Annotated in this window: 115 protein-coding genes, 1 tRNA gene and 1 pseudogene (2 of these 117 cut by a window edge); 30 read left to right on the top strand and 87 right to left on the bottom strand. The window is 49.8% G+C overall.

Features of this window, described 5'->3' with window-relative positions; genetic code table 11:
- The 5 genes from topA to C2I18_RS00325 all read right to left on the bottom strand — a co-directional run.
- On the bottom strand, window positions 1-1,173 hold the 5' portion of the coding sequence (gene topA, locus C2I18_RS00305; protein WP_249899310.1) for a type I DNA topoisomerase. 924 nt of this gene lie to the left of the window's left edge; 1,173 of the gene's 2,097 nt are visible here — the first part of the coding sequence; it begins with the start codon at window positions 1,171-1,173; the stop codon falls past the left edge of the window.
- A 165-nt stretch (window positions 1,174-1,338) separates the two neighbouring features.
- Entirely contained in the window at window positions 1,339-2,457 is a 1,119-nt protein-coding gene (gene dprA / locus C2I18_RS00310) for a DNA-processing protein DprA (protein WP_249899311.1), read from the bottom strand.
- A 223-nt stretch (window positions 2,458-2,680) separates the two neighbouring features.
- A complete protein-coding gene (gene sucD, locus C2I18_RS00315) occupies window positions 2,681-3,610 on the bottom strand; it encodes a succinate--CoA ligase subunit alpha (RefSeq protein WP_249902301.1) in 930 nt (309 codons plus the stop codon).
- Between the two features lie 66 nt (window positions 3,611-3,676).
- Complete coding sequence (gene sucC, locus C2I18_RS00320; RefSeq protein WP_249899312.1) at window positions 3,677-4,834, bottom strand: ADP-forming succinate--CoA ligase subunit beta; 1,158 nt, start codon at window positions 4,832-4,834, stop codon at window positions 3,677-3,679.
- A 350-nt stretch (window positions 4,835-5,184) separates the two neighbouring features.
- The gene (locus tag C2I18_RS00325) at window positions 5,185-5,619 is read right to left on the bottom strand and encodes a MarR family winged helix-turn-helix transcriptional regulator (protein ID WP_275100952.1); all 435 of its coding nucleotides are present in this window, start codon (window positions 5,617-5,619) and stop codon (window positions 5,185-5,187) included.
- Between the two features lie 176 nt (window positions 5,620-5,795).
- Between C2I18_RS00325 and C2I18_RS00330 the strand changes: the two genes are divergently transcribed.
- Window positions 5,796-6,224, top strand: a complete 429-nt coding sequence (locus tag C2I18_RS00330; protein ID WP_249899313.1) for an organic hydroperoxide resistance protein — start codon at window positions 5,796-5,798, stop codon at window positions 6,222-6,224.
- Between the two features lie 138 nt (window positions 6,225-6,362).
- Here the strand turns inward: C2I18_RS00330 and C2I18_RS00335 are convergent, their stop codons facing one another.
- The 11 genes from C2I18_RS00335 to C2I18_RS00385 all read right to left on the bottom strand — a co-directional run bounded on the left by C2I18_RS00335 (window position 6,363) and on the right by C2I18_RS00385 (window position 16,132).
- A complete protein-coding gene (locus C2I18_RS00335; RefSeq protein ID WP_249899314.1) occupies window positions 6,363-8,057 on the bottom strand; it encodes a YifB family Mg chelatase-like AAA ATPase in 1,695 nt (564 codons plus the stop codon).
- Between the two features lie 246 nt (window positions 8,058-8,303).
- Window positions 8,304-8,813 (bottom strand): phosphoesterase, encoded by a 510-nt coding sequence (locus tag C2I18_RS00340; RefSeq protein ID WP_249899315.1) that lies wholly within the window; start codon window positions 8,811-8,813, stop codon window positions 8,304-8,306.
- Between the two features lie 45 nt (window positions 8,814-8,858).
- Window positions 8,859-9,272 (bottom strand): hypothetical protein, encoded by a 414-nt coding sequence (locus tag C2I18_RS00345; RefSeq protein ID WP_249899316.1) that lies wholly within the window; start codon window positions 9,270-9,272, stop codon window positions 8,859-8,861.
- A gap of 133 nt (window positions 9,273-9,405) precedes the next feature.
- Complete coding sequence (locus tag C2I18_RS00350; protein ID WP_249899317.1) at window positions 9,406-9,792, bottom strand: YraN family protein; 387 nt, start codon at window positions 9,790-9,792, stop codon at window positions 9,406-9,408.
- Window positions 9,789-10,091: an EscU/YscU/HrcU family type III secretion system export apparatus switch protein gene (locus C2I18_RS00355; protein WP_249899318.1), complete on the bottom strand. Its 303-nt coding sequence runs from the start codon at window positions 10,089-10,091 to the stop codon at window positions 9,789-9,791. Before C2I18_RS00355 ends, C2I18_RS00350 begins: the two co-directional genes overlap by 4 nt.
- Window positions 10,088-12,238 (bottom strand): hypothetical protein, encoded by a 2,151-nt coding sequence (locus C2I18_RS00360; protein ID WP_249899319.1) that lies wholly within the window; start codon window positions 12,236-12,238, stop codon window positions 10,088-10,090. Before C2I18_RS00360 ends, C2I18_RS00355 begins: the two co-directional genes overlap by 4 nt.
- 550 nt (window positions 12,239-12,788) lie before the next feature.
- The gene (locus C2I18_RS00365; RefSeq protein WP_249899320.1) at window positions 12,789-13,400 is read right to left on the bottom strand and encodes a ribonuclease HII; all 612 of its coding nucleotides are present in this window, start codon (window positions 13,398-13,400) and stop codon (window positions 12,789-12,791) included.
- A 181-nt stretch (window positions 13,401-13,581) separates the two neighbouring features.
- Window positions 13,582-14,442 (bottom strand): ribosome biogenesis GTPase YlqF, encoded by an 861-nt coding sequence (gene ylqF / locus C2I18_RS00370; protein WP_249899321.1) that lies wholly within the window; start codon window positions 14,440-14,442, stop codon window positions 13,582-13,584.
- 29 nt (window positions 14,443-14,471) lie between these two features.
- Complete coding sequence (lepB, locus tag C2I18_RS00375) at window positions 14,472-15,092, bottom strand: signal peptidase I (RefSeq protein WP_249899322.1); 621 nt, start codon at window positions 15,090-15,092, stop codon at window positions 14,472-14,474.
- Between the two features lie 211 nt (window positions 15,093-15,303).
- Window positions 15,304-15,648: a 50S ribosomal protein L19 gene (gene rplS, locus C2I18_RS00380; RefSeq protein ID WP_036688590.1), complete on the bottom strand. Its 345-nt coding sequence runs from the start codon at window positions 15,646-15,648 to the stop codon at window positions 15,304-15,306.
- A 187-nt stretch (window positions 15,649-15,835) separates the two neighbouring features.
- Window positions 15,836-16,132 (bottom strand): hypothetical protein, encoded by a 297-nt coding sequence (locus tag C2I18_RS00385; RefSeq protein WP_249899323.1) that lies wholly within the window; start codon window positions 16,130-16,132, stop codon window positions 15,836-15,838.
- A 251-nt stretch (window positions 16,133-16,383) separates the two neighbouring features.
- On the opposite strand from C2I18_RS00385, the gene C2I18_RS00390 reads away from it, so the two are divergent.
- Window positions 16,384-17,406, top strand: a complete 1,023-nt coding sequence (locus tag C2I18_RS00390; protein WP_249899324.1) for a DUF4097 domain-containing protein — start codon at window positions 16,384-16,386, stop codon at window positions 17,404-17,406.
- 99 nt (window positions 17,407-17,505) lie between these two features.
- On the opposite strand, the gene C2I18_RS00395 is transcribed toward C2I18_RS00390, so the two are convergent.
- A complete protein-coding gene (locus C2I18_RS00395; RefSeq protein WP_249899325.1) occupies window positions 17,506-17,757 on the bottom strand; it encodes a hypothetical protein in 252 nt (83 codons plus the stop codon).
- A gap of 221 nt (window positions 17,758-17,978) precedes the next feature.
- Between C2I18_RS00395 and C2I18_RS00400 the strand changes: the two genes are divergently transcribed.
- Window positions 17,979-18,152: a hypothetical protein gene (locus C2I18_RS00400; protein WP_249899326.1), complete on the top strand. Its 174-nt coding sequence runs from the start codon at window positions 17,979-17,981 to the stop codon at window positions 18,150-18,152.
- Window positions 18,153-18,309: 157 nt separating this feature from the next.
- Here the strand turns inward: C2I18_RS00400 and C2I18_RS00405 are convergent.
- From C2I18_RS00405 to C2I18_RS00455, 11 genes are all read right to left on the bottom strand, one after another.
- Window positions 18,310-18,383, bottom strand: a tRNA-Pro gene (locus C2I18_RS00405).
- A 199-nt stretch (window positions 18,384-18,582) separates the two neighbouring features.
- The gene (locus tag C2I18_RS00410; protein ID WP_249899327.1) at window positions 18,583-19,134 is read right to left on the bottom strand and encodes a hypothetical protein; all 552 of its coding nucleotides are present in this window, start codon (window positions 19,132-19,134) and stop codon (window positions 18,583-18,585) included.
- Between the two features lie 471 nt (window positions 19,135-19,605).
- The gene (locus tag C2I18_RS00415) at window positions 19,606-19,749 is read right to left on the bottom strand and encodes a hypothetical protein (RefSeq protein WP_249899328.1); all 144 of its coding nucleotides are present in this window, start codon (window positions 19,747-19,749) and stop codon (window positions 19,606-19,608) included.
- A 249-nt stretch (window positions 19,750-19,998) separates the two neighbouring features.
- Window positions 19,999-20,787: a tRNA (guanosine(37)-N1)-methyltransferase TrmD gene (gene trmD, locus C2I18_RS00420; RefSeq protein ID WP_249902303.1), complete on the bottom strand. Its 789-nt coding sequence runs from the start codon at window positions 20,785-20,787 to the stop codon at window positions 19,999-20,001.
- The gene (gene rimM, locus C2I18_RS00425) at window positions 20,787-21,311 is read right to left on the bottom strand and encodes a ribosome maturation factor RimM (RefSeq protein ID WP_249899329.1); all 525 of its coding nucleotides are present in this window, start codon (window positions 21,309-21,311) and stop codon (window positions 20,787-20,789) included. The genes trmD and rimM overlap by 1 nt, the downstream gene beginning before the upstream one ends.
- A gap of 115 nt (window positions 21,312-21,426) precedes the next feature.
- Window positions 21,427-21,657, bottom strand: coding sequence for a KH domain-containing protein (locus C2I18_RS00430; protein WP_249899330.1), 231 nt, complete (start codon window positions 21,655-21,657; stop codon window positions 21,427-21,429).
- A gap of 22 nt (window positions 21,658-21,679) precedes the next feature.
- The gene (gene rpsP, locus C2I18_RS00435; RefSeq protein WP_036688604.1) at window positions 21,680-21,952 is read right to left on the bottom strand and encodes a 30S ribosomal protein S16; all 273 of its coding nucleotides are present in this window, start codon (window positions 21,950-21,952) and stop codon (window positions 21,680-21,682) included.
- A gap of 552 nt (window positions 21,953-22,504) precedes the next feature.
- Window positions 22,505-23,896, bottom strand: a complete 1,392-nt coding sequence (ffh, locus tag C2I18_RS00440; RefSeq protein WP_249899331.1) for a signal recognition particle protein — start codon at window positions 23,894-23,896, stop codon at window positions 22,505-22,507.
- A 21-nt stretch (window positions 23,897-23,917) separates the two neighbouring features.
- Window positions 23,918-24,274, bottom strand: a complete 357-nt coding sequence (locus C2I18_RS00445) for a putative DNA-binding protein (RefSeq protein WP_249899332.1) — start codon at window positions 24,272-24,274, stop codon at window positions 23,918-23,920.
- A gap of 148 nt (window positions 24,275-24,422) precedes the next feature.
- On the bottom strand, window positions 24,423-25,070 hold the full coding sequence (gene trhA, locus C2I18_RS00450) for a PAQR family membrane homeostasis protein TrhA (protein WP_249899333.1): 648 nt from the start codon (window positions 25,068-25,070) through the stop codon (window positions 24,423-24,425).
- Window positions 25,071-25,162: 92 nt separating this feature from the next.
- On the bottom strand, window positions 25,163-26,680 hold the full coding sequence (locus C2I18_RS00455) for a carboxypeptidase M32 (RefSeq protein ID WP_249899334.1): 1,518 nt from the start codon (window positions 26,678-26,680) through the stop codon (window positions 25,163-25,165).
- Between the two features lie 274 nt (window positions 26,681-26,954).
- On the opposite strand from C2I18_RS00455, the gene C2I18_RS00460 reads away from it, so the two are divergent.
- The 4 genes from C2I18_RS00460 to C2I18_RS00475 all read left to right on the top strand — a co-directional run bounded on the left by C2I18_RS00460 (window position 26,955) and on the right by C2I18_RS00475 (window position 28,943).
- Window positions 26,955-27,326 (top strand): iron-sulfur cluster biosynthesis family protein, encoded by a 372-nt coding sequence (locus C2I18_RS00460; protein WP_249899335.1) that lies wholly within the window; start codon window positions 26,955-26,957, stop codon window positions 27,324-27,326.
- 143 nt (window positions 27,327-27,469) lie between these two features.
- Window positions 27,470-28,048 carry a beta-class carbonic anhydrase gene (locus tag C2I18_RS00465; protein WP_249899336.1) on the top strand — a complete coding sequence of 193 codons (579 nt, stop codon included), beginning with the start codon at window positions 27,470-27,472 and terminating at the stop codon, window positions 28,046-28,048.
- A gap of 182 nt (window positions 28,049-28,230) precedes the next feature.
- Window positions 28,231-28,656 carry a hypothetical protein gene (locus tag C2I18_RS00470; protein ID WP_481857965.1) on the top strand — a complete coding sequence of 142 codons (426 nt, stop codon included), beginning with the start codon at window positions 28,231-28,233 and terminating at the stop codon, window positions 28,654-28,656.
- Window positions 28,656-28,943: a YxcD family protein gene (locus C2I18_RS00475; protein ID WP_249899338.1), complete on the top strand. Its 288-nt coding sequence runs from the start codon at window positions 28,656-28,658 to the stop codon at window positions 28,941-28,943. The genes C2I18_RS00470 and C2I18_RS00475 overlap by 1 nt, the downstream gene beginning before the upstream one ends.
- A 99-nt stretch (window positions 28,944-29,042) precedes the next feature.
- Here the strand turns inward: C2I18_RS00475 and C2I18_RS00480 are convergent, their stop codons facing one another.
- From C2I18_RS00480 to C2I18_RS00490, 3 genes are all read right to left on the bottom strand, one after another.
- Complete coding sequence (locus C2I18_RS00480) at window positions 29,043-30,011, bottom strand: S66 family peptidase (RefSeq protein WP_249899339.1); 969 nt, start codon at window positions 30,009-30,011, stop codon at window positions 29,043-29,045.
- 154 nt (window positions 30,012-30,165) lie between these two features.
- The gene (locus C2I18_RS00485; RefSeq protein ID WP_249899340.1) at window positions 30,166-30,531 is read right to left on the bottom strand and encodes a hypothetical protein; all 366 of its coding nucleotides are present in this window, start codon (window positions 30,529-30,531) and stop codon (window positions 30,166-30,168) included.
- A 152-nt stretch (window positions 30,532-30,683) separates the two neighbouring features.
- Complete coding sequence (locus tag C2I18_RS00490; RefSeq protein ID WP_249899341.1) at window positions 30,684-31,523, bottom strand: DegV family protein; 840 nt, start codon at window positions 31,521-31,523, stop codon at window positions 30,684-30,686.
- A gap of 149 nt (window positions 31,524-31,672) precedes the next feature.
- Between C2I18_RS00490 and C2I18_RS00495 the strand changes: the two genes are divergently transcribed.
- Window positions 31,673-31,885 carry a hypothetical protein gene (locus C2I18_RS00495; protein ID WP_249899342.1) on the top strand — a complete coding sequence of 71 codons (213 nt, stop codon included), beginning with the start codon at window positions 31,673-31,675 and terminating at the stop codon, window positions 31,883-31,885.
- 154 nt (window positions 31,886-32,039) lie between these two features.
- Window positions 32,040-32,780 carry an SDR family oxidoreductase gene (locus tag C2I18_RS00500; RefSeq protein WP_249899343.1) on the top strand — a complete coding sequence of 247 codons (741 nt, stop codon included), beginning with the start codon at window positions 32,040-32,042 and terminating at the stop codon, window positions 32,778-32,780.
- 79 nt (window positions 32,781-32,859) lie between these two features.
- Here C2I18_RS00500 and C2I18_RS00505 read toward each other — a convergent pair whose 3' ends face one another.
- The 7 genes from C2I18_RS00505 to C2I18_RS00535 all read right to left on the bottom strand — a co-directional run bounded on the left by C2I18_RS00505 (window position 32,860) and on the right by C2I18_RS00535 (window position 41,442).
- Window positions 32,860-34,428, bottom strand: coding sequence for a glycoside hydrolase family 43 protein (locus C2I18_RS00505; protein ID WP_481857966.1), 1,569 nt, complete (start codon window positions 34,426-34,428; stop codon window positions 32,860-32,862).
- A 42-nt stretch (window positions 34,429-34,470) separates the two neighbouring features.
- Complete coding sequence (locus C2I18_RS00510) at window positions 34,471-35,361, bottom strand: dienelactone hydrolase family protein (protein WP_481857967.1); 891 nt, start codon at window positions 35,359-35,361, stop codon at window positions 34,471-34,473.
- Window positions 35,362-35,387: 26 nt separating this feature from the next.
- Window positions 35,388-36,752 carry a glycoside hydrolase family 28 protein gene (locus C2I18_RS00515; RefSeq protein ID WP_249899346.1) on the bottom strand — a complete coding sequence of 455 codons (1,365 nt, stop codon included), beginning with the start codon at window positions 36,750-36,752 and terminating at the stop codon, window positions 35,388-35,390.
- Window positions 36,736-37,893 (bottom strand): glycoside hydrolase family 88/105 protein, encoded by a 1,158-nt coding sequence (locus tag C2I18_RS00520; protein ID WP_249899347.1) that lies wholly within the window; start codon window positions 37,891-37,893, stop codon window positions 36,736-36,738. The genes C2I18_RS00515 and C2I18_RS00520 overlap by 17 nt, the downstream gene beginning before the upstream one ends.
- 36 nt (window positions 37,894-37,929) lie before the next feature.
- Window positions 37,930-38,856 (bottom strand): pectinesterase family protein, encoded by a 927-nt coding sequence (locus C2I18_RS00525; protein WP_249899348.1) that lies wholly within the window; start codon window positions 38,854-38,856, stop codon window positions 37,930-37,932.
- A gap of 85 nt (window positions 38,857-38,941) precedes the next feature.
- On the bottom strand, window positions 38,942-40,444 hold the full coding sequence (locus C2I18_RS00530; protein ID WP_249899349.1) for an extracellular solute-binding protein: 1,503 nt from the start codon (window positions 40,442-40,444) through the stop codon (window positions 38,942-38,944).
- A gap of 38 nt (window positions 40,445-40,482) precedes the next feature.
- Window positions 40,483-41,442, bottom strand: a complete 960-nt coding sequence (locus C2I18_RS00535) for an ABC transporter permease (protein ID WP_275100953.1) — start codon at window positions 41,440-41,442, stop codon at window positions 40,483-40,485.
- Between the two features lie 280 nt (window positions 41,443-41,722).
- On the opposite strand from C2I18_RS00535, the gene C2I18_RS00540 reads away from it, so the two are divergent.
- The gene (locus C2I18_RS00540; RefSeq protein ID WP_249899350.1) at window positions 41,723-42,607 is read left to right on the top strand and encodes a carbohydrate ABC transporter permease; all 885 of its coding nucleotides are present in this window, start codon (window positions 41,723-41,725) and stop codon (window positions 42,605-42,607) included.
- Window positions 42,608-42,740: 133 nt separating this feature from the next.
- On the opposite strand, the gene C2I18_RS00545 is transcribed toward C2I18_RS00540, so the two are convergent.
- The 5 genes from C2I18_RS00545 to C2I18_RS00565 form a co-directional block, all read right to left on the bottom strand.
- On the bottom strand, window positions 42,741-44,984 hold the full coding sequence (locus C2I18_RS00545; RefSeq protein WP_249899351.1) for an AraC family transcriptional regulator: 2,244 nt from the start codon (window positions 44,982-44,984) through the stop codon (window positions 42,741-42,743).
- A 918-nt stretch (window positions 44,985-45,902) separates the two neighbouring features.
- On the bottom strand, window positions 45,903-46,694 hold the full coding sequence (locus tag C2I18_RS00550) for a PHP domain-containing protein (protein ID WP_249899352.1): 792 nt from the start codon (window positions 46,692-46,694) through the stop codon (window positions 45,903-45,905).
- A 29-nt stretch (window positions 46,695-46,723) separates the two neighbouring features.
- The gene (locus C2I18_RS00555; RefSeq protein ID WP_249899353.1) at window positions 46,724-47,557 is read right to left on the bottom strand and encodes an energy-coupling factor transporter transmembrane component T family protein; all 834 of its coding nucleotides are present in this window, start codon (window positions 47,555-47,557) and stop codon (window positions 46,724-46,726) included.
- Entirely contained in the window at window positions 47,544-49,289 is a 1,746-nt protein-coding gene (locus C2I18_RS00560) for an ABC transporter ATP-binding protein (RefSeq protein ID WP_249899354.1), read from the bottom strand. The genes C2I18_RS00555 and C2I18_RS00560 overlap by 14 nt, the downstream gene beginning before the upstream one ends.
- A complete protein-coding gene (locus tag C2I18_RS00565) occupies window positions 49,282-50,160 on the bottom strand; it encodes a DUF8171 family membrane protein (RefSeq protein WP_249902305.1) in 879 nt (292 codons plus the stop codon). Before C2I18_RS00565 ends, C2I18_RS00560 begins: the two co-directional genes overlap by 8 nt.
- 196 nt (window positions 50,161-50,356) lie before the next feature.
- Here C2I18_RS00565 and C2I18_RS00570 point away from each other — a divergent pair, with 196 nt between their 5' ends.
- Window positions 50,357-51,190, top strand: a complete 834-nt coding sequence (locus tag C2I18_RS00570) for a MurR/RpiR family transcriptional regulator (protein ID WP_249899355.1) — start codon at window positions 50,357-50,359, stop codon at window positions 51,188-51,190.
- 128 nt (window positions 51,191-51,318) lie between these two features.
- Here the strand turns inward: C2I18_RS00570 and C2I18_RS00575 are convergent, their stop codons facing one another.
- Window positions 51,319-52,008, bottom strand: a complete 690-nt coding sequence (locus tag C2I18_RS00575; RefSeq protein WP_249899356.1) for a metal-dependent hydrolase — start codon at window positions 52,006-52,008, stop codon at window positions 51,319-51,321.
- Between C2I18_RS00575 and C2I18_RS00580 the strand changes: the two genes are divergently transcribed.
- The 3 genes from C2I18_RS00580 (at window position 51,991) to C2I18_RS00590 (ending at window position 53,548) form a co-directional block, all read left to right on the top strand.
- Window positions 51,991-52,287, top strand: coding sequence for a hypothetical protein (locus C2I18_RS00580; protein WP_249899357.1), 297 nt, complete (start codon window positions 51,991-51,993; stop codon window positions 52,285-52,287). The two genes, C2I18_RS00575 and C2I18_RS00580, sit on opposite strands and share 18 nt — an antisense overlap.
- A gap of 344 nt (window positions 52,288-52,631) precedes the next feature.
- Window positions 52,632-52,955 (top strand): PadR family transcriptional regulator, encoded by a 324-nt coding sequence (locus C2I18_RS00585; protein WP_249899358.1) that lies wholly within the window; start codon window positions 52,632-52,634, stop codon window positions 52,953-52,955.
- Between the two features lie 2 nt (window positions 52,956-52,957).
- Window positions 52,958-53,548 carry a DUF2812 domain-containing protein gene (locus C2I18_RS00590; RefSeq protein WP_249899359.1) on the top strand — a complete coding sequence of 197 codons (591 nt, stop codon included), beginning with the start codon at window positions 52,958-52,960 and terminating at the stop codon, window positions 53,546-53,548.
- A 125-nt stretch (window positions 53,549-53,673) separates the two neighbouring features.
- Here the strand turns inward: C2I18_RS00590 and C2I18_RS00595 are convergent, their stop codons facing one another.
- Window positions 53,674-55,767, bottom strand: coding sequence for a thioredoxin domain-containing protein (locus tag C2I18_RS00595; protein WP_249899360.1), 2,094 nt, complete (start codon window positions 55,765-55,767; stop codon window positions 53,674-53,676).
- Window positions 55,768-56,059: 292 nt separating this feature from the next.
- Between C2I18_RS00595 and C2I18_RS00600 the strand changes: the two genes are divergently transcribed.
- Entirely contained in the window at window positions 56,060-56,551 is a 492-nt protein-coding gene (locus C2I18_RS00600) for an SRPBCC family protein (RefSeq protein ID WP_249899361.1), read from the top strand.
- 339 nt (window positions 56,552-56,890) lie between these two features.
- Here C2I18_RS00600 and C2I18_RS00605 read toward each other — a convergent pair whose 3' ends face one another.
- A complete protein-coding gene (locus tag C2I18_RS00605; protein ID WP_249899362.1) occupies window positions 56,891-58,081 on the bottom strand; it encodes a glycoside hydrolase family 5 protein in 1,191 nt (396 codons plus the stop codon).
- 376 nt (window positions 58,082-58,457) lie between these two features.
- Entirely contained in the window at window positions 58,458-58,634 is a 177-nt protein-coding gene (locus C2I18_RS29760) for a DUF6809 family protein (RefSeq protein ID WP_481857862.1), read from the bottom strand.
- 114 nt (window positions 58,635-58,748) lie between these two features.
- On the opposite strand from C2I18_RS29760, the gene C2I18_RS00610 reads away from it, so the two are divergent.
- Window positions 58,749-58,967: a helix-turn-helix domain-containing protein gene (locus tag C2I18_RS00610; RefSeq protein WP_249899363.1), complete on the top strand. Its 219-nt coding sequence runs from the start codon at window positions 58,749-58,751 to the stop codon at window positions 58,965-58,967.
- A 321-nt stretch (window positions 58,968-59,288) separates the two neighbouring features.
- Here the strand turns inward: C2I18_RS00610 and C2I18_RS00615 are convergent, their stop codons facing one another.
- The 6 genes from C2I18_RS00615 to C2I18_RS00640 all read right to left on the bottom strand — a co-directional run bounded on the left by C2I18_RS00615 (window position 59,289) and on the right by C2I18_RS00640 (window position 68,739).
- Entirely contained in the window at window positions 59,289-59,804 is a 516-nt protein-coding gene (locus C2I18_RS00615; RefSeq protein WP_249899364.1) for a GNAT family N-acetyltransferase, read from the bottom strand.
- 19 nt (window positions 59,805-59,823) lie between these two features.
- The gene (locus tag C2I18_RS00620) at window positions 59,824-60,282 is read right to left on the bottom strand and encodes a DinB family protein (protein ID WP_249899365.1); all 459 of its coding nucleotides are present in this window, start codon (window positions 60,280-60,282) and stop codon (window positions 59,824-59,826) included.
- Between the two features lie 151 nt (window positions 60,283-60,433).
- Window positions 60,434-60,856 (bottom strand): metallothiol transferase FosB, encoded by a 423-nt coding sequence (gene fosB / locus C2I18_RS00625; RefSeq protein WP_249899366.1) that lies wholly within the window; start codon window positions 60,854-60,856, stop codon window positions 60,434-60,436.
- Window positions 60,857-60,865: 9 nt separating this feature from the next.
- Entirely contained in the window at window positions 60,866-61,663 is a 798-nt protein-coding gene (locus C2I18_RS00630) for a DUF4085 family protein (protein WP_249899367.1), read from the bottom strand.
- A gap of 263 nt (window positions 61,664-61,926) precedes the next feature.
- The gene (locus C2I18_RS00635; RefSeq protein WP_249899368.1) at window positions 61,927-65,721 is read right to left on the bottom strand and encodes a carbohydrate binding domain-containing protein; all 3,795 of its coding nucleotides are present in this window, start codon (window positions 65,719-65,721) and stop codon (window positions 61,927-61,929) included.
- Window positions 65,722-65,760: 39 nt separating this feature from the next.
- On the bottom strand, window positions 65,761-68,739 hold the full coding sequence (locus tag C2I18_RS00640) for an alpha-amylase family glycosyl hydrolase (RefSeq protein ID WP_249899369.1): 2,979 nt from the start codon (window positions 68,737-68,739) through the stop codon (window positions 65,761-65,763).
- Window positions 68,740-68,842: 103 nt separating this feature from the next.
- Here C2I18_RS00640 and C2I18_RS29595 point away from each other — a divergent pair, with 103 nt between their 5' ends.
- Window positions 68,843-68,974 (top strand): hypothetical protein, encoded by a 132-nt coding sequence (locus tag C2I18_RS29595; protein ID WP_275100954.1) that lies wholly within the window; start codon window positions 68,843-68,845, stop codon window positions 68,972-68,974.
- Between the two features lie 992 nt (window positions 68,975-69,966).
- Here C2I18_RS29595 and C2I18_RS00645 read toward each other — a convergent pair.
- Entirely contained in the window at window positions 69,967-70,587 is a 621-nt protein-coding gene (locus C2I18_RS00645; protein ID WP_249899370.1) for an HAD family hydrolase, read from the bottom strand.
- Between the two features lie 280 nt (window positions 70,588-70,867).
- Here C2I18_RS00645 and C2I18_RS00650 point away from each other — a divergent pair, with 280 nt between their 5' ends.
- Window positions 70,868-71,116, top strand: coding sequence for a hypothetical protein (locus C2I18_RS00650; protein WP_481857968.1), 249 nt, complete (start codon window positions 70,868-70,870; stop codon window positions 71,114-71,116).
- Window positions 71,117-71,147: 31 nt separating this feature from the next.
- On the opposite strand, the gene C2I18_RS00655 is transcribed toward C2I18_RS00650, so the two are convergent.
- The 19 genes from C2I18_RS00655 to C2I18_RS00745 form a co-directional block, all read right to left on the bottom strand.
- Complete coding sequence (locus tag C2I18_RS00655; RefSeq protein WP_249899372.1) at window positions 71,148-71,612, bottom strand: DUF2691 family protein; 465 nt, start codon at window positions 71,610-71,612, stop codon at window positions 71,148-71,150.
- The gene (locus C2I18_RS00660) at window positions 71,609-72,088 is read right to left on the bottom strand and encodes an SRPBCC family protein (RefSeq protein WP_249899373.1); all 480 of its coding nucleotides are present in this window, start codon (window positions 72,086-72,088) and stop codon (window positions 71,609-71,611) included. Before C2I18_RS00660 ends, C2I18_RS00655 begins: the two co-directional genes overlap by 4 nt.
- Before the next feature lie 17 nt (window positions 72,089-72,105).
- Window positions 72,106-72,762, bottom strand: a complete 657-nt coding sequence (locus C2I18_RS00665) for a hypothetical protein (RefSeq protein WP_249899374.1) — start codon at window positions 72,760-72,762, stop codon at window positions 72,106-72,108.
- 541 nt (window positions 72,763-73,303) lie between these two features.
- Window positions 73,304-74,065, bottom strand: a complete 762-nt coding sequence (locus C2I18_RS00670; RefSeq protein ID WP_249899375.1) for a VOC family protein — start codon at window positions 74,063-74,065, stop codon at window positions 73,304-73,306.
- On the bottom strand, window positions 74,065-74,874 hold the full coding sequence (gene proC / locus C2I18_RS00675) for a pyrroline-5-carboxylate reductase (RefSeq protein ID WP_249899376.1): 810 nt from the start codon (window positions 74,872-74,874) through the stop codon (window positions 74,065-74,067). Before proC ends, C2I18_RS00670 begins: the two co-directional genes overlap by 1 nt.
- Window positions 74,875-74,891: 17 nt before the next feature.
- Complete coding sequence (locus C2I18_RS00680) at window positions 74,892-75,728, bottom strand: MetQ/NlpA family ABC transporter substrate-binding protein (protein ID WP_249899377.1); 837 nt, start codon at window positions 75,726-75,728, stop codon at window positions 74,892-74,894.
- A 12-nt stretch (window positions 75,729-75,740) separates the two neighbouring features.
- Window positions 75,741-76,760, bottom strand: a complete 1,020-nt coding sequence (locus tag C2I18_RS00685; protein WP_249899378.1) for a uroporphyrinogen decarboxylase family protein — start codon at window positions 76,758-76,760, stop codon at window positions 75,741-75,743.
- Between the two features lie 29 nt (window positions 76,761-76,789).
- Window positions 76,790-77,449 (bottom strand): methionine ABC transporter permease, encoded by a 660-nt coding sequence (locus C2I18_RS00690; protein WP_249899379.1) that lies wholly within the window; start codon window positions 77,447-77,449, stop codon window positions 76,790-76,792.
- Window positions 77,424-78,467: a methionine ABC transporter ATP-binding protein gene (locus C2I18_RS00695; protein ID WP_249899380.1), complete on the bottom strand. Its 1,044-nt coding sequence runs from the start codon at window positions 78,465-78,467 to the stop codon at window positions 77,424-77,426. The genes C2I18_RS00690 and C2I18_RS00695 overlap by 26 nt, the downstream gene beginning before the upstream one ends.
- 36 nt (window positions 78,468-78,503) lie before the next feature.
- Window positions 78,504-79,673 carry an amidohydrolase gene (locus tag C2I18_RS00700; RefSeq protein ID WP_249899381.1) on the bottom strand — a complete coding sequence of 390 codons (1,170 nt, stop codon included), beginning with the start codon at window positions 79,671-79,673 and terminating at the stop codon, window positions 78,504-78,506.
- 29 nt (window positions 79,674-79,702) lie between these two features.
- Entirely contained in the window at window positions 79,703-80,374 is a 672-nt protein-coding gene (locus C2I18_RS00705) for a GntR family transcriptional regulator (RefSeq protein WP_249899382.1), read from the bottom strand.
- Between the two features lie 314 nt (window positions 80,375-80,688).
- Complete coding sequence (locus C2I18_RS00710) at window positions 80,689-81,624, bottom strand: hypothetical protein (RefSeq protein ID WP_249899383.1); 936 nt, start codon at window positions 81,622-81,624, stop codon at window positions 80,689-80,691.
- A 35-nt stretch (window positions 81,625-81,659) separates the two neighbouring features.
- Window positions 81,660-82,217 (bottom strand): DUF4240 domain-containing protein, encoded by a 558-nt coding sequence (locus C2I18_RS00715; RefSeq protein WP_249899384.1) that lies wholly within the window; start codon window positions 82,215-82,217, stop codon window positions 81,660-81,662.
- 542 nt (window positions 82,218-82,759) lie between these two features.
- Complete coding sequence (locus C2I18_RS00720) at window positions 82,760-83,791, bottom strand: zinc-binding alcohol dehydrogenase family protein (RefSeq protein ID WP_249899385.1); 1,032 nt, start codon at window positions 83,789-83,791, stop codon at window positions 82,760-82,762.
- Between the two features lie 141 nt (window positions 83,792-83,932).
- Window positions 83,933-85,063, bottom strand: coding sequence for a PTS transporter subunit EIIC (locus C2I18_RS00725; protein ID WP_249899386.1), 1,131 nt, complete (start codon window positions 85,061-85,063; stop codon window positions 83,933-83,935).
- A gap of 153 nt (window positions 85,064-85,216) precedes the next feature.
- A complete protein-coding gene (locus C2I18_RS00730) occupies window positions 85,217-86,773 on the bottom strand; it encodes an ABC-F family ATP-binding cassette domain-containing protein (RefSeq protein WP_249899387.1) in 1,557 nt (518 codons plus the stop codon).
- Window positions 86,774-86,886: 113 nt separating this feature from the next.
- Complete coding sequence (locus C2I18_RS00735) at window positions 86,887-87,777, bottom strand: amidohydrolase family protein (RefSeq protein WP_249899388.1); 891 nt, start codon at window positions 87,775-87,777, stop codon at window positions 86,887-86,889.
- Window positions 87,764-90,940 (bottom strand): GNAT family N-acetyltransferase, encoded by a 3,177-nt coding sequence (locus C2I18_RS00740; RefSeq protein ID WP_249899389.1) that lies wholly within the window; start codon window positions 90,938-90,940, stop codon window positions 87,764-87,766. Before C2I18_RS00740 ends, C2I18_RS00735 begins: the two co-directional genes overlap by 14 nt.
- A gap of 217 nt (window positions 90,941-91,157) precedes the next feature.
- Window positions 91,158-91,610 carry a hypothetical protein gene (locus tag C2I18_RS00745; RefSeq protein ID WP_249899390.1) on the bottom strand — a complete coding sequence of 151 codons (453 nt, stop codon included), beginning with the start codon at window positions 91,608-91,610 and terminating at the stop codon, window positions 91,158-91,160.
- A 198-nt stretch (window positions 91,611-91,808) separates the two neighbouring features.
- On the opposite strand from C2I18_RS00745, the gene C2I18_RS00750 reads away from it, so the two are divergent.
- The 3 genes from C2I18_RS00750 to C2I18_RS00760 all read left to right on the top strand — a co-directional run bounded on the left by C2I18_RS00750 (window position 91,809) and on the right by C2I18_RS00760 (window position 96,271).
- Window positions 91,809-92,234, top strand: a complete 426-nt coding sequence (locus C2I18_RS00750) for a hypothetical protein (RefSeq protein WP_249899391.1) — start codon at window positions 91,809-91,811, stop codon at window positions 92,232-92,234.
- Window positions 92,235-92,422: 188 nt separating this feature from the next.
- The gene (locus C2I18_RS00755) at window positions 92,423-94,297 is read left to right on the top strand and encodes an LTA synthase family protein (protein ID WP_249899392.1); all 1,875 of its coding nucleotides are present in this window, start codon (window positions 92,423-92,425) and stop codon (window positions 94,295-94,297) included.
- 435 nt (window positions 94,298-94,732) lie between these two features.
- Window positions 94,733-96,271 carry a glycoside hydrolase family 5 protein gene (locus C2I18_RS00760; RefSeq protein WP_249899393.1) on the top strand — a complete coding sequence of 513 codons (1,539 nt, stop codon included), beginning with the start codon at window positions 94,733-94,735 and terminating at the stop codon, window positions 96,269-96,271.
- Window positions 96,272-96,455: 184 nt separating this feature from the next.
- On the opposite strand, the gene C2I18_RS00765 is transcribed toward C2I18_RS00760, so the two are convergent.
- The gene (locus C2I18_RS00765) at window positions 96,456-97,082 is read right to left on the bottom strand and encodes an immunity protein Imm33 domain-containing protein (protein ID WP_249899394.1); all 627 of its coding nucleotides are present in this window, start codon (window positions 97,080-97,082) and stop codon (window positions 96,456-96,458) included.
- A gap of 221 nt (window positions 97,083-97,303) precedes the next feature.
- On the opposite strand from C2I18_RS00765, the gene C2I18_RS00770 reads away from it, so the two are divergent.
- The gene (locus C2I18_RS00770) at window positions 97,304-98,125 is read left to right on the top strand and encodes a DNA-binding protein (protein ID WP_249899395.1); all 822 of its coding nucleotides are present in this window, start codon (window positions 97,304-97,306) and stop codon (window positions 98,123-98,125) included.
- Window positions 98,122-98,274 (top strand): hypothetical protein, encoded by a 153-nt coding sequence (locus C2I18_RS00775; protein ID WP_249899396.1) that lies wholly within the window; start codon window positions 98,122-98,124, stop codon window positions 98,272-98,274. Before C2I18_RS00770 ends, C2I18_RS00775 begins: the two co-directional genes overlap by 4 nt.
- Before the next feature lie 561 nt (window positions 98,275-98,835).
- On the opposite strand, the gene C2I18_RS00780 is transcribed toward C2I18_RS00775, so the two are convergent.
- The 5 genes from C2I18_RS00780 to C2I18_RS00800 are packed head-to-tail and all read right to left on the bottom strand — an operon-like array spanning window position 98,836 to window position 101,359.
- On the bottom strand, window positions 98,836-99,084 hold the full coding sequence (locus tag C2I18_RS00780; RefSeq protein WP_249899397.1) for a hypothetical protein: 249 nt from the start codon (window positions 99,082-99,084) through the stop codon (window positions 98,836-98,838).
- A 32-nt stretch (window positions 99,085-99,116) separates the two neighbouring features.
- Window positions 99,117-99,629, bottom strand: coding sequence for an AAA family ATPase (locus tag C2I18_RS00785; protein ID WP_249902306.1), 513 nt, complete (start codon window positions 99,627-99,629; stop codon window positions 99,117-99,119).
- Window positions 99,630-99,647: 18 nt separating this feature from the next.
- Window positions 99,648-100,364, bottom strand: a complete 717-nt coding sequence (locus tag C2I18_RS00790; protein ID WP_249902307.1) for an AAA family ATPase — start codon at window positions 100,362-100,364, stop codon at window positions 99,648-99,650.
- Window positions 100,365-100,406: 42 nt separating this feature from the next.
- A complete protein-coding gene (locus tag C2I18_RS00795) occupies window positions 100,407-101,093 on the bottom strand; it encodes a hypothetical protein (RefSeq protein WP_249899398.1) in 687 nt (228 codons plus the stop codon).
- Window positions 101,090-101,359, bottom strand: a complete 270-nt coding sequence (locus C2I18_RS00800; RefSeq protein WP_249899399.1) for a hypothetical protein — start codon at window positions 101,357-101,359, stop codon at window positions 101,090-101,092. Before C2I18_RS00800 ends, C2I18_RS00795 begins: the two co-directional genes overlap by 4 nt.
- A 143-nt stretch (window positions 101,360-101,502) precedes the next feature.
- Here C2I18_RS00800 and C2I18_RS00805 point away from each other — a divergent pair.
- Together C2I18_RS00805 and C2I18_RS00810 are read left to right on the top strand one after the other, a co-directional pair.
- Window positions 101,503-102,393: pseudogene (locus C2I18_RS00805) on the top strand (PhzF family phenazine biosynthesis protein).
- 164 nt (window positions 102,394-102,557) lie between these two features.
- Window positions 102,558-103,004 carry a GNAT family N-acetyltransferase gene (locus tag C2I18_RS00810; RefSeq protein WP_249899400.1) on the top strand — a complete coding sequence of 149 codons (447 nt, stop codon included), beginning with the start codon at window positions 102,558-102,560 and terminating at the stop codon, window positions 103,002-103,004.
- Window positions 103,005-103,120: 116 nt separating this feature from the next.
- Here the strand turns inward: C2I18_RS00810 and C2I18_RS00815 are convergent, their stop codons facing one another.
- On the bottom strand, window positions 103,121-105,073 hold the full coding sequence (locus C2I18_RS00815) for a DUF2207 domain-containing protein (RefSeq protein ID WP_249899401.1): 1,953 nt from the start codon (window positions 105,071-105,073) through the stop codon (window positions 103,121-103,123).
- Window positions 105,074-105,318: 245 nt separating this feature from the next.
- On the opposite strand from C2I18_RS00815, the gene C2I18_RS00820 reads away from it, so the two are divergent.
- Both C2I18_RS00820 and C2I18_RS00825 read left to right on the top strand, forming a co-directional pair.
- Window positions 105,319-106,422: a sensor histidine kinase gene (locus C2I18_RS00820; protein ID WP_249899402.1), complete on the top strand. Its 1,104-nt coding sequence runs from the start codon at window positions 105,319-105,321 to the stop codon at window positions 106,420-106,422.
- Between the two features lie 107 nt (window positions 106,423-106,529).
- On the top strand, window positions 106,530-107,360 hold the full coding sequence (locus tag C2I18_RS00825; RefSeq protein ID WP_249899403.1) for a lipase family protein: 831 nt from the start codon (window positions 106,530-106,532) through the stop codon (window positions 107,358-107,360).
- A 5-nt stretch (window positions 107,361-107,365) separates the two neighbouring features.
- On the opposite strand, the gene C2I18_RS00830 is transcribed toward C2I18_RS00825, so the two are convergent.
- From C2I18_RS00830 to C2I18_RS00845, 4 genes are read right to left on the bottom strand one after another with little or no spacing between them, the layout of a single operon-like run.
- Window positions 107,366-108,169 (bottom strand): energy-coupling factor transporter transmembrane component T family protein, encoded by an 804-nt coding sequence (locus C2I18_RS00830; protein WP_249899404.1) that lies wholly within the window; start codon window positions 108,167-108,169, stop codon window positions 107,366-107,368.
- Window positions 108,166-109,017 carry an ATP-binding cassette domain-containing protein gene (locus C2I18_RS00835; RefSeq protein ID WP_249899405.1) on the bottom strand — a complete coding sequence of 284 codons (852 nt, stop codon included), beginning with the start codon at window positions 109,015-109,017 and terminating at the stop codon, window positions 108,166-108,168. Before C2I18_RS00835 ends, C2I18_RS00830 begins: the two co-directional genes overlap by 4 nt.
- Complete coding sequence (locus C2I18_RS00840) at window positions 109,002-109,802, bottom strand: ATP-binding cassette domain-containing protein (protein ID WP_249899407.1); 801 nt, start codon at window positions 109,800-109,802, stop codon at window positions 109,002-109,004. The genes C2I18_RS00835 and C2I18_RS00840 overlap by 16 nt, the downstream gene beginning before the upstream one ends.
- Window positions 109,803-109,817: 15 nt before the next feature.
- Window positions 109,818-110,369, bottom strand: coding sequence for a biotin transporter BioY (locus tag C2I18_RS00845; protein ID WP_249899408.1), 552 nt, complete (start codon window positions 110,367-110,369; stop codon window positions 109,818-109,820).
- 213 nt (window positions 110,370-110,582) lie between these two features.
- On the opposite strand from C2I18_RS00845, the gene C2I18_RS00850 reads away from it, so the two are divergent.
- A complete protein-coding gene (locus C2I18_RS00850; RefSeq protein WP_249899409.1) occupies window positions 110,583-111,113 on the top strand; it encodes a MarR family transcriptional regulator in 531 nt (176 codons plus the stop codon).
- On the top strand, window positions 111,055-111,888 hold the full coding sequence (locus C2I18_RS00855; protein ID WP_249899410.1) for a DUF6544 family protein: 834 nt from the start codon (window positions 111,055-111,057) through the stop codon (window positions 111,886-111,888). Before C2I18_RS00850 ends, C2I18_RS00855 begins: the two co-directional genes overlap by 59 nt.
- Window positions 111,889-111,891: 3 nt before the next feature.
- Here the strand turns inward: C2I18_RS00855 and C2I18_RS00860 are convergent, their stop codons facing one another.
- Window positions 111,892-112,827: a ketopantoate reductase family protein gene (locus C2I18_RS00860; RefSeq protein WP_249899411.1), complete on the bottom strand. Its 936-nt coding sequence runs from the start codon at window positions 112,825-112,827 to the stop codon at window positions 111,892-111,894.
- 174 nt (window positions 112,828-113,001) lie between these two features.
- On the opposite strand from C2I18_RS00860, the gene C2I18_RS00865 reads away from it, so the two are divergent.
- Window positions 113,002-113,604, top strand: coding sequence for a TetR/AcrR family transcriptional regulator (locus C2I18_RS00865; protein WP_249899412.1), 603 nt, complete (start codon window positions 113,002-113,004; stop codon window positions 113,602-113,604).
- Here C2I18_RS00865 and C2I18_RS00870 read toward each other — a convergent pair.
- Together C2I18_RS00870 and C2I18_RS00875 are read right to left on the bottom strand one after the other, a co-directional pair.
- Window positions 113,597-114,883, bottom strand: a complete 1,287-nt coding sequence (locus C2I18_RS00870) for a DUF4179 domain-containing protein (RefSeq protein ID WP_249899414.1) — start codon at window positions 114,881-114,883, stop codon at window positions 113,597-113,599. The two genes, C2I18_RS00865 and C2I18_RS00870, sit on opposite strands and share 8 nt — an antisense overlap.
- Window positions 114,876-115,343 carry the 3' portion of an RNA polymerase sigma factor gene (locus tag C2I18_RS00875; RefSeq protein ID WP_342760325.1) on the bottom strand. It continues 84 nt past the right edge of the window, so the window shows 468 of its 552 coding nt (coding positions 85-552); its start codon lies off the right edge, out of view; it ends in the stop codon at window positions 114,876-114,878. The genes C2I18_RS00870 and C2I18_RS00875 overlap by 8 nt, the downstream gene beginning before the upstream one ends.

The raw sequence follows: 115,343 nt of genomic DNA on the forward strand, positions 1-115,343 counted from the left end.
TGTATCCAGCAGTGCCGAGGACATCTGGCTCGATACAAAACGCTCCCAGATCAGTTTATAGAGACGGAATTGGTCACGGCTCATAAATTCTTTTACCGTGTCAGGTTCGCGGTGTGCCGATGTCGGACGGATCGCTTCATGCGCATCCTGCGAGCCAGCTGCCTTCTTGGAATATTGGCGCGGCGCTTCAGGTACAAATTTCTCACCGTATTTGGAAAGGATCAGTTCCTTGGCTTCTTCCTGGGCGGTAGCTGACAGGCGCGTGGAGTCGGTACGCATGTAAGTAATCAAACCGACAGTGCCTTCTTTGCCAAGCTCCACACCTTCATACAGCTGCTGTGCCACAGACATGGTCTTCGCAGCCCGGAAACCTAATTTGCGGGCAGCTTCCTGCTGCAGGGAGCTTGTTGTAAACGGTGCGGACGGATGACGCTGCCTTTCCTTCTCCTTCACCTGGCTAACCTTAAAAGCCTGCCCTTCAATTGCCGCCAGAACCTCCTGCACATCACCTTCATTGCCGAGTTCTTTCTTCTCGCCGTTCAGCTTATGAAATTTGGCTTCAAAGCTGGTATCTTTGATGCCAAGCTTAGCTGTAATACTCCAATATTCAGTAGGAATAAAAGCGGAAATTTCATTTTCGCGGTCCATGATGATCTTTACGGCAACGGACTGGACCCGGCCGGCCGAGAGGCCTTTTTTGACTTTCTTCCATAATAGTGGACTGATCTTGTAACCTACGAGGCGATCCAGAATCCGCCGGGCCTGCTGGGCGTTGACCAGATCCATATTAATTTTGCGGGGAGTCTTGAAAGCATCCTTTACAGCCTGTTTGGTGATTTCGTTAAATACAACCCTGCATTCCTGTGTGTTGTCCAGATCCAGCGCATGCGCCAGATGCCAGGCAATAGCTTCGCCTTCGCGATCCGGGTCAGCCGCCAGATAAACTTTTTTCACTTTTTTGCTGGCATCCTTAAGCTCCTTCAGAATGGAGCCCTTGCCTCGGATCGTTATATATTTGGGGCTGAAATCATTTTCCACCTCTACACCAATCTGGCTCTTCGGCAGATCCCGGATATGCCCCATAGATGCCTTTACAATATATTTACTGCCTAAATATTTGCCGATTGTCTTTGCTTTTGCAGGCGACTCGACTATAACCAATGCATCCGCCATAGGTTTTCCTCCTAATAGTTTTGGTAAGCATACGCTCTTTGAAGCGGCTTCAGACGAGCTGATCCTGGAAAGCATACGCAAGAAATGATGTTAGCATCGGCTTTCGTAAAACTCGCTTCAAACAAAACTCGCAGCGAAAGCATAGCCTAACATATGTCTTCTATATTAAATTACCTTGTAAACAGCACCCGGTAATTGTGTTACCGCTTTTTTTATGATTAAAGATAACAGAACTGAATGCAAATGTCCAAAATCCCAGCCTGTTCTGCCCAAAAGTTCATCCAGTGTAAAAGGCCCTTGATGCAGTATATGGTAAAGCTGTGACTCCTCACTTGTCAATTTCTTTTCCGCCTGAAGGTCTTCATTTTCCACGCAAAAAGGGGACAAACCTCCGGGTTTCGCTATTTTTCCGGGCAGATAGGCTATGTATTCCTCTATCACATCAGCGGCTCCGGTTACAAGCTTTGCCCCCTGCTTGATCAGCTCCAGCGCTCCCCGGCTTTTGGGAGAGGTCAGCGGTCCCGGGACGGCAAACACATCTCTTCCGGCCTCCAGCGCAGCATCAGCGGTAATCAGTGAACCGCTCCTGCTGTCTGCTTCAACAACAAGTGTCCCGAGCGACAGCCCGGCTATAATCCGGTTCCGCTGGGGAAAGAGGCCGGGATGACTTTTGGTGCCAAGCGGATATTCGCTGATCACAAGCCCGTCTCCGGCTATCCTCCGCTCAAGCTCCCGGTTCTCCGGCGGATATACTTTGTCGAGTCCCGTCGCCACTACCGCTATTGTACTTCCTTCTCCGCGGAGCGCGGCTTCATGGCAGACACTGTCAATCCCCCGGGCCAGCCCGCTCACTACGGTGAGCCCGCTTCGGCTTAGCTCTTCCGCCAGCATCTCCCCTGCTTTACGTCCATACGCAGTAGGCACACGGGTACCTACCATGGCTATTGCCGGCCGTGAGGCGAGCGCAAGATTGCCGCGGTAATAGAGCACCCAGGGCGGCTGCTGTGTCTCCTTGAGCAGAGCAGGGTATTCTTCATCGAATATTGTCACCATTTCTGCACCGCTTTCCTTCATTAAAAGAAGTCGCGCATTAATCCATCCTGAACCCAATCCTTCAGCGAGGCGCTGCGACATTTTCGGAGTTAATCCGACCTTCTCCCAAGCATCGGCGGATAAGCCAAATGCAACCTCATTTAATAGTCCCGACCGGCGGATTTTGTCGATGCTTTTCCAGCCGATGCCCTCTACTTCATTTAACCCGAACAGCAGACGCCGTATATCCATATGTATTCTCTCCCTTATGAGGAAGGGCCAGCCTTCCCTATTCTGTGATACACACGCCAAAAAGGCAAGGTGCAGTTTATGTCAGCCCTTCAGAGCTGCATCCTGAACGCAAAAAAAGCAACCTTTCATCCCTGCTGACAGGAACAAAAGGTTGCTTACCTTTGGGAATATTATACACGATGACAGCGTAAAAAAACATCTCATTTCACTTGGAAACGGAAACTTAATTTGTTGTAAAAGTGTTCAAAATACCGCGTTCTTCAAGCACGCTGACCAGGGTCGAGCCCATTTCGGCTGGTGTAGGCGCTACTTTGATCCCGCAGGACTCCAGTACAGCGATTTTCTCGCTGGCTGTCCCTTTACCGCCGGAGATAATGGCTCCTGCATGCCCCATCCGTTTGCCCGGAGGCGCGGTTGCGCCGCCGATAAAGCCTACAACCGGTTTGGTCATATTCTCCTTGATCCAGAGGGCTGCTTCTTCCTCAGCCGTACCGCCGATTTCACCGATCATGATGACCGCTTTGGTACCCGGATCTTCATTAAACAGCTTGAGGATATCAATAAATTCCGAGCCTTTAACCGGATCGCCGCCGATACCGACTGCCGAAGACTGGCCGATTCCCCGTTCTGTCAACTGATGCACAGCTTCATAGGTCAAGGTTCCGCTGCGGGAAACTACACCTACATAACCCGGCATATGAATATATCCCGGCATGATCCCGATTTTACATTGGCCAGGCGTAATAACGCCAGGACAGTTAGGGCCGATAAGAACGGTAGAACGGCCTTCCATGTAACGCGATACCTTAACCATATCGAGAACAGGAATACCTTCAGTTATGCAGATGACGAGCTCAAGCTCTGCGTCGACAGCCTCCATTATGGAGTCTGCGGCAAATGCCGGGGGAACATAAATAACACTGACTGTTGCCCCGGTTGCTTCTTTGGCAGCAACAACGGTGTCAAATACAGGCAGGCTCACTTCGCTGCCGTTCTCCAGCGTGATGTTTACCGTAGTTCCGCCTTTGCCCGGAGTAACCCCGCCAACCATCTGTGTACCGTAGTCGAGCGCTCCCTTGGTGTGGAACAAGCCCGTCGAACCTGTAATCCCCTGCGTGATGACTTTCGTATTTTTATCTACAAGAATGCTCATAGTGTTGGTCACATCCCTACTTAAATTGTCGAATACGAGATACTTTCCTCTATAGCACAGTCATAATTACACAAGAGCTACAATTTTACGGGCACCGTCCGCCATCGAATCTGCAGCCACGATATTAAGGCCTGAGCCGGCGAGAATTTCTTTGCCCAGCGCCACGTTGGTGCCTTCCAGACGGACAACCAGCGGCTTGGTCAATCCCAGCTGGCGGGCTGCTTCCACCACACCTGTGGCAATGACGTCACAGCGCATAATCCCGCCAAAGATGTTGACAAATATACCATTCACCTTATCGTCAGACAAAATAATCTTGAAGGCTTCGGTAACCTTCTCCGTCGTTGCACCGCCCCCTACATCGAGGAAGTTAGCCGGTTCGCCGCCGTAATATTTGATAATATCCATAGTAGCCATCGCCAGACCTGCACCATTGACCATACAGCCGATGTTGCCGTCCAGGGCGATATAGCTAAGATCATACTTGGATGCTTCAATTTCCTTCTCATCTTCTTCATCCAGATCGCGCAGCTCCAGAATATCCTTGTGACGGTACAATGCATTGGAGTCGAAATTCAGTTTGGCATCAAGTGCCATTACATTGCCGTCGCCTGTAACGACCAGCGGATTAATCTCTGCAATGGAACAATCCTTATCCACAAAAGCCAAATACAGCGCTTGCATGAACTTGACCGCTTTATTTACCAGTTCTGGCGGAATGGCAATACTGTAAGCAAGTTTGCGCGCCTGGAAGGTCTGCAGTCCTACTGCCGGATCAATAATTTCCTTGAAGATTTTCTCCGGATGAGTAGCTGCCACCTCTTCAATCTCGGTACCGCCCTCTTCGGAAGCCATCATGACCACCCTGCCTGTGCCGCGGTCTACAACAAGTCCGATGTAATATTCCTTCACAATCTGACAGCCTTCTTCAATAAGCAGCCGCTTGACTACCTTGCCCTCAGGCCCTGTCTGATGCGTAACGAGCGTTTTGCCAAGAATTTCTCCGGCGTAAGCACGAACCTCCTCAGGAGATTTCGCTACTTTGACACCTCCGGCCTTACCGCGCCCGCCTGCATGAATCTGCGCTTTGACCACAACTACCGGTGTTCCCAGCGATGCTGCAGCTTCAACCGCTTCCTCCACTGTATAAGCAACTTTTCCGTTCGGTACGGCTACGCCGTACTTCTTAAGTACTTCTTTTCCCTGATACTCGTGGATATTCATACCGGAAGCCTCCTAAAATGTTGCGGTGGCTTATGCAGGCAGCCTGCTGCCATACCGCTTTCCGTTTTGATTGTCCAAAGCCGGGTCCAGACCGGTAAAAGAGCACAATATCCCGGTTCCGGCAGAAAACCAGACTGCTTTCAAAGAAAAACAGTATACTTTTCCGCCAGTGACACAGCCATGAAATACAGATATTCATCTGAATTCAGCTATATGTCTAAAAAGGAAACCCAGAATATTGTAACATGTTTTAAAAACGCTTTCCTCAAAAACTTTCACTATTTATACATACATTTTCGCTCATATTCATGCCGGAATGCGAACGATTACATTGACATTACACAGCGTTATTATTTATCTGCATTAACGTTTTTTTCGTGAACCCTTGCCAGCAGATCTTTGAACTGTCCCAGCAGGCTGACGAATTCATCGGCTGACAGCATCGTTCCTTCTACCATTTTACCGGGAATACATGCCGCTTCACTCCGCAGCTCCCAGCCTTTTTCGGTAGGAGAAATCAGCACCTTCCGCTCATCCTGGATGGAACGCTCGCGTACAATCAGCCCCGCAGCCTGCAGACGTTTGAGAAGCGGCGTCAGCGTACCGGAGTCTAAATAAAGAGCTTCACCGAGTTCCTTAACCGTACATTGCTGTTTCTCCCAGAGAACGATCATGACCAGGTACTGGGAATAGGTCAGGCCGATCTTGTCCAGATGAGGCTGATACATCTTCGTAAATTCCCGGGAACAGGCGTAAATGGTAAAACAAAGCTGATTATCAAGCATTAGCTCAGGGGATGTTGTTGACTTTTGCATTTTCTTCACCTGCCTTTATGACATTATTTTATCATAATTCCTCTGCAATATCATGTTAATAGCGAAAAATATATTGACTATTATTTATATTGTGTTAAATTAGATTGTGTACAATATAAATTGATTTGAACGGGAGCGATTTTATTATGATGACTATTCAGCAGAAAATGTATGAAACTACAGTAAAAGCAGTAGGCGGAAGAAACGGATATATTGAATCGGAAAGCCCTAAGCTTAATTTGAACATCAGCACTCCGCGCGAAATGGGCGGCGCCGGCGGGGAAGGCACCAATCCTGAGCAGCTGTTCGCAGCCGGATATTCCGCATGCTTCGACAGCGCACTCAACATGGTGGCCCGTATGGGTAAAGTAAAAATTGAAGGCAGCGAAGTCACTGCAACCGTCAGCTTCGGTAAAGTTGAAGACGGCGGATTCGGCATTGCTGTCAAGCTTGATGTCCTGGTTAAAGGTGTAGACAAGGACACCGCAGCACAGCTGGTTGAAGCGGCTCACGGTGCGTGTCCTTATTCCCGTGCGACCCGGGGCAACATTGCAGTTGAACTGAATGTTCTGTAAATTCACCTTACACTCTCTCTGAACATCTCTCCGGCTTTAAAAATAGTCAGTAATACACATGACAAAATACCTTGCCGCCGGAATTGCGGGAAGGTATTTTGTCGTCCACCAGCTTCTTATGTCAGGCCTTTTCTGCCGCTAATCCTCCGTAATCACTTGACGGTCCAGATTGCGGTACTGCACTGCCTCCGCCAGGTGGGCGGAGCTGATCTCTGCCGCTCCTTCCAGGTCGGCAATTGTCCGCGCAAGCTTGATGATCCGGTCATGTGCCCGCATACTCAGCCCGAGACTTTCCAGTATGGCATGCAGCAGCACACTCCCTTCTTTGCCCAAAGCCGCATATTTGCGCAGCGCTGCCCCTGATAATTCGCTGTTCCAGGAGATCGGAAGATGCTTATAACGGCTTTCTTGTACCGCCTGTGCCTTCAGCACTTCCGCGCGCATTTCCGCTGAAGACAGCGATGGCGCCCCCTCATCCCAGCCTGCAGGACGCGGAACATCCACCTGCATATCAATCCGGTCCAGCAGCGGTCCGGAAAGCTTCGAACGGTACTGGGCAATCCGTGCAGGACTGCAGGTGCATTTTTGCATACCGCCGCTGCCAAGATATCCGCAGTTGCAGGGATTCATGGAGCAGGCCAGCAAAAACTGGGCCGGAAAAGAGAATGCCGCCCTTGCCCGGCTGATGGTCACAATCCGGTCTTCCAATGGCTGGCGCAGCACTTCAAGCACATTGCGCGTAAACTCCGGCAGCTCATCCAGAAAAAGAATGCCGCGGTGAGCGAGACTGACCTCCCCGGGTTTTGGGATTCCTCCCCCTCCGATCAGACCGGCGGCAGAGATCGTGTGATGCGGAGACCGGAACGGACGTTCACGCAGCAGTCCGCTCCGGGCATCCTTCAGCTTGCCTGCAGCGCTGAAAATCTTGGTGACTTCCAGTGACTCCATGTCGCTAAGCGGGGGAAGAATTCCCGGCAGCCGTTTGATCAGCATCGTTTTCCCTGTCCCTGGCGGGCCCATCAGAACGATGTTGTGCATACCCGCTGCCGCAATGGTCAAGGCACGCTTGACGTGATTCTGACCCAGCACATCGCTGTAATCTTCCATTAGTCGATGTTCTTCCGAGGTCTGGGCTGCCGGATGACCGGCTCCTGGGATATATCTAAGATGTTCAAGACTTACTGCCTGGACCGGAAGACGGCCTTTGGCTCCTGCTGCCCCAGACCTGACACTCACCGGAAAAGGCAGTGTATCCTGCGCTGCCTGTTCACCAAGGGGAATATCCGCGCCGGCCTTCAATGAAGATCCATCAGACATTCCTGCAGCCTCATCTCCCGGCTGATGCAGCTGCCGCAAATGCTCAAGGGCATAGATCTTCATTCCGCTGATCAGTGAAGCTTCGGCAGCATTGCCATGCGGAACCAGCACAGCCTCAATCCCTGCGCAGCGGGCAGCCTCCACCATCGGGAGTACACCGGTTATCTGCCGCAGGCTCCCGTCCAGCGCCAGCTCACCGATGAGCAGCATTTGGTCTGCAGCCGGCATAACCAGCTGTCCGCTTGTCGTGAGGATTCCGATGGCTATAGCGAGATCAAACGCAGAACCTTCCTTGCGCAAATCCGCAGGAGCAAGGTTCACTGTCACCCGCTGCTGGGGATACCGGTAGCCGCAGTTTTTGACCGCAGCCCGCACTCTCTCCACCGCCTCCCGGATTGCCGAGTCCGGCAGCCCGATGATATGGGTCTGCGGCAGACCGTTGGCCAAATCAATCTCGACACCGATTATAACGCCTTCGATTCCGTACAGGCATGCGCTGTGCATTTTTCCGTACATAAATAAAAAACACCTCTTTTTCCGAATTACACTCCTGACAGAGTGATATGGCTTCAAGAAAAAGGGTGCTTCCTCATTTTCTGATATCGATATTTATAGTATACAAATGATCCTTGAGAAGAATCAATAGCTGGCGGCAAACAAATACAGACTTGCACCCTCCAGTGAAAATTGCGCGAAATCCGCCGTCCGTTTATGGTTGTCTGACCTGCATATGTATGCAAGGATGCTTGTTGACAGGCAGCATTATCCTTCTTCGCTAACCATCACCGCATTTTTGATTTGCCCGAATGAGAGCGGTGTATAGCCCCAATGCTCTACACACACATTAAAATGATTTTTCCCCTCATATTTTTGACCGTGGATATGACCGTGTACATTTACGTATGGCATATGTTTGTTCATATACATGGGTTCATGGGAGAGGAAAAAAAAGTCCTTATAAATCAGAGGATACTCATTCACTTCATCAAAGCCGGCTTCCAGCCACCAGCTCCGGCCCCGCCCGCGGTCGTGATTGCCGAGTATGAGGATTTTGTAACCGTTCAGGGCATTCACGATTCCGCGGGTTGCCTCCAGATTCAGAAACGAAAAATCTCCGAGATGAAACACAGTATCCTGAGTTCCAACCACTGAGTTCCAGCTTTCAATCATCGCCCGGTCCATTTCTTCAGCACTTTTAAAAGGCCGTGATTCAAAATCAATAATCTGCTTATGGCCAAAATGGTGATCCGAAGTAAAAAATACGTTAGACATCCTGCTTACACCCAGCTTTCTGATAGGCTCACCCACATCTTAAGCTCATTTGTCCCAGTTCCGCTTGCCGGTCCGCTGATTGACATCAATCTGTATCAGTTCAGCGAGCGGGGGGCCTTCCTCATGCTCAATCAGCCATTTCCGCATTTCCTTGATCGCCTCTACCTGTCCATTCCCTTTGTCACGCCATGTAAGCAGCTCAATGACCCTGATTACAAGCGACAGCAGGCTGCTATTACTGCTAAGGCTTTTTTCAGCCCGGATCTTTTGGAATAATGCTTCATTTTCCCAATCGATTAATATCTCTTCCGCTATCGCCGGACGCATAACGGTAAAGGTTTTGTTGCAGTTGCTGCAGCAGACGACGGATAAAGGCTCTCCACCCAGATCCACAGCGATTTTGTGCTCGCAGTGTTGGCAAGCAAAGCTTACCTGTATATCAACCGGTTGATTACTCACGGGACAGCCTCCTTCTTCTTGGTAGCATTAAAAGTTACAATAATGTTTACCCACTTCCTAAGAGAAATGACCCAAACCGCAGCAGCTAAGGCAGAACAGCGCTCCAAAAATAGCCTTAAATATTTGAAAAGACCTAAAATGCCTCCCGGATATGAGCTAATTCGGCAATACTTAAGTCCTCATTCAACATGACTGTAATCACATCAAACGAAACCTGTCGGTCCTCAGCACTATTCTGGTGTAGATAAACCTGTGCCGTACTCCGCACCTGGCGTATTTTGCGCATATCCACCGATTCTTCCGGCGTTCCCTGCAGCAGGCTTCCGCCACGGCTGCGGACTTCCACAAAGGTCAGGACTCCCTCGTGCTCAGCGATGATATCGAGTTCTCCGCTGCGGCAGCGCCAGTTACAGCCGACAATGTTATAACCCCGAGATGTCAGATACATTACAGCAGCTTTTTCGGCTGCCGTCCCTTTCTGCCTGCGGTTATAACGTCCTCCCGTAAAGCCCTCGCTCACTCCTGCCTCCGTTCCCCCGCAGCCCGGTCACTCCGGTAGACATAGCTCAGGATCTCCGCCACCAGACTGTACAGCTCCGGCGGAATCTGCTGGTCCAGATCCAGCTTGGAGAGCACTTCGACCAGTGCAGCATCCTCCTGCACGGCTACTCCGCTGTCTTTGGCCCGCTGCAGAATGATCTCGGCAATTTCTCCTTGACCCTTGGCGACAACCACGGGAGCTTCATTCTGGCCCGGAGTGTATTTTAGCGCTACAGCCTTTTTACGGCCGGGTGTCACTTCATTCACCGGTTCGCTCATATGCGGTAATCAACTCCTTTGTAGGCATCCGGAACGTATTCAGCAAGCTTGCCGCCCCCCGTCCCGGCAGGAGAAGCTTCAGCTGGGCCCGGCTCCGGAAGCGGTTCAGTGCGCATTCCGGATAGCTGGTAACCGATGGATTCCACTGCAGCCGCTATATCGTCCCGCCGGCCCTCCAGAAGTTCAAGCACCCATGGCGTGTCATTATGAAGCTTGAGGCTGACGATCCGGTCAACCACCTGGACATCCACCAGTGTCTGGCCGAGCTGCTTCATGTCCAGGTCGAACCACAGCCGGCAGTTAGCCGCATCCAGTTCACCTTTGCGGCCCCGGCGGGACTGAATATGAACCGAAGCCGTCTCCTGGCCATCCTCGCCGCGGAACGGCAAAAACAGGGTCACCTGGGCAAAAGGCGCCGTACGGTCCGTATTAAGCAGCAGCTGCTGTCCGGTCAGCTGCTGCACAAGCGTGCCTGCGGCTTCCTTAACCGCAGGCGGCACATCGCTGCTGCCCATCACCTGCAGCAGCAGCCCCTTCAGCGTGTCGGCGGAATCCGCCCCGCCGGCTGCCGTACCCTGCAGTGCCGCGGCTGCTGCGCCGCCGCGCACGGCCTGCTGCTCGTGCTCCGCACCGAGCAGCTTCAGCACCCGCCCCACCCAGGACTCCGTGTCCGGGGCGGGTGCGGGGGCTTGCCCCGCCTGCGCAGCTGCGGGGGCCGGCACTTGCCCCGCTTGCGCAGCTGCGGGGGCTTGACCTTGCCCCGCCTGCGCTGCTGCGGGGGCTGGCACTTGCCCCGCTTGCGCAGCGGCGGGGGCCGGCACTTGCCCCGCCTGCGCAGCCGCGGGGGCTTGACCTTGCCCCGCTTGCGCAGCCGCGGGGGCCGGCACTTGCCCCGCCTGCGCAGCCGGCGGGGCCGCCCCGAGCTGCGGCAGCGTGCCGCGCAGCTCGGTGAGCACGCCCTGCAGCTTCGCCAGCAGGGCGGTTCCTCTGCCGGCGTCACCTGCCGCCGGCTCAGATGCTGCTGCTCCTGCAGACGCAGCAGCATCCCCGCCAGCCTGCGCCGCCCCATTCTGCGGCGCAGTGCCCGCGGCCGGGGTTCTTGGAGCTGCATTCAGCTCAGCATTCCCCGCCTTGGGAAGAGCTGTAGCCGCAGGAGTCTCGCCCTCCGGTGCTGCCGGCACAGCGGGCGCAGCTCCCGCTTTAGCGGCGGCCTCAACACCAGACTCAGCTTCTGCTGGATTCACCTGCGGTACTGCCGTCCCTCCGGCAGGCTGCCCAGCTTTGCCTGCATTAGCCTGCTGATTACCGGCAGTTAGCGGGATCTGCTTTGCACCCTCTCCCCCATCCTCCGCAGCAGCATTTACAGCAGCAGATTTGCTTGCTGCTGCCGGATCAGCACCCGCTGCTTCACTCTCTGCAGCAACCGCTGGAGCACCGGCATTAGCCGCTGCTGACGTACCTGCCGGGGGCAGCGTTTTGTCCAGTCCGCCAGAACCTGGTGACTGCGGCGCCGTTGTTCCATTTCCGGACGGTTTTGCCTCTGCACTCTCCTGCGCCGCCCACTTTCCCAATTCGGCCTCAAGGTTAAGCAGCAGCTCATGCAGCTTGGGTCCGAACACCGCCTGCTGCAGACCTTTGATACTTTCTGCTGTAACCGGCAGTCCGCGTTTTACCGAGATAACCGCCGCTTCCAGCCATTCGGAAGTCGGCACACCCTGCGGCTTGGCATTTAATACAGCATCCAGCTTTGCTGCGGTCTCCTTCGTTAATGGCAATCCTCCGGACTGCATGGCCTGAATAATTTCTTTTCCCGCCTTGGACTGGGTCAGACCCAGAGACTCCAGCGCTTCGCCCATGCTTTGCGTTGAGAGCATCGCAGCTTCCCCGAGTGACACGGCTTTGAGCACCGGCAATCCGCCTTCTCCGGGAGGCCCTACCTGTAAATTCATGGCCTGGCCCGGCTGAAGCGGTGTTTCCAGCTCTGCCCGAACCGGCATGCCCTGGATTTGTACCACAGCCTCTTTGCCTGAATCAGATACACTGAGGACAACGCCGCGGACGACCTGCCCTTCTTTCAGCTCCATACTTTTAGCTTCGCCCGCTCTGCTGTCTCCCATCAGCCCGCGAAACAATGATCCTATATTCATACCGTTCACCCCTCCCAGAGCAATATTGTCTTCTTATTATATCGACATAAATGAGTTTTTTATGAAAGGCTCCGGAAGCATTGCCAGGAAAACTTACCACGGGTCTGATTATTAATCGAATGCTCTAATTTAACTACAATTATTTTGAATATCAGGGCTGCAGCAAAGTTTGCTTCGTAAAAAATTGCGACCATACGCAGCTGGATTTCCTCCAGCTAATTTGATCTTTTTTCATCATTTATGGGCTTTAGCTGGAAATTTTCCAGCTATTCTGGCGGATAACAGTCTTTGGAGGCTCATTCAGTACTTTTAAGCGGAGTTTTTCCCGCTATTTTTCAAATACCCGTATTCCCCTTAGCATTAGATGGAGAATTTCCACTGAGGTTGATCCTTACCGCCCCAGTAGATATTTTTCCATAACAGGGATAATCAACAGGGCTTATTTTCCTCCAACTATCCTATTCCTTTTCCTTCATTATATTATCTATCACCGAGAATCCCGCTTGGCTCGAGCTGAACGCGCACCCAACCGGACCGGAACTCTATATACTTAAAATAACGTCTGCTGCTCCGCCAGAATTCTGCCGATAAAGCTGCGCCGGTGCATAGGAGTAGGGCCCAAAGCCACAATCTGTTCGCGGTGAAGCTTGGTCGCGTAGCCTTTATGTATCTTAATCCCGTAATCCGGGTATAATTCTTCCCACAAGCCTTCGCATAGCCTGTCGCGCGTCACCTTCGCCACAATCGATGCCGCAGCGATGGACTGGCTGTTTGCATCCCCTTTGATGATCGCACGCTGGGGCAGCTGCAGATCTACTTTTTCTGCATCCACGAGCATATAATCCGGCGTTTCTGAAAGACCCTCCACCGCTTTTTTCATGGCCAGCCGCGATGCCTGTTTAATGTTAATTTCATCAATAACAGCCGAATCCACATGGCCGACACCCACAGCCAGCGCCTGCTCCATAATGATTTCAAACAGAGTATCCCGCTTCTTGGCAGTCAGCTTCTTGGAATCGTCAACACCATCTATAATAAGTCCTTCCGGCAGGATTACCGCCGCGGCGACAACATCACCGAACAGACAGCCTCTTCCAACCTCGTCTACACCGGCAATCCGGTTAAAGGACTGCCCCCAGGCCTCTTTTTCATACAACAACATGTCCGTAATCTCCACTGCTAATCCACCGCCACTTTAAAATTAACCGTTCTCTACATGCCAGCTTATCACATCAGCTCTTTAAGCGTAATCCATCTTTATGCCTTATATCCGTTGCATATCAGAATTATAAACAGCAAAAAAGCCATCCAGCAATGGATGGCTCTTCCATACCAATTTCATGTTACGGCGTTTCCAGCGTAAAAGGCCCCAGCTTGCCTGCCCGCAGTTCATGCAGCAGGGTCCGGGATGCTTTCTCGAGATCTACCCGGCCGCCGCTGATCAGACAGCCGCGCTTGCGCCCTACCGCTTCCATCACAGCTACGATTTCATCCGGGTTCTCAATATCCTCCGGCAGCTTCTCTATGCCAAAACGCTCCTGAAATCTGTGGCCGTAATCTTTGATCAGATACTTTACCGCATAAAAAGCGATATCCTCAATATTCAGGATCTCTTCCTTGATCGCACCTGTCACTGCCAGCCGGTAGCCTACTTCCTGGTCTTCGAATTTCGGCCAGAGAATCCCCGGCGTATCCAGAAGCTCCAAATTACCGCCTGTCTTGATCCACTGCTGGCCCTTCGTTACACCCGGTCGGTCACCGGTCAAAGCAATGCTCCGCCCTGCCATCTTGTTGATCAGCGTGGACTTGCCGACATTCGGAATGCCCACGATCAGCGCCCGGCTCGCGCGGGGATTGATCCCCTTGGCAATCTGACGGTCGATCTTATCTTTGAGCAGCAGCTTTACCTGTTCAGGGATTTCCTTAACCCCTGTTCCGGTTGTTGCGTCTACAGGATAAGCAACATGCCCTTCTGCCTTGAAATAGGCCAGCCATTTACGGGTTGCTTCAGGATCAGCCAGATCACTTTTATTCAGAATAATCAGTCTTGGCTTATCCCGCAAAATATCGTCAATCATCGGATTGCGGCTGGAAAGCGGCAGACGGGAATCGAGCAGTTCGATCACAACATCAATCAGCTTCAGCTTATCCTCGATTTGCCGTCTAGCCTTCGTCATATGACCGGGAAACCATTGAATGGCCATTGCCGTCACCTCCTTTGACTTCTGTCAGCTTAATGATTAATTATAGTAATATCCTGAATCGGCCAGAAAATCAGATCTGCACGTCCGACAATATCTTCCAGCGGCACATAGCCGATCATCCGGCTGTCTGTACTGTCCGAACGGTTGTCTCCCATTGCGAATACATGTCCCTCAGGAACCGTGCCGTCAGGAAATTCTTCATTCGGGAAATCCTTATTATTGTACAAAGCGTTATTGGCATGCGCCTGATCAATAGCTTCCTTCAGATAAGGCTCCTCAATCGGTTCGCCGTTAACCGTAACAACGTCCCCTTCAACCTTAACCGTATCACCAGCCACGGCAATTACACGTTTGATAAAATCACGGCCTTCTGAGGGCACATGGAATACGATAACTTCTCCACGCTGAGGTGAACGGATATCATATAGTATTTCATTTACAATTACGCGTTCCCCGGTATGGAAATTCGGCTGCATGGACGGTCCGTCAACGATAAACGGCTTAAACAAAAGCCAGCGTATCAGGAATACCAGCACCAGTGCGATAGCTATCGCCTTAACCCATTCCAGTATTTCGTTTTTTTGTTTTTTAGGGTTCTGGCCGTTCGACTCTATGGTCTCCCCTTGTCCCTGTGGCAAATCCTGCTGCATACTTCACCTTCCTCTCTTTATGCTACCTTCAATATACAACAAAAAAACTCCTGCCAAAAACTCCTCCACGAATACTCCTTCAGGAGGCCTTTTCGGAGAAGCTGATCCTAAGGCATATATTTACAAGTTTATTGTGTTCATAAGAAGAAAAGGCACCCTTAAGAATAAATGAAAGGGGCTTGAACTCAAGCCCCTTCCCTTTGTCACTATTCTAGCGACGGATTTCTTTAATTCTTGCAGCTTTACCGCGCAGTTCACGAAGATAGTAGAGCTTCGCACGACGAACTTTACCACGACGAGCCACTTCAATTTTCTCGAGCTTAGGCGAGTTGATTGGGAAAGTTCTTTCCACACCAACACCGTAAGAGATTTTACGAACTGTAAAAGTCTCACTGATTCCACCGCCGCGGCGTTTGATTACAACGCCTTCGAACAACTGGATCCGTTCACGAGTTCCTTCGATAACTTTTACGTGCACCTTCAAAGTATCACCTGGACGAAAACTAGGGATATCTTTACGAAGTTGCTCTTGCGTAATTGCTTGTAGGATATTCATTTAGGACTTCCTCCTTCCGTACAGGTGTTCATGCCTCTTCCGGAGAGACCTTCGCTCTCCCTCATTATCCGCAGAGGACCACCGTATTCCACACAACAGAAATAATAATAGCATAAAAATAATGCCTATACAAGCTATTTTCCTCAGAAAATAAGATTTGCATAGACATTTTTATCAACTAAATAGGTTAAAGCGGCATCATATCCCGTTTCTTGGCCTTGACCTTGCAATCCCGGCATAATCCGACGACACTTCCGTCATCCTGGGCATAAAAAATCAGCTTTCCGTTCTTCTTCCTGCAGGAGGAACACAGCTGCTCCCCGGAATTCTGCCTGGCCTGCCGGTGTCTATCCATAGAGATGACATTGCTTGCAGTGCCGCTCTTTGGAGCGGCCGGCCTATTCTTCCGGCGGCGGAGCCCTGTATAAAGGGCTATAGTGACTATCAACACAACCAGGACCGCTGCATATTGCATTTGGCTCATCCGCTCCCTTGACTTATTCCTGTCAAAATCGTTAACAAACCGCCGTCTTGTTACCGGTTACTTTATTTCCAGCCTATTTTAACATAATTTTTTTTGAATTACAGCCATGAGACCATACTGGACTATAGTCCAGCACATCAACCCGCCCCGAGCCTGTTATTCAATTATTTACCATAACCTATACTATTAATAACCATACATACGCATAAATGCATACGCAAACAAACATTAATTTGGAGGGATTTGAAGAAATGAGAAAAAACAATCATACAGCAGCCATTGCGGCGGCAGCCGTTTTATCCCTGGTCCTGCTGGCCGGCTGCAGGGAACTTCCGGGCAAGGAAGCTGCCAATCATCAGCTGGAGCAGAGCTTTTCAGGAGAATCCGGGCAAGAATTGAATGAGGCCGGACAGGAGACCGGCGGATCTGCTTCAGACCTCGGTTCAGATATTGAAGCTGCTGTGGCAGGTATCGGCGAAGGAATCGGCAATGGTATCAGCAAAGCGATGGATAGTGTGGGGTATGCTGTACAGAACACTGCTGAGTTTGTAAGTGATGAGATTAAAGCAGATGGCATCAGCACAGAGTTTTCTGCCTCCGCAGAAGCCGGCTCAGCCTCCGTCCTTGTTTTGGATAACGCAGTAGGGCAGATCGAAGTCGTTCCTAGCGACAGCGACCAGGTGCATGTAACAGCAACAGTCATTTCTAATAAATCCAGAGCCAAATTCGCCGCTGAGCTCCCGGATAAGGCCGAAGTATCGGTCAAGGCAAGCGGTGATAAGCTTACGGTATCCACCCACGCCAAGGAGAAGCCCGCAAAGGATCTGTGGTCCTGGGCACAAAAGGAATACGGAGCCTCTGATTTTACGATTGATTATGTAATTGAAATCCCTTCAAGTATTGGGCAATATGAGATCAATAATAATGTGGGAACTATTCAGCTGTACGGCCTGCAGGGCAATTTCCATATTGTCAGCGATGTCGGGGAGATTGTTTTGAATGATGTTGAAATTGCCGGCAAGTCCACTGTTCAATCAGACACCGGGAGCATCAGCCTGGATATCCGCGATATGCAGAAGGGCAGCAGTCTTAAGGCGAGCAGTAACATAGGCACTGTATCAGCCGATCTGGCAGCTAATCTCCAATGTACTGTAGAGGCAAAAAGTGATCTGGGAGAGATCAGCGGCACAGGAAAAGGCAGACAGGATTTTAACGGGGGCGGCCCTCTGTTGTCATTGTCAACAGACATCGGTTCAATCTCGGTTCAGAACTGATAGGCTGCGGGCGAAGGAGCAACAAAGATTAGCTTGTATAGTCATCTCAAAAAGCGGGAGTCCCTATGTGGACTACCCGCTTTTTTTTTGCTTTACCTTTTAGATGAGTGCAATAGCCAGCAGAGTGAACAAGCTCAGGGTCAATATTTCACTGCCGTATCCGTAAAATCCGCCGTAATAATTACCGTATGGAGAAAACGCCGAAGTCTTGACTCTTCCATTGCCTTTGGTCCGCAGGTATACGTTGTTTCTGTCCACATCCACAATGACCCCTTCATGCTGTTTGCCGTCGGTCGTCATAATCCGCACGCGTTTGTTCTTGCAGTGCAGGCAGTTATAGTAGGCTTCCACCAGAGAACTCCTCCTCATTCGTAATGGTGTATTTTATGACAGGGAGGATAAGCCGGTAACGGCAATATGACTATTGTTTTAAAATGTGAATAAAATAACATGTGAACATTATGTGTCTTTTTATAAAGAAAAGGATTATAATAATTATAAATAGTAAACGTTCACGGAATCGTATATCACTTGAGGAGGTCATTAATATGAACGCCGCCAACAAACGTTTTATGAATGAAGGAGTCCTGCGCATCGCTATCTTTATTATGTTTGCATCGCTGACATACACTGTACGCCACTATGTGTGGGCCGTCGTTGCCCTGCTGGTGGTCGGGTTGTACTCGCTCGTAACCGGCATCGTCCAGCTGAACCGCGACAAGGACACTGCAGAAAATAGTCATTGATTTATGTCCGAATAAAACGGCCTCCTTCCGGATGTGAAAAATCCCGGGAAGAGGCCGTTTTTGTGTAGGCTTAATATGACGCTCCTGCTTTTGAATTCTAAGTGTAAACCAACTTAAACAGACCGTCTCCGGGAAGGAAGCGGCCTGCTTTGAAAGATCGGAGTAACAGGATTTGAACCTGCGACCTCACCCACCCCAAGGGTGCGCGCTACCAGGCTGCGCTATACCCCGACAACGGTTACATTAAAACCCGCATGCGCATTGCATTCGTCCGTCTGCACGTCCCTGGTGTTGGTTCAAGTATATCGCGCAGGCGCTCGTCCCTGCAAGTCAAAAATCGCAGCCCGTACGGCTCCCAAAATGCACTTTGCGCGCCTTAACCGTCGTCACCATCTCTGTTATCGCTGGCCGATTCCGTTGTTCAATTCGTTCATGATTCACCGAGTAATGTCTTGATACGGGATAGCTCCGTTTGAAAGAAGACAAGTTCTTTTTTTCTGTCTGCAAGTTGCGTTTGGTATTCATCGGCTAATGCCCGTACATCCTTACCCAGTGTTCCCTTGTTAGCCAATTCCTTTGCCGCGGCTTCTAACGGGGGGATTACGTTTTTTTCAAGGTCAGTGATCTGTGCAGCCGCTTTTGCAAGTTCTGCTTCTACTTCCGCCTTATGAGCCTCTATTTCTCCCCGTTCGGTTTGCTTAACTTCGCTGACTGCCGGTGTTACGTTCATACCGCCTTTCATAATGATTTTCTTTCCTTCAACTGATAACTCCGTGCCTGTTGTTTCCGATATTGCGCGTACCGGGGCGTATGCTGTTCCGTTGATAATTACCGCGTCCCCGATCTTGGTTCCATCGGCTTTCTGTACGGTGAACACCCCCTCTACTTTTGCGCCTATCAGAGGCGATGAGCTTGCGGCAAAACCGGCCGCGCCCCCTAACAGAAGTGTAACTGCTGCAATACTTGCAATTCTCGCTTTCATGTATAAACCTCCCAAATATAGAAATTATCCTAAGTATACCTAAGAGGCTCCAGACATGAAACCATAATTTGCCCGGCAGAGCAGGGACTTCTTGACTGAATGGAGTCCGGGATCACAACTGCGTGAGTGGCTTGCATTTGCTAGGGTCTGTTTTTCTTCAAAAAATATTAAATTTTTATAGATTTTCGGATTTGTCTATGCTATACTCTTGGCACAAGGAAAGGAGGTGCGTTCACATCAAGCATGACATGTTGAGCGTATCCCTTACCCGGACCAACGCTTAAGTAATTGGCTTGGTGGCGCGGGATACGGATCAAAGTTACAAATAGCGCCTCGGGTAGAGAGACCGTCTTCGGACGGTCTTTTTTCATGCATAGAATTTCTCTAACAAAAAAACCATTAACTCAGCAAACCTTGGTTTGGCTGGTTTAATGGTTTTTTGGATACTGCTATATTACCTGCAATATTTCACTATTGAACCTGCTCCCAGGATTTGTTCTCTGATTTGCGGTTGGTATAAAAGTTGATAATATCATTCACTGTGCGGAGCGGCCCCGCTTCCTTGTGGACAGTGTCCACGTCTGGCTTGAGTTCTTCATGCGAATTCGTAGTCACTTTCAATTCATTCCTTTCAGTTTAGCAAGCTGTGTCTAAAGCTGCATGTATGTTATCGGCGCCTCTCTTTATTACCCCATCTTACGCAAAACAACGCACATCCGCTCCTGTTTCTCTGTGAATCTTCTGTGTCTATACCATTTTTACCATATTTTCTCTTTAGTGTAAAGCCCATAACAAAAAACGCCTCCTCAACGTAAGATACGTTAAAAAGACGTTAAATATGCCTTATTTATCAACAACCTTTGCTCAGACCTGCTCATTTTTGTCTCTCAGACGCTGTAGCGCCTGCTTATCTTTGGCCGTGAGATTTGCAGTTTCAAGAAGATCCGGTCTGCGTTCCAGGGTACGCTGTAATGCCTGCTCGCGCCGCCATACGTCAATATTGGCATGATGGCCGCTCAGCAGAATATCGGGCACTTTCCAGCCGCGGAATTCCGCAGGGCGGGTATAGTGGGGATACTCCAAAAGCCCTGTACTAAAAGAATCTGTAATGGCCGAGGTCTCATTTCCCAGCGCCCCCGGCTGCAGCCGGACAACAGAATCGATAACAGTAAGTGCAGGAAGCTCTCCGCCTGTCAGCACATAATCCCCGATCGAGAGCTCATCTGTTACCAGATGCTCTCTGATCCGTTCATCATAGCCTTCATAATGGCCGCATATAAAGATCAGATGCTCTTCTTTGGCCAGCTCTTCAGCAATCTGCTGGTTATAGGTCTGCCCTTGCGGGCACATCAGGATAATACGTGGTTTTGCCGGAGCCGCTTCTGCAGCCCTCTGCTCCAGCAGGCTTTCACCGCCATTCACAGTTTCAAGCACGTGCTCAACCGCTGCAAAGATCGGATCCGGCTTCAGTACCATTCCGCCGCCTCCGCCGTATGGCGTGTCATCGACAGTATTATGCTTATTGCCTGAAAAATCGCGGAAGTTCACGGCATTCAACGAAACAATTCCCTTGTCCCGTGCTTTGCCGAGAATGCTTGTGCTGAATACCCCTTCGCACATTTCCGGAAAAAGCGTCAGCACATCAATCCGGATCATGGCAGCAGCCCTTCCATCAGGTGGACGGTGATTTTGCGGGAAGCGATATCTACATCCAGCACCACATCGTTAATTACCGGTATGAGGATATCCTGACCTTTGGCCGGCTTCACGACCCAGACGTCGTTGGCACCGGGCTGAAGAATGTCTGTAATCGTTCCAATCGGCTGGCTTCCGTCTTCGTCGGTGTACACTTCACAGCCTACGATCTGGTGGAAATAATATTCGTTTTCCGGGAGCTCAACCAAATCATCACTGGGTACTTTCAGCATGCTTCCTTTGTACTTCTCGATATCGTTAATGTTGTCATAGCCCTTCAGCTTGGCGATATACATCCCTTTATGCTCACGCGCGGATTCTACAGTGATCTCAAACTTCGGACTCCCATCCGCCGGAATAAGCAGCAGCTTTGCGCCCTTTGCAAACCGGACCTCCGGAAAATCCGTATGCGAAAAAATCTTGATCTCACCGCGGATCCCGTGCGTATTCACGAGCCTGCCTACTGTCAATTCTTCCGTCATCTCATCCACTCCTTTAACCGTTCCGGTTACATTGTTGGCCCTGTTCACACATCTATATATTTGAACAAAAAGGAGCCGGGATATACTATCCCTAGCCCCTCATTGTACGCATTATTTAAGATAAAATATCCACGGTAACGCGTTTATCGCTCTTGACTGCTGCCGATGTAACTACTGTGCGGAGCGCTTTGGCGATCCGCCCCTGCTTGCCGATAACCTTGCCGACATCATCAGGATGTACGGAGAGCTCATACACAACCAGGTGATCCTTCTCCACAGTCCGCACCGTCACATCCTCTGGATGATCCACTAAAGCCTTAGCAATAACTCCAACTAATTCTTCCATAGAGGACCCTCGCAATCAGTCATTATTTCTGTTGCTTCAGCTCATGGAACTTCTTCATCACGCCTGCTTTGGAAAGCAGGTTGCGGACGGTATCAGATGCTTGTGCACCTGTTTGAAGCCATTTAAGAGCTTTTTCCTCATCGATCTTAACCACTGCCGGTTGTTCAATCGGATTATAATAACCGATTTCCTCGATGAAACGTCCGTCACGAGGGGACCGGGAATCGGAAACCACTACACGGTAGAAAGGCGCTTTATGTGCACCCATTCTTTTCAAACGAATACGTACTGCCACGAAAATTCACCTCCTTAAAAGAATTTCGATCCCTCCCAAACCCTCCCTTCCAAGGGAGGGCCCCAAGGGCTCCGCCCTCTGGACACCCGGTAGTGCAACTGGCGTGGGTGTCAGGGATGGCGCTGCTTAGAAACGTTGGGAGCAGGAACACTCTTCGTCCCTTCGGGACACGCTTAACTGCGGCGGAACCTGGGTACGAGTTTTACAAACTTTAAAATCTTTAAGATCAAAAGATTAAGATCAAGATCAAAAGATTAAGGTCAAAAGAGTCTCGATCATCTGATGTTATACTATATCTGATCTATACGAAGATCAAAACCGACCGACTGATCATCTGATGTTGTACTATGTCTGATCTATACGAAGATCAAAACCGACCGACTGATCATCTGATGTTATACTATGTCTGATCTATACGAAGATCAAAACCGACCGACTGATCATCTGATGTTATACTATGTCTGATCTATACGAAGATCAAAACCGACCGACTGATCATCTGATGTTGTACTATGTCTGATCTAGGGAAAGACTAAAAGCAATAACAAGTGCTTAACGGAAAGGGAACTTCATACCCTTGCCGCCGCCAAGGCTCTTAAGCTGCTTCATGGCGTTCTTCTTGCCGCCTTTGCCTCCCATACCGCCCATCATGCCGGAGAACTGTTTCATCATCTTGCGCATTTCATCGAACTGCTTGATGAGGCGGTTGACCTCGGCAACCGTGGTTCCGCTGCCGGCGGCGATCCGCTTGCGGCGGTTATGGTTAATGATCTCAGGCTGGGATTTCTCATCTTTCGTCATCGAATGGACAATGGCTTCGACACGGCCCATTTGCTTGTCGTCGACCTTGAGATCCTTCATGCCCTTGGCCTTGTTCATGCCAGGCAGCATGTCGAGAATCTGGTCGATCGGGCCAAGCTTCTTGACCTGATCCATCTGCTCCAGGAAGTCATCGAACGTAAATTCAGCGTTACGCATCTTACGTTCCATTTCCTTCGCCTTTTCGGTGTCGATGTTAGCCTGCGCTTTCTCGATCAGCGACAGCATGTCGCCCATACCGAGAATCCGCGAAGCCATCCGCTCCGGATGGAAAGGCTCCAGCGCGTCGATCTTCTCGCCCAATGCGGCAAACTTAATCGGGCAGCCGGTTACGGCCTTGACGGATAATGCTGCACCGCCACGGGTGTCGCCGTCAAGCTTCGTCAGCACAACGCCGGTAAGCTCAAGCTGTTTGTTGAAGCTGTCGGCCACGTTAACTGCATCCTGACCGGTCATGGCATCGACTACAAGCAGCACCTCGTCAGGTGTGACGACGGTATGGATCTGCTTCAGCTCTTCCATCAGCTCTTCATCAATATGCAGACGGCCAGCGGTATCGATCAGCACGTAATCCAGATTGTTATCCTTCGCGTGCTGTACACCCTGTCTGGCGATTTCCACCGGACTGGTCTTGTCACCCAGCGAGAATACAGGCACTTTAATCTGTTCGCCCAGGATCTGCAGCTGCTTGATCGCAGCCGGACGGTAAATGTCGGCGGCTACCAGCAGCGGACGGTGATTGCCCTTCTGCAGCAGCTTGGCCAGCTTGCCCGAAGTGGTCGTCTTACCGGCCCCTTGCAGACCGGTCATCATAATGACCGTCGGCGGCTTGTTGGCCTTGGCCAGCTTCGCCTGGCTTCCGCCCATCAGCTCGGTCAGTTCCTTATTGACGATGTCGATAATGACCATGCCCGGAGTGAAGCTGTCCATCACTTCCTTGCCGACAGACTTTTCTTTCACCTTGGACACGAAGTCCTTGACGACTTTGAAGTTAACATCGGCTTCCAGAAGCGCCAGCCGCACTTCGCGCATTGCTTCGTTCACGTCATCTTCGGATACTTTACCTTTGCCGCGCAGCTTGCTGAACACATTCTGCAATCTTCCGGTTAAGCCTTCAAATGCCATATGCGGGTATCTCCCTTCTTGCTACTCTAACCTCTGCAGACGGTCCACAATTTCCGTGAACCGCTCGTTATATTGCTCAGGCAGCATCCCATTCTCAGGCAGTCTGCGCAGTTCTTCTAAGTACCGGTTGCGGTTCTCATGTTTGGCCAGTAAGCCTAGTTTATCTTCATAATTCTCCAAAACCTGCTCCGCCCGCTTAATATGTTCATATACGGCTTGGCGGCTGATTTCAAATTCCGCGGCGATCTCTCCCAGGGAGAAGTCATCGTGGAAATAATATTTAAGGAATGTCTGCTGCTTGTCAGTAAGCAGGCGTTCATAGAACGCGAACAGCAGGTTGATCCGGTTAGTTTTCTCGAGCCTATTCTCCTGACTCATCAAGGGCACTCCCTTCGTCAAGGAAAAACACTTTACAGCTTCACAACGTCCCTTATGATACCGAAAACAAAGAAAGATGTCAAGCTTTTTTGCTTGTCATCTTTTTCTTTGTCCAAAATCAGTATATTCGGCTGTAAAATGCCGCAAATCAGCGGATCGGCAGCAGATAAATCAGTACGGCGAAGAAGTGGGTCACACTTCCGGCAAGCACGAATACATGCCACACCGCATGATGATACGGGAACGCCCGCCATACATAAAAGACTGTCCCAAGCGTGTAGAGGATTCCGCCGGCTACCAGCAGAGTCATACCGCCGCTGGCTACCACCGCCGAGAGCGGACTCCAGGCAATAACGATCAGCCAGCCCATGGCAATGTAAAAGATCGTTGACATGAACAGGAACTTTTTGACGAAAAACGCCTTGAACGCCACTCCGAACAATGCAATCCCCCAGATAATGCCGAACAAGGTCCAGCCGAGCGTTCCGCGGATCGCTACAAGCAGAAACGGTGTATAGGTGCCGGCAATAAAGAGATAAATGGCGGAATGGTCAAAAAACTCGAACAAATCCTTGGCCTTGCCCTCCCTGAGACTATGCACCAGTGTGGAGTTCAAATACAGCAGCAGCATCGTCGTTCCATAGATAGAGAAGCTGACGACATGCCAGGCCGTTCCCTCCAGACTGGCATACACAACTAGCAGGACAAGTGCAGCAACACTTAATACTGTACCAATACCATGCGTTATAGCATTGGCAACCTCTTCCCTGCGGCTGTAGGTATAGGTATTTGCCATAATCCAAATCCTTCCGTGTACGTTTCCTTCTATTATACCGCTTTGCCTGGCCTCATTCCACCCGGCAGCCGTCAGGCCAGGCTAAGCATATTTTACAAGTTGTACAGTTCTTTGTATTTGGCTTCCAGGTAATCGGCCAGATAATCCGGATTCAGCGGCTCACCGGTCACGCGCTCAATGATTTGCGAAGGCGTCTGGCTTTTTCCGTAGCGGTAGATCTTGTCCGTAAGCCAATCTTTGACCGGCAGCAGATCGCCCTTTGCAATAAGCTCCTCGAACTCCGGCAGCTCCTTGCGCAGCGTATACAGAATTTGGGCAGCATACATATTACCAAGGGAATAGGAAGCAAAATAACCGAAGTCTCCCCCGGACCAGTGAACATCCTGCAGCACACCCAGTGAATCCGTGGGCGGTGTAATGCCCAGGTATTCCTGATACTTCGCATTCCAGACGCCCGGCAGATCTTTTACCTCAAGCCCCTCATTGAAAATAAGCTTCTCAATCTCATAACGGATAATGATGTGCAGGTTGTAGGTCAGCTCGTCGGCTTCAATACGGATAAAGGAATTGGCCACACTGTTGATTGCCCGGTAAAATTGCTCCACATCCACTTCTGCAAGCTGCTGCGGAAAATGCTGCTGCAGATCACCGTAGTAATGCTGCCAGAACGAACGGCTGCGTCCGATCATATTTTCCCACAATCTCGACTGGGACTCGTGAATCCCCATGGATGCGCCGCCGGCCAGCGGTGTGCCGACATAGTCTTTGCTGATATTTTGCTCATAAAGCGCGTGTCCGCCCTCATGCAGAGAACTGAACACCGCACTGGTTACGTTATCGAGCAGATAGTTGCTAGTAATGCGCACATCCCCCGGATTCAGGCCGGTTGCGAATGGGTGCACGCTTTCATCGAGACGGCCGGCTTCAAAGTCATAGCCCATCTGCTCCAGAATGAACAAGCCGAATTTCTCCTGCTGCTCCTTATCGTATATTTGGCTTAAAAATTCCGTATCCGGTTTGTTGTCCGATGCACTGATCGCTTCCACAAGCGGAACGAGCCGGCTGCGCAGGCGGTTAAAGAGCTCGTCCACCTTGGTGACGGTCAAATCCGGTTCATACATATCCAGCAGCGTATCATAGCGTGTGTCCTTGACGCCCCAGTAATCGATAAATTCCTGTTTGAAGGCGACGATTTTGCTCAGGAACGGTTCAAAGGAGGCAAAATCATTATTTTCCTTGGCTTCCTCCCACATGCTCTCCGAATGTGCCGCCAGGACTGCATATTCCTCGAACCGTTTGGACGGGATACTTTTGCTGCGCTCGTATTCTTCACGGCAATCCTTCACCATCTTGTTCTGGTCATCGCTCAACTGGTTCATCACGGCCGGACGGCTGAAAAATTCTGTGAATTCCCCCATTTCATCCGAGGTCTGCAGCCTGAACACCTCTCCGCTCAGCATGCCGATCGTTCCCGAACGCACCTCAACCCCCTTGCGCGGAGCACCTGTCCGTAAATCCCAGTGAAGCAGCCCGATGGCTTCGTTATAACCGCTGATTTTGGATAACAGCTCCTGGAACTTCTCCCATTCTTCTCTAACCGCTTGTTCCATTTTATACACCTGCTTTCTCTGTTTTCTCGCTCACCTTAGATGATACTTTTTTAAATCTCCATAATCAACCACGTCACAGCGGAAACGGCCGGGTCCGGCTACAATGCTTGAAAGATATGTTTATCGAGTCCTGTAAAATGTTATAAAATTAAGGGCACACTATTTCGGGATATTGACGTCTGTGATTTATACTCCGTATAATCAGTTCAGGCATTCCGCTTTAAATTTGAAATACTTTGCTTCATTACATTATCTTAAGGAGCGTGAACAGAACATGCATATTCGGCTCACACCGCTGGCAGAGAGGAAGCTGACGGAGAAGCTTGACGGGAGGCCGGGGCTTTTCAGGCTCTTTTTTGATACGGAAAGCTGCGGCTGCGATGGAATCACTGTTCTGTTGATCGTCGATGAAGCGGCTCCGGGCGATATTCCCGTTGAAACTGGCAGTCTGCCGTTTGTGGTCAGCGGCCAGCAGGAAATTTTTTATGAGGAGCATATGCGTCTTGACAGTGAAGAGCACTACAGCTCATTCAAGCTCGACAGCGACTCCCAAATTTACAGCAGGAATATCCAGGTCAGAGATATCCGCGGTTCCGGAGCATCTTCTGCGCCGTCCAGTGCTTCATGCTCCATATCTGCCCGATAGACCTTACGTACATACGTAAAGCCTACCTATAAATCAAACGTATCCTTACACTTAACAAAACTGGGTGTTTGCTTCCGGTGTCAGTTTTTGCCGGAGATCACTCAGGAAGTAACACTAACCAAACTTTTAGGAGGAGCACGGACATGACACAAATTTCGGAGATTTTGGAATTTAATAAAGGCTTTGTGGAACACAAGGATTATGAAGCTTATCTCACCAGCCGTTTTCCCGACAAAAAAATGCTGATCATCACCTGTATGGATACGCGTCTTGTGGAGCTTTTGCCCAAAGCAATGAACTTCAAAAACGGTGATGTCAAAATTATCAAAAATGCCGGTGCGGTCATTTCCCAGCCTTTCGGAAGCGTAATGCGCAGCGTCATGGTTGCAGTCTATGAGCTGAATGCGGACGAAGTCATCGTGGTAGGTCACCATGAATGCGGCATGGCCTCGCTCAATGCAGAGAAAATGATTGACCACATTAAAGACCGCGGCGTATCCGAGGAGGTTCTCTCTACGCTGGAGAATTCAGGAATCAAACTGACCAAGTGGCTGCGCGGGTTTGACAATGTGGAGGAAGGGGTAATTCAGACTGTGGAGCTAATTAAGCACCATCCCTTACTCCCCCCAAACGTACCTGTACACGGCATGATCATCGATCCGGCTACCGGAGCGCTTGAGCTCGTGTCTGACGGGTACGCGGAGCCTAAGGCAACTCTCTGATAACTGTTTTTTGCGCAGGTCCCCGGGATCTGCGCCTTTTTTTGCCCATAAATTCTCAACGAAAATTATTTTGAAATATTATATTTTAAATTGAAACCTCCCGGGACAACCTACGTATTAGTGGTAAGCAGCAAAAATCTGCACACAAACTACTAGGAGGGTATTTATACTCAATGAAAGCAATGAAACGCGTAATGATGATTGTTATGGCATTTACTTTATTTTTCGCTGTAACCGCTCCAGATTTTGCGGATGCGCGGCGCGGCGGCTTTAAATCAGGGACAAAAAGCTTCACCACGACTCCCAAAAAATCCACAACAGATAATGTAAGAAAAAATGATAGCAGCACAGGATCCACAGCCGGCACTACTGGCGCAAACGCAAACCGCGGATTTTTCAGCGGCGGCGGCTTCATGAAAGGCATGATGCTCGGCGGGATCGCCGGCCTTCTGTTCGGCGGCATGTTCGCAGGCATGGGTGCTTTCGGAAATATTTTAGGTCTTCTTATTAACATGTTCGCAATCTATGTGGTGGTAATGCTGGTAATGTCCTTCTTCCGCCGCAGAAGAGAAAGACGCATTATTGAGGAAAGAGACGGCCGCTACTAATGTCAACAACAGTTCTTAGCATGGATGAGATTATCAATTCGATCTGCCTTCACATGGCTGAGCGCAAAGGAGTCCGTCCGCAGGATGTACAGGTTGAGCTGAGCTGGGACGAAGATACAGGCTACACCGCTGAGGTGTGGGTGCAAGGCCGCAGCCAGTATCTCGTTGAATCCAACATGATTGAAGCCATTCTCCGCTATGTGCACAGCGAATACGGAATCCGGGCTTACCGTGAGAATGTGCGGCTGGATCTGGACGAAGAAATTACCGCGATTGTTACCGTGTAACTCAGTGTTCAGAAGGATTACCTGCACGTTAGAGCAGAAAAGTATAGCTTAAACACAAAAAGACAGCCTGCGGGCTGTCTTTTTGTGCTGCTTATCCTCCTATTCACGGAAATATTGGGTGATTGTCCCGCTGCCGCAAGTGAGCTTAACCTCTGCATAGGCCCCGTTCACGAGAGTCATCTGCGGGGGAATATGTCCGCAATCAATATCGTAAATGATGGGCACTTGAAGTTCCTCCGAGAGTTCCCGGTATACATCCTCTATTGTATATTGATCCACCGGTTCATTAGCAGGGCTTCTGCCGAACAAAATACCGGAGCAATGCTCGAACCATCCGGCCAGCTTCATCTGTACCAGCGAACGGGGTAAATCGGCTGTTCTCAGCTCACAATTTTCCAAAAACCAAAGGACCGGTTCGTTACCGATCATGTTCTGCTGATAATAGCCCACATCACCGTATGGCGTTCCGATCATATGCCGGATCACGTCGATACAGCCGCCAAGCAAACGGCCGGATACAGCGGTATCTGCACCAGAGACGGATTTCCAGGCCTTCTGTTCATCTTCATCAGGTCCTGAGGATTGCACGACTGAACCGCCAGGCCTTGTAGACATCACTGTCTGCCACATACCGGTAATCTCATCGACGGAATCGCGGCTGATGTCTCCGAAGCCGGGTCCGTGCGCCGTCGCCAAGCCTGTCTGCAGTGTTACTGCCAGCAGCAGCAGGCTGATATCGGAAAATCCCAATATCCATTTGTCCCGGATCCGGCTGAAATCGATATGCTCCAGCATCTCAATCAGCAGCTCTCCGCCCCATGGCGGGATAATCAGGTCTATGGAATCATCCTGCATCATGCTGTTGAACTCTGCGGCCCGGACTTTGCCTGAGGCGGATCTGGTTTTGCTGTGATGGAAAACTGTATCCCCGCAGAACACCCCATAACCCCTCTGCCCCATTCTTGTACAGCCTTGCTCAAAAGATGTGCGGTAGGCAGGGCCTACACCTGACGATGAGGCGGTTACCCCGATCCTCGCCCCGCTTTTCAACAACGGATATGTAATCATCCATCCACCTCCTGCTGGAATTACAGATTCCAATACTATATTTACCATGATTTAGTATATCTCTATCTTCCTGCTTTGAAAATAACAAAAGACACGGCCGCAGCCCGGCAGCAGGAACCGGTACAGACATGTCTTTTGAAAATAGCGAGTTTTATCAGATCAGTGAAATCGCCAGCAGCTCGAATAATACAAGCGGAAGAATAACATTGTTGTTCACCGGGCCGGGGTAAGGATATCCGGGTCCCGGATAATAACCGGGATAAGGTTTGTAATACGGGTTGTAAAAGCCGCGTGAATCCTCCGTTGTAATGGTAATTGAGAGGAACAGATTTTTGCTGTCTATACCGGCAATTTTCCCCTCATGTACCTGGCCGTCTATCATCTGCACCATTACATTGTGATTCAGATGATCCTTGCAGCAGTGATGCAGCGATTCTTTCACGCCATGCAGATGCTGCACAAGCGCCGGGTCTGCCTGATAAATAACTTTCGCTTGCTGTCCGGTACCATATGTCGGCATGTTGTAAGACCTCCGTAATAGGTTTTGCTCCATTCTATGCAAATGCCCATATGGTGGTGTCTACTCCTGCAGGATCTTATCCGGACAGCAAAAAGCCGCACAACGGGCAGTTTCCCCTGTACGGCTGTTCCTCATATATCCTGTGCACCAGCTTAAAACGCCACTCCGATTCCGCCTTCGCCTGCATAAGTGCCCATTACCGGCCCCATGCTGGAGAACAGAATTTCCTTGAAGGGATGCTTTTCGAGAATACGCTCCTTGATTTCCAGAGCCAGCTTTTCGGCATTACTGTGAACGATGGCAATAACAGCCTGCTCATAATCATGCTGCTTCTCTTCAAGCTTGTTAAGCAGCTGGGTAAGCGCCTTGGGAAGCCCGCGTGTCTTCTCCACCACTTCAACGGTGCCCTCATCGCTGATTTTGAGCAGCAGTTTAATATTCAGCACAGAAGCCACCGCTCCGGACAAACGGTTCAGCCGTCCGCCCTTGATTACATTCTCAAGTGTATCAAGCGTAAAATACGCGGTGACTTCCTCAGCTTTGCGCTCTACCATGGCCTTCAGCTCTGCAAGGCTTGAGACGGTCTCAGACCATTTGCACGCCATAGCCACCACCAGGGACAGCCCTCCGGAAAATGTCTTCGAATCTATAAGTTCAATCGCATTCGGAAACCCTTCTTCTTCATACATTTCCTTGGCGATCCTTGCGGCCTGATATGTACTGCTAATGTTGGAAGACATACAGATGACCAGAATGTCAGTGCCTGCCTCCACTTCCTTGAACTTATCCAGGAATACCTGCGGACTCGGACTGGCCGTCGTCGGCAGTTCTTTGGATTCACGCATTTTTGCATAAAAAGCCTTGGTATCCGTATCCTCCGGCATCAGCTCTTCCTGGAAATGGACCGGTAAATGAACAATCGTAACATCATATTTCTGAATGTACTCAAGGGGTAGGTCGGAACCGCTGTCCGTAATAATCTTGATGGTCATCAGGTGCTCTCCTTTCAATTCTATACTATTATAGCCATGTATAAGAGCCGTCAATAGTACATTTTATAACTTGTCAAAATCGGTTTTTTGTGCTACCACTTACCTATATGGTAAGTTGTTAAGACCAGGAAACAGATTGGAGTGTAATCATGAGCAAGAATAAAGTGTGGAACAGAGGCAAGCATAACGGCGGGGGTCTGCCCAAAAGAAACAAGCCTCCAGTAGACGCTGAAGCTTCCGTAAGTGCGCCCGAGGAGCCGGTTAATGCACGGATTGATACCGTCAAGCCGATGAACCGCAGCAACTGGGTCTCCCGGCCTGCGCGTGTAACCCCGAAGCCGCAAGATCGTAATCCACAATAATCTATACCCAAAAAGATGACTTCCGGCAGTATGGAGGTCATCTTTTTTCATATTTCGACAAAATCATCGCAAGAAACAAATGACAATTTTCTATATTTGTCAGCACGTTGCCAATATGCTATTCTGTAGCTATTAAGCGAAGAGGAGCATAAATATGACTGACTTAACCGGAAAAGTAGCGATAGTTACCGGATCTTCCCGCGGAATCGGCCGGACCGTGGCCAAGCAGCTGGCCGGTCTCGGAGCCAAGGTAGTGATCAATTATTCCAGCAGTCCGGAGAAGGCGATTGAAGCGGTTCAGGAGATTGTTGCTGAAGGCGGCGAAGCCATAGCAGTCCGTGCGGATCTGGGCAATGTCAGTGAAGTCGGGCGTTTGTTTGCGGATACGCTCGCTGCTTATGGCAAGCTTGATATTCTGATCAACAATGCCGGCCTGATGATTAACAAACCGCTGCCGGAGATTACCGAAGCTGATTTTGACAAGCAGTTCTCGGTGAACGTCAAAGGCACTTTGTTCGCAATTCAGCAGGCGATGAAGCACATGCAGCCGAACGGAAGAATTATTAATTTCTCCACTTCAGTGGTCGGGCAGATGTTCCCGTCCTACAGCGTGTACGCCGCCACCAAAGGCGCAGTCGAGCAGCTTACCCGCCAGCTGGCCAAGGAGTTCGGGCCGAAGGGCATTACCATTAATGCGATTGCTCCCGGTCCGGTGAACACCGAGCTGTTCAATACAGGCAAAACGGTGCAGCAGATTGAAGCCATGAAGCAGATGAATGCCATGGGCCGCCTGGGCGAGCCTGAGGATATTGCAAATGTGGTAGAGTTCCTCGTCAGCGGACAGTCACAGTGGGTGACCGGGCAGACATTGCGCGTTAACGGCGGATTTATCTAGTCTATTACACTGGCAAAAGCAAAAAGGGATGAACGGCAACCGGACCGTCCATCCCTTTTATTCTTATAAGTGCGGGTTATTAAACATTATGCTGCAGATCCTTACCTTCATAACGGAAGTGGGAAAAATCCGCATGGGCCCCGGCGAATTGCCCCATATCGTGAGCGGCAATGCCGATAAAGTTACCTGTGAAGCCGCTGGAGAGAAAACCCAGCTCCTGTGAAGCATACAGTGGGGTCCATTCTCCGGCATCGCCGATACGGTAGTAGAACTGACCTGCAGTTCCTTCAGCGGATACGGCCAGTTGCACCGGAGAGTCTCCGTCAATAGCAATTGCTGCCGGCTCATAGCTGAAGCTGTTATCAGCGCATTTCATCAGCCGCAGCACCCTGCCCTGCTCCTGCGAGATGTAGGCGTACAAGTAATTCTCATCATTAAGATACAGCATCAGGCCGGCCATCTGCAGATAGTTCCGCGGCGCAAATTCAAGCGCCGTCTCCGCACGGAAGCTCATGTCCGTCTGCCGGATGGCCAGGATATGATGCCTGAACAGGGACTGCACCGATTCACCGGCTGTCAGCCGGAGATACCCCTGACGCGCTGACAGAGAACACCAGCTGTCATCCGCCAGAATCCTGAGCGTATTCCACTGCTTGTTCAGCTGCGGACCGCTGAAGTTGTCTTCGAACACTGTGCGGTGGACCGAACTGCCCACCGTTACGCCGTCAGGTGCCGGTACCTCTAGCTTCGGCTCATTCCCCCCGGTGCTGAGGCGAAGCCATCCTTCTGAATCCCAGTGCACCTGCTGCAGCGCCGTCTCGCGCCCAAGGATGGCATATTGTCCGTCCACCGGACGGGTACAGAGATGCGCCATATACCACTCTCCGCCCGGTGTCTGCACCAGGCTGCCGTGTCCTGCACACTGCAGCGGCAGCTGCGGATTATTCCGTGAGGTAAGCATCGGGTTCAGCGGATCCACTTCGTAAGGACCGGCAAGCTCCCGGGAACGGGCAACAGTAACGGCATGACCGGAGCCTGTTCCGCCTTCGGCTGTAATCAGGTAATAATAGCCGCTGTGCTTGTAGATATGCGGCGCCTCAGTCTTCTTCAGCGGCGTACAGTCGAACAGCTTGGCCGGCTCGCCGGTCAGCCGCTGTAATGAAGGGTCGTATTCCTGGATCACAATGCCGCTGGATTTATTCCCCTCCAGAATGCGGTAATCCCACAGTGCATTGAGGAGCCACTTCCGGCCGTCGCTGTCATGGAACAGAGAAGGATCAAAACCGCTGCTGTTCAGATAGACCGGTTCGGACCACGGACCTTCGATGGACGGCGCGGTCATCAGGTAATTATGGCAGTCCTTGAACGGGCGCTTGGTACTCTTCACGTCTGTATACAGCAGGTAGAACAGATTGTCATAGTAGCTGAGCTGCGGCGCCCAGATGCTGCCGTTCTTCGGATTGCCGCGGAGGTCCACCTGAGAGGTCAGAATATCGGTACAGTATTCCCATTCTGCCAGATTGGCAGATTGATAGACCCTCACGCCGGGCAGCCACTCAAATGAGGATACCGCAATATAGTAGGTCTCCCCCACACGAAGAATGCACGGGTCAGGGTTAAACCCGGGCAGTACGGGATTTTTAATCATTGCAGTCATCGTTCATCCACCTTCCAGATTTCTTGTACATTTCTACAGATGTTCTGCCATAAAAGCCTGCCAGGCCACACGCATTTCCATTGTCTCCATGTGACCGCCCGTAGCTGTGATGTTCTGCCAATGCTCCGGTTTGCCTGCAGCCTCGTAAGCTGCGGTCAGCCCCTCTTCCAGCAGGCTCACTCCCTCAGCCGGACACATCCGGTCGCTCCGGCCGTTCAGGCTCATCCGGGCGCGGGGAACAATCCGCTGCTGAATCTCCAGCGTCGTATAATGCTTGAGCAGTCCGGGGACATAGGAGTAAAATCCGTGATAATCGAGTCCCCTCTTGTCAATCAAGGTCTGGGCCTCTACCTGGCCGCAAATGTCAACCGTAACGCTGACCCGCTCATCCAGCGCCGCCAGCCACCAGGCCATCAGACCGCCCATGGACATGCCGATGGTTCCGATTCTGCCGGCATCAATATCTGTGCGCGAGCACATATAATCCAGTGCCCGGCGGCTGTCATACAGCATCATGCCCCACAGTACCTTTCCCTGCCAGAGCATTTCCTTCACCAGCTCGCTCTCGGTTTTGCCGGCACGTTCATTGAAGCCCCACATGTCAATGCAGCACACGGCATAGCCCATATCCGTCAACGTCTTGGCAAAGGAAGGCTGCTGCAGATAAGGGCTGCTCTGCAGCAGCTCCTTGCGGCCGTTCGTGTAATTCCCGCCATGCGAGTGGTTGAACAGCACCAGCGGGAACGGACCTTCCCCTGCAAGCGGCTTTGCGACATACGCCGGCACCCGTTCCAGCCCGTTCAGCTCCAGCAGCAGACACTCCAGGCGGTAACCGTCATGAATTTCCTGCTTCAGCAGCACCGCTTCTACAGGCTCCAGGCCGTGCTCCGGCAGGTCGCCAAGCAGAGCTTCCAAGGGAATCATAGGCTTATCCATGTCAAATCCACCTCTTATTCCTTCAGATTCAGATCGATCCCGGTGAGCGTAACCCGCTCTTCCAGCTGCTCCGGCTTACGGGTATTGCGGGACTCACAGCCGGTAAGTTCAACCCTGTCCCCGTTCTCAATGTAGAAGGCCGGGCCTTCATGGTTCTCAACCGTTACCTGATGGAACTTCACATCCCGCACATTGCCGAGGTAGAAGCCGCGGTTATGCATGTTTTCCATTCCGGTCATCATATCCGGATGGCCGGGAACGGCATTCTCCGCCATGGAAATATCCACATTGCTGAATGTAATCTCAGACACATACTGCTCTGCCAGCCCGTACAGGAATCCGGCAGCGGCATGCACATTGCGTGCCGTGATATTGGCAAAGTGAACCCGCCGGAAACAAGGAGTCTCGTCCGTAACCGGGTACGGATTCTTATCCCAGACATACTTCTCCTTGCCGCGCGGCCCGCAGAAGTAATATAAATTCATCGTGAACGGACACAGCACATGGTCCATGACGATGTTGGAAATGCGGATATCTTCAATCGTTCCGCCCCGTCCCCGCCGCGATTTCATGCGGATGCCGCGGTCAGTCTCCTTGAAGATGCAGTTGCTGATGACCACATTGCGGATATCCCCGCTCATCTCGCTGCCGAGCACGACACCGCCATGCCCGTGGGCCATGGTGCAGTTCGTTATCGTAATATTTTCACACGGAATCCGCTCTGCCGTATCCTCGGTTCCGGCCTTAATCGCGATGCAGTCGTCTCCGACATCAATGCTGCAGTTACTGATCCGTACACCGGAGCAGGACTCGGGGTTAATGCCGTCCGTGTTCGGGGAATCCGCCGGGTTCAGAATCGATACATTGTCGACCGTAATATTGCTGCACTCAATCGGATTCACCGTCCAGCTTGGCGAATTCAGCAGCGTGACATCTTTGATCGTTACTCTGCTGCAGCGGTCAAAGCTGATCAGCTTCGGACGCGGATACGCCAGCTCTTCACGGCGGTTGCGGAACACATCCCACCAGGGCCCGCCATTGCCTTCCAGCGTTCCGCTGCCGGTGATGGAGATATTGACCAGATCACTGCCGTAAATGCAGGAAGCATAGACCTGCTGCCGTACTCCTTCCCACCTGGACGCTACCACCGGGTAGTCAGCCTGATCCGTACTGAAGGAGAGAACCGCACCCGGACTCAGATGCAGCTCAATATTGCTTTTGAGGAAAATAGCACCGCTCTCAAACCGTCCGGCCGGAATGTACACCCTTCCGCCCCCTTCCCCGCTTGCCGCCGCAATAGCTTCGTTAATTGCTGAGGTCGCAAGCACTCCGCTGTCACGCTGCGCACCGAAATCTGTAATATTATACACCTGCTGCATGAGAACCTCCCCCGCCGGCAGCGCCAGCCGCTGCTCTTAATTGTTCAACCTCCGCACAGGCCTGCAGGAATGCGCCAAGGCCCTTCTGGTCATTCGTAATAATCGGCTCGCTGATATAATAGGCATAAGTGCCGTCACGCTGATCCGCTCCGCCCAGTCCGGCGACCTGGCAGTTTTTGTTCAGGTTGACCCAGCCTTCCTTGGTCTCCAGTACAAATTCGGCAATCAGTCCGTCGTAGGCACGGTTCAGCACCGTATTCCAGCTGGCATCCAGCACGCCCAGGCGGATTCCCTTGCCAATTGCGTAGACAATCATGCTTGAAGCCGAGGCTTCCAGATAATTGCCTTTGCGTTCCCCGAGATTAACGACCTGATACCATACGCCAGCTTCAGCATCCTGGAAATTCTTCAGGGCGGTTAATGTATCCCGCAGAATCCGTACCAGCTCAGCATAATCGGCATGATCCTCCGGCAGCATCTCCAGCACATCAACCAGGGCCATCAGGTACCAGCCCATGGAGCGGCCCCAGAAATTCGGCGACAGTCCGGTTTGCGGATCACACCACGGCTGAGCCTTCTTTTCATCCCAGGCATGGAACAGCAGTCCGGTTACGGGATCTTTGGTGTGCTTTTCACATATAATGAACTGCTTCGTCACATCGCCCAGGTCTGCACCGTCTTCAAAAGCCAGCAGATACTGCAGATAGAACGGGGAACCCATATACAGGCCGTCCAGCCAAATCTGGTACGGATAAATGTTCTTATGCCAGAAGGCCCCCTCGGAAGTCCGCGGATGATGACGCAGCTGCTCCCGCAGGGAATCCGCCGCCAGCTTGTATTTCTCAAGCCCGGTCTCCGCATAGAGCGTAAACAGCAGCTTGCCGTTATTAATATGATCAATATTATTCTCATCCTGGCGGTATCCGCGGATGCTGCCGTCCTCCTGAATGAAATAATCCATATTGTCCGCGATGTAGTTATAGTACTTACGGTCGCCGGTCTGCTTCCAGAGCAGCTCAAAGCCCTTCAGAATCACACCGTAATCATAGGACCATTTACCGTTGTAGCCTTTCCCCTCATACAGCCGCGGCAGGCGCTCCATCAGCGTATCCGCCGTTCTGACAGCCCATTTCTCTCCCATTCTGCCATTCCTCCTTCTATTGGTAAAAGATAACGTTCAGCGCGTCCAGCCGGTATCTCCGCCGAATACCGCTTCAAGCGTGAAATTCATGGCTTCCCTTTGCTGCAGCTGCTTGGACCAGGCCACCCGTTCACCAGGCACTGCACCAGGCCCCCGGGAACCGTATTCGCCGTAATGCACGGTATTCCACACACTGTCTTTGCCCCAGTCATCCCAGCCCTCACGGCGGATATGCCCGCCCAGCCAGCAGTCCACGAATACTGTCCGCGCATAATCGCGCCACGGTCTCCCCAGGTACACACTGTTCTCTGCAGCGTCACTGACCAGACGGCACTTATGAAACACAAAGCCCATGTGTTTATCTTCAGGCGTAGCAGCGGCGGTCACATAACCGTTGATCTCCTTGCCCAGATCCAGGCTGATAATTTCACATTCATGAAAATATGCAGTCGCTGATCCAAAAATAAAATCAATATCCCCGGTAATCCGGCAGTGTTCAAAATAATTCCGCCCGCTCCGGTTCACCTTCTCTTCCTTCGGTTTGCCCAAGTAGAGCGTGTCCTGCGCCGCCAGGAACGTACAGTTCCGGAACACGGCCTTGTCCGCATCGACATACAGCGCCACCGCCTGGCCTACCTTGCCGCTCCCGCCTGCTGTATTTTCAAAAATAATATTATCCACCCGGATATTGTCCCCGGTAATAGAAGTGCTGCATGAAGCAAATGTGCCCATCGGCTTCCCGTCACTGCCCGGCTTCGGCGCATAATCGTCATACACAAACCGGACCTCGCCTTCGCCAGTGATCCGCAAATCAGGTTTATCAATACGCAGCTTCTCATAATACACTCCAGCTTCGACCGTCAGCACCGTGAGCCCTTCTTTCCCGTCCGGGATGCTGTCCACCGCTGCCTGAACAGAAGTGAAATCTCCTCCGCCTGTCCTGCTGATCCGAATCTCCTTCATCTTTCTCACCTCCAGCTCTTCTGCCGCCAGTCCGTCAAAACGAACCCACCCCTTGCGGGTGGGCTCGCCAATCGTAATGCAGGGCTTATTTTTGGGTCAGCTTATAGGCTGCTTCATATTCTTCGGTAATCTTGCTGCCGCCTGAATCCTTCCAAGTCTGCACTGCCTTTTTGAAATCCGCTTCGGTTGACTGGCCCATAATGTACTTGAACGTGGCATCGGTGATGATTTTCTCAAGCTCGGTACCCTGTTCATTATTGGTCGCCGAATCCAAAGGAACTGTAGGATTAAGGACAGCGAACTTGTCATTTTCACGGATCAGCTCATTCGCCAGCTGCTTTTCAGGGTTGGCATCCTTAAGGGTATAAGCGATTTCGCTTGGTCTGCTGGAGGAGAATGGCTGTACATCCGCCTGCCACAGCTCGGTATTAAGCACTTTATAAGCGCCGTTTTCATCATATTCGTAGTGCGTGCCTTCAATACCGCCGGTCATCAGCATGAATGCCTCTTCGTCAATCAGATCATTGATGAACTGCAGCAGTCTTTTCAGCTCGGCTTCGGTTTTCACCTCGGATTTCGGGAAAGCCATCAGACCGCCGACCCCGCTGCCTTCCGACCAGATGCGGTACTGGCCGTCACCGTTCGAGATTTTGTTCACCGGCACCAGCTCAAGACCTTCCTGCAGATCCTGGGCCAATGTTCTCAGGCTGGAGATATCGACCATCCCGGTATAAATGCCGGTTTTGCCCTGGGCGAACTGCTGCTGCTGGTCTGTTTTGGCGGTAACTGCAAAGTCCTGGGCCAGGTATCCGTTTTCATAAAGCTTTCTGGAGAAATTCATCGTGTCCATATATTCCTGGGTATCGAATTCCGGAGTAAACTTTCCGTTTTCATCCACTTTCCAGCCGTTTGGCGTGCCGAAATAGGAACTCAGTGTTTTGAAGCTGCTGTACTTCAGGTCGGAACGGTCTCCGAAGCCTGTCGTATCGTCAACACCGTTGCCGTCCGGATCATCCTCGGTGAAGGCTCTGGCAATTTCGTATACTTCATCAAGGGTAGTCGGCACCGGCAGTCCCAGCTTATCCAGCCAGTCCTTGCGGAAGATCAGACCGGAACGGGCCAGGTTTTTCTGGAACGGAACCCCGTACAGCACACCTTCAATGGAAGCGGCTTCACGGATTTCCGGGGCAATTTTGGACAGATTGTCATAGTCATCAAGATACGGTCCGACATCCCAGAACAGTCCCGATTTCAGGGAGCTTCTGACCGAAGAGTTGGTCATCATCGTTAAAGTCACGATATCCGCAAGCTCGCCAGAGGCCAGCGCCGTGGTAATCCGCTCTTCCTTGGAAGCATCCGGTACCCAGTTGAAGGTGATTTTTGTATTGGTGTACTCCTCAAGCAGAGACTTGATCGTCTCTGTCGGAGGAGAAGCGGTGTGCAGAATATTCAGCCAGGTTAATTCCAGGGGTGCATTCTCATCGGCTACGGCAGCATTTTTGGCTGCTTCTTTATCTCCTCCGCAAGCTGACAGCAATGTGGAAAGCACGGTAACACAGGCAAGCATACTGACCCATCTTTTTTTCATAACTCTTCTCCTTTGATTGTAGAATAATTGGCACTGCCTTAATATACGCCGTCTTCGCCCATTTTTTTGGCCAGTTTGTTGGAGGCCATTACGAGGATGAGACCGACTACGCCTTTGAACAACCCTACTGTGGTGCTGAAGCTGAGCTGGCCGTTCTTAAGACCTGCTGTGTAGATGTAGGTGTCAAAAATTTCGGCCACTTCGCGGTTGAGCGAGTTGAGCAGCAGATACATATGTTCAAAGCCAAGATCCAGCGTGCTGCCGATTTTGAGGATCAGCAGGGTGATGATGACTGGACGGATGGCCGGCAGTGTCACATGCCAGGTTTTGCGCAGACGGGCGGCGCCGTCCATTTCCGCAGCTTCGTACAGCTGAGGGTCTACTACAGTAATTGCGGCCAGATAGATAATGGTGGACCAGCCGATCTCTTTCCAGATGATCTGCCCGATGTACATCGTGCGCAGCCATTCCGGCGAAGTAAGGAAGCTGATTTTTTGGCCGCCCATGCTGGCGATCATTTCATTGATTACACCGCCGTCCACTGTCAGGAACACATAGGTTATGGATACAATGATAACCCATGACATGAAGTGGGGGATGTAAATAATGGTCTGGATCCAGGTTTTGAGATGGCGGTTCCTGAGTTCATTTAACATGAGTGCGACAATAATCGGCAACGGAAAGAAAATCACGATGTTCAGCGCGAACAGGATCAGCGTATTGCGCAGCAGCATCATAAAGGTAGGTTCAGTGAACAGCCTGATAAAATGCTTGAACCCTACCCAGGGGCTGCCCGTGATTCCGAGGAACGGCTGATAATCCTGAAACGCAATGACAAGCCCGCCCATGGGCATGTACTTAAATATGATGAAGTAGACCAGTCCGGGCAAGATCATCAGATATAAGAGCTTGTATTTCTGTACTGCGGTCAGGAACGCGTTCTTTTTCTTCTTTTCCAGATTCAGATTGGATGGTGCGGTGATACTTGGAACTTTCACTTGTCAGCCTCCTTTGGTCATTCGGGGATTACGCTCCCTAGACTAAAGAATTTCCGGCGTTACGTATATAATCATCAGATGATGGTGTAGCACCGGACCTTGCGGCTGTAGGGTTTGTGCCACTTTGACCTCCTGTGATGATTACGGAATAAGATAATGATTATATGCCGCCTCAGGTCAGATTTCAGGCTGCAGATCCAACACCTCATGCCCGGATTATATACGTAATTTGTCCCCCTTGTTACAGTTGAAAGGTAACCGAATACGAGGAGGATATGAAATGAACCACAGCTCACGAAGAAAAGAATCGCTCGGCGGACAGATCTTTACGGTTGTTAATGCCGGTCTTCTGATTCTGCTCGCACTTGCCTGTCTATTGCCTTTTGTAAACATTATCGCCAGCTCCTTCGCGACCACCCAGGAAGTGATTGCGAAAAAATTCATTCTGTTCCCGACCACCTTTTCGCTGGATGCATACCGCTACATTCTGTCTACACCGACAATCTTTAAAGGCCTCGGCGTATCTGTAGGTGTCACCATTGCAGGTACGGTTGTAAGCATGATCCTGACCGCACTGATGGCGTATGGCCTGTCCCGAAGATATCTGCCGCTGCGCAACACCATTAACTTCATTGTTGTGTTCTCCATGCTGTTCAGCGGGGGCATGATCCCTACGTTTCTGGTTGTAAAATCTGTCGGACTGATCAACTCCTACTGGTCCCTGATCTTTCCGGTTGCCATCAACGCCTTCAATATGATCATCATGCGCAACTTCTTCCAGGCGCTGCCGGACAGCCTTGAGGAGTCTGCCAAAATCGACGGGAGCAACGACTTCGGCATTTTCCTGAAAATCATGCTGCCGCTGGCCCTGCCGTCCATCGCTACGATCTCCCTGTTCTACGCCGTGGCGTACTGGAACACTTATATGAACGCCATCCTGTACATTAATGATTCGGTAAAATGGCCGATCCAGGTTCTCCTGCGCCAGATCGTTATCGTCTCCAGCGGCATGCAGGCCGAGGGCACCTCAGTCGATATTATCCCGCCGGCCCAGACGATCAAGATGGCCGTTATTGTAGTGGCTACGGTTCCGATGCTGATCGCTTATCCGTTCGTGCAAAAGCACTTTACCAAGGGTGCGCTTATGGGGGCTGTAAAGGGTTAAGGAAAATGAAACCGCTGCCTATATAGGATTAAAAAGAAACGGTACCGCCTTATTAATTGGCGATACCGTTTCTCTATATCCGGCTGACCACCGAAACTGTTATGATGATTATTGCCCTGGCCTAAGGATTACACTACGCTTCCTGCTGCAGCTTGCGGTAGGCGCCCGGTGTCACCTGTTCCTTCTTGCGGAAGGAGCGGATAAAGTTCTGCGGATTATGATACTGCAGCCGTTCGGCAATCTCCCGGATCGTCATATCCGTCTCCGACAGCCATTTCTTGGCCATCTCCAGCCGGTAATTCATTAAATACTCACTGAATGCGGTCCCGTATTCCTTCTTAAAGATACTGCTGAGATAATTCGGATTGTAATGCAGCCTTTCGCCGATGCCCTCCAGCGTAAGCTCCTGGTCGAACTCGGAATGGACGATGGCGGTGATCTTATCAGACAGGCAGCGGAACTGCTTGCTTGTCTTCTCCTTCATCGCTGTGGTCATCGGGTAGATAACCTCCTGCACCAGCAGCCGTTCAATCTCTTCCGGATTGCGGATATCCAGCACCCGGTGATACAGCTTGTTGTTATCCTGGGTCAGGAGAACCTGAACACCGAGATGCTGCTCCAGCTGGATCAGATTGTTCACCAGCCGCACCAGCATCACTTCAAAATTCAGCGTGCTCTTGTTCTTGCCGATCAGCTGGGCCAGGAACGGATACAGGGCTTCGGTTACCTGCTCTTTATCCCCCAGCCGGATGGCGTTGAACAGCTGGGTTTCCAGTTCCGCCGGATAATGCAGCAGCACCGGACCGGAAACTACCTTGGAGATATCCTCATAAAAGATAATCGATTCCTTGCCAAGATTCAGCCGCTGGTGCAGCGCCTGCTTGCCCATCTCACAGGCTTCTTTGCTCTCCAGCAGATCCTCATAACACTTGCTGATTCCGATGCTGATGGAAACCTTCAGATAATTCCTTACTGCCCTCAGCAGTGAAGTCGCATAGTCCAGCAGCTCTTTGTTCAGCTCTGCTTCGCTCAGCTCAGGCAAAGTGAGTATTGTTGCCTGGGTATCATCGTTCAGGATGATCGGCAGCATCCGCTGCGACTCCGGAATAACCTCTTCCACCATCTTATTAATGGCCAGCAGCAGCACATCCTTACTCGATGCTCCCTCATCACCAAGACTGTCCAGCTGAATCAGCATCGCGGCATATCTGCGGCTGCCGTTAGGGACATAGCCAAAGCGCTGCAGATTTCTCGTCAGCTCCTCCGGAGTCACCCGGTTGCGGAACAGGTTCAGAATCAGCTGTGTCTCCAGCTGCGGCATTTCCGCTTCAATCAGGCTGGCCAGCGATTCCTTCTCGGAAACGATGGTATCAATGGAATGGATAATATATTCGAACTCATTTTTGGCATTCACCGGCGGAACGATGGATAAGCTGCGCTTGATCTGCTGAATCGGCTTTGTAAAATAAAGGGCTACGAAGTAAGCCACAACCAGAATCAGCAGAATACTCAGCAGCCCCAGGGCGAACAGCCCGTATTTGGTCATCGAGAGCGTGCCGGCAATTTCGTCCTGATCGAGCACAGTAAGGTATACCCAATTGTTATATCCGGATTTGGCGTACAGCAGCTGAATGGATTGGCGTCCCCCCGCCTCCAGCTCGATTCTGCCGTTCTCTTCTCCGGCGGCAACCATTCCGCTAAGCTCCTGCAGCTGGGCTTCGGTCAGCGTCATCTCTTTCTGGCCGGAATCATACATCAGCCCGCCTGATTTATTCAGAATATAGACGTGGGCATTCTCGTCGGTCTTAATGATCGAATCCAACGTGTACTGCGAAATATCGGATAAGGCAATCGCCTGCTTTTTGCTGGAGAACACCGGCAGTGTATTGACAAAACGGATCCCTTTATCCGTCTTGATCCAGAACAGGCTCTGATTCTGATTGTCTATGTACTGCCCGCGCAGCTGCTCCACATCTTCTTCCGACAGGCTCGTCAGCCGCTCATTCATAATCTGCCAGTTCTGCTCCAGACTGATCAGCGAATATTCCGTGCCTTCCGCCGTCATGGAGGCAATATAGTTCAACTGGGAGTTGACGCTCCGGTAAGCCTCAAAGTCTTTTACCGTAATCGGATGTGTAACAATGTCCTGAAAGGAACTCGTCGTACTGAACGTATTGAAGGCATACTCGATGCTCTGGATCTTATGCTCCAGATTGTTCTTGATCTGCTCGATATAGCTCTGTTTGCTGCTGGAGAACTGGCCCACCACCGACCGGATCGTACTGACATAGATATAGCTGCCGAAGCTGGCTACCAGCCCTACCCCAAGAATAAGGATCGGAATAAAAATCCCGTAGAACATTCTGCCTTTTTTCATAGCAATACCCCTTTTATTTCTGCTCATTACCACTAATTATAGCGCTTTCATAATAGGGTTGCCATGATTTTTTTAACGTGTGCAGCCATTTTTCCCACATTTTCGTTAATGCTTTTCCGTGCCTGATAACGTTAACAAAGGGTAGCGCCATCTGGTGCACCCTGGATTGTAAAGGCCTTTTTTATTTTTCAAATGCTAAATACTTCCACCTGTCCAGCACTCATGCATAAACTCCTAAATCCTTCCGGCTATTTAATAGCAGCAAATTCAAAGAATTAGCGAAGCTGCAATATTTATATGTTAACGTGTTCAAAAAGGATGGTTAGGGTAGGTTGATGGATTGTTGATGCAGGTTGATGGACGGTTGATGGACGGCTGATGCTGGCTCGATTGTTCTTTAAGCAGCCATTTAATTGGCCGTATTATGAAAATGGTCTTAGGGAGCATGTACAGATCAGGCTAAGTGGAATTTCTCCATCTAATACTCCAATAATCACCGGTATATCAATACTAACGGGAAAAAGTCCACTTAATTGTAATGGTTAAGTCACTTAGGGCCATTATCCGCCCGATTAGCTGGAGAATTTCCAATTAAAGAACAGAAATGATGGAAAAGGAGAGGATTAGGTGGAGGAAATCCAACTAGCTTTGCAGCATTAGGGGAAACGGACCTATTGTACTCGGAAAATCGTGTATAATGTGCTACAACGAGGGGAAACGGGTCTATCGCACTCGAAATATCGTGTATAACCTGCTATGCCGAAGCTCCTCTAAGACAGACATTTCAGAGCAAAAGGACTGCCTTAGAGTACTACGGTCTATTTTTTACAAACTGAAGTCTCTTACCTGCTCTCCGTTACAATGGAACATGCGCTGCTCTATTCAAATTAACCAGCTATAAGATACAAGAGAATCCGGTCAGGCGGAATACTCCGCCTCCTCATCCCTCGACGGGGCTTCGCCCTGCATCTGTTTGAGCAGTTTTTTCATCATTACCGAAGCTTTGACCTTGGTATGGAGGCATGGAGAAACTTCAATCGAATACCGGCCCAGACGGACCGCCTCTTTCAGCTCTGCTACAGTGGAGCAGGACTGCTCCAGCTTGTTCACCACACTTCCGTACTGCAGACACTGATGGCTGTCGCTGCCTGCGATGACCGGAACCCCAAGCTTAGCGGCAAAAGGGGTAATCAGCGCACGGTACGCCTCCACTCCCTGCATATAAATATCCTTGGCATTGTAATCAAAGGCATCCAGCCGGGTCAGCAGCTCGCGGTCCAGATGATGCAGCGGTGTAGAAATGCGGAACGGATGGGCTCCTATTTTCCACAGGCCCTGTTCGTCGGCGAGATCCAGCAGCTGCTCAAACGGGATAAACTGTCCTTCCCGGGTGTAATTTTCGAGACTGTAACGCGCTTCCAGAATCTTTTCCTTCAGACCGATCAGCAGAATATGCCCGGTCTCCGCGATATCCACTTCCATGCCGGGGAACACCTTCAGGCCGTCAGCCTCATAATAATGTCCGCTATAGGGATACATCCGGTCAAGCGTCTCATACATGGCGAAGAAATTGGAGGTGTTAAAATGCTCCGTAAGCGCCAGCGCCTGCAGCCCGTTCGCCTTCGCTTCCTTCACCATCTCTCTGAAGTATTCAGGGGAAAAGTCGGATTTCTTGGACAGCTTGCCGTGTGTATGCAGATCAATATTCATAAGTAAATTCTCTCCTTCGTGATTGGCAGTTAATAGATCAGATTCGGGTACAGCGATCCCAGCATAAAAACTACAGCGATATAGACCACCGAGCCTGCAATAAACGCCCAGTCCCTCCGCTTCATGGCCAAATAGGAAAGCTTCAGCTTTTTGACCTGAGGATTGTTCACGGCATAGGTATACCCTCTGGTCTCCAGCGCCTCCACCGTGGTCCGCGAACGTTTGGCCGTATTCAGCATCAGGGGATAAAAGACCAATACGATGATCCGCAAGTAATATGCCGCTGTACGCCAGTATAAAAATCCGTGCCGGAGCGGCCTTTGGCCTCTCAGCCTGAAGGACAGCAGGATCTGGTGGAACTCCTCCAGCAGTGTCGGCAGAATCCGGTATCCGTAGGACAAGCTGAATGCAAAAGCATCCGGGACACCCAGCGAAGACAGTCCGTCACTCAGCCGCTCGGGGTCCAGACTGGAAAATACGGTAATGCTCGCCAGTGAAATGACCGACAGCTTAAGCGTTAGTGTAAGCATCGGGAGCAGCGATTCGGCCCCTCCCCCGAAGAAGAGCGACAACAGGAACATCCAGCCGATCTGGCTGACCAGTCCCAGGCAGAGAATGAATATAATATAGGGGCTGACTTTAGATAAAAAGGTAGTTACGACCATAAAGATGAACATGCCCAGCAGTACTGTCCGGTTATGGACAAACCATGGCGTGACGGCGAAAAATAAATACCAGATCAGCAGTGTCCGCGGGTCAAGCCTGCCGAGAAAGGTGCTGCTGCTGTTATAAGCCGTCCCCAGCAGTTCCAGCTTGATCTGTTCGACCGATATCCGGTTAAGCGCCTTTTTAACAGCTTCCACTCAGAATCACTCCTTCCTTCCGCCATTCAGTCTGTGCGGTGAACTCTTCCAGACTGCTGCAGATGTTCGGCATACCGAGCCTCCGGCTGAGCTCCATCAGCTGTGTTTCAGCCAGGCCTGCCCAGCGCAGCAGCCCGGCGTCCGAGAATATCTCTTCCCTGCCGCCATCGGCGATGATCCGCCCTTCGCTCATCACAATAATCCGGCTGGCCCACTCGGCCACAAGCGACATATCATGGGTTGCGATGACTACCGTCTCCACATGGCTGCGCAGCGTCTGCAGCACTTCCACCATCTCCTGCTTGGTCGAAATGTCCAGATTGGCGGTCGGCTCATCCAGCAGCATGACTGCCGGACGCACCGCCGCACCGATGGCCAGGGATACCCGGCGCTGCTGTCCGCCGCTAAGCAGACGGGCATCGCGTTCTGCCAGTTCCCCGAGGCGGAAGGCGTTCAGCATACTGTCCACCCGTTCTTCCGTATCGGCAAGCCGGCGGGCCTTGAGATAATAGGCAATTTCGCCCCGGACCGAATCATCGATGAACATGTCCTCCGGGTTCTGGAACACATAGGACGCGATCCCTGCCAGCCGTTCCGGCGGCAGACCATTTACAGTCATGCCTTTGACGTTAACGGTCCCGCCTGTAGGGGCGGTGATTCCGGCGATCAGCTTCATTAAAGAAGATTTGCCGGCCCCGTTATTGCCGATCAGCGCAATAGACTCTCCGGCGTGCAATGTAAGATTAATGCCTTTCAGCACCGGATGGACGGTCTTGTGAATTGTCCGGTAAGACAGCATTACGTTTTCCATTTGTACAATTGGTTCAGCAGTTGCGTTATCTGCCGGAATAGAAGAGGTTTGCCCGGATAGTGCACCGTATCCGCCAGACACATCGCGGCGGCTGAAAAGCGCGCTCCCCTCTTCACTATTCATTGGATACAGTGTATGAGCCTGCTTATCCCTATCCAGCATCCAGGCCGCTCTCGTAACATCAGGCGGATAAATGCCCATTGCCAGCAGCTCCTCCACCGAGGATAAAGCTTCGCGGACCGGCTTATGCCAGGGCAGGCTGCCTTGATCCATCAGTACAACAGTATTGCAGTACTCGGCGATAAATTCGGCATGATGCTCGATGACAACGATCGTTTTGCCATGCTGTTCATTCAGGCGGCGCAAAATATCATAGATCTGGCGGGCATGCTGCGGATCAAGCTGGGCGACCGGCTCGTCGATAACCAGGATATCCGGGTCCATCGCCAGTGCTCCGGCCAGAGCAAGCAGATGCTTCTGCCCGCCGCTGAGCTGCCAGATGAATTCGCTGCCCATACCGCTCAGTCCGGTCAGGGCCAGCGCTCGCTCGCCCCGTTCCCTGTAATCGGCCAAGCCGTAATTCAGCGGTGTAAAGCAGACATCATCCAGCACCGTCGGACGGACCAGCTGGTTCTCAAAATCCTGGTACACGTAACCGATATGTCTCGACAGCTCGCTTACACTTTTGCCGGCGGCAGGTTCTCCCCGCAAGTTCACCTCACCACTGAAGTCCCCGGTGTAATAATGAGGAATCAGGCCGTTAAAACATTTGCACAGCGTGGATTTGCCTGAACCGTTGCTGCCGACCACCGCCACAAAATCCCCTGCACGCAGTTTCAGGGAAACCTCACGCAGCACCGGTGTTTCCGCCCCGGGATACGTAAATGTGACCTTTTGGAGTTCAAGTACAGTTTTATCCATCCAGATGCCCTGCTTCCTTCCGTCTGCGCGCTGCACGGCGCGTCAACACGATAATGACTGCTGCGGCAATAACAGCTGCGGCTCCCATACTCAGCCAGATCAGGCTTTCCTCATGCGATTCCGCTCCCGGAAGCTCAAACTCGCCAATGCTCCAGCCGGATTCTGACAGCAGCTCTGCCCCCATCGCCACAGCGGCAAGCACTACACCCACAATGACCAGCTTTGGCGACAGCCAGGCTCCATCCGCATATTTCATATTCCGTTCGCGCGGCTTCATGCCGAGCAGCGGTTCGATTTTGCCATACAGACGGGGTACAAGGTACATGGTCGGCAGCAGCGCGAACAGAATGCCGGAGAACAGCACATCATTCAGGAATCCTACACCTTCGATAATGACGATACTTTCAGCCAGCCCTTGAACGGCCTCCAGCTCCTCCACTCCAACCCAAACCTTAACAATGTCAATCACGGAGCTGAAAAACTGATGGATCGCCACCCCGCTGATTGCCGCAATGCCTACCTGTCTGCGGTTTTTGGGATCGGACACCATCCGGCCTGCGGTATACATGGCGAGCGAGAAGGTAATGAACTTCTCCAGCTCACCGAGTCCGCCGAACTGGCCCAGCATCAGCTCACCGAAGATTACTTCGCCTACCGCAGCACCGACTGCCGCATACAGCGGATGGAACAGCATACAGAGCGTGAGCGGAATGAAGGCAAAATACTCTACAGACAGCTCAACCGGCCCCAGCTGAATGCTCGGGATCAGCTCCGTGAACATGTTGGACAATCCGTAAAGTGACATGGACAGGACAAAAATCATCATTTTTTGTGACTGTGTCAGTGTGTAGCGGGTTTTCAAAGCACTCATTTGCAGCGTACTCATGAAACGATCGGCCCCCTTCAGGAATTTAACTTAAGTATAGGAAGGCCGTGTCAGCACAGCTTTGCCCGATTGTTAAACGGGTGTAATCTTTTTTCCATAAAAATTAACGCTGTAAAAATATTTACATCACACTGGCGCGCTACATTAAGGACAGCCATCAACCTTCAGGAGGATAACCGCCATGTACAAGGACTGGAATCACCGGCCTTTTTCGCCGAATCAACGGATTATTGCCGACTTTATTCAAAAAAATGAGCTGCGCGCCCTCTACATGACCGAGCAGGAGATGGCGGACGAGCTGCAGTTAAGCATCGCTTCGGTATCCCGGTTCTGGAAAGCCGCCGGTTACAAGCATGCCAAGGACTTCAAGAACCGTCTCCGCTTCCGCTTCGAATCCACTCCGTCGGAAAAAATGCGTGACGCCATGCAGCGGACAGACGGCGGTTCACTCCCGCAAAAGCTGCTGGACATTACCTCCCACCACCTGCATGAAACGAGCAGATACTTAAGTGACCAGCTGCTTCAAAGCGCGGTAGACGCCCTGTCTGCTGCCAGGCATATTTACGTTTACAGCCCCGGCCCCTGTGCAGGACTGGCTGAGCTTTTGGCTTACCGGATGGCCCGCTTTGGGCTGACGATCAAACGGATGGCTCCAAGCGGCCATGAGCTGATGGAAACCCTGATGCATGCCGGTAAAAAGGATGTTGTGCTCGTGTTCGGTTTTGTGCAGCTGCTGCCGGAAACGGAGGTCATTCTGGACCATGCCCGTGAAGGCGGATATACCGTCATCCTGATCACGGACCGGCTGGTCTTCCCCCGCTCCCAGGATGCTGACATTGTGCTCTACGCCGGGCGCGGCGAAGTATGGGAATTTCACTCCATGGTCGGCCCCACTTACATTGTTGAAAATCTGATTCTCGGCGTGGGGCTGCAGCATAAGGAGGGCAGTCTGCGCAAGCTGGATAAGCTGCAGCAGCTGCGCGCGCGGTACGGCGGGAAGCTGCCGCGTAGTTGAGGGGATGAGCCGGGTTTAGCTGTGATAAAAAACAAAGTAAAGACGCCCAGAACAGGATTTTCGGATCCCGCCTTTGGGCGTCTTTTTACCATACAATCTATACAGCTGTAAGCTAAGGGCTGTTTCTCTTACAGTTCCAGAGTCCCGCCATATTCCAGTGCTGTGCCTTTGATTCCTTCCTTATTCAGAGCATCCACAAAAGCTGCCACATCCTGGCGGATCACCGGGAACGTGTTGTAATGCACCGGCAGCACCTGCTTGGCATTCAGCCATTTGGCCGCAATCAGCGCATGCTCCGGCCCCATTGTGAAATGTCCGCCCATCGGAAGGATTGCCAGGTCGATATTGTAGAGCTCGCCGAACATTTTCATATCACTGAACAGCCCGGTATCGCCTGCATGCAGGATCGTTTTGCCTTCGGCTTCAATAATGTATCCGGCCGGCATGCCGCCATATATAATCTGCTGCTCATCGTCCAGCGTAATGCCGCTGGTGTGGAAGGCGTGAATCATCGTTGCTTTGGCAAATCCGAGATCTACCGTTCCCCCGATGTTCATCCCGATCGTCTCCGCGCCCTTCCATCCGATATAGGTAGCGAGCTCCACAGTGGCGACCACCGGAGCGTTGTTGCTGATCGCAATCGGCGCAGCATCCAGAATATGATCCATATGCGAGTGCGTCAAAAGAACCGCATCCGTCTTGATCTCCTCAGGCTTTACAACCGCAGCGGGATTGCCGCTAATAAAGGGATCGATAATCAGCGACTTCTCGCCTACCTCAATCTGTACACAGGAATGGCCATGAAAAATAATCTTCATCTCACATCTCTCCCTTTCTTCTATTCTGAAAATTACGGCGTCCCGGACAGAGCCTTAGCGCCGCCGATATGCGGCATAGGTTGTCCAACAAATAAAGGACTTGACGTGCAAAAGCATATTATTTTACGTAACCGCCTGTCAAGTGAGGCCGCACCCATCTCAACCGTTGCAGATGACCGTTTGGCGTGGTTTTTTTTGGGGGCCAAGGCCTGTTTGGTGGGCCGCGCCTACGCTTTAATTGCATTTCGTGCAGCTAAAATGATCAGTAATAAAGCTTGAGCGGTTTTAATTGCAGTCTCTGCAGTTAAAAACAGCTATTACCCGTAAAAAGCTAGTTTCCGCCACTTTTACCTGCACAAAATACAGTTAAACTTCTAAACTCTACTTTACGCAGCTTTTTAACTGTAGAAAATACACTTATCTGCGTTGTGCCATACAGGCTCTTAGTCCATTATGTCATTGTCCGCCCCCTCTTTGGCGCTTAAATCATCTGAAGTGACGAGAACAGGCTGGATGAATGCCAATTGTGAAAATAGTCAAACTCCTCTTGCCAACTATATCGGCTGCCGTTATACTAATTATATCGGTTGACGATATAACGGTGGACGATAGGGAGGGATCACATGTCAGGAGACAAAGGCAGCTTGGCGCTTACGGAGGCCGTATTTTATATCCTGCTGTCACTGCACCAGCCTATGCACGGGTATGGCATCATGCAGAATGTGGAGCAACTGAGCGGCGGACGGGTAATGCTTGCGGCGGGAACTTTATATGGGGCTATTAATACACTTGTTGAACGAGGCTGGATTACAGCTTTGCCCGGTGAGGGGAACTCCAGAAAGAAGGAATATCTGATCACAGAAAGCGGGAAAACCGCGGCTGACGTTGAGCTGGTCCGGTTGAAGGAACTGGTGGACAACGGTACCAGAATTATGGGAGGTCGCTAAGAATGAAGTCAGAATACTATAAGTTATTTACGATCGGCCAGCATGAAAAGGAAGAAGCCTGGCTGAATGAGATGTCCGGCAAGGGGCTTGTGCTCTCGGAGGTTCAGGTGCCCAAGTATATTTTTAAGCAGGATACTCCCGGAAAATATGTTTACCGCCTTGAACTGCTGGAGCATCTGCCTTCCCATCCGGAGAGCAAAAACTACATTCAATTCCTGGAGGAGACCGGTATCGAATATATAGGCGCTTTTAAGCGTTGGGTATATTTCAGGAAGCCTGCGAAGAATGGAGCATTCGAGCTCTACTCTGACATGGATTCCAAAATCAAACATTATGAGCGCATAACCACGCTGGCCAATGTATTGTCCGCTAGTATAATTGTCCTGATTATCCTCCTGTTAGGTCTGGCCTGGCGGATGAATGAGGCTTCCTCCTTTTGGTCACAGTACACTGATTTAGAAAATGGCCTGCTGTATCCTTATTGGTTCTGGAGTGCCGCTTTGCTGGTTCTGGTGATTCTTATCCAGTGGATCGTCATACCTGTAAGGAAATCAGTCCGTGTGCTGAAGAAGGAAAGTATGCTCCGGGAATAGGCTTGGAATGACCGTTTGCCTGGTTTGCTTGGAAAATGTACGGTTCAGCTCTGTGAGCGAATGCTTGCGGAGGCACAAAAAGGAGCAGCAGCTATGCGCTGTGCTCCTTTGTTATGGTTGTGCGCCTACTCCTTTGCGGCCAGCAATTCCTTAACCGCCTCCAGACTTGTGAGCGGCTGGCGGCAGGCAAAGTTGCGGCATTCATAAGCTGTAGCCTTGCCTTCAATCGCCGGCTTATCTGCCAGATGCGGAAGCAGCTTGACCAGTTCCCCTTCCCCGCCGTCCTCCCAATTAACCAGCAGGGCTGCGTCCGGAAGGTACACCTGCTGTACTTGGGCAAGCATACTGTGCAGCGCCGAATCTTCCCGTTTGCCGGACAGTACCCACTCCCTTCCTCCTGAGATCATGGCCAGATGAGCCTGCAGGTACATTGAATATCCCGGCGGATATTCAGATGCAGCAGAAGCCAGTACCGCAGCGGTCCGCTCGGCGATAGCCTTCAGCTCTACATCCTGGGTGATCACCGACAGCTTCCACAGCATCCGTGCTGCTACGGAATTGCCGGAAGGAATCGCTCCGTCATACCACTCCTTGGAACGGATCGGCAGCGGTTCGCCATCATGGCCCGTAAAGTGGAACCCGCCGCCATCCTGATCATGGAACAGCTCCAGCAGACCATCCTTCAGTACAAGCGCCCGCTCAAGATAAAGTGCCTGTCCGGTCGCTTCATACAGCTCGGTTAATCCCCAGATCATGAATGCATAATCATCGACATACGCCGGGATCGCCGATTCACCGTCACGGTAACGGGCCAGCAGTCTGCCATCCTCCCGCCGCAGCTTGTCCCAGATAAAATCTGCTGCCGCCCCGGCAGCTTTGGCATACTCCGGCTGCTGCAAGGCTTTGGCTCCTTTGGCAAGCGCTGCGATCATCAGGCCGTTCCAGGAAGTCAGCACCTTGTCATCCTTGGACGGATGAATCCGCTGCTCCCGGTAGGCGAACAGCTTTTCACGCCATTCCTCCATCCGGGTCTTCAGGCCAAGCGGGTTCATTCCCAGACTCTCGGCTATATCTTCAGGGAGGCCTTTGAGCAGATTGGGAATATTGGCCCCTTCGAAGTTGCCTTCAGGCGTAATCCCGTACACATTACAATAAGAATGCATATCTTCGAGTCCCAGCGCTTCCTCAATCTCCTCCCGGGTAAAAACATAGAACTTTCCTTCTACACCTTCAGAATCTGCATCCTCCGCACAGTAAAACGCGCCTTCAGCCGAAGTCATATCACGCTTCACATACGTAAATATCTTCTCGGCGATCTCTGCATACAGCGGTTTACCCGTAAGCTGAAAAGCTTCCAGATAAGTAATAGCGAGCAGCGCATTATCGTAGAGCATTTTCTCAAAATGCGGCACCAGCCACTCCCGGTCTGTAGAATAACGCGAAAACCCGAAGCCGATATGGTCATACATGCCGCCCTGGAACATCGCTTCCAGCGTCTTCTCCACCATCCGCAGCGCATCCGGCTGCTTGTACGCCTCACTATAGGCTAACAGGAACGACAAATTGTGCGGTGTCGGGAACTTCGGCGCACTGCCGAATCCGCCATATTCCTCGTCGAACTGGCTGCGGTATTCCTCATAGGCCGCATGCAGCAGTTCTTCGCCGGGAATGGCTCCCGGTTCTGCAGACTGTGCATTTTTACGGTCCAACGCCTGTAAATCTTCGAGCAGTTCATCGCCCAGCTTCTCCAAAGCCGCGCCGTCCTGCTGCCACTTACTATGGATCTGCTCCAGCACATCCATCAGCCCGATCCGCCCAAACATCCGCCGTTTCGGAAAATACGTCCCCGCATAAAACGGCTTCTTATCCGGTGTCAGCAGTACCGTCAGCGGCCAACCTCCGCTCCCCGTCAGCGCCTGACACACCGACATATACAGCGCATCGATATCCGGCCGCTCTTCGCGGTCGACTTTGATGGCTACGTAGTTGTTGTTGAGCAGTTCTGCGACTTCTTGATCCTCGAAGGATTCCCGCTCCATTACGTGGCACCAATGGCAAGTCGAATAGCCGATTGACAGGAATACCGGCTTATTTTCAGACTTTGCTTTTGCAAAAGCCTCATCTCCCCACGGATACCAATCCACGGGATTATGGGCGTGCTGTAACAGGTATGGGGATTTTTCATTGGCTAATCTGTTGGGTACGTTTCGTGTTGTCATAGGGGTCACCTCTTTTTCCGATTTTGGGTAAAGACACACTTAGGGTTAGTTTACCCAAAAAGGTGGAGCAGGGCTCAGTTACCAAACTACTTCAGCTGACTTCCCCCCTGTCATTGATCCGTACACCTTGACTGCTACTAAAAAGGATGTGCCGGGTTTAGGCTTCCTGCACATCCAAAATGTAAATGGTTTCTCAATTTTCGGATGAAATTTTGTATTTGAAATGACTCGATACTCATGATAGTTTACACTTATCTGCTTTGAACACTAAATAAATGAAAGGTAAATTAGTATGCCTTTAATTAAACACGATATTTTTATCAATGCACCTATCAACGTTTGTTTTGACCTTGCGAGAGACGTAGATGTACACACAGTAACAACAATCAAAACAAAGGAAAGAGCGATTGATGGTGTTACAGTTGGACTGATGGAAAATGGCGATACAGTCACTTGGGAAGCCACCCATCTTGGAGTAAAGCAAAAATTAACTGCTAAGATAATAGAGATGGAAAAACCATATAAATTTACAGATGTTATGGTAAAGGGAGTATTCCACTCATTTACACATACACACGAATTTATAGAAAGTGGCACAGGGACTATTATGAAAGATATCTTTTATTATAAATCTCCTTTTGGCATTCTTGGAGTAATTGCTGATAGATTATTTTTAGAAAAATATATGAGAAATTTCATTGTAAAACGTGCAAAAGAATTAAAAAGGATAGCTGAAAAAATGGAACCACATCAGTATTCTTTTTTAGAAAAATCAACCTTATAATTTAACAGAGCCTTTCTATAAAAGATATCTCAATTGTTTGTATAACTTATACCATTGTCTGAGTCATAATCTGTTTCATTTTAGATTGATTTCATTTAATGCTCCCAATAAGTTCCGCTTGAAATCGTGCTAAAAATTATTCGAACGAACCAACCAGAAAACACCCTACCCTAAATCCTCGTTCAGTTAAATGAAATATGACATGCACTTGTGTTATTCCACTTGTGTTATTCCTATAGCGTAGTTCCTTGTCTGTAGTTATCTTATTCACGCATATAAAAAAACGGCGCAAAAGCCTACACCTAGGCCATCCGCGCCGTTACTATAAACAACTAATTATTATTGCATCCCCTGCATAATCGCATTAATAATGCCTTGCTGAGTTACGGTATTGTTTGTACGGTTAAACAGTCCGAAGCCGTGCTGGCCGTTATGACCGTTGTCCCAATAGACCGGCACGGCCTTGTATTTCTTGGCTGCTGCTGTGACCGCTTTGGCAAACGCTGCTCGATACACATTATTGCTGGAATCATAAGCTGTTTTGTCTATGGAACCGAACTCACCAATTACTACAGGGTAGCCTTGGGTCACGAACTTGTTATACATCATTTGAAACTGTGAATTCAGGTAATCCTCTTGTCCCCAAGTTGATTTTTTAGCTGGATTTGTGGCTGAAGCCCCCCATTGCGTAATCGTTCCAGATTCCTCACCCGCAAAATCCCATGGAGAATAGTAGTGGGCGGAAATCATGATTCTTTTTTCAGAGCTTGGGATAGTTGTGGAGCGGTACGTATCGGTTGGCAGAACAAAGCCATAATTACCTGCAGTGTAGTCAATATTCGTGTTCCAGCCCGGAACCAGCAGCCATCTTGCACTATTGTTACCGCTGGTCTGTCTGACCGTATCTACGAAAATTTGATTGTAAGCATTAAGGTTAGCGTAGTAAGCAGAGTTTGGATTGCCGTAAGTGCCGTCAAACACCTCGTTCATCGACTCAAAAACAAGCCGCTCGTCATAGTTCACAAATTTGTTGGCGATTTGCTGCCATACACGTTTATACTTCTCTTTAATGGCAGTCTGGTTGCCACTGTTTACGAGAAGCCATCCGCCTTGAACGGTATTGTACCCGTCCCCGTGAATGTTAATGACCACATACAGGCCTTCGTTATAAGCATAGTCCACAACCGTTTTCACACGATCCAGCCACGCTGCATTAATCGTATAGGAAGGAGCGCTTCCAATATGATTCAAATAAGATACGGGAATGCGGATGGTTTTGAAACCGGCTGCTTTCACCTTCTTTATCAGCTCCGCCGTCACTGCAGGATTACCCCAGGCAGTCTCGCTTGGTGTGCCATTTATTGAGGCCTCCAGCTGATTTCCCAAATTCCATCCGGCGCCCATTTCACTGACAATTTGCGAAGCCGATAGTGATCTGAAATCCGAAGTAATAGGGGAAGCTGCAGATGCCCGGGCACTCCATCCTGTGAAAACCAGTGAGGCCAGCAACATCAATGCTAAACTGTACATTCCACATTTTTTCAATTTGGCCAGCATATCAAAACCTCCGATTATTTTTAATAGGAAAGATAGAAAGCGGTTGCAAAAATTGAACCATTTACTATACAAAGAGACGAAGCCCTCCTTCCCTTATAATCTAACCTATTAAAAGCAATGACCCGGTGTTGCTCTTAGAATAGCATATTTATGGTAAATATAGTACATATTTTCTAGTTAATCTCCAGATAAATTGACAAATCTCCCTTATTGTTCACTGTTCCTCCAATTTTCGCTGCTCATCGGTTATTATTTCTACAAAAATCTTTTATTCCCGTTCCTGTCATTGTCTTGACCAACACAAAAAACCGAAACGCTCTTCCGTCTCGGTTTAACAACTTTAAGTCTTTTAATTCATACTCTCGCTCTCGTCTCTAAATACCTCAATCATCATCAAAGCCCCAATCTTATATCCCTGAATAAAAGATAATGCTGACTGTAATGAATCCATCTCCGTTTGTAAATCGAAGAGCTTGTCCAATTGCTCCAAGTCTTGTCCAGTTAAGTTTTTTTGAAGCCTCTGCAAAGTCTCGGTAATTTTATATCTTAGTTGCTGAATTTCCGGATTACTTTATGCGAAAACCGCATAAATAACAATATGCATTTTTCGCATAAAGTAAACTTGGCTTGGGTGATAATCATGTACACTAGAATCCGCAATCTGCGCGAAGACAAAGACCTGACACAGCAGCAAATGGCTGAGCTTTTACACATTACACAAGCCACGTATTCCCGCTACGAAAATGGTAATTTGGATGTGCCCAGCGCTGTCCTGATTACTCTCGCCAATTTTCATAAGGTAAGCATCGACTACATCCTAGGGCAGACAGACAACCCTAAGCGTTATCCCGCCAATTAAATCTGCAGCCCAAAAAAGCCCTTGTGATTTCATAAGAGCTTTTTTCATTTTTGTAAGCAAAACTACCTTCCCAAACAGTGTAACACCAAAATTCATAACAAAATGCACAAATCGGCACCAGCAAATTATCCGTCTGAAAATAAATTTATTCAAAAGTTAAACTCGGAACGGTGATGTTCATTAAAACACGCAGCGGCAGATCATGACTAGAAAAAACAAAGTCTTAGACTGCCGTTGGTGTCATTCAACTAACGTTTCCCGTTAGCTCAATTTGAAAGAGTATATGGGTTCTTCATGGAAACCCTTTTCAATTTCACCTGCTCATTTTGTTCGCTCTACAGAATACAGAAAAAATTTCATATCTATATTCCTAAAGTTCTTAGTATCTTCATCAATAATATTCATACCGTTTCGAACAGCAACTTTTTGCGAGGCTATGTTTGTGTCTCTAATAATGGAATAAACCCTATTTGCATTAAGAACTGAGAAAGCATATTCCTTGCAGGCAATTGCCGCTTCTGTTGCGTAACCTTTGTGCCAATACGCTTTTTGAAACAAAAATCCTATTTCCAAAATTTCTTTTTCTCTCCAGCCTTGCATTGTTAAGCCGCATTGACCAATCATTTCGTTTGTTTCTTTTAATACAACAGCCCATAGTCCAAAACCATATTCTTCATATCTTTTAAGATGTCTGTTAAGCCAATTTTGTGCTTCTTTTAAGCTGAATGCACTTTCATAAGCAGCACGCATTACTTCCTCATCACACAATATTCCGCACAATGCATCGTAATCGGACTGGACCATTTCTCTAATTAGAAGACATTTTGTTTCTATCAAAATATTTTCCACCTTTCTATTAGGCATTATCTTTAATAAGGATTTGGTTGTTAATATGATGTTCCATATGTTCAAGATAATCTTTTACGAGCCACTCTAATGTTCTCTGTTGATTATTTCCTATATCACAAAGATTTGATAATCTCTCTTTTGGGATATTCGATAAAGTATTTATGATTTGCTTATTTAAGGCTACAAAAAGGTTTAATATTTCATCAAGTGGTCTTTCTTGATAGTGCTGAAGTATTACCCATTGGTTTTGATTATATGATTGGAGGACAAATGGCTGTTCTTCGTACTGAATCATTATAAACCTATTAATATTATTTATTGCAGAGTCGCATAGATGTCCTAAAATCTCTTTTTTGGACCATTTATTTGGTAATGGGCGATTTGATATTTCTGTTTCTGACATTGAGTTATATACCTTCGGTATTGTTTGCATCCAGTGGTTTATTCCCTTAATTATATCTTCCACACGCCTTCACTCCTTCAATATGTATCTAAAAAAACAATATTCCACTAAGACATTAATATCCCTACTTTAACTAACCTGCCCGTCAGCTCAATGAGGCATTGTAAGTCTAATGCTTTATTTTCTCAGTCCAGAACTTTATTTTCATTTGACATTATCCATCATAAAAAGCCATATGCTCTTTCTCTGCTCTGTAATAATCCAGCCGGTCCTGCAGGGTCCCCGTGTGAAACTCAAACATATGACCATCCGGGTCCACAAAATAAATAGATTTCTTGTCTCTTGCATCTCTTTCCCGCCCGGGTAAAATCTCAACGTTTAGTGCCTTCAGCTTGTTTAGTGCTGCCTCATAGTCCTCTTTTTCAATGGTAAAAGCTATATGTGTGTACGTTCTATTAGAACGCTCGCGTTCAACATCCTCTTGATTCAAAGCAATCCACATTCCATTCAGGTCAAAATAAGCTAACTTTCTTCCTTTGACGAGAATCCTGGCCCCGAATACCTCCGAGTAAAACTTAATGGACTTATCCAAATCGGACACAGAAAAACAAAAGTGATTAATACCTTGAATGCTCATAATTCCCCGTCACCTCTCCTCCAGCACAATATCTTTACAGCGGATAATCAGCTCCGGCATACCGTTTCCTTCAAAAAGCACATGGACCTCATATCCGCCGTCAACACAGTACAGCTCATCGTACAGCCAACAGCGACCGGCGATCCCTTCATCCTGCTTAAGAACTTCCGGCGCTACAAAAGTAATCTTATTCAGACTGGTGAAGCCCCCCCGGGGGTCCAGCCGGATGACCATATTTTGAGTCCTATACAGCTCAGTCACTCTACAATCGTGAAAATGAAATCTGTCCCTTATATGTTCAGGTATTTTTTCCTCCTGTTGTGCTTGATGGTACTCCTCCAGTACCCGGTTTCTCTGTCTTTCATTATCTTTACTCAGCGTCTTCAATTTGTTCAGTATGTCTCTGGTGCAGTAACCCAGCGTAAATACCCGCGGATCGGCAATCTGGCTGCGAAGCTCTTCCGGCAACCGTTCCATATCACTGCTGAGGTTCCATTCCTGAATGTTCTTAAAATGCTGCTTACAGCCAGCTTCATCAAAAGGAGGCCTGGCATCATACTCCATGATCCGCTTCTCGATCCGCAGCCTTTCTTCGGGAGGCATCTCATACACCAGGATATCCTCTTTTGGTATCTCTTCCCCATTGAAAAGCTTCCCCACGGGCACAAGCTCTGCCCCATCCTGTTCCAGCATAAAACGGAGATCGACATTATAGACCTCACGTTCCAGCTGCACAAATGCCTTTTCTTTTCTTTTATAGAGTCTAGAATAGAGAGTTTCATCCAGTGTACCTGCTCCGCTGTGCACTCTTTTGCCAAAATAAAGTCCAGTCCGCTGGCTTAGCTCATACCATTCTTTGGTCAGATATCTAACGGTTTCCCTCTCCTTTATCTTCCAAATAAAAACATAACCCTATTATACACGCCTGCAAAATGGCAAAGCACCCTCTCTGCCCAGTTTTACAGCATGCGTCCAGTAAACGAATATACCTGTGATATAAAAAAACCTGGCAAGGATTCCCCTTGCCAGGTAAGGTTTTTGCAAATCATGCTGACACATGAATGGCTCTGCTACTGGTCTTTCCATCGCTGCACGGTAAGTGTAACGGTCTGTGCTCCGCCTGTTGGTGTCAGCGTACGGTTCGTAATATCTGCGCCGCCGGAAGCTGTTTCCACAGTCGCCCAGCTTCCTCGGGTCAGCTTATACTGTACCTCCGTTCCTGCCGGCAGATTCAGTGTAATGGAATATACGCCGTCGCTGCCCTTCACCAGCTTATATGCGGGATCTGCGGCATTCCAGCTGTTAAAGCTGCCGGAGAGATACACAGGTGCATCCGCTGGAGTTGTGGCAGGGACGCTGGCCTTGAAGGTCACACTGTCTGCCTGGGGCTGCCCCGCCGTAATTGTACCGTTGGCGACACTCCAGCTTCCGGCCGTAAATGAGTAATTATTTCCGCCATTATTGTCCCAGGTGCCGCTGCCGTTGTTGAAGGCGGCCGTCAGACCTGTGGCACCGCCGAGCGGAATGGCCAGAAATTTGTAGCCTGTGAAGGCAGAGGACTGCATGGCTGTGCCGGGAACTGTCGTCCAGTTCGCGGCATTGTTCAACTTGTAATGGATATACGAGTTACTGAAAGCCGTGTTCTTGTAATAAATGTTCGCCACAGCTGCCGGTGTCGGGGTCGGCGTGACTGTTGGTATTGGCGTCACAGTCGGTGTGGCCGTTGGTGTTGCTGTCGGCGTGGCCGTTGGTGTTGCTGTCGGCGTGGCCGTTGGTGTCGCTGTTGGCGTGGCTGTCGGCATCGGTGTTGGCGTGGCTGTTGGTGTCGCCGTTGGCGTGACTGTTGGCGTTGCCGATGGTGTCGCCGTCGGCGTTACCGGAGCACCGGACTTAATGCTGCCCGTCGGTGTGTACGTCCAGGTCCCGGTGCCGAACAGATAATTGCTGCCGCCGTTGCTGTCCCAGGTGCCGCTGCCATTATTGAAGCAGGCCTCCAGTTGGGTGGCTGCGCCGATGTTGATTGTTATTTTGTTGTAGCCGCTCAGCTCTGATGCCGGCATCGGAACACCGGGCGCCGTCGTCCATGTCCCGCCGGCCGGCCGGTAATGAATATACGGCGACGAGTATCCCTGCTTGTAATAGATCGTCACATTGTTTCCCGCTGGCGTCGTCACTGCAGCTGCCGCGCTGAAGGCCGACAAATTACCGGCAGCGTCAAACGCTCTGACCTTGTACTCATAGGAGGTACTTCCGGCAAGCCCGCTGTCGGTGTACGAAGTACCCGCGGAAGTGCCTACCTTGGCACCGTTCCGGTAAATCTCATATCCGGCAATCCGTACATTGTCGGTGGCGGCATTCCAGGTCAAGGCTGCTGAAGAAGCATTTACCACGGAAGCCTGCAGGTTCCCAGGTGTGCTTGGGGCCTCATGATCCGGAACGGCCGGCACATCGGTAATGAACGGATGTGTTCCCTCAATCGTACCGTTGATACTCTCCGTATATTTGCCTCCGGACTCTGTATATTTCCCTGCTCCGACGTAGACCTGCTGAATATCGCTGCGGGTCACATTTCCTTTGGCATCGGTAGCTTCAATATAATAATCCAGCAGCTGGTCACGGTAATCCGAAATATAGCTGAAATACAAGTCGCCGATTTCCGACGCCGGAACCTTTTCCATGACCGCCTTGCTGCTCTGCTGCCAATTCACACCGTTGATATCGGGATTCAGGTCGCGGACATTCATCGGGTACTCTACCCACTCGCCGACCTTATCCGGATGAATACCGGCAACTCCGGCGGCAGCCAAACCTTCAGGATCATACACCTTGAAAGTGTTATCCGCCGCGTCTGCGGTTTTGTCACGGTGTACACGGACCTTAACCTTGATATCGCTGATACCGCTTGTATCATAGGCGTAGGTGTAGATAGCGAACACATTGTTAAAATGCTGCAGGGTCCAGCCTTCGGCCTTGCTGACATTGGCGCTGCCGGGATTGTAAGGATAACGCTGCGGCCACCATACCGAAGGCCCGGTTTTGTCTTTGGCCAGCTTTCCGTTCACATAAGGCTTGGAAAAAAAGAGCGATTGATTGAACGATAACGCCGGCTTGACACTGTCATCCACGTTCTCGTCATAATAGCCAAATCCGGAATCCATCGCCGGCAGCAGGAAATACCAGGCAAGCTCGGCGGGATTGGCGCCGCCCGCATAATCGTTCGCCGCATTGCCTTTTACCGGATAGGAGAGCATCCACGGATTGAGCTGGTTGCCTTCATAAGTAACCTCCCGGTCCAACGCCGTGGTTGGCTTCCAGTAATTCGGATGCTCATCAAGCCAGATTTGCTCCGCGGTCTGCGCATAATTCAGCGAAGCCTGCAGAAGGGCAAAGTTGCGCTCCAGATAGTGATAGCCTTTTTCAAAAGAGACAGTCATCCCCTCTTCCACACCCGAGAGATTCTTTTTGGGCGCATAAGAGGTGCCATTGGCCTGATTAAAAGCGGAGAACTGGCCCTTCCAAATGCCGAACGGCAGATGCCAGTGATACCAAGTCGGATCGGAAGAAGAGTCGCGTGTATCAATCCATGAGCCGTCCTGCACATGCACCACATCGGAAGCGGCCGGCATGTTAAACAGCAGATACTCGTCAATCCCTATCCCTTTAACGCCGCTGTCCGAATACGTAACGTTACCGGCGTTCCGCCATGTCTCCTCAGAGCCGGCACGGCCTGAAGAGTTATCCCCGTCGTGCGCGACGACAAAGATCTGCTTCTGCGGGGTCAGATTCTCATAAGGCTTCAGCGCATCTGCCTTGACCTGGCCGAGATACCCTTCCTCCCAGGACTGGGCCTGGGCTACCGGAACACCCACCACTTTGGAAGACTTCCCTGTCGCCGGATCGACATACTGAACCCAGTGCGCGGTCGAAGCAAACGGATATTTATTCTGGACGACCTGCTGTTCATTGAACATCGGCTCGGATACCCAGGATCCCACGCTGCTGGTATTCTGCAAATCGGCACGGTTTGGAGGCGAGACCATTGTATCTGCCCCCGGGCTGTTCAGCAGAGGATAATCTTTGAGCGTCCGGGAGAAATGGTTGTTGCCGATCACCGACCACTGAATGCCCAGCTTCTCCAGAACAGGGATAATCCGTTCAGAGAATCCCAGCTCTGTCGGGAAGAAGCCGTTCGAAGACTTGTAGCTGTACCCCAGAAAATAAGGCTGGGCCAGGGTCGCCCCATGGTAGATCAGATCCTTAAGCAGATAATCATTGCCGACCAGCGGACCCATGGAATGATGGCCGGAAAAATGGATCATATCAAGCGTATTGTTGTTGTTCGCCGTCTTAAGCTGGTCATAGGCATTCTTCCAGGGCGTTCCCCAGTTCGGATTGGAATAGCCGCTGACGTTGCCCCGCTGGATAATGTTATTAACATTATTCACGACAGAGCCTGACATCGTCACATGCATCTGGGCCTGCGGGTGATTGGCGTCCAATGTCTGGGCTACGCTCCAAGGCCAGGTCAGGTAAGCCCCCGTTTTGGCGTGATGGGAATAATAAGAGACGAGATCGTCATGCGGCATCGGCGAACCGTTCGGCAGATAGTAGGTATAGTTCGCAGGCGGGTTCTGCTTGAGCTGAATGACATCTCCATCGTATGTGTAGCGGATCGGACTGCCGACAGGCAGGGAATTATACGCATTCACATCATAATAGGCCCAGAAATTCGGCATATGGTTGTGGTACACATGGGAGGCCGCGATCTCCGCCGAGACATTCGCCCCGGCGGATTGGACCAGCAGCAGAGAGCCGAGCAGCACGGCCGCCGCTTTGCGCACCCGTCTGATTATGGAGTGCTTCATCCGATTAACCCCTCTCAAGTTAAGGAACGGTGCTTTCCGTTATTGATCCTTCCAGCGCTGCACGGTTAAGTTCACGGTCTGCGCACCGCCTGCAGGCGTAAGAGAGCGGTTAGCGATATCTGCACCGTTTGAGGCGGTCTCCACATTCGTCCAGGCGCCGCGGGTGAATTTATACGTCACAGCTGTACCTGCCGGAAGATTCAGCGTGATGGAATATACACCGTCGCTGCCCTTGGTCAGCTTGTAAGCAGGATCGGCGGCATTCCAGTTATTGAAGCTGCCGGAGATATAGACCGGACCGTCGGCCGGAGTCGATGCCGGTACGCTCACCTTGAGTGTCACACTGTCCGGCTGCGGTTCGCCTGCGGCAATACTTCCGTTCACCAGGCTCCACGTTCCGGCACTAAAATGATAGTTATTGCCCCCGTTGTTATCCCAGGTATTGTTGCCATTGTTGAACGCTGCGGTCAGTCCGGCCGCACTGCCGAGCGGTACAGTAATTGTCTTGTAACCGCTATAGGAAGAGCCTTGCATCTGCACGCCAGGCACAGTCGTCCAGGTTGTTGAATTATCCAGCTTATAGTGGATATATGAATTGCTGAAGTTCGTGTTCTTGTAATAAATAGTGACCGAAGATGCCGGCGTTGCCGTTGGTGTAACTGTTGGGGTCGGCGTGACCGTTGGTGTTGCCGTCGGTGTTGGTGTCGCTGTCGGCGTCACGGTCGGCGTCGCTGTCGGTGTTACAGTCGGCGTTGGTGTAGGCGTTGGTGTCGCTGTCGGCGTGGCCGTCGGGGATACCGGCGCACCCGCCTGAATACTTCCTGTCGGCGTGTACGTCCAGGTGCCTGTGCCGAACAGATAATTGCTGCCGCCGTTGCTGTCCCAGGTGCCGCTGCCGTTATTGAAGGCTGCCTCAAGCTGGCTTGCTGCACCGATATCAATGGTAATCTTGTTATAACCGCTGAACTCGGCGGCAGGCATCGCTGTGCCAGGGGCAGTTGTCCATGCTCCGCCGGCCGGGCGATAGTGGATGTAAGGTGTGCTATACCCTTGCTTGTAATAGATGGTTACGCTGTTTCCTGCAGGAGTGGTTGCAAGTGCCGCCACGCTGAAGGCTGACAGATTACCTGCAGCGTCGTAGGCTTTTACAGTGTAGCTATAGCTGGTGCTGCCGGATAAACCGCTGTCCGTATAAGAGGTGCCCGCTGTTGTGCCAACCTTGGTACCGTTGCGGTAAACCTCATAGCCGCTTACGCCTACATTATCTGTCGAGGCCGTCCAGCTCACTGTTACACTGGAAGCGCCTTGCGCCACAGCGGTTACGCCCGCCGGAACACTTGGAGCCGTAGTGTCGGTTGACAGCGGGGTCACGGCATAGATTTTGGAAGAGTTGGCGCCGACGGATACCGTAATCTGTTTGCCGGTGATACCGCCTGCTTGAATGGTCACCGTATCTGTACTGTTAAATTGATTGTACAGCTTGGTGCCAACAGCCAGTGTGCTTTCGGTACGCAGCGGAATCGTTACAGTCTGCGAACCGCCTGACGCGTTGCTGAACACGGAGATAACTTCCTTGCCTGCGTTCGTACCGGTGTCAATCCGGCGTGAGAAGGCATACAAGTTCTGGGCAGCCCACATTTCGCGCTGGGTGCCGGTGCGCAGAGCCGGGTTATTTTTGCGGATCTCATTCAGCTTGGCTACATGCTTATAAGTGCTGGCATTCGGATCAAAATAATTCTGTAGCACGTTGCCATTTGTATCGCGCTTGACCATCGACCAGCGGTTCCAGGTGTCGGCGATACCCCCGGTCATAATCTGGCCGTTGCCGTTGCCTTTATTCTGCTCTGTACCTTGGAAGACTACCGGAGTTCCACGCACGGTGAAAATGAAAGAGAGCGCGTTCTGCAGCTTCTCTACACTGCCGCCCGCTTCTGTCAGGAACCGGTTACGGTCATGATTGTCGATAAAGGTGACCATGTGATTCGCATTTCCGTTATATAAGGAATCCTGGGCCAGTGTACTTTTGATATTGGATTCAAAAGACTGCCCGTAAGCGAAGCTGTTCAGCACCGAGAAAAAGAGCGGAAAGTCCAGCATGCCCCATTCCTTGTTCGGGCCGACCCAGCGGGAGACGAACTCGGCATTGCCGTCGAAGTTCTCGCCAAAAGTATTCACGCCCAGCAGGTTCTGCAGTTCGCCGATGTCGGTCGGCTTCATCAGCTTTGCGGCATCTACGCGCGCACCATCTGCACCGGTATAATCGAACCAGGCTTTGATGGAGCTGAATACGGCCTGCTTGGCAGCCGGCACATCAAAATCGATATCATCCAGCCCGCCAAGGTCGTGATTTTCCAGATAATCCTGAGCCCACTGGTCATACCGCCCGTCCGCCAGCGACCAGTTGATATCGCCGTTATGGTGATACCAGGCCGGATTGTTAAACGGCGCAGCCGGCTGCAGGGCAGGAATGTCGTAGTATGCCTGGGTGCCCAGCATATAATCGCCGATATGGTTCGGTACCACGTCAATAATGACTTTGATCCCTTGTGCATGGGCGGCATCCACCAGCTCTTTCAGTTTTTCTTTGGTGCCGAAATAAGGATTGGCTTTGTTGGGGTCTTTGACATTATAGCCGTGGTAGGCAGTATTTTTGCCTGTACCGTTGTTCTCGCGGTTGGTCATCTGCGGCTCGGCTACCGGTGAAATCCAGATGGCCGTATAGCCCATACCTGCAATATACGGGAGTTTATCAATAACGCCCTGCCAGTCTCCGCCCTTCATGTAGCGGAAATCCTCCTCGGAATTCTCGCCGTAGCGGATTGCGCTTCCGGTGGCATTGTTGGAGGGATCGCCATCATGGAAACGGTCAACCATGATCTGATAAATCGTGTCATTCTCGGTCACGGTACCGATACTGGCAGCCTCTACCTGTGCCGGAGGTACAACAAACAAATTCATTGTAATGGACAGTACAAGCGATGCGATTATAACGGGAACAAGCCATGGTTTACGTTTCATCCTCATCTTCCTCTCATATAAGAGCTTTAGAAACAGATATAGTTAAAACGTTTGCACAAAATTGCAGCAATCAGTACTTCCTTTGTTAAGGGTCTGATCATGAATGAAGGCACTCTATTTAGAAAAAGGCATTATTTCATTTGGATTCCTCCTCACCCCCTCTCGTAAAAGCGTTTTCAAAGTTAGCCTGTTTAAAACGTTTGCACAAAAAGCAGCAGTCTTCACTCACTTTTAAAAGGAGGAGCAGCTTTCAGTTGACTTAACATTTTGACGCAAGCATACAAAGACGGAACGGGATTAAGGTAAGCCCCGAGCAGTGCAAATCGAATAGCGTAATTCGAGCAGCGTAATCGTTATATTCTACCTCATCTCCTCTCACAAAAGTCTATTTTTAACGGATAAAGTTAAATCGTTTGCACAAAACGGCTGCAGTCTGCACTTTCTTTCATGGTGAGTGAACGGCTTTCGATAACAGTGAGGAAACAGTAGGTTGAGAACTCTTGAAGCACATGCTGCTAAACTGACAAGTTACAGGGTGAGAGACTATTACTGGTAAAGCGAGGTACTAGACTAGAGGTACTAGATAACTGGTGAAACCGCAGATGATCTGCATGTTGAGAAGTACGGGAAACCGGTTTCCCCCTAGAAATTACCATGTTAATGTATGCGTTGTCAAGAAGTTTAAATTTCTTCTTTTTGCTAATGTTGCTGTGGACTGGTTCTTCATGATCTTTTCTAAGGCTAGGGGCATATGCATTTATGCTTTCTGCCTCGTCCCGTCTTGCCCTCTTACCTACTGAAAGCCGAAACAGGAATGTACTCGAAAAACCGAGTATATTGGGCCGCTGCGAAGGAAAGTGTGACCATTATACTCGAAAAACCGAGTATATTGGGCCGCTGCGAAGGAGAGTGAGACCATTATACTCGAAAAACCGAGTACATTGAGCTACTGCGAAGGAAAGTGAGACCATTATACTCGAAAAACCGAGTATATTGGGCCGCTGCGAAGGGATATTGATTCCCATCTATGATCCAATCTTAGACTAAGTCGAACTGGACTGCTTCTATTGCAAGAGTCTTTCTAATCATCACCCCCTCATTCCCTCCCCCGCCTACTAAGTAACTTTTGTTTCGCGTGATTCACGGATTCTACTGCTAAAGTTACAACAATAATAGGCCCCCTTAAGGGAGCCAGGGTATGTTATAATTCGCAATAACGGATCTTACTCAGTTAAACAATTCCAATAACTCACTTAAACGGCGAATCGTATAATCAGCACCGCTGACCTCTCCAAACCCGTAGCTTGCATACACAAAAGGAATCCCGGCAAACGCCGCCGCCTTCTGATCCCCTTCCGTATCTCCCACATAAACCGGACTGCGTAAATAATTTCTCTCCATGATCAGCTTAATATTTTCACCCTTAGACAGTCCCGTTCTACCCGGATTCTCAAAGTCTGTGAAATACTTCCCCAGCTTGTGGTACTCATAAAAGGCTTCGATATATCCTGCCTGACAATTACTTACGATGAACAGTTTGTATTTTTGCGATAATACCTGAAGTACCTCTTCCAGTTCCTCGTATAACCCCCCGCCTTGCTCGGCAAGGTACTGGCATTCCATTTTACAGCAGTCATCCATGATTTTCTGTTGCATCTCTTCCTCTAACTCAGGGAATAGTTGTCTGCCCACCTCGTCTACCTGCAGCCCCATAATTCCTTGCAGCGCTTCCTTGCTAATTTCATTGCTTATTCCCGGATATCCGCTGAGCACATCCTTCCAGGCAACCACAACTACTTCTGTAGAATCCCACAAGGTTCCGTCCAGATCAAAAATAATACTATCCATAATAGGCCTCCTGTCTTCTATCAATAGAATAGGCGAAGGACCTAAACCTATCAAGTATTGTTTTGACCGGATGGTATTTACTGGTATATTCCAAGAAACTGAACCATTCATCCCATCATTCTACTGTAGGAGGCCGTTATGAAAAAGAATCATCCTTTTATCAACTTCGCTAATCATTTTACTGGTACTAATCATTGTTCTAGTTAGACCACAGCAAAAAATCGTCAGCGTTCACCTGGTTTCCGATACAACGGAAGTCACTTACACGGATGATGCAAGCATTCGGATCATTGCAGATGCGATTAGAACGGTTAAAAAGGTTCCGGGAGCTGTTGATGCCGGTCCGCCCGCTTATCGGATGACGGTTACTTACGAGAACTCTGAGGTTGCCCGTTACAGTGTTTATATGAACTTTGATACTAAAAACGGCTTTCTGATTAAAGAGACTAACAGCGAAAGGATGCTGGATTTAAGAAAGAAGAATTCGGCAGAGCTGGCTGATTTGTTAAGTGGCATACAGGGGGAATAACATTTGAGTTTATCTTAAAAAGTTCCCTTTACTACACAGACAGCCTTGTTCTAGTGTCATTTATGTCTGTAATATATTGAACGCCACTGTACCCCAGTGAGCTGGCATTCAGATATAAGCCTTTTAGCTTCTCTTGATCTTTGCAATACATGGTTACATACACACTATCGACGACTAAAAGTGCAAGCTGACAGTCACTATTCTTATACTCCTCGTACGTCTGAACATTTATAACTGTGCTAGCTTTTGGAAAAGCCTTGAGATCTGCAAAAATGACATAATAGCCGTTATTCTCAATGATTCCCTTAAGCAGAACGCCATCCATACCAAAGATCTGCTCTGGAAAAAGAGATTCCCCTAATGTTCCTTTATCCATCATATAACTTTCCTCTGCACCGTTGTACCAATGAAATGCAGCCACGTCAAATGGTCTCAATATATCCCCCAGATATCTTCCGTATGCATTCGGAATCTCGAAAGTAATGCCCCGTTTCATTCAACAAACTCCGCAAGATTCTCCAGACTGGAGCTCAAGCCCTCGTCGTGATCTTCCTTCCGTATCCCTTCCGGCACATTCTCACAAACGACAGTCACGAAGGTTCCTTCCGGGACGGCTGCTAAGCTCCATGTCATGATCATGTCCCCTGAAAAGGCAGGATCATCTGACTGAAATTCAACCTGCTGCACCATGCGCTCATCCGGAATGAACTCCAGAAATTTCCCTTTGACGAGATCGGAGTTTTCCGAAGTCTTCCCCTGCGTTGACTCATCCGGTTCGAGATATGTCAGAGCCATTTCATAAGCACCGCCGGCCCGGGCGTCGAACTCAAAGATCCGGCCTTTCATCCCCTTCGGCGGCAGCCATACAACCTGTGCTTCAGGGTCAACGAGTGCTTTATAAATAGTTTGCGGTGAAGCCTTGATCACTCTTGAAGCAGAGTCTGTTCTTTTCCTGCCGGATGCATTTGGCATGTCATCGCTCCCCTCTTTTATCCGGTTTCATAGGTTTCAAGCTTCTGCATTACATCAGCTACCCATTCCCGGTCATTCCACAATTCAGGATTATCCACTTTCCTTACCGCAGGGTGGCCTGTTGCGAACGTATCTGCACCGTCTTTATTTCCAAAATACAAGTCTGCGATAACTAATGAATTGTTCACAGATTGAATTAACAGCTTACAGCTCATTCCAGACCCCTCGTTGGAAAAAGGGAGGTTTAAATAGTACAGATTATGATCTACCTTCTTAATTTCTGCTTTCGCAAATTCATTATCCCGTCCAAAAATAACACCATTCCCGCCATTCAATTCCTGCTGCTGCTCTATCTTTAACATTGTATCAGCAAATTGAAGGAGATTTTCATTAGCGATGTAGTTACGGAACGATACCGGCACCTGTTCTGCAACAGCTCCGGTATACAGGTTAACGAAGGATTCTCCGAGGCCTACTATTGAACTATAGTTATCTTCACTAATCTGATCATCCTGGATTGAAGTTTTTAGGTTAGCCAGCTCACTTAATTGTTCAGCTGAAGCTTCTGCAGTATTGGGTATAGGAGCATCTTCAACCGAATGAGATTCCTGTGATGAACAGCCCGTAAGGGCCACCATTCCTGCAATTGCAACACTTAACATTAGTTTCCCCATAAATCCTCCTTAGGTGTATTATATGGCTTAGAGTCGTTTAATTCCAGAATACACCAAATTATCATCATTGAGGAACTATGGCATTACCCTTCAACTCATGCGCACCGGACATCTTAATTATTTGGAAAGACTAATGCTAACGGACCCTAGATCCGTTATGTTGCGCTAGAGGCGGGTTTTGCAATCCTAACGGACCCTGAATCCGTTATTTCATCCGAAAGGGCTTAATTTACCCATCATTTAGCAAAATAAAGGAACGACGGTCCGTTAGCGGTGGAAACGGGGCGATATTAGGCAAATAACGGACGCAGTGTCCGTTAGCATGCGAAAGAGGACGAGACAGTTAACGGGTGCAGCGTCCGCAGACATGGAAACACAGCAGAGAAACCCTAGACAATTAAAAGGGCCGGGTTTCTCAAGCTGATTTTCCCTAAAATTCAGGCATGAAATATGCTAATATGGTAATATTTTCACATCAAAAATACCCATGTGATAAGTCACATGGGCATACAGAACTTATTTTAATACCAAAATAAATGTTCTAACTAAACACATATTCCCCATCACCAATTCGCAGTGTCTTTCCCTTGAGTGCAGCTGAATCGGTACTGAATATAACCTGCTTGAACTGATTCTCATCCCCCTGCGCAAAATCAAAAGATTGCTCTCCGACCTTCAGGCTGTATACGCCTTCTGATTCGCTGACAGGCAGGCCGAACAGCTCTCCCCAATGCGCAGCTGCAGCAGCAGGATCAGAGACACGGAATACCGCGCTTGCCATTTCAGCATGGCCCGCAGGATGAGGCTGAATGACGCCGGATGATGTTAACCGTTCCAGCCGCTCTTCATCGCTTCCGTTCCACTGGATGATAAACGGATAAGGCAGTCCGTGATAATCCCCGTCAATGGTCATCATCCGCCACTCAATCAACCGGCCTTCGTTATCCAGACGCTTGCCGTCGATAATAGGCGACAGTGCTAATCCCGCTGCCTTCAAGGAAGCTTCGATGGCTTCAATATCATCCGTCCGCAGCACGACTCTGCTTAAACCTTCATGCTCCGGAAGAAGCTTCACGGCATCCCTTACTACGACATTATGTTCAGTGGCCTTTGCGAGTTCCAGATTCTCGACACCGAGAAACTCAATATAGGTTAACCCGAAATAGCTCAAGGAGTTGTAGGTGCCCCAATTCTTGTGAGAACCTCCCCGGAAGGCAACCAGGCCATGGTCTCGGAAGATTCCGACCGGCTGGTCCAGGTCGTTCACATAATGCACCAGATGATCCCATTTCAGCGCTGCCATTATTTCTTCACTCCCAGCTCAGTCGTCCGTTTGACCGCTGCCCGTACACTTCTTTGCAGTCCGGCCGCAAAGTCACTGTTGTTCAGCTCGTAGAGCCCGTGCATGCCGACACCGCCCGGTGAATTGTTAATGTCGAGCAGCTGCCGCGGATGCAGTCCGGTCTGCCGCAGCATGGCTACCGCACCCAGCATATTCTCCAGCGCTACCTCCCAGGCCTGTTCGCGCGGCAGTCCGGCAAGTACACCGGCATCGACAAAAGATTCAATGAAATAATAGATATAATTGGGCCCGGCTACACCGAAGCCAGTAAAGATGTCGATGTAGGGCTCCTCCAGATACTGGACTTTTCCGAATCCCAGCAGGAAATCCTCCACTTGATCCCGGGTCGCATGCGCATTAAGAGTTACACCGCTATAACCGTATCCCGTATCGGTAAGCGTATTGGGAATGACCCGGATAATCGGACGCTCCCCGCCAAAATAACCGCCTAACTGCTCAATCGTTACCCCTGCCACAATCGATACAATAGCTGCAGCAGATGGCGCAAATTGCTGTACATTTTGTCCGACGGCTTGCAAATCATCCTGTGGACGGACGGCAATCACAATCAGGTCTGCTGCAGACAATCCCTGCTCAACTGCACGCCCTGTATCTATACCATACTTTGTATTTAACAGCTGAAGACGCGCTTCGTTAACATCCGCTACACTGATCTGGTCCGGCGTCAGGGTCCCACCTGCAATACATGCACGGATCATGGCTTCCGCCATCTGTCCTCCGCCGATAAAATGGATTTTTTGCCCTTTCACTGCATTCACTCCTTATCTTAGTTGTTATCCCATGCTTCCGGCAGAATGAAGCCGTCATATTTCTCCAGCCCGGTGATGTATTCTTCGAACTCTTTGGATTCATAAGCGGCCTTCAAGTCCTTGGCCCACTGAGTGTTTTCATCCTTTTTGTTAACAGATACGATAATTCTGTGCTGCATCGGCGTATTCTCAATCTTCAGTGCATCCGTAATTTTGTGGTCAGGTGAATTGGCAATGTAATTTCCGTTTACAACACCATAATCGACGTCCTGCAGGGAGACCAGAATTTGCGCCGGGTCCAGAATTTTGATATCAATATTGAACTTGTCCGCTTCCATGCTGTTAATGTTGAAATCCGCTACGCCCGCACCTTCTTTGATCTTGATCCAGCCCAGTTCCTCAAGAATACGCAGTGCGCGCTCCTGGTTGACGGGGTCGTTAGGCACAGCTACTGTAGTACCGTCTTTTACATCGTCCAATGTGGTATGATTTACAGAATAAAGGCCTTGCGGAGCACCCGGAACATAAGCAATCCCTGTCATATCTGCATCAATTTCTTCATTAATAGCTTCCATATAGGCTGTACTCTGGAAAATACTTGCGTCAATAGAACCTTCCTTCATCGCCGGATTGACCTGCATGTTTTGCGAGAAAGTTTTGATATCGACGGTATAGCCCTTCTCTTCCAAAATAGGCAGAATGGATTGACGGAATTGCTCCTCATAAGTTCCAACGCCGAACCCGACGGTAATTTCCTTCTTGTCTCCTGAGCTTTCTGCTGCATTATTGCCGTTACCGCAGGCGCTAAGCACCGCCATAACCCCAATCAGCAACACTACCATGAACTTTTTCATCACCTTCATCTCCTATTCGGTTACTATGTTTTTAAATTGTTCTAAGGCCTCATCTGTAACATTTAAGGGGATCGCACAGTTTGGCGATAGAATAAACGGCTGATTGTTCATTACCGACAAAGCTTCCCTGGCCTGCTGCTGAATTTGCTTGATGTCATTGACTGCAAACAGTCCATGATCCACTCCGCCGACTTTGGTCGCTTTGAGATTGGCTTCAAGGCCCGGATTGCCTTCGGCTATCGTATCCCAGCTGATTCCGTCAATACGGTAATCATTGAATTTCTCCGGCTGTGAATAAGCTCCGCATGTATGTAAAATATTTTTGCCGTAGCTTGCGGCTTCCAGCACAATGGAATCATAAGGCCGGGACAGCTCGTCAAACATCGCTGCATCAAATAATCCCGGATGTGCCGTACCTGTCACCGCATAGAACAAACCGTCTGAACCCGCCTTCTGCAGCTCCTGTACATAATCCGCTAACGTTAATGAAATGGCATGAAGCGCATGATGTGCGGCTGCCCGGTGTTCTTTGAACAAAGAATCCAGAGTCACCGGCTGCTCAATGCCGAACACGGTTTTCGTTACATAAGCGGAGCGCCCTAGAATAAACAGCAGCACGGTTAACGGTGAAAATACCGTCTGGATCAGCGGCGTATCAGGCAGCCCTTGACGGATTTTGCGTACCGCCTCCAGATGCTCCTGCAAAGATGCCGTTTCTGCTGCCTTTTTTACTTCGAGATCCCACAAATTTTCAGCTTTCGGGATCACCGTCGTCTTCTGTCTGGGAAACACAGTCTGGTAATCTGCAAAATCATACTGGTTGCCCCAGGCTTCAGCCAGGTAGGTTGCCCGCGGGTTAATTTTGACCCAGTCCCAGTCGTATTTTTGCGTAAAAGAAATCGTTGTCGCCGCCAAATCCTCCGCATTCTGTTCCTTGTCAATAAAATGGCGCCATCCGCTGACAATCGGGCGGTCTGCAAGCTCCCCGGATAACAGAGCTCTAAACCGGTCCTGCTTACTCCATTCACTCATCTGGCTGTCCTCCTTGGTATGTGTGATAACTAATAGCGGCGGATTTTCCGCGCCAGTGTGTTGCCTAAAGACTGAATTCCCTGTACCAGAATGATCAGAATGATTACGGTCGCTACAACAACTACAGTGTCAAAACGCTGGTATCCGTAGACAATCGCCAAATCCCCGACCCCGCCTCCGCCTACCGTCCCGGCCATCGCAGTGGCTCCAATTAACCCGATCGTGGCAGTGGTAAGCGACAGAATCAGTGATCCGACCGCTTCGGGCAGCAGAAAGTACCATATCACTTGAAAAGGAGTAGCTCCCATCGCTTCAGCGGCTTCCATGATTCCCGGATTGACTTCCAGCAGTGAGTTCTCTACCAGCCGTCCTATGTAAGGGGCGATATAGATAATCAGCGGTACAATTGCGGCACTGGTTCCAATCGATGTATGGACAATCCAGCGTGTAAACGGAATGATCGCCACCAGCAGAATGATAAACGGCAGTGAACGGACAACGTTGATGATTGGATTGAGAAGGGTATAGGTCACCTTGCTCTCCAATACACCGCCCGGCCGGGTGATGACCAGCAAAATTCCGATCGGCACCCCAAGCAGGGAACCGAACAGCAGGGATACCCCGACCATTTGAAAGGTTTCTATGATGGCCTGCATAAACTGCTCACCGGTTACTGTGGTCGAGAACATACGATTCTACCTCCTCTACGCCTACTTCATGACTTTTCAGGAAAGACAATGCCTTGTTCATCTCTGCTGCTTCACCTTTTAATTGAATGATCATGGTCCCCAGCGTGATCTCCTGAATTTCCGTCATATTTGCGAACAAAATATTGACCTTAACCTCACTGGAACGGATCAGTTCATATAAAATAGGTTCAGATGCGCTTTCCCCGACAAAATGAAGTTTGTACAGCCGGCCTCCGTGTTCTGCATTGACGGTCTTTTGCACGCTTGAGGTCATGCTGTTCTGAATCACCGTTTTTACAAAATTCTTCGTCGTCTCGTGCTTGGGGTGACCGAATACATCCAGCACACTTCCCTGCTCGATAATCCGGCCCTCTTCCATCACCGCTACCTTATTGCAAATCTCCTGAATGACAGACATCTCATGCGTGATAATCATCACCGTAATGTTGTATTCCGCATTGATCCGTTTCAGCAGCTGCAGGATGGATTGTGTCGTCTGCGGGTCCAGGGCTGAAGTTGCTTCGTCACACAATAGAATTGAGGGATTTGAGGCCAGCGCTCTGGCAATTCCGACACGCTGCTTCTGTCCGCCGGATAATTCACTCGGATAGCTGCCGGCCTTGTCGCTAAGTCCAACGAATTCGAGCAGCTCCAGCACCCGTTTGCGGATTTCCGCTTTATTTTTCTTCAGCAGCACCAGGGGAATGGCCACATTATCAAAGATTTTTTTGGATTCCAGCAGGTTAAAATGCTGAAAGATCATGCCGATGTTCTTCTTCGCCGCCCGCAGCTCTTTGTCGTTGTATTCACCCAAATCCCGGCCGGCTACCAGCACCTGGCCTTGGGTGGGTCTTTCCAGATAATTGACCAGCCGGATTAATGTACTTTTCCCCGCACCGCTATAGCCGATGACACCGAAGATATCCCCTTTTTCAACCTTAAGGCTGATCCCCTTCAGCGCATCTATCGTGATCCCTTTGCGGGTGAAGGTCTTGTGCACATTTCTTAATTCAATCATGTTCATTCCCCACAATCCTTTATGTAGATTTAAGAATCAGGATTCAGCTGTCTCCTGCAGCTTTCTTAATGCCTTCTCTGCCAATAATGCAAAATATTCAGCGGCAGGCAGGATCGCAGCCTCATCAACGTCAAATCGGGGGTGGTGCAGCGGATGATTCGGGCCTGCCCCGATATTTACAAAAGCACCCGGTATCTGCTGCAGATAAAAGGAGAAATCTTCGCCCCCCATTTGCGGCGGGATATCATGCACCTCGTAACCTGCCTGTGAGGCCACCTTTTTGGTAAAATCCGCCCATTCCCCATGATTAACCGTTGCCGGAGGTCCCGGATACCAGTGCAGTTTCGCCTCCGCTCCGGCTGCTGCCGCAATGCCTTCAATAATCCGGGTCATCTGAACCGGGATGTTCCGTCGGATCTCTTCATTGTAGGTGCGCACCGTACCTTCAAGTTCAACGGTCTCCGGCAGCACATTCCAGGTGAAGCCTCCGTTGATCCGGGTGACGCTCAGCACCACCGGCTCCAGCGTAGTATTTTGGCGGCTGACGACGGTTTGCAGCATCGTAATCATTTGCGCCGCGGTCACAATGGTGTCAACGCCATTCTCGGGGGTAGCCGCATGGGCACCCACGCCCTTTACCGTAATTTCGAACCGGTCTACGCCTGCCGTCAATGCTCCTGTCCGGGTTCCAAAAGATCCCGTAGGCAGCTCCGGCGAATTATGCAGTCCGAAGATGACATCCACATCCTTGAGACCACCGGATGCCAGTACACTTTCCGCCCCATGACCTGTTTCCTCCGCCGGCTGGAACAATACTCTGATTCTTCCCGGAAGTTCATGCTCGCGTTCTTTGAGTAAAAGTGCAGCTCCCAAAATGACAGCGGTATGGAAGTCGTGACCGCAGGCATGCATTTTTCCCGGGATCACAGAGGCAAAAGGCAGCTCTGTCTGCTCTTCAATCGGCAGTGCGTCGATATCACAGCGGATAGCGGCAACTGGCCCGCTGCCTTGCCCAATCTCGGCCATCAATCCGGTCGCCAAAGGGATATCAAGAATCCGGATGCCGGCCTGTGCCAGCCATTCACGCAGCTTCTTGGTCGTTCTGAACTCTTCGTAGCTAAGCTCCGGTTCGCGGTGCAGGTTCCTTCGGACCTCTATCAGCCGGTCAGCTAAAGTCTGGTCACGCTCATTAAGTGAACTACTCATTGAAGTTATCTCCTTTCGGGTGCCGAAGGTTATCCTTGTACGGTTACATCAATGCCTTTGATCCGTTCAAGTGCAGTAGACAGACTGTTCAAGATATGGTCCTTCATAGCCTGCTCTGCGCCGTCTTCGTTCTTGTCAGCAATCATCTGCAGAATATAGTTATGCTCTTCATCCGCCTGTGTGGTCCAATCCCCGTGCAGGGAGACGTAACGGCAGTAGCGGAGCGAACGGTCTCTCAATTGATTCAGCACTTTCTCAAAGGTCTTCAGTCCGCTTATTTCCGACAAGTAATCATGGAATTCAAAGCCGTAGGATACAAAGTTCTGATTATCACCCAGCTGAAAAGAATGCTTGATCTGTTCCATCATCACCGTTAACCTCTGAATATCTCTCGCGGTAGCGTTCCTGGCTGCATTTCTGGCGATATGGCCTTCAAGCATGCTGCGGATTTGAAAAATTTCTTCCACCTCTGAAAGGGTGAGCGGAGCTACCTTCAATCTTCCGTTCGGCTGGCGGACGAGAAAATCCTCATTCTCCAGTCTCTGAATGGCTTCTCTCAGCGGTGTACGGCTCACTCCCAGCAGGGCCGCCAAATTTTCTTCATTGACCGGCTGATTAGGCTCAAGCTCGCTGTCTATTATTTTTTGCTTCAAGGCATAGTAGGTATTGTCCTTGGACAGCCTTCGTGATCGCATCTCCATCTCTGTAATGCTCCTCGTCGATGTTTTTTTAGGCAGGTCGAAAAAATATTTGTATAATTGTATACAATTATTATTTTTAAATTTAAAATAGATGTATTCATCCAGTATTTGAAAGCTCATTTGGAAACTTTTCTCTGCTATCCAAGCTTTTTTCATACTATAATCCTATTATTCTCACTAGTCAAGTATGTTTTATAGGGGAATACTAGAAAGACATGAATCTGACAATTCTAAACGCTTTCCAGGCAGCACATAAAACGGCAGCAGCGCAAAAAAGCTCCTGTGGAATCACAGAAGCTTTTTCAGCAGAGCATTTACTTTTCTGCAGGAGCATTGCTCTTTAAAAAATCAGTTACAGCCTGAGTATTTTTATCGCCGTTTTTCTCCAGAAGGATCAGAAATTCGTCCAGCTGTGTCAGCAAAGGGCTGGCTTCGATCTCTTCCGGTCCTGCTTCCGACAGTGAGTTCTCATAAGCGATGGCTGCCGCCTCACTCATCAGCTTCGTTGTGTTATCGAACAGCGGTGTGTTTTGGGTTCCGTAAAATACATACATTTTGGCCGTCCTAAAGGATTCTTTTATAGCAGCTGTACGGTTGGAATTCTGGTAATTTTTCAAAAATGCTTCATACTGCACTGCCCGCTCCAAGACCTGGTACCAGTCAATCCGCAATGTCCCATTCACCGCAGACGGCTCTTCCGACTCGGCAGCCATCAGATCCATGTAGGTTTGCAGATCTTTGCTAATGTACGGTTTGAACACTTTGAAGCTTTTGTACTGGATAACCGGATAAAACAGCCTGCCGTCCGTCTCCAGCTTATAATCCATTGCCGTCAAATCCTGCAGGACCACACGGGTCTCATACTGCTTCACTTTGGAACGGGCCAGCACCATGGGCATGCCTGAAGTATAGATGCTTTTGATGTCCTTTTGAATAGCTGGTGTGTTCATTCGTTTGCTTGCTGTGGGCAGATAGGCTTTCAGGGCATTTTCCAGGTGCAATACCGCCACGTTGGCCTCAGCAGGAGTCATGTCACCAATCCGGTTGATTAAGGTAGCCTGGGCCAGACTCAGAGAGGTCGGCTTCTTCACCCTCTGCTCAAATAAATTAAATGCGGGCGTCGGCTTGGCCACCGCTGCTGCTTCTGTCCTCCCCCCCAAGGGGGCGAATACGGTTAAACTGGCACCGCTGAAGAGCAGCACTGAGCCGAGAACGGCAGCTACACTTTTCGTCAACGTTCCTCTATACATGCGGACACTCCTTTAAATAATGATCAAATCATTTCTTAGCCCAGCGGCTCCTCGCCGAATCTGGCCCATAGTACCGGATACCTTTCTTCCAGGTCATCCTCTTCCCAGTCAAACTCAATATTCTTAGGTTTAAATTGATAGCCCCGGGCTTCCAGTTCATCTAAAAACGCGATGTTCATGTCATTGTCATACTCGAATGACCCTGTTCTTGAATAGGTATATGCGTCTGTAGCAACCGACAGCATCTCTTCCAATTCGGGGTACACATCATTTTCCTGCAGGACTTCTTCAGACAAATATTCTGCGAGATATTCAGGATCATTCAGGACCCGGTTGTAAACATCCTCTCCCTGCGCGATTAACCAGCCCCTGAAATAATCAAATCCGTCATCTGAACAGCCTCCCAGCAGTACATAAGCTGCTCCCCATATGGCGGAGGTGTAGGACTGCTCCATTTTATTGATAAATTCAATTTCGAACCGGGCAATCTCATCTACGCTTGCCTTTGCTAATGTTTCGGTTAACCACTCAACCTGCTCTTTGCCATGCTGTCTGGATTGCTCTATAAGTTTCCAGAAAGAATTAGATGCCATTGTGGAAAACCTCCAGTTTTATATTGAGTGTCTGCTATCCCACAAACAAATCCGTTTCCTCAACCATCTCATTTCCATATTTTACAACACCGGTTATAGTTTATCATGGAGTTACAGGAAGCGCTAATATTCTTAAACAAACGGAGCGGGATCAAATGACTCCTAAAGCAGACGGTTCAGACGCCGAAAGTCCTTCGGGACCTTGGCCAGCTTAGTTGGAATTCCTCCACCTAATCTTGTCCTTTTTCATCATTTATAAGATTTAATAGGAAATTCTCCATCTATCCGGGCTGATATTGCCCTTTTGAGACTCAACCAGCCTATTTAAGTGGAGTTTTTCCAGTATGGATTGTAAAACAGGGATTTTGCGGAGGATTAAATGGAGAAATTCCACTTAGGTGGATCTGTACGACCTGTACTCGCTCCTTGAAACCATTTTCCATAATAGGGCTAATCAACAAGCCTGCAGAAAATACAAAAGAGAGCCTTTATGCCGCCTGCAGGCGGCACTCCAGCTCCCCTTCCTAACCTATTCCTAAACCTCAGAACCCCTCAAGCACTACCTTGCCTACGGTCCGGCCGGTTTCGAGCATAGCATGCGCCTTACGCAGGTTCGCCGCATTGATCGGTTCGAGCTTTTCTGTTGTAGTGGTAGTGATCACGCCTGCATTCACCAGCCGGGACACTTCATTCAGCAGCTTATGCTGTTCAATCATATCCGCTGTCTGGTAGGTGGAACGTGTGAACATCAGCTCCCAGACGAAGGTAACACTTTTGTTCTTGAGCAGGGTGAGATTAAGCAGTTCATCTGTCTCGACAATCGAGCAGATTTTCCCTTGCGGTGCGATGACCTCCGCCATGCTGTTCCAGTGTTTCTCGGTGCTGTTCAGGCACAGCACGTAGTCCACCTGTTCAAATCCGGCAGTCTGCAGCTGGGGAAGGAAGTCTTCAAAGTGGTTGATGACATGGTCGGCACCTTGCTTTCTAGCCCAATCCGCCGATTCCGGACGGGAAGCTGTACCGATAACCGTCAGGCCCGCATGTTTGGCCAGCTGAGTAGCGATGGAACCGACACCGCCGGCAGCGCCGATGATGAGTATCGTCCGGCCTGTATTATTCTCCTTGTGATCGGATACGCCCAGCCGGTCGTACAAGCTTTCCCATGCGGTTATCGCGGTCAGCGGAAGTGCAGCAGCCTGGGCGAAATCAAGGGATTCCGGTTTTGAGCCTACGATCCGTTCATCAACCAGATGGTATTCACTGTTCCCGCCCGGACGTGTGATACTCCCCGCATAATAAACCTCGTCACCGGGACTGAATAAGGTGCATTCCTCCCCGACCTGCTCCACCACACCGGCTACGTCCCAGCCCAGCACTTTAGGCGTGCTCTCGGTCCGGTTCTTTGGCGCACGCACTTTGACGTCTACCGGATTCACAGAAATGGCGATTACTTTGACAAGAATATCCCTGCCTGTTGGAACCGGCTTTTCAATCTCTGTGTCGATCAGACTTTCCGGGTCACCGATAGGTAGATATTTCAACAATCCTACAGCTTTCATGGTTCCTTGTGTCATCGCAATGCATCTCCTTATAGTCAATGTACTTTCTAATAGTTACCTCATGCATTTAGTATAGGGTATACATGCCATTTCGTTAAGAACGCACAATAATGTAAGATAGTATCAATTTGTATACTGATAGACTGCGCCTGATCATTACTCTGCCTGCTTGACGTTAGAACCGGTGACCGGTTCCGGCCCCAGCTTTACCAGCAGGGTGGCAATCAGAGCGATCAGAAACCCGGCAGCACAGGATATCAGAAACCCGCCGAATCCGGGTCCCAGATACGCCGGCAGAGTCGCCAGCCCCGGAAAAGCGAAGGAAATCGCCGATGCGCCGAACATCCCAACCATCGCGCCGCCGATCCCTCCCGCGCAGCAGACAATAATCATCGGCTTGCGCAGGGGCAGGTTCACGCCGAACATCGCAGGCTCGGTAACTCCGAACAAAGCCGAAATGGAGGCGGACAGGCTCAGGGTTTTGAACTTTTTGTCTCTGGCCTTGATGAACACCGCAAATGCCGCTCCTGCCTGCGCGAAGGCAGCCGGACCCATCAGCGCCAGCAGCGTATCCGAACCGTTCAGGCTGATATTGTTAATCGCCAGCGGCACCAGGCTCCAGTGCAGGCCGAAGATGACCATAGGCTGAATAATAGCTCCGATAACCAAACCTGCCCCTGCCGGACTGAGGTTATATACAAGACTGTAGCCCTGTGCAAGCACATCCCCGGCAAATGTACCCATCGGACCGAACACCAGCAGCGTGACAGCGGACACTACCACAATAGAGATAAGCGGGGTAAAGAAGTCACGAATCACTTCGGGCAGTATTTTGACACAGAACCGTTCAACATAGACCAACAAGCCTGCGGCGAGAATAATCGGTATGGCACTCGCGGGATAATTGACGGGAGTAATCCCCATGCCCAAAAACTGTATCGTCTCTTTGTCTGCAAAAAATGTGGTCAGATCCGGATATAACAGTACCCCCGCGATTACAACAGCCGTAAACGGATTAGCCCCGAATTTACGGGCAGACGTGTATGCCAGCAGAATAGGAAGATAGTAGAACAGGCTGTCTGCCATGGCATTCAGCACCGTATACGTTCCTTCTGTCTTGCTGATGAACTCCAGCGCCACTGCGCCAGCGAGTAGTCCCTTCATGATCCCCGCTGCACTAAGAATATTGACAATGGGCAAAAAGATCCCGGAAATGCCGTCAATAATCATATCTACAAAACGCTTAATGGACTGCTTATCGGATGCTGCCTGTTTATGTATTTTCATATGAATCACCTGTATCCTTCGCTTATGATCCGGTCTGCGCCGGTACCGCATCCAGTCACCCTTCCAGCCAAAAAAAGACCCGTAAGGATGCCGCTTCTTTCACAGCTATCATCTTACGGGTCTTTGTCACCGGCAACCAGTGCCGGAGCCGGATTAGAATACCTTTGTAGTCCACGATTCGCAGTTCCATGTTTCGGTTACGATATCGCGGTAAAATTCAGGTTCGTGGGAAATGAGCAGAATGCTGCCTTTATACGCTTTGAGCGCACGCTGCAGCTCGTCCTTCGCATCCACATCAAGGTGGTTGGTAGGCTCATCCAGTACCAGCAGGTTCGTCTCTCGGTTGATCAGCTTGCAAAGACGGACTTTGGCCTTCTCGCCGCCGCTCAGAACCGCGATCTTGCTCTCGATGTGCTTTGTCGTCAGGCCGCATTTGGCCAGTGCCGCACGGATTTCAAACTGGGTATAGGAAGGGAACTCGTTCCAGATCTCTTCAATACACGTATTGTAGTTCGCTTCCTTCATTTCCTGCTCGAAATAACCGATCTCCAAGAGATCGCCAAGCTTGACCGAACCGGAAATGGCCGGAATCTGGCCGAGAATGCTGCGCAGGAGCGTGGTTTTACCAATACCGTTCGCCCCGACCAGGGCAATCTTCTGTCCGCGTTCCATCCGCAGATTCAGCGGGCGTGACAGCGGGGAATCATAACCGATTACCAGCTCATTCGTCTCAAAAATCAGCTTGCCCGAAGTACGTGCATCCTTGAAGTTGAACTGCGGCTTCGGCTTTTCCTTGGCCAGCTCGATGACATCCATCTTATCCAGCTTCTTCTGCCGGGACATGGCCATGTTACGTGTAGCGACACTCGCCTTATTGCGGGCCACAAAATCCTTCAGATCAGCAATTTCCTGCTGCTGGCGTTTGAAGGCAGACTCCAGCTGCTGCTTCTTGGCCTCGTACACCTGCTGGAAATAGTCATAGTCACCCACGTAACGGCTCAGCGACTGATTCTCCATGTGGTAGATCAGGTTGATTACGCTGTTCAGGAACGGAATATCGTGGGAAATCAGAATGAAGGCATTCTCGTATTCCTGCAGGTAGCGTTTCAGCCATACAATGTGCTGCTCGTCCAGATAGTTCGTAGGCTCGTCAAGGAGCAGGATGTCCGGCTTCTCCAGCAGCAGCTTGGCAAGCAGTACCTTTGTCCGCTGTCCTCCGCTGAGATCGTGAACATCCTTATCCAGGCCAATATCCGTGAGACCGAGACCGCGCGCAGTTTCGTCGATTTTGGCATCGATCATATAAAAATCCTGGTTCGTCAGCGTATCCTGAATGGTTCCGACATCCTCCAGCAGCTGCTCCAGCTCCTCGGGGGTTACGTCTCCCATCCTGCCGTACATGTCATTCATTTCCTGCTCCATATCGAACAGATACTGGAACGCCCCGCGCAGCACATCACGGATCGATTGACCCTTGGTAAGCACCGCATGCTGGTCCAGGTAACCGGTACGCACACGTTTGGCCCATTCGACTTTGCCGTCGTCCGGCTGCAGCTTGCCTGTGATGATGTTCATGAAGGTGGATTTACCTTCTCCGTTGGCGCCGATCAGACCGATATGTTCGCCTTTCAGCAGGCGGAAGGATACATCGTTAAAAATCGCACGGTCCCCAAAACCGTGACTGAGACGTTCTACATTTAATATGCTCATGAAATTAACACCTTTTCCTTTATACTGTATACTCGTCATATTATAAAGGTTAAAGCGCCACAACTCCATACGGTTTGAAAAAAGCTTGCAAAAATTTATACGGTTTCTGTACCTTACCGCACGTTTGGCTTCAAAGCGGCAATCCGCTGCCCGATGCGCGGAAACAGTCCGAAAGCATTCCTGTAGAACACCTCATCATGATGCTGCTCCGGCACGAGCCGGCGGACAAATTCCGCATACAGGTCAATCGGTGCAAGCGGCCAGTCGGTGCCGAACAGCATTTTGTCATAGTGGTCAGAGTACACCAGCGCCCGGCGGAAATGGTCCATGAACAAGGGTTCATTCATGAACCGCTCGAAATGGGGCCGGTCCCCGACGACCAGGCCGGACAGATCGGCATACACATTGGGGTTCTTCGCGACCACTTCGGCCGCATCCATCACCCAGGGATCCCCGAGATGGCAGATCATAAAATTCACGTTACGCCGCTGAAAGGCAAGCTCGTCTACGGTAAGCGGATGTGAGTACTTCAGCAGTCCGTTCATGGAATAGGTATCTCCTGTATGAATGACCACGGGCACGTTATACCTGGCTGCCAGCTCGTAGACCGGTGCATAAATCGCGTCATAGACATAATGGTGATAATATCCTGCGTACAGCTTGATGCCTGCTACTTCGGGAGCCTGCAGCCGCGCTTCGATCCGGTCCAGCTCCTCCAGGGCACTCTCCCCGTTCAGCCGGTTTGGATTGATCCCCACACACTCCATTAAGAAAGGCGGCACACTGTCTTCGAGATCAAGCCGCATCGGATTGGGCGAAGCAGAATCGGGGAAGGCTCCTCTGGTCTGCTCCGTAACTCCCATGCCGATACCCATTATGACGTCGTTCTTATCGAACTCCGCCTTAAGACCGGCAGCGGAATAATCGACCTTGGACAAGTTCAGCGCCGTCTGGTGGAAGCTGTCAATGTCTGATAAATGAATATGGATATCAATGATCGGCACTGTGACTCTCCTTTTCATCCACAGGATTAGTAAATTTAAGCTTCAGAAGGGCCCGCACATCTGCCAATTGAACAGGAATTTGGCCCAGAATCAGGAAGGTCGGCTCTGTCCAGACCGTTTCTCCGCTCCGTATGGACAGCGGATGTTCTATATTATGTGAGAATACTTTGTTATTCACATAGACTGAGGCCTGCTGGCTGGGATAGCTGTGTACCAGATGCAGCATATCCTTGCGCTTAGCTGTACCGATCCGGATGATTCCTCTGGTATCAAGCTCCGCCTCAACAGTTCCCAGAAGGAATTTCCCCTCACCCGGGAGCTCAAACCAGTTGTCTGCAAAGACAGGCGAAGGCTGGAAATAGCTTTCTTCGGATAAGGAAAACCAGGGCAGAAGATGCCCGCTTCCATTGGTCACCGAATGCAGGATACAGAGTACGGGAACGCCTGGCAGCATAAGATAGTGCTGATCGACGATAATTCCCCGTCCCGACTGCTGTTTTTCTATAGAAGTGGTCAGCCGCAGCCCTTCCCAGACATTGCCCTGGGCATCCTGTTTCTTCACAAAGACTGTATGTCTCGGCTCCTCCTGGCGGCTGAACCCGCCGATACCGGGAATACTCACGCCGAGCCCGCCATGCCAGGGATTCCACCAGGAGCGCGGCTGTGCGATCGGATAGGAGCTGTCCAGCCATTCCATATCATGAAGCTTCAGTGAATGCACAACATTTCCGAATTCCGGGGCCGCCGCAATTGAGATCACGCCATTGCTGACGGTATAGACCGGTCCTGCATGGGCCGGACCTTCTTCAATTGTACATTTTACAGCTTCAGCCGATTGCGGGAACCATAGACCAGACCGTTCTTGAATGCGGTCCTCTCCCATGTACAAGGCTCTAACCTTCTGTGTGGACCGGCCATCATCCGGCAATTCAATTGCCTCAGAAGACAGGCCAAAATCGGCAGAGCGCAAATTCTGCTCCGTGGTAAACACAGTATGGGCTGCTTTATATTCTTCTTGGCCATCCTGCTGTACATAAAGCTCAAGACTGCCGGCAAGCGGGGTCATCTTTCTTTCGGTAAGCTCAGCCTGGAGCCTGCCAGCCGCAAAAGGATTGCCTCCGCCAAGCGTAAGCTCCAGATGATCGTCCAGTACCGGCACGGTATTCTCCCGCTGTTTCCGGGCATAAGCGCGGAAGTCTGACCACTTGGGAAAAGTGTTCAACGCAAACACCATGGCTGTTGTCCGGATGGACTCTCCTGCCGGAATCACGCCCAGTTCATGCTCAAGCCCAAGGGTATACTCCGGACGGCTCAGCTTAAGGGATGGGTCCCAGCAAATTCCGCAGGTCACATTCTCCTCCTTGCAGAACAGCCAGTTCTCTGTGATTTGGGCACTGTCCCAGTATCCCGGATCACCGGAATACGCATCGCCCATATCCACATAACGTCCCTGATAAGGCAGAATAAGCCGTTTGCCGTAAAAACCAAAGCTGGTCAATACAAACACTTTCTCTTCGCGGGCTGCGCTGCCTGTATTGCCTACTTCATAATAAAACTCGGTAATCCCGCTTGCGGACAGTTTCGCCACCATTGTGATCATAAGATCCGGAAAGTCATCAGAGTCGTAGACCACCTCAAGGACCTGGGCATCACCTTCACTATATACCTTCGCCGCTCTGGCCTGTTTCTTGGACAGTTCTTCCGAGAAAGGCTTGCCCAGCCGCGGGAAGGCCAGCCAAAAGCTGTGGCGGGAGCCGGTATATTCAACCCACATGACATTATCGATTCTGCTCATATGAAGGGAGTATGGACCGTTTACAGCAACCCACTGATCGCCTGACTGCCCGCCAAAGCGGCCTTGGCTTCCTTTGAAGAGGACAGATAATTTGCTTGTAAATAAGACTGCTGTATGACCGGCAGGAGTGGCAGTCACCAGGGCGTCCTTGGTGTAAAGGCCGTAAGAACGCAGGCTGAAGGGTACCGGAATAGAAGCTTTGCCTTTTGCCTGAACCTTGAACCGGATGGTCTGTTCGCCCCACTCCAGGAATTCTTCCTCAGGCAGTTCAAAAGCAAACTCCGCCTCACAGTCATAACTGTTCTCCACATTCAGATACAGCTCCGCAGGAAGCCCCGGATACAGTTCCCGGGCCGGCAAGACCATACTCATCTTCACCGGAAATTTAGGTGCGATGCCAATGCCGAATTCTGCCCGTCTGCCGCCGATAATCCAGCTGCTCCGGACAGCAGGGTGGGTCTTCTTCTCATTCTGTTCTTCCAGAACAGGCCCCAGCCTGTAGTCCCCCTCCACCACAACGGATTCACCGGGAGCAAGTGTATAGGCTGCAGTCAGCCCAAAGGTAATATTCTTGTCATTCTGTCCCTGAATTTCAACCGCCAGCTCAGAAGCGGAACGGTTCTTAATGTGATAACGAATGTTGTATGTAGAGCCAAACACAAGATCATGGCCATCCATTTCGGTCGAGATTTCAAAGTCAGGCGTGTCAAGCGCCGTCAGTCCCCGGCCGGTTTTCTCGAATTCGGCCCGCAGGAAGAGCTCTCCCTTCTGCCAGGTGTACTCCAGAAAATCAAAGCCGCGCTCCCGGCGTCCGTCCGGCTGAAGGGCAATCTCGCGGGTGCTGTCCCCATACCAGTCCAGCTCTTCAAAGTAAGGCGCAAGCGCCTCTGTCTGCAGAACGGCGGGAATGAAATTCATCAGATGAACGTAGCTTTCATTCTTTTCCCAGAAGAAGCCGCATTTCTTGTACATCGGCACGGCCTTGGTATTGCCTGCCCAGGTGAACAGATCCAGCCGCGGCCAGCCGAGTTCGACAGTCCTGCGGACAGCGTGCAGAATCAGATTGCGGCCCACCTTGTGACCGTGATAATCCGGCCGGACATTCAGCAGAGGAACGTATAATGCCCCTTCATCCTGGCGGTAGTGCGCAAAGCTGCAGAAGCCGACCACTTCCCTGCCGGCAACAGCAAGAAAGACATGTAAATGGGAGGATGCTTCCATTTCCCGGCGTACGGTGTCTTCGGTTCTCTGATTGGTGCCGCCGCCCCAGCTTTCGCTGCTGCGGTTCCACATTTCAGCCAGCGCGCCTGCGTAGGAAGGATCATATTCTATGATGTGTACTGTGTCGGTAATCGTATTTGTTGTCATGAGTTCAACTCCTTACCTCAAATGAGAGGATGTAATCAGCTGCGGCAGAGCAAATCCAGCCCTATAAGCCCTTATTATACAATTTACTGGAAAATATTACGAGGTAACAAATGCTTATAATCAAACAGAACCTTACAGCATATCCGGGGCAAATTGAAACAGCGGCAGCCGGGGACCGTATAAAGCCCTGAACTGCCGCTGCGGTATGGATACAAGGTTAACTCTCTCTTTTCTGTCCGAAATACATTAAATGATAGATAACAATCTGAAAGAACAGAAAGATCATCGCTGCTGTTGTTGACACCAAAATATAGTAGGATATGAACTCGGTCTTGAGGTAAAAGACAGTCACAATGGCGCCGCTGATCACTCCCAGTATAAGGTAGGTGGTCATAATGATGAATTTCCCCTTCATCCCGTTCAAACTGAAACGTTTTAGGATGACACTGTCAAAAAGAGGTGACAAGATTAATCCCATAATAATAAAAATAAAGAAGTCCGGAACAAAATTAAAGGCAAACAGCACACTGAACGAATGATACCCTACATCCATTGTTCTTTCCGATACCGGGGTGTATACTCTCCATGAGTTATACAAACTAAAAACAATGGCCGATACAATAGCAGCTATAAATTTGATCAGCATAAATCTGTAACCGTCACTGCGCATTTGTTCACCCTCTTAGCCTGTATTTGCCAGATGATTAACATTACCCACTTGAAAGTGATTTGTTTCCTGAATTATCCTGTTATATACTAAGTGGGAATTCTGTGTGAGGTTTGTCACGTCAACAAATCACAGAGATGGAGTGATACGATGAGCAGAATATCCTGGAGAACCGCTTCAACGCTTCTGATAACAGCTGCAATGGCAGCAGTGCTGGGCGCATGTTCGGACAATAATTCAGCCAATTCCGCAACAGAGACCAAAAATGCAGCAAATTCAAGCAGCGCAGCAGATTCAAAAGATACTGGCAATAACAGGCCCGAGTACTTGCCGGAAGACTTTCCGTTGCGGGATGATGCTGACATAACCAAATCTACATCGGGACAAACTGACGGCAAAAAGTCTGCACTCTTAATCTTCACATCCCGGGAGAAGGTAGACCAACTGGCCGAGACCTATAAAAACTATTTCCGGGATAAGGGTCTGGATGATGCGGGACAAATGATTGATGACAAGAACATCGTAATTCAAGGCTCAACGGACAAAGAGCAATGGTCTCTGATTGGCGGCGCCCTGTCTGCACAGGAAGGCACAACTGAACTGACATTAACCTGGTCTGAATTATAAATAGCGGTTTTGATGAATGTCCTAAAAGAGCGGATTTCTCAAGACCGCTTTTTTCGTATGACAGCATGCTACAGGCTCTGTGCTGGATTGGACAAATGAGAGGGTTTTCAGGTAATCTTTTAGAGTTGAATCTGCAGCCGTCTATGTAATAGAATGAACTAATTAAAGAGAAAAGGATGCGCGTCATAATGCGGTTGAGAAACCATCGTACACTAAGCATTAAATCCATACTATTTTTTACTGTCATCATGCTTGCGAAAAGTTACTTTGCCTGGTTCTACCTCTTCGAGGACGGCCCCTCCTGGAGCACCTTTTTCAAGGAAATCCCGTTTGTGCTCATTATTTTTTGCCTGATTGAATGGTTTGCCACCAAACGGAAAATACACATGTACATGCTGGTGAATCTGTTAATTACGATTCTGTTCTTCTCCCTCATCATCTACCATAATCACTTCGGCATTATTGCAACGTCACAGGTGATCGGGCAGGCCAAACAGGTGGGAGCCGTTAAAAAGAGTATTTTTGCGGTTGTCCATCCTCAGTATCTGCTGATTTTTCTGGACATTATTATCATTAGCCTCGTGATGCTGAGCCGGAAAAAAGCGCTGGCCTGGAAAAAATCCATGTCGCTCCCAAGCAACCGCAAAGTGCTCGCCGGCTTGTTCGCAGTCTCCCTGGCGATTTGTATGATGAATATTTTCCCGAACAAAGCCAGCATGAACGAGACGATCCAGGCCGAGCAAATGGGCATTTTGAATTACGAAGCCTATAACCTGCTGGCAGACCAGGAAGAAGAACAAATTGATTTATCTGAAATCACGCAATCTGTGATTAATGAAACCAAGGGAGTTCAGGCACAGCCCAGTCCGGTCCTGTTCGGATCTGCCAAAGGCAAGAATCTGGTCATCATCCAGATGGAGTCCTTCCAGAATTTCCTGATTAATCTGTCTATTGACGGACAGGAAATTACACCGAATCTGAATAAGCTTGCGGAGCGCAGCGTTTATTTCCCGCGGTTTTTCCAGCAGGTGGGGCAAGGGAACACTTCGGATGCTGAATTCATTGTGAATACCTCCTTTTATGTTCCGCCGGATGGTCCGGCAACGGATATTTACGCAGGCAAGGAGCTGCCAAGTTTGCCGAAGCTGCTGAAGTCACAAGGCTACAACACCGCTACCTTCCATACGAATGAAGTGGAGTTCTGGAACCGCGGGGAGCTGTACGAAGCGCTTGGGTTTGACCGTTACTACGACAAAACCTTCTTCGGTGAGGACGACACCGTATTCTACGGTGCTTCCGATGAGGTGCTCTACTCCAAAACTGCAGAGCGGCTGGCTGCGATGAATGACAGCGGAACTCCTTTTTACTCGCATGTCATCTCAATGTCCGCACACAATCCGTTCTCCATACCGGAGGAGAAGTATAAGATGCTGCTTCCGGAACGGTTCGAAGGCACCTTCATCGGCGACTATATCCGTTCCCAGAATTACGCAGACTATGCGGTCGGCCAGTTCATCGAAGAGCTTAAGCAGAACGGCGTATGGGAAGACAGCCTGGTTGTACTGTACGGCGATCACCGCGGGCTGCCTATTTTTTCACTGGATGAAGAAGACAAGATCCTCATGGAAGAAATCCTGGGTCATGAGTATACGGAACGCGACCTGATCAACATTCCCTTTATGATTACCTCTGCAGGGGCTCCGGCTCCAGCCGTTAAGAATCAATTGGGCGGTCAGGTGGATATTTTGCCGACGGTAGCCAATCTGCTGGGTATTTCTCTGGATAACCATATCCATTTCGGGCAGGATATCCTGAATCAGACATCCTACAATCTGCTGCCGCAGCGTTATTACCTCCCTACCGGATCGTTCGTGAATAACGAAGAGCTGTTCTTATCCGGCAGCGGGTTCGAGGACGGCCAGCATTACACCTTATCCGGTGACGGCGGCAGACCGCTGCAATCCACCGAGGATGAATTCAACCGTGCGCTGGAGCTTCTCCGGCTGTCGGACAGCTATGTGACACAACTACCTGACCGGGAAGTTGTGGAAGAAGAAGAATAACTGGAACAGCCGCCTCCGCTTCGGGTTTGAAGCACGGCGGCTGTTTTTGTTTTTACATCCGGCATGTACCATACGCTTCCTTCAGGTGAACACACACAAGTACCAGTTGTAAAATTCAATAACTTTAATAACTAAATAATAACAACAAAATAATTAAACTCATTTTATTATCATATAAACCCACTAAATTTTGCATATTCAGAGATATAATCGACTATTTTTCTAATAATAAATTCAATTTCATCCAAAATGTATAAAATCGTTATATAGACTCGCAATAATTTAATGCTAATATATAACTAACTTTAATACAAGCTTTTCTCTTTTATTAGCGCATATGTTATAGCCCTCATAATCCAATGGAAAGAGGTGAATCGTAGGCAACGTTATCCGTCATGAGGGTTCACATAAATAAAATTAACGAGGTGGTTACTGGTGATTACACGCAAGTGGTCGATCATATTAACGGTATTCTTACTGGTTTGTTCCTTGATTGGACTCCATCCGAAAAATGCACAAGCTGCCAGCGGCTTTTATGTAAGCGGAACCAAACTGATGGATGCTGCCGGACAACCGTTTGTGATGCGGGGTGTCAACCATGCTCATACCTGGTACAAAGATCAACTTTCTGCCGCAATTCCTGCAATTGCCAAGACCGGCGCCAATACCGTCCGCATCGTATTATCAGACGGCCACAAATGGACATTGGATGATGTGAACGCCGTCAAAAGTATCATTAGCCTCTGTGAGCAGAATAAGCTGATCGCCGTGCTGGAGGTACATGATGCTACAGGCAGTGACAGCCTCACGGATTTGAACAACGCAGTAAACTATTGGATCAGTATAAAGAATGCTCTTATCGGCAAAGAAGACCGTGTAATCATTAATATAGCCAACGAGTGGTACGGAACCTGGGATGGCCCGGCATGGGCTAACGGCTACAAGCAAGCCATCCCTAAATTACGCAGTGCAGGGCTCAATCATACGCTTATTGTCGACTCCGCAGGCTGGGGGCAATATCCGGATTCGGTCATCAATTACGGAACAGAAGTCTTGAATTCGGATACCTTGAAGAATACCATTTTCTCCATCCACATGTATGAATATGCCGGCGGCAATGCAGCGACGGTTAAGGCCAATATCGACGGAGTAATAAACAAGAATCTGGCACTCATTATCGGTGAATTTGGCGGACAGCATACGAATGGGGATGTGGACGAGGCAACCATTATGAGCTATTCCCAGCAGAAGGGCGTCGGCTGGCTCGCCTGGTCCTGGAAGGGAAACAGCAGTGACTTGTCCTATCTTGATATGACCAACGATTGGGCAGGCACCTCGCTCACTTCCTTCGGGAATACTGTTGTGAACGGCAGCTATGGCATTAAAGCAACATCCGTACTCAGCAGTGTGTTCGGCGGCACGGCTCCGACGCCAAGCCCATCCGCGACGCCGGGGCCGACTGCTGTTCCAACACCAGCTCCGACGCCCCTTCCTACACCAACGCCTTCTCCGGGAGGTGCAGCTACGACCTTATACGATTTTGAATCCGGAACCTCGGGCTGGTCTGGAAGCAGTATAACAGGCGGACCGTGGGTAACCAGTGAATGGAAAGCTGCCGGGACTCAATCTCTGAAAGCTGATGTCTACTTCTCCTCCGGTTCGGCGCACAGCCTCTATATCACCGGGAATCAGAATCTGTCGGGTAAGAGCTCTCTCAAAGCAACAGTGAAGCATGCAGCATGGGGCAGCTTCGGCAGCGGTATTTCCGCTAAGCTGTATGTGAAAACCGGATCGGGCTGGACTTGGTATGATGGCGGCAGTGCGCAGATTAATTCATCAGGCTATACCTTGACGCTGCCGCTAAGCAGCATCCCTAATTTGTCGTCGGTCAAAGAGATCGGAGTAGAGTTCCGCGCTGCCTCTAACAGCAGTGGACAATCCGCTATTTATGTAGACAAAGTAACTGTACAATAAGTCCTGCCTAAGTCTGCGCATAACCCTAGAGGTGAAATTCGGGAGGGACCGGTTATGACGGTTCCTCTACTTTACTTTTTTGCGTTAAGCTGCGTTCATCGCATTTTATGCAGGACCCCCCATTTCATCACACTATGTAAAAAGACACTACGCCGCCGTAGTGTCCCACTCAACTCTCTATTCCTCATCCCCGCTTCCAGTTCCTCACCTGTACCCATTCCCCGTCCCTGCTCGCCCGCTCAAATGCAGCGCCTGCCTCACCCTTGAACGGTTCCAGCAGACTGGGATCCATGTCCATTATATAATAAATACGCATAACTCTCGTATTCTGCGGATCGTTAAGGTATGCTTCATCCTCATCGCCGGCAAAAAGCCGCCACCCGCTATCCTGCTCCTGGTCAGGCGCTTCCCGGTACATCCAGTGCACCGCATTACCCGGCTCAAGGCATCTGCGCGAGACCAGCGCCATTTTTTCACCGACAGCCAGCCACAACGGATCACCTTCCCGAACAATCGTCTGCGCAATGTGCCTTGGTTCAAATTCTACTGTGTCTCCAAGATGCAGTGTCTTAAGGCTCGCCGGTGCGTTCGTCAAGATCCCTGTATAACGCCGGCTCATCGGGTCCTGCCCCGTAATTTCCACCCACATCCGCTCTGCACGCGGCTCCCCCTCAGCAGGGTTCGAGATTACGAAATGCAGCCTGACCATTTTTCCAATTTGCTGTGCATTTCTTTCCTGTTCAGAGGGGATAAAAAACGATTCCGGATATAACCGGCTCGCCGCCTCAACATCTTCTAAAGTCCATTCCATAGTGCATTCCTCCTCGCATCCTATTACCCGATTTTTGAGCTGGAATCTCCGGCTAGCGCCTAGCCTGCCCCTGCACTTTTCCTTTAACTTCATTTATTTGCAAAAAACCATCCAAATTCGTGATGTTTCTCACTTACTTACATAGCGTTAATGATTAACAATAATCTATGAGACAATCTTTAATATGTATTTAGTGGAAAAACAAGGAAGGGTGAATCATATTGAAGCTGGATCTAAACGGGATTAATGCGGATTCACTGGTTCAAATGTTAAAGGCGTCTTTTACCCTGGAAAATTGGGAAGGGATCCTGCAAATCGCCGATAGACTGTACAGCGAGATTAATCACCTATACAGCGTTAAGCAGTTAGAACGCGCCGATGTCCAGAGGTTAAGCGTCCATGGACTAAACCGGAGTATCGTTTATTACTTTGGTTATAGTATGTGCCTTAAGGGTATAGCCCTTGAGAAGCTGGGACGGTTTGACGAGGCGAGAGAATGTATCACCAAGTATGAGGAATTAGGATGGATTAGCGGTATAGACGCGGAAGGCTGGGCTGAGGTCGAATATTATCGTGAGATCGCCCAAGCTAACCGGTACATTATCGAGCTGCAAGAAGGAAACACTGCAGTTCTTCCTGACTACCTGTTGTACCTGCGGAATAATGAAGAGGAAGTCTTGCCAGGAGTATTGTATATTCTGGATTCCGCGATCAAGCATGAGTATAACGTCAATCACGTTCTCGACGAGTTCAGCGAGCAAATCGCGGCAATGGCAGAATATTACGTGACAAAGAGAAACATCCGCTATTACATCGACTATTTTTACATGACCGCAAAGTATTATGCACTTCAGGGCAACTTAGCTGATGCCGTTAATACACTCTTACATTCTTTGGAAACCTCGATTAAACTGAAAGATGATACGGGGTTCAGGAAGTCTGCTGCTCTCTTTGAGAAACTCCGGAATCAGACAACTTCTGATCAACTGGACAAGTATCACGGTTTAATAGAAACCATATTAGATAGGGAGGAATCAAAATGAAAAAGACGTTTTCGCTCATTCTGGTTGTTGTCGCCTTACTCGGACTTAACACTGCAGCAGTTAGTGCGGATAGTGGGCCTACTGTCAATCCTACGGTATCGGTATCTGGCGGCGTATTTGTACCGCTGGGACATGGTGTAGATCATTAACTGAGTAAGGAGCGGACGAGCCTCTGCACATGTTAGCAGGGGCTCGAGTGGCTGACTATAGAGAAAGTGAGAGTACCTTACTTACTTCGTAGAACCTAGAGTTATATTTGGATTTGGTGTGCACGACCTGCATCGTACTTGCATCGACGATAAGCGTATGAATTAAGGCTGTTGGCTACAGCTTGACCCTAACGGACCCTACGTCCGTTATTTGCCTCAAATACCTCATTTCCGCGCGCTAACGGACCGTAGTTCCTTTATTTCACCGGATGTTGGACAAATCATGCTCATTTTGAAGAAATAACGGATCTGGGGTCCGTTAGATTTCCAAAATACATCTTTTGCGCTAAATAACGGAACTACGGTCCGTTAGTAAGCCAAGTATCAATGTGTTAGATACAAGAGGAGCGGTTGGTGCGGGAGTTGGGCATCTTTGGGCAGGTGTGATGAAGTTGGCGGGCATTGTGTTCAGGTGGTGCGGAAAGCCGGTTGAAATTACAATGAGCATACTCATGCGAATTAAAAAAACACCTTGTGCCCATCCCAGCCTCCCTAGCTAACTTACTTAACTTCCTTGCTCTTAACAGCGAAGCTGCGGACCGTCATCCACTTCCCGCCAACCATTTCATCGACTGTTCCTTTTTTGGTCCGGACACAAAATTTATGTACCGTTCCTCTGTCATATCCTGTTGCTTCATACAGCAAATCTTCGCCTGCCTGGCCTTTGAAATATACCTGCTTGAGACCAAGCCGGTCCAGCAGTTCCTGCTTAACACTTTCAATATAAGTACGCGAATATTCTTTGGACATAGCTGCTCCTTAAGTTTGTAATTTTCAATTCACTATACGGGCTTCTTCCATTCATCGTCAACAACTATTCTTAACAGTTCATTGATGATTTCATCCATCTCAAGACCAGTAGTATCCAGTTTGTGTGTGTTCATGGTTCCATAGCAGGCTAACCTGTTAACACTATTCTCCATATCCTTTTCATTTCTTTTATCTTTTACCATGCGCTTTAGCAATTCTTCTTCAGAGCAGATCAATGTAATTTTTAGTAGTTTATAACTATTGTCTTTTAACCCGGATAAAATCTCCTCAAATATACTCTCCTTATGAACAACCCAAGTGAAAAAAATATAGTCAAAGCCAGAGTTATCGAGATATTGATTTAGAATAAAATGAATATTATTCATTACCATAGCTTTGTTCTCTTCTGTCACATGCCAAGGATTCATTTGCCAGCACCAATCCCCGTCAAGCCATACTGAGTTTTCTATTTGTTTATACAGTTTGCTGACTACTGTGCTTTTCCCTACTCCCATCGTTCCATTGACTATAACCAGCTTTTTCATAGCTTCCACCCGAATGCTTCACTCCTCATCCCTAAAAAGCTCATCCAGCACCGCTCTCCGGTTCTCAAGAAACCGTCTTGTGATAATGTAATGCATCGTGTCCTCGTAACGGATCTCCGTGACCGGATGGCTGTCAAAATTCAGGATTTGCGCGTCCGGGTAACCGAGAAGAATCGGGGAATGCGTGGCAATGATGAATTGTGCTTCCTTTTCCAGATCCTTGATGATCCGCAGCAGGGACAGCTGGCGGGCGGGTGACAGCGCGGCTTCCGGCTCGTCCAGCAGATAAATCGCTTTTTTGCCGAACCGGTTCGTAAAGAGTGACAAAAAAGCTTCCCCGTGAGACTGTTCATGCAATGACTGGCCCCCATAATACTGCAGGCTTGCAGGCATCGTATCGATATGTGAGGCAAACTGGTAAAAGGTCTCCGCCCGCAGAAAAAATCCGTTCGTAATCTTCGGCAGCCACGACAAGCGGATATGATCGCCCAGAGCAGAATGGGCAGCATCCACTTCATAGGTGTTATTCCGGCCTCCGCCAGCCGTGTTGAACCCGCACTGATAAGCTATCGCCTCCAGCAGCGTTGACTTCCCGGATCCATTTTCGCCCACCAGAAAGGTAACATTGTTTTTGAAATCGAGGTGGTCCAAATTTTTAATCGATGGAATGGAAAAGGGATAACGTCCCGGATTACCTTGATTTCTCCTCAGAATTTCAAGACTGCGCAAAAACAAAGACATCATCTCCAAACTTTGTAATGTGAGTGCAACGTACGGTTATCCTCCGCCCGGCTTCTCAATGTATAACTCCTTGTTGTCCCGGACAAGCACACTATCCTTGATCAAGGCCATCGAATGCAGATCATTCGTATTCGGATAAGCCCTGAGGGCATTGGAAGTCAGTTCTCTATTATGCTTTTCATCAATGCGGTGGACAACAATTTTTTTACCTTCAGCAGTCAAAATCAGGTCATAGGTTCGGAACTTCCCAAGTGCCCCATCATCCACAGCGCGCTCCTTACCCTGCACACTATGCTCAGTCAGATCACTGAGATCCAGCCAGGAAATCACCGAGCGGTGTATCCCGGACCCGAAGGAGTACGCATACACCAGATCCGTCGTTCCATCATCATTAGCATCAAAGGGGACCACACTGGTCACACCGTAGCCGCCAAATCCGTTTCCTATTCTGACAGCTTGGTGATCAGCAACTACATAGGTTTCAAGGCTGCTGCTCCCGGGCAATCGGAAAAGCTGACTTTGCGTTGCCTTCCAGACACCCGGCGGAGTAATTTCAACCAGGTCTTCTTCTGCACTGCCCTCCGGTATATACTGGGACTGCTGAATGAGCTGCATAGCTTCTTGAGCGGAGACCCTACTTGAATCAGAGTCACAAGCGGCCAACAGTAAGCTTACCGGCAGCACTCCCATCCCCAGCAGGACGGCCCGATATCTTTTGCTCATACTCTCCCCCTCTTCACCTCTTTGTTGAACCAATGAACATATCCGCAGCGGCCGCACGTCAATGTATTCGCTGAGCGATTGGCAAAATCGAGATTTAAAAAACTTAAGAATGCTGTATTTAGCTGCGCAAAGCCATGCTCAAAACGGTCGTATCTGCAGTGAACACAAATGACCTCAAGTCCGTTCACCGTATATGGCGCCGGTCCTCTGATCTCTTTGATATTTTTAGAAAAAATTTTAAAAAAACGTGCTGCGCCTCCCGCCAATATAATAACCTCCTGTCTATGCCTATACTGTTGATACGCCTCCTTAATTTGGAAGTTTCGGAAGCCCGTCCGTTCCACCTTGTCTTGGGGCCGTCAACACTATATTGTAAACATTACTATATGAAATCAGGGGGTTATATCATTTGAGTAAAACTGCACTTACCTTTTATATTGCAGATGTCTTTGCGGAAAAGAAATACCAGGGCAATCAGCTTGCCGTATTCCGCCATGCAGCCGGTCTGTCCCAACAGGAGATGCAGCAAATTGCCAAAGAAACGAACTTTGCCGAGACCACTTTTATTCTGTCAGACGCTAAGGTAAACGGCGGTTATGATGTCAAAATATTCACTCCAGATGCCGAGGTCCCGTTTGCGGGCCATCCGACGCTTGGAACAGCGTACATTATACATAGGGAAATTGAGGACGGTTCTTCTCCTGTTATTCAGCTGAATTTGGGTATAGGCCAAATCCCGGTGACTCCGGAGACAAGCCGGGAGCTCTGGATGAAGCAAAAAGCACCGCAATTCGGCCGCACCGCCGATGCCGCTGTCATTGCCGAAATTCTCGGCCTGAAGAGTGATCAGATTGATGATAGATATCCGGTTCAGGAAGTGTGAACGGGACTCCCTTCCATCATTGTACCGCTTCGGAATCTTCACGCCGTCAGACAATGTCAGATTAACCATAGTGCCTACAGCAGGTTTCTGCAAGAGCATTTCCGGGCTAACATCCTGGTATTCTGTCCTGAAACCTATAACGGGGACAACAACCTGAATGTCAGAGTGTTCTGTGAAGATGCCGGATTTCCGGAGGATGCAGCAACAGGCAGCGCAAAAGGCAACCTGGCCGGGTATTTGCTGGAATATGATTATTTTGGCAGCTGTCAGCTGGAGTACCGTGTGGAGCAGGGCTATGAGATCGGCAGGGAATCTCTGCTCAAGATCAGAGCCAGCAAACGCGGGGATGGGTCCGAGATCAACGTTGGCGGAAAAGTGTTCCTGGTGGCTAAGGGAGAATGGCTGCTGGATACGTAGAGGATGTAATACACTTGGAAGCGAATAAATTAGAATATTCTTTTACTCTAGAGAGGAGTGATGTGGTATGAAGAACAGCCATTTTACAGTAGATTTGAGGAAAGTTATCCATTAATTGCAGAGGATGAATTCCTCTGCGAAGTACAATCGGGGAGGAAGTTGGAATGATTGTTGAATTAAAGCCAGTGTCGATAGAAAATTGGTATGAGTGCACCAAACTTAAAGTTAGACCAGACCAGCTGAATGTGTTTCCTGCACCTGTGGTTTATTGGATTGCAGAATCAAAATATGTAGATAATTTCGAACTACGCGCTGTGTACTCCAAAGAGATTTTGGTCGGATTTCTCGTATTTTGCACGACTCCGGACATTGATGATAACTACTGGATTCCTGCTGTAATGATTGACGAAAAGCATCAAGCCAGAGGTTATGGCAAGGCGGCCATAGAAGCTTTGATTCAGTTAATGAGTGGCTTAAATTTCACAAGAATAATGATCGGGCACCGCCCCGACAATCAGATTGCCGAAAAGCTGTATGAATCTTTAGGATTTACAAAAGTCAGTGAAGAAGCAATCGACGGAGAAATCATACGTCTGCTGCAAATCGGTTAACAAAATACAATCACATTAGCGAATGGAACTGGTTCGAACGGTTAACCAAGAAAAATAATAAAAAGCAGCAGTTCTCCCAAGTAGGGATTGACCCCATTGGGAGGCTGCCGCTCACCTCAATCCGCGCCGGCACCCCCGCCGCCGTCTCCGCCTCCACCGCCGCTGTCGCTACCGCTATAACCGCCGCCGTAGCTGCCGCTGTCACCGGAGTAGCCGCTGCCGCCCGGGCCGGAAGAGCTGCTGGCGTAAGGCAGGGTCATTTTCCAGGACTCCTCCATATAAGTTACAGGATTCTGGCCCGACAGCATCAGATAGGCTAAAGGTGCGGCCGCTGCCAGCTCCATAGAAGGCGCTGCCGGTTCAGCCTGCGGCTTGGCACGAAGCAGCTGCGACCGGATCATCCATTTCTCCAGATCATAGACCGGGATCTCTCCCCTGCTCATTTGCTTCCGGAACAGCTTGACGCTCCGGTAGAGCGCCGCTGTCTCGCGGGATAGAATCATTCGCGGTGTCACACTGATTAATACAATGCACGCAATGATGAACAGGAACATCCGCAGCATCAAATCCGCATCCTGCACTATCATAGCCCCGACTACAGCAGCTCCCCAGAATACGAATACAGGCCAGTGTTTGCCCGGCTTCCCCAGCATGGTCCACCATAACAGCAGCCCGATCATACCGGATATTACTATAGACCAGACGTCAAACGAATCCAGAAAGTAGGCGTACAGCATGGCAGCAATAGCTAATACCGGCAGCCCGCCTTTCAACAGCCGCGGTACCCGGTTGCTCATATCCCCTTCTGCTATCATCCCGGAGATCACGTCATTCCACCACTGCTGCTCTTTTACTTTAAAGGCCTGAATTTTATAGATGTATTTATTAAAAGAGATCTTCTCCTCTTTCTCCTGCCGGGTCGCCCCTGCAAGATCGTTCAAAAGGAAGCTTCGTTTACCGTTCCGGCGCTTGAACAGAGCCTCAACCAGCTTGCTTTCGGACTCGGACAAGAGATGCAGGTCCGCCGTCAGCGTGAACTGGAGACTTTGATCCGGCGCTTGCGGATCCTTGAGAAACCGGCTGTAGGCATTGATCAGGGTTACAGAAGCAAAACCTTTTTCCACCAGCGAATAGAGTCCGGCCACAAAAGCGTTAAAGTCCCTTTTACCGAGGCGGCCCAGCACATACAGCCTTAGCGGATCTTCTGCCAGCAGCTCATCCGGGTTGCCACTTCCCTTACGCCGCTGCGGCAGAAGCAGCATAATTACGCTAACAGCAGCTGCGAGAATCGCAAGTGCTATAAGCAGAAGGCCCAGTTCCGCTTTACGCTGCTCTTTTACTGCCATAGACTGCATGTACCGGTTCTCCTCAGCCACTGCCGCCTCCAAAGACACCGGTGCTGTGGTCTTAGTCTGGCTGCTCATGATTTCAGACGGAAACAGCAGCCGCGTCCCGGTCAAAGAATACATTTCAGACACCGGTGTGGTGAAGCGGACGACCTCGGCCCCTTTTTGCTCCACAATTCCGTTGGCATCATGAATAAAAGCGTAATATTCTCCAGGATCTACTTGCTCCGGAAACACGAAATCAATAGTGACGTTCTGATAATCCTGATCATGATTGCTGCCTTCGCCAAAGAAGGGTACGGTCAGATCACTGTAGGTCTCATAGCTTGAAACTGCCTGCTGAAGCGTATAGGTATAGAATATGTATTTGGTTTCATCATCTGCCGGGAGCGATGAATAATATCCGTTCCCCTCCTGTGTAACAGAAAGCTGATGCAGCTCCTCCTGCTTGACGAACCCCAATCCGGCAGAGGGATTGCTTAATTCGTAAGCTTCAAAATTGCTCACACCTGAATGATGCTCTTCATGAATAAACCTTTTGACCCGGTCGTATTTCCCCTTAAAGTTATACGTAAAGATCTCATTCACCAGCAGATCTCCATCCGGCTGAATCCAGGCCCGGATTTGCACCTCGTCAATCGAGTACGACCTCGCGTCTGCAACCGGTACAGCAGCAATGAAGAAGATGATGCTTAACGTCAGCGCCATGAAGTATTTTTTCATCCTAATTAATCCTCCGGCAATACTTAGTGTATAGTTATGAAATATAAAGATTTAACTATTTAACCTCCTTATTTAACCTTAAATCAAATTTTAAAATCAATAGTTCTCTGGCAGGAATTACACTTTACTTGTAGAATTACTGACAAGCAGCAGAGAGGGGTATGACAGTGGCCTTAGGCGAAAACAACTTACGTCTATCATTAATTCCAGCTATTCCGTTGATATTAGACACCCATTTTCAATCTATGACCCGGAAAAATTCAGAGTCTGCTTTGTTCATTGATACATATAGGGATCAGCTGGATCTATTATTCACAAGGGCGATTTCTAATATGGTTGAAGGCCTGTTTCTGGAATCTGCTGATTACGAGGCATATCTGAAAGATTCCGAGCAGGAGGCTTTTGAGCAAGGGGTATTTACAGCAGATATCTTCGGGAATCATGTGGATGTCATTCTGGAAATGAGCAAGGACCTTAACCTGACGTCCCAAAATATCATGTTCGAAATCATTGAAAATATGAGCATGGATTCTTCGGAACGGCTGTTTCTGTATAAAAGGTTAATGGAATGCAACTGGACACGGTTTACAGGTTATGCAGAAGGTTATCTGTCCAATAAGAACAAGCAGATTGACCATCTGCACGAACAAAAAATAGCGGTCATGGGACAGATGGCTGCCGGCATGGCACATGAAATACGCAATCCGCTGGCGTCGATCAAAGGTTTTGCCCAGCTCGTCAACCACAGGCTGTGCGAGCCTGTCATCCAAGTGAATGAACTGCGCGCCTACCTTGACATTACCATCAAGGAGATTGATGCCTTGAACGGGCTGGTTACCGACTTTCTTGTCCTTTCCCGCCGGGGCGACAGCAGCAAAAGTGACGCAAAAGTATTTAATATTATAGAAGTCCTACATAGAGTAAATAACATAGTAAACCAACTCATACTTAGCGATGACATATCGCTCACCGTGCATTATACGCAGGAGCCGCTGCTGACGCTGGGGAACGCTTCCCAGCTTGAACAGGTGTTCCTGAATATCCTCAAAAACAGTATTGATGCCTTCTCCTCCTTCAAGGGCTGTCTGGAAATTACCGCTGCCACAGATCCGGACAATCACGAAATCATTCTTAGGTTTACAGATAACGGGGATGGCATTCCGCAGGAGGTTTTGAACCGGATCTTTGATCCTTTCTTTACAACAAAGGCTAAGGGAACCGGGATTGGACTATCCATCTGCCGGCAGCTGATTGAAATGTACGGCGGGCGGATTGTGATAGATTCGACAATTCATGTGGGAACCACTGTGACGATTATTTTACCTTGGATATCCAGTGAACAGGAATAAAAAAGAATAGATGAACGCCACCCTGCATCACTTTGAAATTACAGCCTGATCATGTTGCACCAAACTTCGTTTCTGATCATACATAAGTGGTAAGAAAGAAGGGCGGGATGCAGGTGGGTAACAATAAAGATATGGAACAGCGGGCCATCTTTCTGGCTGCCGTGTGCGGACAGACTTACGCCCAGTTTACACACACTGACGGCTCATTTGTTGTTCCGCTGCATTATTCCCTCTGTCATACGATTGAAGCCAGATCCATGAACTCGGTATGGGAAGTTTTCGGCTTTATTATTGAATCGCCGGAGGAGGTTATTATTGCCTTTCGGGGAACAAGCTCAACATCCAATTGGGTCTCCAACATGAACGCCTCGCAAAAAAATTTCAAATACATCAAAGAAGCTTGCCTTACCCACCGCGGGTTTACGGATATATATGCTTCAGCCCGGGACGGAATTATCTCGGTACTCGGCAGCTTGTCTCCAGAGAAAGCTTTATTTGTAACCGGACACAGCCTCGGCGGTGCACTCGCTGCCCTTTGCGCAGTGGATGCTGCGGCCAATACGCATTACCGCTTCCCCAGCTTGTATACCTATGGCGCACCCCGTACCGGCGACCCTGATTTCGCCAAAGCCGCCGCGAAGTATGTTCCGCACAGCTTCCGCATTGCCAATCCTTTTGACCTCGTAACCTATGTCCCGCCATCCATTTACAAGCTGCCTAAACGCAGCAAAAAATATTATTATACTCACAATCAGACCCGTTACCCGCTGTCTTTTCAGAACGGGGCTGTCCCCCTAAATCACATGATCGGAAGCTACTACGCAGCGCTGGCCAAGCTCCAGCCGGAGTTCGCAGAATTGCTGCGGGTTACGAATCCCGGCCTCTGCCCGATCATTGAGGTGAAGCCGGCTCAGACACGGACGACAATGGCGGAGTAGAACCGTTATATTCCTGCACTTTGTAATAACAGCAGGACCGCAGCTATTACCACAACCGTGCCACCGGCCTGATAATCAATACGCTGCAAGTGCAGCTGCCTGTACTCTGTCCGTCCCTTCCCTTTGCCGAAAGCCCGGGCATCAATTGCATGACTTAACTGCTCCGCCCGCCCAATAACCGTGAACAGCAGCGGGACAATGACCGGAATATATGCAACCATTCTTTTGGGCAACGGCAGGGCTGCCAGATCGTAACCTCTCGCTTTTTGGGCCAGCAGAATACGGTCAAGCTCCTGCATAATCGTCGGGATAAACCGGATTGCAATGACGATCATCAGCGAAAACTGCTCTACGGGCACATGTAATCTCGATAGAGGAGCCATCAGCTTGGTCAGACCTTGGGCCAGTACCAGCGGCTGAGTGGTTAGCGTCAGAAGCGAAGACAGCCAGACCAGCAGGACAATCCGCCATACAAATTGAATCCCGGTCTGCAGACCCTCTGAAGTCACCCCGATGATCCCCCAGGACCAAATTACTTGCCCTTGTATGAACAAGGCATTATACACAAGGGTAAACATCAATATGAACCATAGGGGCTTTAGTCCCCTGAGAAACAGCCCAAATGAAATTCCGGACAACCTGATTAGTCCCGTAACAACAACGGTTGCCGCAGTATAGCCAATGTAACTGTTCAGCATAATAAAGCTCAGCAGCAGCAGGAACACGGCGAGGATTTTGGTGCGGGGATCGAGGCGGTGCAGGAGGGAATGTGTCTCTACATATTGTCCGATTAAAATGTTATTGTTCATTTCAGAATACCCTGAGCCAATATTGGCTGCACCGCAGCAAAAATATCCTGTTCCCTGCAGCCCGCAGCATTCACCCGTTGTCCGGTTAACGCCTCTGCCAGCTGAAGCAGCTGCACGGTTTCCGGCAGCGCCAGTCCCGCTTGCTCCAGCACCGCTGTCTGTTCCAGAAACAGTGTGTCTGCACCATAATGCCCTAACAAATGACCCTCTGCCAAAACCACCACTTCATCGGAATACTCTGCGACATCCTCCATATGGTGGGAAATGAACAGAATAGTGCGGTTATTCTGCTGCTGCCATGCTTGTAACATCCGCAAAAGCTGTGCCCGGCTCACCGGATCAATACCGGCCGTCGGTTCATCCAGAATCAGCAGCCGCGGGTTCATTATCAGCACCGAGGCGATGGCTACCTTGCGTTTCTGTCCTCCGCTTAATTGAAAAGGAACGCTGTCCAGAATTTCCCGCGGCAGCCCGAGCTGCGGCAGGATGCTGTCCACCGCCTCTGTAATCTGCTGCGCAGAATATCCCTTCAGCTTTGGAGCAAAGGCCAGTTCCTTCCCTACAGTGGTCTCAAACAGCTGATGCTCCGGATATTGAAACACAAACCCGATATCGTCTATCACCTTCGGCCTTCCTTTGGCATCCCGCGGTACCGGCTTCTGATCCATCAGGTACTCTCCCTGTGACACCTGAACCAGACCCTTCAACACCTGCACAAAGGTGGATTTGCCCGCGCCGGTCTGTCCGATAACTGAAATCCACCGGCCTTCTTCCAGGATACAGCTGATATCCTGCAGCGCCGCATTTCCGGCATGATTGACGCTGACTCCCTTTAACTCCCAGACCATTGCCTGCGGATCATCTCCTTCCAGTCTCCTGTCAGCGGCGTGCCGGGCTGGAGCATGCGATGTAACCGGACCGCAAAAGGAAGGCCCAATTGATAATCGGCAGCATTCATCGTATCAAAAAAAGTTAAGGGATCGCCGTCATACGCAAGCCGTCCCTGATCCATCAGCAGCATGCGCCCGGCTTCCAGCACTTCTTCCATATGGTGGGTAATATGTATGACCGTCATTCCCTGCCGGTGCAGGTCATGCATAATGCCAAGCACCTGCTTCCTGCCTTCCGGATCGAGCATGGAGGTGGCCTCGTCAAAAATCATCGCCTGCGGCTGCATTGCCAGAACCGCAGCAATCGCCACGCGCTGCTTCTGTCCGCCGGACAACAGATGAGGCTGCGCTTCCCGGCAGTGATCCATCTGAACAGCCTGCAGGCTGTAGTCAAGCCGGCGCCCGATCTCCTCACGCGGCAGCCGGATATTTTCCAGTCCGAAGATCACTTCATCCATCACCGTTGTAGTAATAAACTGATCCTCCGGATTCTGAAAAATAAACCCGACCCCCTCATGAATTGCTTCAAGCTCTGTGGGCTTTGCGGTGTCCAGCTCCTTGAAGGTAACCTTTCCCTTCTTCGGAAGCAGCAGCCCGTCCATAAGCTTGGCAATTGTTGATTTGCCGCAGCCGTTCGCCCCGGCGATAGCTACAAATTCCCCGGCACCGATCGTAAAGCTGAGGTCTTCCAGGATGACCTGTCCTTTTTGATAATAAAAATGCACCTGATCAAACGTGATCATCCCTGCACCGCCTTTTTAATGCCTGACTCTCTCCTGGACCGGACTAATGGCTTTCAGTTGTACCGCAATAAGCGAGGCGACAACCGCCTTAATGATATCCCCCGGCAAAAATGCCACCGATCCTGTAAGTGCCGCCCATATAGAGGTATTCGTAATGAGTGCCATCACCGGCGCACCGATCAGACTGACCAGCACAACCCCGAACACAAAATTAATGATCATCAGCTTCCATACGGACAGCTTGTTCCAGATTTTCTCAGTCATATACCCGGTCAGGAACGCAGCCACCGGCCAGCTGAACACATATCCGGCAGTCGGTCCTGCCAGTGCTGACAGTCCCCCGCGTCCTCCTGATAACAGCGGCAGTCCGATAGCGACCAGGACGATAAACAAGATCAAGCTCAGCGCCCCTGTCTTCTTCCCCAGAAAACATCCCGCCAGCATAACCCCTAATGTCTGGGCGGTAACAGGTACCGGAATAAAACCAAGCGGAATAGCCGGTATCATGCCGAGCACACCGACGAATGCAGCAAAGATTGCCGCATACACCATTTCTTTTGTTGTCATATCACGTACCTCCCATTGTTTGTTCACCATTGCTGACGTCTGCTGCAAGCAGTCTATTATGTACAGTCAGAATCATATCTTGAACTGTGAAAATTGTAAACCTTGGACTTCACGAATGAGCATCCGAAGTGAGATTTTCATCACAGAAAAAAGGTAACCTATTACATATACTGGATACGTAACTTGTTACCTTTTTACAGGGAGGGAAATGCAATGGACATTCAAGAACAGCAAGCGTACATTCTCGGAACTCTGCTTACGCTGGCTAACCGCCTTCAAGTGCTGGGCGATAAGCTGGACGAGCGGATCACCATGAAGCAGTGGCTGCTGGTTGCGGTCATTCTGAAGAGCGGTTCCACTTCACCGGCTTTAAGCGAAATCGCCGTAATGTTCGGCAGCTCCAGACAGAATGTAAAGAAGATGGTTCTCCTCCTGGAGAAACAAGGATTTGTCACCCTTGCCAAGGATGAACAGGATGCGCGGATTCTCCGCGTACGGCTGACGGATAAATGTATGGACTATTTTGGAGGCAGAAGCCGCGAAGAAACACAGTTCATGGATGCTTTGTTTCAGACCTTTGGCGCCGAGCTGACGGGCGGCCTCTACAGCGGTCTGGTCCGGCTGCAGGAGAACATTGCCCAAATGGAAGCCAGTTCATCTCATGAGGAAAAAGGAGTGATAATTAATGGTTCTTCTGCTCAGTATTGCGGCTGTAATCGTGATGGGCTTGATTGTCTTCTTTAGCATCCCTTACTCCAAAACGAAAGCGGAATTCAGCCGGATGTCGTCCGCCAGGCTTGCTGATCATACCGCATCAAACGGTGTATTTACCAGGGAAGACTGGGCCGGTCTGCCGCTGCCCGTCAGGAGATATTTTGAAACCTCAGGCTTTACAGGCATGCCCAAAATGTCATCCATGAAGGCCGAATTCACACATGTGGAATTTATACTATCTGCTAACAAACCCGCCATTTCCATAGATTACTCCCAATATAACTTTGTCCTGCAGCCTGACAGAATTGCTTTGATTGATACTTCCATGTATGGCGTCCCTTTTCAGGGGCTGGATTCTTATGTAAATGGTGCAGGCAGCATGAAAGGGGTTCTCGCCAAAACGTTTACGCTGTTTGATCAGCGCGGTCATGAGATGGACCAGGCCTGTCTGGTTACCTTCTTGTCGGAAGTTCTCTTACTGCCTGGTGCGGCATTACAGCATTATATCGGCTGGGAAGCTATTGACGATACCCAGGCCCGGGCCACCATCACAAGCTACGGGATTTCCGCCAGCGGGATCTTTAGTTTCCGGGATAACGGGGAATGCCAGTCCTTCACTACTGATGACCGCACCGCTGTTGGAATGGACGGCTCCAAGCAGCAGGTGAAGTGGTCCGCCCGCCTTGGGAATTACAAAGTGATTAACGGCATCAGGCAGCCTACCCATCTGCAGGCAATTTGGCATTATCCGGGCGGAGATCTTGTTTATTTTGACAGCCATAATCTTAAGGTGGAGTACCGCTGAGCTTTAGCTTCCGCTTTCCGCCTGCATACGAAAATTCTTCTCTAATCCGTCCCAATTCGGCGTGGATACATTCGCCCGCTGCTTCCACCCTTGAAACGCAAGATTCAGACCTTCCAGTTCCTTAACAGTTCCGTCGATTTTCTGCGCTACGGGAAGTCTGTGGTATACCTTCAGGAACCAATACACCAGAGTCCGGTGCTGCCGGATCCACTTGGCTTGTGCAGCCGGGATTAACGGGTACCCTAAAGCTTCCAATACTTTAAAACCCTCATCCATAGCGCCGATGATCTGCTGCAGGGTCTGTTTATCCCGCGCGAGCTTTTTAAAGTTGCCTTTAAAGGCAAACGCGGCGAAATTCAGCGGCACAATAGGAATCACATGGTTTTTAAGCCAAGCATCCATATTCTCCTGGACCGTTATTTTATATTTTGTATGTTTAAAAGCTTTGTCCAGCAAAGGCAGAAAGGGTACCACTCCGTCAAGGCTGCCAAGCACCATCTGCCCGCCTGCTCGGACAGCGACCATCCGGTCCTTTTCCCTTATCCCCCCGCTTAACTGAAATCCGAACGCAATGTTTTTGTCTGTACGGCTATGTTCTTTTATATAACTCTGCATTTGATGCGCTTCCGTATTGTTACCTACCAGGACAATGTTGCTGCTGCGGTTCTCTGCAAGAACCGGTAGTACCGCCGGAAAGTCTGTAAATTTCATCACTACAAAAATCAAATCATAGCTCTCCTCCGGAGAAAGGGTCTGGCTCACCTTCACCCTGTCTGACGTTGTCTTCAGCTGAAAATAATGACGTATCACTATTCCGTCCCTCTTCAATTCCTCCGCCCGCTTCCCCCTGGCCAGCACCGTCACATCATTTCCTCCGCGTACCAATACATGTGCCAGATAACTCCCGAGAACCCCTGCTCCATACACCAAAATTTTCATATTTGCACCTCGTTAATTTATTGAACATTTGTTGTTTTTCATTCATTTGTCCAATATAATTCAAGGTACTAAGGTCTTCAATCGTTAATATCAGCGATTATGTTGGTTAACCAACAATCAGGACCTAACCGTTGAACATCTCGTAACTATATTAAAAAAGGGGTCAGATTACTCATGGACCGGCGCATCAAAAAGAGCCAGGATGCTATTATGGAAGCCTTAATCAGCTTAATGGCCGAAAAGGATTTTGAAAAAATAACGATCAATGAAATAGCAGAACGTGCAGACGTAAACCGGGGAACCGTGTATGCCCACTACACCGATAAATACAATTTGCTGGAGCTGTGTGTCGAGACCCGTCTGGACCAGCTCATTGAGAGCTGCATGCCGGTTGACGGTGTTATGGTTGAGGGTGTTATGCCCAGTGCTTCACGCTCCTCCATTCTTCAAGTGTTCCAGATGCTGGAGCAGAATCACCTGTTCTATTCCACTTTACTGACCTCCAAAGGTGTCCCTGCGTTCAAAAAACGTCTGCAGGACATGATGATCCAGAGCATCCGGCAGCAGCTTGCAGACATTCATGACAATCTCCCGGTACAACAGGAGGTCATGGCACAATTCCTGGCTTCAGCAATCGTTGGCGTTGTGGAATGGTGGTTCACCCAGCCGCAGCGCTGCTCTGCAGAAGAGATTACGGAACAGCTATGGTCACTGCTGCAGCTGAATCAGATGATTCCGGGTGCAATGCCGGCAAAGCAGTCTGCTCCCGTTACCTGACAGGGATCTCTAAGGTTTTATTATATTCCTTCATAAAATGCATCCCCCCGATGACAAGATATTCAGGTTCAGCTGAGGTGTCGAAGATCAAGGTGCGTTCCTTCACAATCGTTGCGTCCTCCAGCTTCTCCAGCAGTTGGTTAACCGTTGTCTGCAGCCCGGTAAGCTCATTTCCGGCTTTTACAGATACGTCATCCAGCATTACATCCTCTTCAGTAGCAATTGTAATCTCAGTGCCGGCTGAGGTTGTCGTTACATTCCGCACCCACAGGCTGCGGCCGGAAATAGACACCGGTTCCTCATTCACGGCAGTGAGGTCAAGCTGCTCATCCAGCTTTTGATAACCGGCAAATTCCTTGACGGTCAGCTCCAGCGATTCCAGCGGTTCAGGCAGAGCGTCGTAACGGAGCTCGAAGCTGCTTTTACCCAGTGATGAACGGTTTCCGCTGCCCAATAACTCAATTGGCTTTCCGTTCGCCATTAATTCAATGCCGTGCAGGGCATGATTAACCCGGTCAATATTCCCGGCATTCAAGGTTCCTTTAATCAATGTCATGGTCGGCGTCGCAGTAAGAGAGCGGAAGTTAATACTGCCATTATCCACTTTAACGGTATGCCTGATAGACTGCTTGATTTGCGTCTGCATTGCCTGATCCGGACGATAAGGAAATGTGATTTTCAGCTCGCTCATCTGATTGTTCTGCACCCGCTGCCACAAGTGCAGGGTTAATTTTTTGGCAAACGGATTAACCGGCTCATAAACCATCGTCCCCTTCTCCTCCGTCCGTTCCTCATTCAAAATGGCGGTTCCGTTCTCAGCATTAGAATCCGTCCAAAACCCTGTAACCCTTGAGCCGTTAAACATCAAGCCGCTGTCCTCAACGCCTGCCGGATTGGACAAACGGTAATACACGATCAGCTGATTCTCATCTGACATGATCCCTTCAATAACAAGCGTTGATCCGTCTGCCAGTGTAGTTGTCCGGTCAATGGCCTGCCCCATCCCGGCATCGTTCAGCTTCTGCAGCGTTCCGGTCATGATCTCATCGTACCCGAGCAGCTTTTTGCCGTAGTAAGCGAATGCATTGTAATTATTGCTGACAACGAATAGAATCACCACAGCAACCACGGCAGCAGACCATCTTGGAAGCTTCTTTTTCCTTTTTACCGGGGCAGCCGGGTTCAGCGCATTTCGCAGCCTCTGTTCCAGATCATCTGGTGCTGTTATGGATTCCATCCGCCGCTGCTCTTCTTCCAGCCGTTGTTCGACGTTATGCACGTGGATCACCTCCAAGATGAAGTCTTAGCTTTTTTAGTCCCTGAAAAATTCTCGATTTCACCGTTCCAACCGGAACCCCGGTTATATCTGCTATCGTACGATGGTCAAGGTCATGCAAATATTTCAGCTGAATCGCTTCTCTCTGCTCCGCATTGATCTGCTGCAGCATCTCCTGGAGATCCATTTGCTGCTCACTGCTGCTGTAGGAATCCGCTGCCGGAGTATTTGCTGTTCCGAGTCGCTCTGCCGCCGTATAATCCTCCAGGAGGACCAGCTTGTTCCGCTTTTTCAGCAAGGATTTGCAGCTGTTCACGAGAATCGTCTTGCTCCAGCTGCGGAAGGCCTCTTCCCGTTTCAGCTGACCGATCTTCTCATACAGCGTGACAATCATGTCCTCCATGGCATCCATCGCATCGTGCGAATTCCCCATGTATGTATAAGCCAGCCTATAATAAATGTC

The sequence above is a fragment of the Paenibacillus sp. PK3_47 genome (genome assembly GCF_023520895.1).
Classification (GTDB): Bacteria; Bacillota; Bacilli; order Paenibacillales; family Paenibacillaceae; genus Paenibacillus_AQ.

Bases quoted from the DNA above. Each gene is read 5' to 3' on its own strand.
- dprA (WP_249899311.1), bottom strand. From the start codon at position 2,457: ATGGATATACGGCGTCTGCTGTTCGGGTTAAATGAAGTAGAGGGCATC.
- sucD (WP_249902301.1), bottom strand. From the start codon at position 3,610: ATGAGCATTCTTGTAGATAAAAATACGAAAGTCATCACGCAGGGGATT.
- sucC (WP_249899312.1), bottom strand. From the start codon at position 4,834: ATGAATATCCACGAGTATCAGGGAAAAGAAGTACTTAAGAAGTACGGC.
- C2I18_RS00325 (WP_275100952.1), bottom strand. From the start codon at position 5,619: ATGCTTGATAATCAGCTTTGTTTTACCATTTACGCCTGTTCCCGGGAA.
- C2I18_RS00330 (WP_249899313.1), top strand. From the start codon at position 5,796: ATGATGACTATTCAGCAGAAAATGTATGAAACTACAGTAAAAGCAGTA.
- C2I18_RS00335 (WP_249899314.1), bottom strand. From the start codon at position 8,057: ATGTACGGAAAAATGCACAGCGCATGCCTGTACGGAATCGAAGGCGTT.
- C2I18_RS00340 (WP_249899315.1), bottom strand. From the start codon at position 8,813: ATGTCTAACGTATTTTTTACTTCGGATCACCATTTTGGCCATAAGCAG.
- C2I18_RS00355 (WP_249899318.1), bottom strand. From the start codon at position 10,091: ATGAGCGAACCGGTGAATGAAGTGACACCCGGCCGTAAAAAGGCTGTA.
- C2I18_RS00360 (WP_249899319.1), bottom strand. From the start codon at position 12,238: ATGAATATAGGATCATTGTTTCGCGGGCTGATGGGAGACAGCAGAGCG.
- C2I18_RS00365 (WP_249899320.1), bottom strand. From the start codon at position 13,400: ATGTTGTTGTATGAAAAAGAGGCCTGGGGGCAGTCCTTTAACCGGATT.
- ylqF (WP_249899321.1), bottom strand. From the start codon at position 14,442: ATGGCCATTCAATGGTTTCCCGGTCATATGACGAAGGCTAGACGGCAA.
- lepB (WP_249899322.1), bottom strand. From the start codon at position 15,092: ATGCAGCAGGATTTGCCACAGGGACAAGGGGAGACCATAGAGTCGAAC.
- rplS (WP_036688590.1), bottom strand. From the start codon at position 15,648: ATGAATATCCTACAAGCAATTACGCAAGAGCAACTTCGTAAAGATATC.
- C2I18_RS00385 (WP_249899323.1), bottom strand. From the start codon at position 16,132: ATGAGCCAAATGCAATATGCAGCGGTCCTGGTTGTGTTGATAGTCACT.
- C2I18_RS00390 (WP_249899324.1), top strand. From the start codon at position 16,384: ATGAGAAAAAACAATCATACAGCAGCCATTGCGGCGGCAGCCGTTTTA.
- C2I18_RS00400 (WP_249899326.1), top strand. From the start codon at position 17,979: ATGAATGAAGGAGTCCTGCGCATCGCTATCTTTATTATGTTTGCATCG.
- C2I18_RS00410 (WP_249899327.1), bottom strand. From the start codon at position 19,134: ATGAAAGCGAGAATTGCAAGTATTGCAGCAGTTACACTTCTGTTAGGG.
- rimM (WP_249899329.1), bottom strand. From the start codon at position 21,311: ATGACGGAAGAATTGACAGTAGGCAGGCTCGTGAATACGCACGGGATC.
- C2I18_RS00430 (WP_249899330.1), bottom strand. From the start codon at position 21,657: ATGGAAGAATTAGTTGGAGTTATTGCTAAGGCTTTAGTGGATCATCCA.
- ffh (WP_249899331.1), bottom strand. From the start codon at position 23,896: ATGGCATTTGAAGGCTTAACCGGAAGATTGCAGAATGTGTTCAGCAAG.
- C2I18_RS00445 (WP_249899332.1), bottom strand. From the start codon at position 24,274: ATGAGTCAGGAGAATAGGCTCGAGAAAACTAACCGGATCAACCTGCTG.
- trhA (WP_249899333.1), bottom strand. From the start codon at position 25,070: ATGGCAAATACCTATACCTACAGCCGCAGGGAAGAGGTTGCCAATGCT.
- C2I18_RS00455 (WP_249899334.1), bottom strand. From the start codon at position 26,680: ATGGAACAAGCGGTTAGAGAAGAATGGGAGAAGTTCCAGGAGCTGTTA.
- C2I18_RS00460 (WP_249899335.1), top strand. From the start codon at position 26,955: ATGCATATTCGGCTCACACCGCTGGCAGAGAGGAAGCTGACGGAGAAG.
- C2I18_RS00465 (WP_249899336.1), top strand. From the start codon at position 27,470: ATGACACAAATTTCGGAGATTTTGGAATTTAATAAAGGCTTTGTGGAA.
- C2I18_RS00470 (WP_481857965.1), top strand. From the start codon at position 28,231: ATGAAACGCGTAATGATGATTGTTATGGCATTTACTTTATTTTTCGCT.
- C2I18_RS00475 (WP_249899338.1), top strand. From the start codon at position 28,656: ATGTCAACAACAGTTCTTAGCATGGATGAGATTATCAATTCGATCTGC.
- C2I18_RS00480 (WP_249899339.1), bottom strand. From the start codon at position 30,011: ATGATTACATATCCGTTGTTGAAAAGCGGGGCGAGGATCGGGGTAACC.
- C2I18_RS00485 (WP_249899340.1), bottom strand. From the start codon at position 30,531: ATGCCGACATATGGTACCGGACAGCAAGCGAAAGTTATTTATCAGGCA.
- C2I18_RS00490 (WP_249899341.1), bottom strand. From the start codon at position 31,523: ATGACCATCAAGATTATTACGGACAGCGGTTCCGACCTACCCCTTGAG.
- C2I18_RS00495 (WP_249899342.1), top strand. From the start codon at position 31,673: ATGAGCAAGAATAAAGTGTGGAACAGAGGCAAGCATAACGGCGGGGGT.
- C2I18_RS00500 (WP_249899343.1), top strand. From the start codon at position 32,040: ATGACTGACTTAACCGGAAAAGTAGCGATAGTTACCGGATCTTCCCGC.
- C2I18_RS00505 (WP_481857966.1), bottom strand. From the start codon at position 34,428: ATGATTAAAAATCCCGTACTGCCCGGGTTTAACCCTGACCCGTGCATT.
- C2I18_RS00510 (WP_481857967.1), bottom strand. From the start codon at position 35,361: ATGATTCCCTTGGAAGCTCTGCTTGGCGACCTGCCGGAGCACGGCCTG.
- C2I18_RS00515 (WP_249899346.1), bottom strand. From the start codon at position 36,752: ATGCAGCAGGTGTATAATATTACAGATTTCGGTGCGCAGCGTGACAGC.
- C2I18_RS00520 (WP_249899347.1), bottom strand. From the start codon at position 37,893: ATGGGAGAGAAATGGGCTGTCAGAACGGCGGATACGCTGATGGAGCGC.
- C2I18_RS00525 (WP_249899348.1), bottom strand. From the start codon at position 38,856: ATGAAGGAGATTCGGATCAGCAGGACAGGCGGAGGAGATTTCACTTCT.
- C2I18_RS00530 (WP_249899349.1), bottom strand. From the start codon at position 40,444: ATGAAAAAAAGATGGGTCAGTATGCTTGCCTGTGTTACCGTGCTTTCC.
- C2I18_RS00540 (WP_249899350.1), top strand. From the start codon at position 41,723: ATGAACCACAGCTCACGAAGAAAAGAATCGCTCGGCGGACAGATCTTT.
- C2I18_RS00545 (WP_249899351.1), bottom strand. From the start codon at position 44,984: ATGAAAAAAGGCAGAATGTTCTACGGGATTTTTATTCCGATCCTTATT.
- C2I18_RS00550 (WP_249899352.1), bottom strand. From the start codon at position 46,694: ATGAATATTGATCTGCATACACACGGCAAGCTGTCCAAGAAATCCGAC.
- C2I18_RS00560 (WP_249899354.1), bottom strand. From the start codon at position 49,289: ATGGATAAAACTGTACTTGAACTCCAAAAGGTCACATTTACGTATCCC.
- C2I18_RS00565 (WP_249902305.1), bottom strand. From the start codon at position 50,160: ATGAGTGCTTTGAAAACCCGCTACACACTGACACAGTCACAAAAAATG.
- C2I18_RS00570 (WP_249899355.1), top strand. From the start codon at position 50,357: ATGTACAAGGACTGGAATCACCGGCCTTTTTCGCCGAATCAACGGATT.
- C2I18_RS00580 (WP_249899357.1), top strand. From the start codon at position 51,991: ATGAAAAATAATCTTCATCTCACATCTCTCCCTTTCTTCTATTCTGAA.
- C2I18_RS00575 (WP_249899356.1), bottom strand. From the start codon at position 52,008: ATGAAGATTATTTTTCATGGCCATTCCTGTGTACAGATTGAGGTAGGC.
- C2I18_RS00585 (WP_249899358.1), top strand. From the start codon at position 52,632: ATGTCAGGAGACAAAGGCAGCTTGGCGCTTACGGAGGCCGTATTTTAT.
- C2I18_RS00590 (WP_249899359.1), top strand. From the start codon at position 52,958: ATGAAGTCAGAATACTATAAGTTATTTACGATCGGCCAGCATGAAAAG.
- C2I18_RS00595 (WP_249899360.1), bottom strand. From the start codon at position 55,767: ATGACAACACGAAACGTACCCAACAGATTAGCCAATGAAAAATCCCCA.
- C2I18_RS00600 (WP_249899361.1), top strand. From the start codon at position 56,060: ATGCCTTTAATTAAACACGATATTTTTATCAATGCACCTATCAACGTT.
- C2I18_RS00605 (WP_249899362.1), bottom strand. From the start codon at position 58,081: ATGTACAGTTTAGCATTGATGTTGCTGGCCTCACTGGTTTTCACAGGA.
- C2I18_RS00610 (WP_249899363.1), top strand. From the start codon at position 58,749: ATGTACACTAGAATCCGCAATCTGCGCGAAGACAAAGACCTGACACAG.
- fosB (WP_249899366.1), bottom strand. From the start codon at position 60,856: ATGAGCATTCAAGGTATTAATCACTTTTGTTTTTCTGTGTCCGATTTG.
- C2I18_RS00635 (WP_249899368.1), bottom strand. From the start codon at position 65,721: ATGAAGCACTCCATAATCAGACGGGTGCGCAAAGCGGCGGCCGTGCTG.
- C2I18_RS00640 (WP_249899369.1), bottom strand. From the start codon at position 68,739: ATGAAACGTAAACCATGGCTTGTTCCCGTTATAATCGCATCGCTTGTA.
- C2I18_RS29595 (WP_275100954.1), top strand. From the start codon at position 68,843: ATGAAGGCACTCTATTTAGAAAAAGGCATTATTTCATTTGGATTCCTC.
- C2I18_RS00645 (WP_249899370.1), bottom strand. From the start codon at position 70,587: ATGGATAGTATTATTTTTGATCTGGACGGAACCTTGTGGGATTCTACA.
- C2I18_RS00655 (WP_249899372.1), bottom strand. From the start codon at position 71,612: ATGAAACGGGGCATTACTTTCGAGATTCCGAATGCATACGGAAGATAT.
- C2I18_RS00660 (WP_249899373.1), bottom strand. From the start codon at position 72,088: ATGCCAAATGCATCCGGCAGGAAAAGAACAGACTCTGCTTCAAGAGTG.
- C2I18_RS00665 (WP_249899374.1), bottom strand. From the start codon at position 72,762: ATGGGGAAACTAATGTTAAGTGTTGCAATTGCAGGAATGGTGGCCCTT.
- C2I18_RS00670 (WP_249899375.1), bottom strand. From the start codon at position 74,065: ATGGCAGCGCTGAAATGGGATCATCTGGTGCATTATGTGAACGACCTG.
- C2I18_RS00680 (WP_249899377.1), bottom strand. From the start codon at position 75,728: ATGAAAAAGTTCATGGTAGTGTTGCTGATTGGGGTTATGGCGGTGCTT.
- C2I18_RS00685 (WP_249899378.1), bottom strand. From the start codon at position 76,760: ATGAGTGAATGGAGTAAGCAGGACCGGTTTAGAGCTCTGTTATCCGGG.
- C2I18_RS00690 (WP_249899379.1), bottom strand. From the start codon at position 77,449: ATGTTCTCGACCACAGTAACCGGTGAGCAGTTTATGCAGGCCATCATA.
- C2I18_RS00695 (WP_249899380.1), bottom strand. From the start codon at position 78,467: ATGATTGAATTAAGAAATGTGCACAAGACCTTCACCCGCAAAGGGATC.
- C2I18_RS00700 (WP_249899381.1), bottom strand. From the start codon at position 79,673: ATGAGTAGTTCACTTAATGAGCGTGACCAGACTTTAGCTGACCGGCTG.
- C2I18_RS00705 (WP_249899382.1), bottom strand. From the start codon at position 80,374: ATGGAGATGCGATCACGAAGGCTGTCCAAGGACAATACCTACTATGCC.
- C2I18_RS00710 (WP_249899383.1), bottom strand. From the start codon at position 81,624: ATGTATAGAGGAACGTTGACGAAAAGTGTAGCTGCCGTTCTCGGCTCA.
- C2I18_RS00715 (WP_249899384.1), bottom strand. From the start codon at position 82,217: ATGGCATCTAATTCTTTCTGGAAACTTATAGAGCAATCCAGACAGCAT.
- C2I18_RS00720 (WP_249899385.1), bottom strand. From the start codon at position 83,791: ATGACACAAGGAACCATGAAAGCTGTAGGATTGTTGAAATATCTACCT.
- C2I18_RS00725 (WP_249899386.1), bottom strand. From the start codon at position 85,063: ATGAAAATACATAAACAGGCAGCATCCGATAAGCAGTCCATTAAGCGT.
- C2I18_RS00730 (WP_249899387.1), bottom strand. From the start codon at position 86,773: ATGAGCATATTAAATGTAGAACGTCTCAGTCACGGTTTTGGGGACCGT.
- C2I18_RS00740 (WP_249899389.1), bottom strand. From the start codon at position 90,940: ATGACAACAAATACGATTACCGACACAGTACACATCATAGAATATGAT.
- C2I18_RS00745 (WP_249899390.1), bottom strand. From the start codon at position 91,610: ATGCGCAGTGACGGTTACAGATTTATGCTGATCAAATTTATAGCTGCT.
- C2I18_RS00750 (WP_249899391.1), top strand. From the start codon at position 91,809: ATGGCAGCAGTGCTGGGCGCATGTTCGGACAATAATTCAGCCAATTCC.
- C2I18_RS00755 (WP_249899392.1), top strand. From the start codon at position 92,423: ATGCGGTTGAGAAACCATCGTACACTAAGCATTAAATCCATACTATTT.
- C2I18_RS00765 (WP_249899394.1), bottom strand. From the start codon at position 97,082: ATGGAATGGACTTTAGAAGATGTTGAGGCGGCGAGCCGGTTATATCCG.
- C2I18_RS00775 (WP_249899396.1), top strand. From the start codon at position 98,122: ATGAAAAAGACGTTTTCGCTCATTCTGGTTGTTGTCGCCTTACTCGGA.
- C2I18_RS00780 (WP_249899397.1), bottom strand. From the start codon at position 99,084: ATGTCCAAAGAATATTCGCGTACTTATATTGAAAGTGTTAAGCAGGAA.
- C2I18_RS00785 (WP_249902306.1), bottom strand. From the start codon at position 99,629: ATGAAAAAGCTGGTTATAGTCAATGGAACGATGGGAGTAGGGAAAAGC.
- C2I18_RS00795 (WP_249899398.1), bottom strand. From the start codon at position 101,093: ATGAGCAAAAGATATCGGGCCGTCCTGCTGGGGATGGGAGTGCTGCCG.
- C2I18_RS00810 (WP_249899400.1), top strand. From the start codon at position 102,558: ATGATTGTTGAATTAAAGCCAGTGTCGATAGAAAATTGGTATGAGTGC.
- C2I18_RS00815 (WP_249899401.1), bottom strand. From the start codon at position 105,073: ATGAAAAAATACTTCATGGCGCTGACGTTAAGCATCATCTTCTTCATT.
- C2I18_RS00820 (WP_249899402.1), top strand. From the start codon at position 105,319: ATGACCCGGAAAAATTCAGAGTCTGCTTTGTTCATTGATACATATAGG.
- C2I18_RS00825 (WP_249899403.1), top strand. From the start codon at position 106,530: ATGCAGGTGGGTAACAATAAAGATATGGAACAGCGGGCCATCTTTCTG.
- C2I18_RS00830 (WP_249899404.1), bottom strand. From the start codon at position 108,169: ATGAACAATAACATTTTAATCGGACAATATGTAGAGACACATTCCCTC.
- C2I18_RS00835 (WP_249899405.1), bottom strand. From the start codon at position 109,017: ATGGTCTGGGAGTTAAAGGGAGTCAGCGTCAATCATGCCGGAAATGCG.
- C2I18_RS00840 (WP_249899407.1), bottom strand. From the start codon at position 109,802: ATGATCACGTTTGATCAGGTGCATTTTTATTATCAAAAAGGACAGGTC.
- C2I18_RS00845 (WP_249899408.1), bottom strand. From the start codon at position 110,369: ATGACAACAAAAGAAATGGTGTATGCGGCAATCTTTGCTGCATTCGTC.
- C2I18_RS00850 (WP_249899409.1), top strand. From the start codon at position 110,583: ATGGACATTCAAGAACAGCAAGCGTACATTCTCGGAACTCTGCTTACG.
- C2I18_RS00855 (WP_249899410.1), top strand. From the start codon at position 111,055: ATGGTTCTTCTGCTCAGTATTGCGGCTGTAATCGTGATGGGCTTGATT.
- C2I18_RS00860 (WP_249899411.1), bottom strand. From the start codon at position 112,827: ATGAAAATTTTGGTGTATGGAGCAGGGGTTCTCGGGAGTTATCTGGCA.
- C2I18_RS00865 (WP_249899412.1), top strand. From the start codon at position 113,002: ATGGACCGGCGCATCAAAAAGAGCCAGGATGCTATTATGGAAGCCTTA.